Origin of the sequence: Corynebacterium sp. HMSC064H12, from assembly GCF_001809925.1 — a bacterium.
GTDB lineage: Bacteria > Actinomycetota > Actinomycetes > Mycobacteriales > Mycobacteriaceae > Corynebacterium > Corynebacterium jeikeium_D.
In genome coordinates, this window is the sequence record NZ_KV799336.1 from 1 (window position 1) to 115,343 (window position 115,343).

Annotated in this window: 94 protein-coding genes, 2 tRNA genes and 1 pseudogene (1 of these 97 running past the window's edge); 50 read left to right on the forward strand and 47 right to left on the reverse strand. The window is 59.1% G+C overall.

The genetic code is table 11. The annotated features are described in order from the left end of the window. Positions 1 to 116: 116 nt before the first annotated feature. A tRNA-Leu gene (locus tag HMPREF2681_RS03905) sits at positions 117 to 202 on the reverse strand. A 226-nt stretch (positions 203 to 428) separates the two neighbouring features. On the opposite strand from HMPREF2681_RS03905, the gene HMPREF2681_RS03910 reads away from it, so the two are divergent. Continuing rightward, positions 429 to 1,001, forward strand: coding sequence for a YbhB/YbcL family Raf kinase inhibitor-like protein (locus tag HMPREF2681_RS03910; protein ID WP_049170574.1), 573 nt, complete (start codon positions 429 to 431; stop codon positions 999 to 1,001). 138 nt (positions 1,002 to 1,139) lie between these two features. Here HMPREF2681_RS03910 and HMPREF2681_RS03915 read toward each other — a convergent pair whose 3' ends face one another. From HMPREF2681_RS03915 to HMPREF2681_RS03925, 3 genes are all read right to left on the reverse strand, one after another. Further along, positions 1,140 to 2,240 carry a quinone-dependent dihydroorotate dehydrogenase gene (locus HMPREF2681_RS03915; protein ID WP_016422783.1) on the reverse strand — a complete coding sequence of 367 codons (1,101 nt, stop codon included), beginning with the start codon at positions 2,238 to 2,240 and terminating at the stop codon, positions 1,140 to 1,142. After that, complete coding sequence (locus HMPREF2681_RS03920; protein ID WP_210384529.1) at positions 2,241 to 3,404, reverse strand: hypothetical protein; 1,164 nt, start codon at positions 3,402 to 3,404, stop codon at positions 2,241 to 2,243. It lies immediately after the preceding gene. Positions 3,405 to 3,512: 108 nt separating this feature from the next. After that, complete coding sequence (locus tag HMPREF2681_RS03925; protein WP_070546118.1) at positions 3,513 to 4,448, reverse strand: aldo/keto reductase; 936 nt, start codon at positions 4,446 to 4,448, stop codon at positions 3,513 to 3,515. A 132-nt stretch (positions 4,449 to 4,580) separates the two neighbouring features. On the opposite strand from HMPREF2681_RS03925, the gene HMPREF2681_RS03930 reads away from it, so the two are divergent. Genes HMPREF2681_RS03930 through metH form a run of 4 tightly spaced genes read left to right on the forward strand, consistent with a single transcriptional unit; the run spans position 4,581 to position 10,982 of the window. Next, entirely contained in the window at positions 4,581 to 5,462 is an 882-nt protein-coding gene (locus tag HMPREF2681_RS03930; RefSeq protein ID WP_040361409.1) for an undecaprenyl-diphosphate phosphatase, read from the forward strand. A gap of 18 nt (positions 5,463 to 5,480) precedes the next feature. After that, on the forward strand, positions 5,481 to 6,863 hold the full coding sequence (gene mshC, locus HMPREF2681_RS03935; protein ID WP_070546120.1) for a cysteine--1-D-myo-inosityl 2-amino-2-deoxy-alpha-D-glucopyranoside ligase: 1,383 nt from the start codon (positions 5,481 to 5,483) through the stop codon (positions 6,861 to 6,863). Between the two features lie 2 nt (positions 6,864 to 6,865). Next, positions 6,866 to 7,273, forward strand: coding sequence for a hypothetical protein (locus tag HMPREF2681_RS03940; RefSeq protein WP_070546122.1), 408 nt, complete (start codon positions 6,866 to 6,868; stop codon positions 7,271 to 7,273). A 49-nt stretch (positions 7,274 to 7,322) separates the two neighbouring features. After that, positions 7,323 to 10,982, forward strand: a complete 3,660-nt coding sequence (gene metH, locus HMPREF2681_RS03945; RefSeq protein ID WP_070546124.1) for a methionine synthase — start codon at positions 7,323 to 7,325, stop codon at positions 10,980 to 10,982. A gap of 7 nt (positions 10,983 to 10,989) precedes the next feature. Here the strand turns inward: metH and HMPREF2681_RS03950 are convergent, their stop codons facing one another. After that, on the reverse strand, positions 10,990 to 11,895 hold the full coding sequence (locus tag HMPREF2681_RS03950; protein WP_016422790.1) for a thioesterase family protein: 906 nt from the start codon (positions 11,893 to 11,895) through the stop codon (positions 10,990 to 10,992). 155 nt (positions 11,896 to 12,050) lie between these two features. Between HMPREF2681_RS03950 and HMPREF2681_RS03955 the strand changes: the two genes are divergently transcribed. From HMPREF2681_RS03955 to HMPREF2681_RS03975, 5 genes are all read left to right on the forward strand, one after another. Then, positions 12,051 to 12,734 (forward strand): HAD family hydrolase, encoded by a 684-nt coding sequence (locus tag HMPREF2681_RS03955; protein ID WP_083276364.1) that lies wholly within the window; start codon positions 12,051 to 12,053, stop codon positions 12,732 to 12,734. Positions 12,735 to 12,756: 22 nt separating this feature from the next. Continuing rightward, a complete protein-coding gene (locus HMPREF2681_RS03960; RefSeq protein WP_005510825.1) occupies positions 12,757 to 13,020 on the forward strand; it encodes a phosphoribosyl-ATP diphosphatase in 264 nt (87 codons plus the stop codon). A gap of 14 nt (positions 13,021 to 13,034) precedes the next feature. Further along, complete coding sequence (gene hisG / locus HMPREF2681_RS03965) at positions 13,035 to 13,880, forward strand: ATP phosphoribosyltransferase (protein ID WP_070546126.1); 846 nt, start codon at positions 13,035 to 13,037, stop codon at positions 13,878 to 13,880. A 293-nt stretch (positions 13,881 to 14,173) separates the two neighbouring features. Continuing rightward, positions 14,174 to 15,622 carry an aspartate ammonia-lyase gene (aspA, locus tag HMPREF2681_RS03970; protein WP_070546128.1) on the forward strand — a complete coding sequence of 483 codons (1,449 nt, stop codon included), beginning with the start codon at positions 14,174 to 14,176 and terminating at the stop codon, positions 15,620 to 15,622. 39 nt (positions 15,623 to 15,661) lie between these two features. After that, complete coding sequence (locus tag HMPREF2681_RS03975) at positions 15,662 to 16,975, forward strand: anaerobic C4-dicarboxylate transporter (protein WP_070546130.1); 1,314 nt, start codon at positions 15,662 to 15,664, stop codon at positions 16,973 to 16,975. A 178-nt stretch (positions 16,976 to 17,153) separates the two neighbouring features. Here the strand turns inward: HMPREF2681_RS03975 and HMPREF2681_RS03980 are convergent, their stop codons facing one another. Next, on the reverse strand, positions 17,154 to 18,041 hold the full coding sequence (locus tag HMPREF2681_RS03980; protein WP_049170646.1) for a RecB family exonuclease: 888 nt from the start codon (positions 18,039 to 18,041) through the stop codon (positions 17,154 to 17,156). 125 nt (positions 18,042 to 18,166) lie between these two features. On the opposite strand from HMPREF2681_RS03980, the gene HMPREF2681_RS03985 reads away from it, so the two are divergent. The 15 genes from HMPREF2681_RS03985 to HMPREF2681_RS04055 all read left to right on the forward strand — a co-directional run bounded on the left by HMPREF2681_RS03985 (position 18,167) and on the right by HMPREF2681_RS04055 (position 35,370). Next, complete coding sequence (locus tag HMPREF2681_RS03985; protein WP_049170556.1) at positions 18,167 to 19,009, forward strand: tRNA (adenine-N1)-methyltransferase; 843 nt, start codon at positions 18,167 to 18,169, stop codon at positions 19,007 to 19,009. Positions 19,010 to 19,118: 109 nt separating this feature from the next. Next, positions 19,119 to 20,696: a proteasome ATPase gene (arc, locus tag HMPREF2681_RS03990; RefSeq protein WP_246815965.1), complete on the forward strand. Its 1,578-nt coding sequence runs from the start codon at positions 19,119 to 19,121 to the stop codon at positions 20,694 to 20,696. Beyond that, positions 20,689 to 22,266 (forward strand): depupylase/deamidase Dop, encoded by a 1,578-nt coding sequence (gene dop / locus HMPREF2681_RS03995; protein WP_070546134.1) that lies wholly within the window; start codon positions 20,689 to 20,691, stop codon positions 22,264 to 22,266. Before arc ends, dop begins: the two co-directional genes overlap by 8 nt. 61 nt (positions 22,267 to 22,327) lie before the next feature. Next, entirely contained in the window at positions 22,328 to 22,522 is a 195-nt protein-coding gene (locus tag HMPREF2681_RS04000; RefSeq protein ID WP_005510795.1) for a ubiquitin-like protein Pup, read from the forward strand. A 69-nt stretch (positions 22,523 to 22,591) separates the two neighbouring features. Beyond that, positions 22,592 to 24,052, forward strand: a complete 1,461-nt coding sequence (gene pafA, locus HMPREF2681_RS04005; protein ID WP_049189969.1) for a Pup--protein ligase — start codon at positions 22,592 to 22,594, stop codon at positions 24,050 to 24,052. A gap of 43 nt (positions 24,053 to 24,095) precedes the next feature. Further along, entirely contained in the window at positions 24,096 to 25,124 is a 1,029-nt protein-coding gene (locus HMPREF2681_RS04010) for a helix-turn-helix transcriptional regulator (protein WP_049189894.1), read from the forward strand. Next, a complete protein-coding gene (locus HMPREF2681_RS04015) occupies positions 25,124 to 26,155 on the forward strand; it encodes a helix-turn-helix transcriptional regulator (protein ID WP_049170545.1) in 1,032 nt (343 codons plus the stop codon). The genes HMPREF2681_RS04010 and HMPREF2681_RS04015 overlap by 1 nt, the downstream gene beginning before the upstream one ends. A 74-nt stretch (positions 26,156 to 26,229) precedes the next feature. Continuing rightward, entirely contained in the window at positions 26,230 to 26,541 is a 312-nt protein-coding gene (gene tatA, locus HMPREF2681_RS04020) for a Sec-independent protein translocase subunit TatA (RefSeq protein WP_049170543.1), read from the forward strand. 18 nt (positions 26,542 to 26,559) lie between these two features. Continuing rightward, entirely contained in the window at positions 26,560 to 27,786 is a 1,227-nt protein-coding gene (tatC, locus tag HMPREF2681_RS04025; protein ID WP_065421641.1) for a twin-arginine translocase subunit TatC, read from the forward strand. A gap of 24 nt (positions 27,787 to 27,810) precedes the next feature. After that, positions 27,811 to 30,597, forward strand: a complete 2,787-nt coding sequence (locus HMPREF2681_RS04030; RefSeq protein ID WP_070546136.1) for a DEAD/DEAH box helicase — start codon at positions 27,811 to 27,813, stop codon at positions 30,595 to 30,597. Positions 30,598 to 30,686: 89 nt separating this feature from the next. Next, positions 30,687 to 31,802: a M24 family metallopeptidase gene (locus HMPREF2681_RS04035; protein WP_016422804.1), complete on the forward strand. Its 1,116-nt coding sequence runs from the start codon at positions 30,687 to 30,689 to the stop codon at positions 31,800 to 31,802. Positions 31,803 to 31,834: 32 nt separating this feature from the next. Further along, complete coding sequence (locus tag HMPREF2681_RS04040; RefSeq protein WP_070546138.1) at positions 31,835 to 32,599, forward strand: SDR family NAD(P)-dependent oxidoreductase; 765 nt, start codon at positions 31,835 to 31,837, stop codon at positions 32,597 to 32,599. Next, the gene (gene cbiT / locus HMPREF2681_RS04045) at positions 32,596 to 33,822 is read left to right on the forward strand and encodes a precorrin-6Y C5,15-methyltransferase (decarboxylating) subunit CbiT (RefSeq protein WP_070546140.1); all 1,227 of its coding nucleotides are present in this window, start codon (positions 32,596 to 32,598) and stop codon (positions 33,820 to 33,822) included. Before HMPREF2681_RS04040 ends, cbiT begins: the two co-directional genes overlap by 4 nt. Before the next feature lie 46 nt (positions 33,823 to 33,868). Further along, positions 33,869 to 34,642 (forward strand): precorrin-4 C(11)-methyltransferase, encoded by a 774-nt coding sequence (gene cobM, locus HMPREF2681_RS04050; RefSeq protein ID WP_070546142.1) that lies wholly within the window; start codon positions 33,869 to 33,871, stop codon positions 34,640 to 34,642. Beyond that, entirely contained in the window at positions 34,630 to 35,370 is a 741-nt protein-coding gene (locus tag HMPREF2681_RS04055) for a cobalt-precorrin-6A reductase (protein WP_048734066.1), read from the forward strand. The genes cobM and HMPREF2681_RS04055 overlap by 13 nt, the downstream gene beginning before the upstream one ends. A 3-nt stretch (positions 35,371 to 35,373) precedes the next feature. Here HMPREF2681_RS04055 and cobJ read toward each other — a convergent pair whose 3' ends face one another. The 3 genes from cobJ to cobG are packed head-to-tail and all read right to left on the reverse strand — an operon-like array spanning position 35,374 to position 38,825. After that, complete coding sequence (cobJ, locus tag HMPREF2681_RS04060; protein ID WP_048734064.1) at positions 35,374 to 36,984, reverse strand: precorrin-3B C(17)-methyltransferase; 1,611 nt, start codon at positions 36,982 to 36,984, stop codon at positions 35,374 to 35,376. 3 nt (positions 36,985 to 36,987) lie between these two features. After that, complete coding sequence (locus HMPREF2681_RS04065; protein ID WP_048734062.1) at positions 36,988 to 37,638, reverse strand: precorrin-8X methylmutase; 651 nt, start codon at positions 37,636 to 37,638, stop codon at positions 36,988 to 36,990. An 11-nt stretch (positions 37,639 to 37,649) separates the two neighbouring features. Continuing rightward, on the reverse strand, positions 37,650 to 38,825 hold the full coding sequence (gene cobG / locus HMPREF2681_RS04070) for a precorrin-3B synthase (RefSeq protein ID WP_065419943.1): 1,176 nt from the start codon (positions 38,823 to 38,825) through the stop codon (positions 37,650 to 37,652). A 251-nt stretch (positions 38,826 to 39,076) separates the two neighbouring features. Between cobG and HMPREF2681_RS04075 the strand changes: the two genes are divergently transcribed. The 5 genes from HMPREF2681_RS04075 (at position 39,077) to HMPREF2681_RS04095 (ending at position 47,712) form a co-directional block, all read left to right on the forward strand. Continuing rightward, on the forward strand, positions 39,077 to 40,639 hold the full coding sequence (locus HMPREF2681_RS04075) for a lipase family protein (protein WP_070546144.1): 1,563 nt from the start codon (positions 39,077 to 39,079) through the stop codon (positions 40,637 to 40,639). 173 nt (positions 40,640 to 40,812) lie between these two features. Further along, the gene (cobN, locus tag HMPREF2681_RS04080) at positions 40,813 to 44,463 is read left to right on the forward strand and encodes a cobaltochelatase subunit CobN (RefSeq protein ID WP_070546146.1); all 3,651 of its coding nucleotides are present in this window, start codon (positions 40,813 to 40,815) and stop codon (positions 44,461 to 44,463) included. Positions 44,464 to 44,539: 76 nt separating this feature from the next. Next, positions 44,540 to 45,160 carry an FxsA family protein gene (locus HMPREF2681_RS04085; RefSeq protein ID WP_048734054.1) on the forward strand — a complete coding sequence of 207 codons (621 nt, stop codon included), beginning with the start codon at positions 44,540 to 44,542 and terminating at the stop codon, positions 45,158 to 45,160. A 38-nt stretch (positions 45,161 to 45,198) separates the two neighbouring features. Next, entirely contained in the window at positions 45,199 to 46,887 is a 1,689-nt protein-coding gene (gene lnt / locus HMPREF2681_RS04090; RefSeq protein ID WP_070546148.1) for an apolipoprotein N-acyltransferase, read from the forward strand. A gap of 12 nt (positions 46,888 to 46,899) precedes the next feature. Beyond that, positions 46,900 to 47,712, forward strand: coding sequence for a polyprenol monophosphomannose synthase (locus tag HMPREF2681_RS04095; RefSeq protein WP_016422816.1), 813 nt, complete (start codon positions 46,900 to 46,902; stop codon positions 47,710 to 47,712). Between the two features lie 322 nt (positions 47,713 to 48,034). Here the strand turns inward: HMPREF2681_RS04095 and HMPREF2681_RS04100 are convergent, their stop codons facing one another. Then, positions 48,035 to 48,424 (reverse strand): RNA polymerase-binding protein RbpA, encoded by a 390-nt coding sequence (locus tag HMPREF2681_RS04100; protein WP_005511311.1) that lies wholly within the window; start codon positions 48,422 to 48,424, stop codon positions 48,035 to 48,037. Between the two features lie 81 nt (positions 48,425 to 48,505). On the opposite strand from HMPREF2681_RS04100, the gene HMPREF2681_RS04105 reads away from it, so the two are divergent. The 5 genes from HMPREF2681_RS04105 (at position 48,506) to HMPREF2681_RS04125 (ending at position 53,002) form a co-directional block, all read left to right on the forward strand. Continuing rightward, complete coding sequence (locus HMPREF2681_RS04105) at positions 48,506 to 48,895, forward strand: hypothetical protein (protein WP_141746273.1); 390 nt, start codon at positions 48,506 to 48,508, stop codon at positions 48,893 to 48,895. 17 nt (positions 48,896 to 48,912) lie between these two features. Next, positions 48,913 to 49,623 carry a YceI family protein gene (locus tag HMPREF2681_RS04110; protein WP_070546151.1) on the forward strand — a complete coding sequence of 237 codons (711 nt, stop codon included), beginning with the start codon at positions 48,913 to 48,915 and terminating at the stop codon, positions 49,621 to 49,623. Positions 49,624 to 49,805: 182 nt separating this feature from the next. Next, positions 49,806 to 50,024: a hypothetical protein gene (locus HMPREF2681_RS04115; protein WP_070546153.1), complete on the forward strand. Its 219-nt coding sequence runs from the start codon at positions 49,806 to 49,808 to the stop codon at positions 50,022 to 50,024. 500 nt (positions 50,025 to 50,524) lie between these two features. Next, entirely contained in the window at positions 50,525 to 51,961 is a 1,437-nt protein-coding gene (locus HMPREF2681_RS04120; RefSeq protein WP_070546155.1) for a hemolysin family protein, read from the forward strand. Between the two features lie 3 nt (positions 51,962 to 51,964). Then, entirely contained in the window at positions 51,965 to 53,002 is a 1,038-nt protein-coding gene (locus HMPREF2681_RS04125; protein ID WP_070546157.1) for a hemolysin family protein, read from the forward strand. Positions 53,003 to 53,066: 64 nt separating this feature from the next. Here HMPREF2681_RS04125 and tpx read toward each other — a convergent pair whose 3' ends face one another. Then, on the reverse strand, positions 53,067 to 53,564 hold the full coding sequence (gene tpx / locus HMPREF2681_RS04130; protein ID WP_049193539.1) for a thiol peroxidase: 498 nt from the start codon (positions 53,562 to 53,564) through the stop codon (positions 53,067 to 53,069). 174 nt (positions 53,565 to 53,738) lie between these two features. On the opposite strand from tpx, the gene HMPREF2681_RS04135 reads away from it, so the two are divergent. Beyond that, positions 53,739 to 54,023 carry an Lrp/AsnC family transcriptional regulator gene (locus HMPREF2681_RS04135; protein ID WP_005511316.1) on the forward strand — a complete coding sequence of 95 codons (285 nt, stop codon included), beginning with the start codon at positions 53,739 to 53,741 and terminating at the stop codon, positions 54,021 to 54,023. Between the two features lie 38 nt (positions 54,024 to 54,061). On the opposite strand, the gene HMPREF2681_RS04140 is transcribed toward HMPREF2681_RS04135, so the two are convergent. Further along, the gene (locus HMPREF2681_RS04140) at positions 54,062 to 55,771 is read right to left on the reverse strand and encodes an FAD-binding dehydrogenase (protein WP_070546159.1); all 1,710 of its coding nucleotides are present in this window, start codon (positions 55,769 to 55,771) and stop codon (positions 54,062 to 54,064) included. Positions 55,772 to 55,888: 117 nt separating this feature from the next. After that, the gene (locus tag HMPREF2681_RS04145) at positions 55,889 to 57,343 is read right to left on the reverse strand and encodes a class I SAM-dependent methyltransferase (RefSeq protein ID WP_049170499.1); all 1,455 of its coding nucleotides are present in this window, start codon (positions 57,341 to 57,343) and stop codon (positions 55,889 to 55,891) included. A gap of 187 nt (positions 57,344 to 57,530) precedes the next feature. Here HMPREF2681_RS04145 and HMPREF2681_RS04150 point away from each other — a divergent pair, with 187 nt between their 5' ends. Next, complete coding sequence (locus tag HMPREF2681_RS04150; RefSeq protein ID WP_048734034.1) at positions 57,531 to 58,952, forward strand: NAD(P)/FAD-dependent oxidoreductase; 1,422 nt, start codon at positions 57,531 to 57,533, stop codon at positions 58,950 to 58,952. Positions 58,953 to 59,044: 92 nt separating this feature from the next. On the opposite strand, the gene HMPREF2681_RS04155 is transcribed toward HMPREF2681_RS04150, so the two are convergent. Then, positions 59,045 to 59,608: a PaaI family thioesterase gene (locus tag HMPREF2681_RS04155; RefSeq protein ID WP_224433479.1), complete on the reverse strand. Its 564-nt coding sequence runs from the start codon at positions 59,606 to 59,608 to the stop codon at positions 59,045 to 59,047. A gap of 105 nt (positions 59,609 to 59,713) precedes the next feature. Here HMPREF2681_RS04155 and gndA point away from each other — a divergent pair, with 105 nt between their 5' ends. The 7 genes from gndA (at position 59,714) to HMPREF2681_RS04190 (ending at position 69,451) form a co-directional block, all read left to right on the forward strand. Next, positions 59,714 to 61,165, forward strand: a complete 1,452-nt coding sequence (gene gndA, locus HMPREF2681_RS04160) for an NADP-dependent phosphogluconate dehydrogenase (protein WP_070429693.1) — start codon at positions 59,714 to 59,716, stop codon at positions 61,163 to 61,165. A 47-nt stretch (positions 61,166 to 61,212) separates the two neighbouring features. After that, a complete protein-coding gene (locus HMPREF2681_RS04165; RefSeq protein WP_070546160.1) occupies positions 61,213 to 62,826 on the forward strand; it encodes a bifunctional hydroxymethylpyrimidine kinase/phosphomethylpyrimidine kinase in 1,614 nt (537 codons plus the stop codon). An 80-nt stretch (positions 62,827 to 62,906) separates the two neighbouring features. Continuing rightward, complete coding sequence (locus tag HMPREF2681_RS04170) at positions 62,907 to 64,241, forward strand: DEAD/DEAH box helicase (protein ID WP_222865657.1); 1,335 nt, start codon at positions 62,907 to 62,909, stop codon at positions 64,239 to 64,241. A 3-nt stretch (positions 64,242 to 64,244) separates the two neighbouring features. Beyond that, positions 64,245 to 65,630 carry a hemolysin family protein gene (locus tag HMPREF2681_RS04175; RefSeq protein ID WP_070546162.1) on the forward strand — a complete coding sequence of 462 codons (1,386 nt, stop codon included), beginning with the start codon at positions 64,245 to 64,247 and terminating at the stop codon, positions 65,628 to 65,630. Next, positions 65,627 to 66,841 carry a hemolysin family protein gene (locus HMPREF2681_RS04180; RefSeq protein WP_070546164.1) on the forward strand — a complete coding sequence of 405 codons (1,215 nt, stop codon included), beginning with the start codon at positions 65,627 to 65,629 and terminating at the stop codon, positions 66,839 to 66,841. Before HMPREF2681_RS04175 ends, HMPREF2681_RS04180 begins: the two co-directional genes overlap by 4 nt. Beyond that, positions 66,838 to 67,755: a 3-methyladenine DNA glycosylase gene (locus HMPREF2681_RS04185; protein WP_069359512.1), complete on the forward strand. Its 918-nt coding sequence runs from the start codon at positions 66,838 to 66,840 to the stop codon at positions 67,753 to 67,755. Before HMPREF2681_RS04180 ends, HMPREF2681_RS04185 begins: the two co-directional genes overlap by 4 nt. Positions 67,756 to 67,852: 97 nt before the next feature. Further along, positions 67,853 to 69,451 carry a vWA domain-containing protein gene (locus HMPREF2681_RS04190; RefSeq protein WP_070546166.1) on the forward strand — a complete coding sequence of 533 codons (1,599 nt, stop codon included), beginning with the start codon at positions 67,853 to 67,855 and terminating at the stop codon, positions 69,449 to 69,451. 163 nt (positions 69,452 to 69,614) lie between these two features. Here HMPREF2681_RS04190 and HMPREF2681_RS04195 read toward each other — a convergent pair whose 3' ends face one another. From HMPREF2681_RS04195 to secA2, 5 genes are all read right to left on the reverse strand, one after another. Then, entirely contained in the window at positions 69,615 to 70,118 is a 504-nt protein-coding gene (locus HMPREF2681_RS04195) for a MerR family transcriptional regulator (protein ID WP_172620271.1), read from the reverse strand. Positions 70,119 to 70,506: 388 nt separating this feature from the next. Then, a complete protein-coding gene (locus HMPREF2681_RS04200) occupies positions 70,507 to 71,106 on the reverse strand; it encodes a bifunctional nuclease family protein (protein ID WP_070546170.1) in 600 nt (199 codons plus the stop codon). Positions 71,107 to 71,151: 45 nt separating this feature from the next. Then, positions 71,152 to 71,910 (reverse strand): transcriptional regulator FtsR, encoded by a 759-nt coding sequence (locus HMPREF2681_RS04205; protein ID WP_038625552.1) that lies wholly within the window; start codon positions 71,908 to 71,910, stop codon positions 71,152 to 71,154. A gap of 73 nt (positions 71,911 to 71,983) precedes the next feature. Continuing rightward, positions 71,984 to 72,409, reverse strand: a complete 426-nt coding sequence (gene odhI / locus HMPREF2681_RS04210; protein ID WP_038625554.1) for an oxoglutarate dehydrogenase inhibitor Odhl — start codon at positions 72,407 to 72,409, stop codon at positions 71,984 to 71,986. 238 nt (positions 72,410 to 72,647) lie between these two features. After that, positions 72,648 to 74,927, reverse strand: coding sequence for an accessory Sec system translocase SecA2 (gene secA2, locus HMPREF2681_RS04215; RefSeq protein ID WP_070546172.1), 2,280 nt, complete (start codon positions 74,925 to 74,927; stop codon positions 72,648 to 72,650). A gap of 190 nt (positions 74,928 to 75,117) precedes the next feature. Between secA2 and rraA the strand changes: the two genes are divergently transcribed. Next, on the forward strand, positions 75,118 to 75,591 hold the full coding sequence (rraA, locus tag HMPREF2681_RS04220; RefSeq protein ID WP_048758460.1) for a ribonuclease E activity regulator RraA: 474 nt from the start codon (positions 75,118 to 75,120) through the stop codon (positions 75,589 to 75,591). 98 nt (positions 75,592 to 75,689) lie between these two features. Here the strand turns inward: rraA and HMPREF2681_RS04225 are convergent. The 14 genes and pseudogenes from HMPREF2681_RS04225 to HMPREF2681_RS04290 all read right to left on the reverse strand — a co-directional run bounded on the left by HMPREF2681_RS04225 (position 75,690) and on the right by HMPREF2681_RS04290 (position 90,516). Further along, positions 75,690 to 75,763, reverse strand: a tRNA-Pro gene (locus tag HMPREF2681_RS04225). 86 nt (positions 75,764 to 75,849) lie between these two features. Continuing rightward, positions 75,850 to 76,857, reverse strand: a complete 1,008-nt coding sequence (locus HMPREF2681_RS04230; RefSeq protein WP_070546174.1) for a PASTA domain-containing protein — start codon at positions 76,855 to 76,857, stop codon at positions 75,850 to 75,852. Positions 76,858 to 76,980: 123 nt separating this feature from the next. Continuing rightward, positions 76,981 to 79,281 carry a bifunctional cytidylate kinase/GTPase Der gene (der, locus tag HMPREF2681_RS04235; RefSeq protein ID WP_049193559.1) on the reverse strand — a complete coding sequence of 767 codons (2,301 nt, stop codon included), beginning with the start codon at positions 79,279 to 79,281 and terminating at the stop codon, positions 76,981 to 76,983. Between the two features lie 51 nt (positions 79,282 to 79,332). Further along, positions 79,333 to 80,184 (reverse strand): pseudouridine synthase, encoded by an 852-nt coding sequence (locus tag HMPREF2681_RS04240; RefSeq protein WP_042389329.1) that lies wholly within the window; start codon positions 80,182 to 80,184, stop codon positions 79,333 to 79,335. A gap of 341 nt (positions 80,185 to 80,525) precedes the next feature. Next, positions 80,526 to 81,215 (reverse strand): dethiobiotin synthase, encoded by a 690-nt coding sequence (gene bioD / locus HMPREF2681_RS04245; protein ID WP_070546176.1) that lies wholly within the window; start codon positions 81,213 to 81,215, stop codon positions 80,526 to 80,528. A 26-nt stretch (positions 81,216 to 81,241) separates the two neighbouring features. Continuing rightward, positions 81,242 to 82,351 (reverse strand): annotated as a pseudogene (gene bioA / locus HMPREF2681_RS04250) (adenosylmethionine--8-amino-7-oxononanoate transaminase); the annotation flags it as partial. 354 nt (positions 82,352 to 82,705) lie between these two features. Then, on the reverse strand, positions 82,706 to 83,866 hold the full coding sequence (locus HMPREF2681_RS04255; RefSeq protein ID WP_141755815.1) for a PDDEXK family nuclease: 1,161 nt from the start codon (positions 83,864 to 83,866) through the stop codon (positions 82,706 to 82,708). 397 nt (positions 83,867 to 84,263) lie between these two features. Then, the gene (scpB, locus tag HMPREF2681_RS04260) at positions 84,264 to 84,878 is read right to left on the reverse strand and encodes an SMC-Scp complex subunit ScpB (protein WP_070546180.1); all 615 of its coding nucleotides are present in this window, start codon (positions 84,876 to 84,878) and stop codon (positions 84,264 to 84,266) included. A gap of 165 nt (positions 84,879 to 85,043) precedes the next feature. Further along, entirely contained in the window at positions 85,044 to 85,886 is an 843-nt protein-coding gene (locus HMPREF2681_RS04265) for a segregation and condensation protein A (RefSeq protein ID WP_172954612.1), read from the reverse strand. Positions 85,887 to 85,889: 3 nt separating this feature from the next. Continuing rightward, complete coding sequence (locus HMPREF2681_RS04270) at positions 85,890 to 86,765, reverse strand: ParA family protein (RefSeq protein ID WP_049189940.1); 876 nt, start codon at positions 86,763 to 86,765, stop codon at positions 85,890 to 85,892. Positions 86,766 to 86,829: 64 nt separating this feature from the next. Further along, the gene (locus HMPREF2681_RS04275) at positions 86,830 to 87,768 is read right to left on the reverse strand and encodes a site-specific tyrosine recombinase XerD (protein WP_070546182.1); all 939 of its coding nucleotides are present in this window, start codon (positions 87,766 to 87,768) and stop codon (positions 86,830 to 86,832) included. Further along, positions 87,765 to 88,418, reverse strand: a complete 654-nt coding sequence (locus tag HMPREF2681_RS04280) for an NUDIX domain-containing protein (RefSeq protein WP_070546184.1) — start codon at positions 88,416 to 88,418, stop codon at positions 87,765 to 87,767. Before HMPREF2681_RS04280 ends, HMPREF2681_RS04275 begins: the two co-directional genes overlap by 4 nt. A 47-nt stretch (positions 88,419 to 88,465) precedes the next feature. Further along, complete coding sequence (locus tag HMPREF2681_RS04285; RefSeq protein ID WP_049170442.1) at positions 88,466 to 90,097, reverse strand: CTP synthase; 1,632 nt, start codon at positions 90,095 to 90,097, stop codon at positions 88,466 to 88,468. A 134-nt stretch (positions 90,098 to 90,231) separates the two neighbouring features. After that, positions 90,232 to 90,516: a DUF4177 domain-containing protein gene (locus HMPREF2681_RS04290; RefSeq protein WP_224783820.1), complete on the reverse strand. Its 285-nt coding sequence runs from the start codon at positions 90,514 to 90,516 to the stop codon at positions 90,232 to 90,234. Positions 90,517 to 90,534: 18 nt separating this feature from the next. Between HMPREF2681_RS04290 and HMPREF2681_RS04295 the strand changes: the two genes are divergently transcribed. Together HMPREF2681_RS04295 and HMPREF2681_RS04300 are read left to right on the forward strand one after the other, a co-directional pair. Then, on the forward strand, positions 90,535 to 91,053 hold the full coding sequence (locus HMPREF2681_RS04295) for a type 1 glutamine amidotransferase domain-containing protein (protein ID WP_049170438.1): 519 nt from the start codon (positions 90,535 to 90,537) through the stop codon (positions 91,051 to 91,053). A gap of 40 nt (positions 91,054 to 91,093) precedes the next feature. Then, positions 91,094 to 91,888 carry an LURP-one-related/scramblase family protein gene (locus tag HMPREF2681_RS04300; protein ID WP_049170437.1) on the forward strand — a complete coding sequence of 265 codons (795 nt, stop codon included), beginning with the start codon at positions 91,094 to 91,096 and terminating at the stop codon, positions 91,886 to 91,888. Between the two features lie 55 nt (positions 91,889 to 91,943). Here HMPREF2681_RS04300 and HMPREF2681_RS04305 read toward each other — a convergent pair whose 3' ends face one another. Then, positions 91,944 to 93,059, reverse strand: a complete 1,116-nt coding sequence (locus HMPREF2681_RS04305) for a lipase family alpha/beta hydrolase (protein ID WP_070546185.1) — start codon at positions 93,057 to 93,059, stop codon at positions 91,944 to 91,946. A gap of 1,134 nt (positions 93,060 to 94,193) precedes the next feature. Beyond that, on the reverse strand, positions 94,194 to 94,472 hold the full coding sequence (locus HMPREF2681_RS11225) for a UTRA domain-containing protein (protein WP_224783809.1): 279 nt from the start codon (positions 94,470 to 94,472) through the stop codon (positions 94,194 to 94,196). Between the two features lie 46 nt (positions 94,473 to 94,518). Here HMPREF2681_RS11225 and HMPREF2681_RS04315 point away from each other — a divergent pair, with 46 nt between their 5' ends. Genes HMPREF2681_RS04315 through HMPREF2681_RS04325 form a run of 3 tightly spaced genes read left to right on the forward strand, consistent with a single transcriptional unit; the run spans position 94,519 to position 96,578 of the window. Beyond that, positions 94,519 to 94,704, forward strand: a complete 186-nt coding sequence (locus HMPREF2681_RS04315) for an ABC transporter permease family protein (RefSeq protein ID WP_049171615.1) — start codon at positions 94,519 to 94,521, stop codon at positions 94,702 to 94,704. Between the two features lie 45 nt (positions 94,705 to 94,749). Further along, entirely contained in the window at positions 94,750 to 95,418 is a 669-nt protein-coding gene (locus HMPREF2681_RS04320) for an HAD hydrolase-like protein (protein WP_049171618.1), read from the forward strand. Between the two features lie 41 nt (positions 95,419 to 95,459). After that, complete coding sequence (locus HMPREF2681_RS04325; protein ID WP_080971490.1) at positions 95,460 to 96,578, forward strand: alcohol dehydrogenase catalytic domain-containing protein; 1,119 nt, start codon at positions 95,460 to 95,462, stop codon at positions 96,576 to 96,578. A gap of 849 nt (positions 96,579 to 97,427) precedes the next feature. Here HMPREF2681_RS04325 and HMPREF2681_RS04335 read toward each other — a convergent pair. The 12 genes from HMPREF2681_RS04335 to HMPREF2681_RS04390 form a co-directional block, all read right to left on the reverse strand. After that, complete coding sequence (locus HMPREF2681_RS04335) at positions 97,428 to 99,218, reverse strand: UvrD-helicase domain-containing protein (RefSeq protein WP_049171622.1); 1,791 nt, start codon at positions 99,216 to 99,218, stop codon at positions 97,428 to 97,430. Between the two features lie 2 nt (positions 99,219 to 99,220). Further along, entirely contained in the window at positions 99,221 to 101,044 is a 1,824-nt protein-coding gene (locus HMPREF2681_RS04340) for an ATP-dependent nuclease (RefSeq protein ID WP_053087317.1), read from the reverse strand. Between the two features lie 75 nt (positions 101,045 to 101,119). Next, positions 101,120 to 104,056, reverse strand: coding sequence for a restriction endonuclease (locus HMPREF2681_RS04345; protein WP_049171624.1), 2,937 nt, complete (start codon positions 104,054 to 104,056; stop codon positions 101,120 to 101,122). A 9-nt stretch (positions 104,057 to 104,065) separates the two neighbouring features. Continuing rightward, positions 104,066 to 106,015 carry a site-specific DNA-methyltransferase gene (locus tag HMPREF2681_RS04350; RefSeq protein WP_049171627.1) on the reverse strand — a complete coding sequence of 650 codons (1,950 nt, stop codon included), beginning with the start codon at positions 106,013 to 106,015 and terminating at the stop codon, positions 104,066 to 104,068. A gap of 24 nt (positions 106,016 to 106,039) precedes the next feature. Further along, a complete protein-coding gene (locus tag HMPREF2681_RS04355; RefSeq protein WP_083301587.1) occupies positions 106,040 to 108,997 on the reverse strand; it encodes an SNF2-related protein in 2,958 nt (985 codons plus the stop codon). Positions 108,998 to 109,004: 7 nt separating this feature from the next. Further along, the gene (locus tag HMPREF2681_RS04360; protein ID WP_049171632.1) at positions 109,005 to 109,913 is read right to left on the reverse strand and encodes a copper transporter; all 909 of its coding nucleotides are present in this window, start codon (positions 109,911 to 109,913) and stop codon (positions 109,005 to 109,007) included. A gap of 90 nt (positions 109,914 to 110,003) precedes the next feature. Next, the gene (gene steA / locus HMPREF2681_RS04365; protein ID WP_049171635.1) at positions 110,004 to 111,188 is read right to left on the reverse strand and encodes a putative cytokinetic ring protein SteA; all 1,185 of its coding nucleotides are present in this window, start codon (positions 111,186 to 111,188) and stop codon (positions 110,004 to 110,006) included. Between the two features lie 25 nt (positions 111,189 to 111,213). Then, entirely contained in the window at positions 111,214 to 112,953 is a 1,740-nt protein-coding gene (recN, locus tag HMPREF2681_RS04370) for a DNA repair protein RecN (RefSeq protein ID WP_070546191.1), read from the reverse strand. Between the two features lie 60 nt (positions 112,954 to 113,013). Then, positions 113,014 to 113,976 carry an NAD kinase gene (locus HMPREF2681_RS04375; RefSeq protein ID WP_049171641.1) on the reverse strand — a complete coding sequence of 321 codons (963 nt, stop codon included), beginning with the start codon at positions 113,974 to 113,976 and terminating at the stop codon, positions 113,014 to 113,016. Then, positions 113,969 to 114,808, reverse strand: coding sequence for a TlyA family RNA methyltransferase (locus HMPREF2681_RS04380; RefSeq protein WP_049171668.1), 840 nt, complete (start codon positions 114,806 to 114,808; stop codon positions 113,969 to 113,971). The genes HMPREF2681_RS04375 and HMPREF2681_RS04380 overlap by 8 nt, the downstream gene beginning before the upstream one ends. A gap of 5 nt (positions 114,809 to 114,813) precedes the next feature. Then, on the reverse strand, positions 114,814 to 115,089 hold the full coding sequence (locus HMPREF2681_RS04385; RefSeq protein ID WP_070546193.1) for a hypothetical protein: 276 nt from the start codon (positions 115,087 to 115,089) through the stop codon (positions 114,814 to 114,816). Between the two features lie 6 nt (positions 115,090 to 115,095). Further along, on the reverse strand, positions 115,096 to 115,343 hold the end of the coding sequence (locus tag HMPREF2681_RS04390) for an HAD-IIA family hydrolase (protein WP_049193446.1). 793 nt of this gene lie beyond the right edge of the window; 248 of the gene's 1,041 nt are visible here — the last part of the coding sequence; the start codon falls outside the window, past its right edge; it ends in the stop codon at positions 115,096 to 115,098.

Consider the following 115,343-nt stretch of genomic DNA (forward strand, 5'->3'; position numbering starts at 1 on the left):
CCGGAAAAGACACACTTTTCTTTACTTAACCCGCAATAGGGCAGTCCCATTGGTCCGACAGACAAAGCAAAAATCCCGAGAGCTGCACTAATTGCAGTTTCTCGGGATTTATCTTGTGTCCGGAGGGGGACTTGAACCCCCACGCCCGTTAATAGGGCACTAGCACCTCAAGCTAGCGCGTCTGCCATTCCGCCACCCGGACCGGGTAGGAAGCACTTCCGTGCTGACCTGTGATACTGTATCCCGACTACATAATGAAACACAAATTGGCAGGTCAGAGGGGCATTAGCGCGCCAAACCTGGGTGTAATTACATCAGCGGTGTTAGCCCCGCATCCGCCTTGGATTCGCACTGAGAATCAGGCCCTGCAGATAGGGAGTCTTGTAAAGTCCCTGCAGCGCGCTCATAAAGTAGGCACACTGGTAGTTATGACTACGAATTCCAACGACACCGCAAACGACACTGCAAATGCTCCGGTTTTCCCGGGACCAGATCCGTACGCACCGCTGAAGGATTTGCCAACCTTCGAGCTGTCCTCGCCAGATATCAAGGACGGCGAGAAGATTGCGGATGAATTCCGCGCTCCGTCGAATGTTTCCCCACAACTGGATTGGGCAAATCTGCCGGAGGGCACTAAGTCCATTGCCGTGACCTGCTTCGATCCGGATGCTCCGACCGCTTCGGGCTTCTGGCACTGGGCTGTCTTCAACATTCCAGCGACCGAAAAGGGTCTGCCACAGGGAGCTGGCTCCGAAGACGGCTCTAAGCTGCCAGAAGGCGCTATCCAGCTTGTCGGCGACTCGGGCATGCGTGGTCACTACGGAGCTAACCCACCGGCGCAGCATGCCCCACACCGTTACATGTATGCGGTGCACGCGGTCGACGTGGAGAAGCTTGAAGTTCCGGAAGATGCGACGCCGACCGTGCTTGGCTTCAATCTGTACTTCCACTCGATTGCGCGTGCCATCATCACGCCGTGGTGGGAGAACGTCGGGGAGTAGGGATACGACGCCCACACGGGCAACTCAACCGACCGGGCACGCTACTCATACAGAAAACCCCGGGGCCAGCGCCTTCATGGCCGCTGGCCCCGGGGTCACGTGTTTATTGGGTTAGGAAGCCTCAACGGCTTTCAGCAATTAACCACGCCACGGCAGACCACAGCCGACTGCCTCCGAAATGGAGTAGAATCCCTGAGCTCGAATCTGGCGAGCCAACCCTTGGTGAATGTCACGAATCCAGTCCGGACCGCCATAAATCAACGGTGTGTAGCCCTGCAGTAGGGAAGCGCCGTTGGCAATCCGCTCCCACGCTTGCTCAGCCGTTTCTATGCCGCCGACGCTGATGAGAACTAGTTTGTCTCCGACGCGCTCGTGCAGCAGCTTCAGCACCTCTAGTGACCGAGCTGCCACAGGAGCACCCGAGACTCCACCGGCCCCCATCTCCGCGACCTCATCCGCGGGCGTACGCAGGCCCTCGCGAGAAATGGTGGTGTTGGTAGCCACAATGCCCGCCAGCCCCAGGTCAACCGCCAAGTCAGCAACTGCGATGACATCATCGTCGGAGAGATCAGGAGCAATCTTGACCAGCACCGGCGAGTCGGTCTCCTCAGTCACCGCTGCCAGAATCGGGCGCAGTGACTCCACTGCCTGAAGGTCGCGCAGACCCGGCGTATTCGGTGAGGAGACGTTGACAACAACGTAGTCCGCCAAGCCGCCGAGCTGGCTAGCCGATTCTCGATAGTCATCGACGGCCTCTTCCAGCGGAGTCACCTTGGTCTTACCAATGTTGATACCAATCACGTCGTCACTGCGACGCGCCCGCAAGTTCTCCGCTACAGCAGCGGCGCCGGGGTTGTTGAAACCCATGCGGTTCAAAATGGCGCGATCTTCCTTCAGACGGAACAGACGCGGGCGATCGTTGCCCGGCTGCGGCTTGGCAGTCACGGTTCCCAGTTCCGCGTAGCCAAAACCAATTGGCCCCCAGCAATCCGGAGCAATAGCAGCCTTGTCGAAGCCTGCGGCGAGCCCCAGCGGACGCGGGAAGTCCACGCCGAACACGGTTTGACGCAGCACAGCATCGTCAACAACGAGTAACTTGCTCACCGCCCGCTGTAGACTCTCCGACTTCTGCAGCCCCTTCAGGGTCTTCGAGATGGCCTCGTGAATCTGCTCCGGTGGGACCTGGAACATTGCCTTTAGCGCGAGTTGATAGGACTTGGCGCGAAGTTTCGAAGGCATCTACTTAGTCTCTCCCTCGGAGTCGTCTGCTCCCTTGGTGTCACCTGCACCGGTCGGTAGTTTATCGGCTGGTTCCCGAACCGACATCTCCTCACGAATCTTCTCTGCATCCTGCTTGAAATCAGCAATTGCCTTATCGACGTCCGCGGAGTCAAAAATCTGGGCCCCGTCACCGGTAGCCGAGAAGACGCCAATCTGGCCATCCTCGGTGGCAACAATCGACTGTGGATCTGCAACCGTGTTGATGTCCGCGACCTTGACTGGGGTACCCGAGCTGATGTCGTAGCCAGTCAGCTTGTTCACCTTCGTCGAAGTCACCCAGACAATTCCGCGCGATTCATCGACCGCTACCGCCCACGGAGCCTCCGGGGCCGGAGCTGCCTGGTGGAGGCGAATGACGTCAGTGGCAGTGTAAATAAGAAGCTGGTTGCCCTTGGTGTCTGCGGCAGCAATGACATGATCACCGGAAGCTACCTTGCCGACGCCGATACCCGCACGCAGCGCAGAGCCAGCGCGGGACTCATCGAGCTTGAGCTCATGCACCGAAGTCTCCGGACGGTTCACCTCTAACAGCTTGACGTCCGCGTCATTGTCCGCTCTGGGAATCTCAACGAGCTGCGAACCGTTATTGGCAGCCTTGAAGTCACTGGCCAACTCGCCATCAGCGCCGAACACATCGACGACATTGCTATCCGCATGGGCACCGATGATGCGACCGCCTTCCAGTCCAACTGCGGCGAAGTAGTTGGTGCCACGGCCGACAACGGCCGTTTCCGTAGCCTGGTCAGTAATGACGTGGATGCCATCTTCACACGGCAGCAGAGCGTTAGGGCCGCCCGGCGCGAGCTCACCACACTTCGCGTCCAGCTTCATTGATCGCTCAATTGGGTTATTCAGCGGACCGGCAAAGATCTTGTCCCCGGCCTTCAGGACAACTCGGTCGCCGACAAGCACGGCATCGGTAACGTCCTCATCAATCTTCTTGGCCCTCCCGATAGCAGTATCGGGAGCAGCGGGTGAAGCGGCCGGCACTGGCGTGGCGTTGCCCATTCCGGCATCGATGTCTCCTTCCACATCGGAGGAGCACCCTGCCAGGACCACTGCGCTAGCGGAAAGCCCCGCTAGAAGGGAGGTTATGACACGTCGACGACTGTTTTCACTCACGCTATAGAAACTACCACCCCGGCCTGATTACTTTGTGGACGCCTCCAGCCGTGGGAGGCTCTCGCATTCGTTGTGCCTTATAAGTCTTTATAAGAATGCGGTTACTGATTACAGCGTGACGTCGTCAAGCGCGTTGCAAATCTGCGGTGGCAGCGTGAGTTGTTCGGCGGTGAGGTTTTCGCGTAGCTGAGCGCGGTCTCGAGCGCCAACGAGGATCGAGGTGACGCCCGGCCGATCGCGTGCCCAGGAAATCGCTGCGACGGCAGCACTGACGCCGAGCCCCTTGGCTGCGGTGGTCAGCGCGCCTGCGACCGTGACGCCGCGTGTGTCGAGGTAGTCCTGTACCTCTGCGTCCGCGTGTTCGGAAGCAGCGCGGGAGTCCTCCGGAATGATGTGCTGGTATTTGGCGGTCAACACACCTTGGGCCAGTGGGGCGCCACCGATAAAGCCGAGACCCAAATGCTCACAGGCGGGCAGCAGCTCAGCCTCAGGGCTTCGCTGGAGCAGCGAGTACTCATGCTGTGCAAACACCGGAGCGATTCGATTCGCGGCGGCATGCGTCACCGCTGCTTGCCATCCGCTGTATCCACGCAGTCCGGCGTAACGTACTTTCCCCGTGCGTACAGCCCATTCCAGGGTGTCGGCGACCTCTTCCGGCGTGGTCAGCCCATCCCAGTAGCCGGGCGACCACAGATCAATGTGTTCGACGCCGAGGCGTCCGAGCGTATCGTCGAGGTCCTTTTGCAGTGTCTTACGCGAGCAGTCCACGCGCCTGCCGACGGGCCGCTCGGGGTGAATGCCAGATGCGACCGAAAGCACCAATTCGTCGGCAACGCCGCACTTTGCGATGACTGCACCCAGCATGTCGGCAACAGTGTCGCCGCCGTGGAGTGGGGAAGCATCGACAAGGTTGCCTCCGGCGTCGAGGAAGTCCGTCAGGATGCGTCCGGCCTCGTCTTGCCTGGTACCCGCACCCCAGGTGGCCGTACCCAGCCCCAAGGCGGAGACGCGTAAACCGCTGTTGCCCAGAATTCGTTGTTGCACGATTTTTACTTTAGGACACCTGTGTGCGCTCGCGGGAAAACTTCCGCCGGAGAGGTCTCGCTACGGCCGCGCCGAAACCTCGCTATAGCCACAACACAAATCGGACGAGTAGCCTATACACCCGTGACTATCATGACGACACTAAGCGCCTCAGCGGATACTGCTGCCGATACCGCCGGCACCGGTATGACCTGGGCGCAGACGATCATTCTGTCCGTAGTGCAAGGTCTGACGGAATTTCTCCCGGTGAGTTCCTCGGGGCACCTGCGGATTGTCTCTGAGCTGCTGTGGGGCCAGGACGCCGGCGCATCCTTCACCGCTGTAGTACAGCTCGGCACCGAATTGGCTGTGCTGGTGTTCTTCGCCAAGGACATCTGGCAGATTCTCACTGGCTGGTTTGCCGGCCTGTTCAATAAGGAAGCACGCGGTTTCAACTACCGCATGGGCTGGATGGTGATTGTCGGTACGCTGCCGATTGCCATCATCGGTGTGCTGGGGAAGGACCTCATCCGCGATAACCTGCGCAATCTCTGGATTACAGCCGCTGTGTTGGTGCTTTTCTCCTTTGTCTTTATCGCCGCAGAGAAGTTCGGCCGTCGTGAGCGCAACTATGAAGAGCTGACCATGCGAGATGCCATCGTCATGGGTTTCGCGCAGTGCCTGGCGCTCATTCCGGGTGTGTCGCGCTCGGGCGGTACGGTGTCTGCCGGCCTGTTCTTGCACTTGGACCGAGAGGTTGCAACGCGCTTTTCCTTCCTGCTGGCTATCCCCGCTGTTTTCGCTGCTGGAATTTTTTCGCTTCCAGACGCGTTTGACCCTGCGGCGGGACAGGCCGCTAGTGGAGCGCAATTGGCCATCGGTACGCTGATTGCCTTCGTCGTCGGCTATGCGTCTATTGCATGGCTGCTGAAGTTCGTGTCGAACCACTCCTTCGCTTGGTTCGCCGCGTACCGCATCCCGGTCGGTTTGATTGTTATGGTGTTGCTCGGCTTCGGCACGATCAACGCTGTTTAGTGAGGTAGTGAGTATTTAATGCATTCGTGGCCCCAACCACAGGTTCCCAGTCTCGGCGATGCGCGTTTCGATGTGTTCAACCGCGCCAGCAATACAGGTAAGGCGCATTCGCTTGACGACGAAAGCTCAACATCGGTACCCCTACGCCTCTACGACACCGCGGATCAGAAGGTCTCCCAGGTGGAAGCGGGACCGGAGGCGACCATGTACGTGTGTGGCATCACACCCTATGACGCCACGCACCTGGGGCACGCAGCAACCTACCTCACCTTTGATCTGATTTACCGTCAGCTGCTGGATAATGGACACTCGGTGCATTACGTGCAGAACATCACCGATGTCGATGACCCGTTGTTCGAACGTGCGGAGCGCGATGGGGTGGACTGGCGCGAGCTGGGCACCTCGCAGATTGATTTGTTTCGCTCGGATATGGAAAACCTGTCGGTGATTCCACCGCGCGACTACATCGGCGCCATTGAGTCCGTGGGCGAGGTCGTGGAAATGGTCGAGAAGCTGCTGGAGAATGGCTCGGCCTACCAGCTCACCGATGACGAGTACCCGGATGTGTACTTCCGCAAGAGTGCCACTGAGAACTTTGGTTACGAGTCCAATTACTCGGCAGAGCAGATGGCGGAGTTCTTTGCGGAGCGCGGTGGCGACCCGGATCGCCCGGGCAAGGAGGACCCACTGGACGCGCTGGTGTGGCGTGCCGCTCGCCCCGGGGAGCCAAGCTGGGAGGCTCCTTTTGGTGCGGGCCGGCCGGGTTGGCACATTGAGTGCTCGGCGATTGCCACCAACCGCCTGGGTAAGAGCTTCGACATTCAGGGCGGTGGCTCGGATCTCGCGTTCCCGCACCACGAGTTCTCGGCGGCTCACGCTGAAGCCGCTACTGGCTGTGCACGTATGGCGCGCCATTATGTTCACGCTGGCATGATTGCGCTCGACGGCGTGAAGATGTCCAAGTCGCTGGGCAACCTGGTGTTTGTCTCCAAGCTGGTGGCCGCCGGCGTCGACCCGAGTGCTATTCGCATTGGCGTCTTCGCCAGCCATTACCGCTCTGATCGCGATTGGTCGGACGAGGTGCTGGAGGCGGCCAAGGCACGTCACGAGGCCTGGCGTGCGGCTTGCGCAACTACAAAGACTGCCACCGATGAGAAGGCTGTGAGCGCAGCAGCGGCACTGGTTGCCGATGTGCGCGCAAGCCTGGCCAATGACCTGGATACGCCGGCTGCTCTGGCCGCTATCGATGCCTGGGCTGCGGAGTGGTCCTCGGATACCAGCAACAAGGCAGATGCTGGCGGAGCAGAAGAGGCCGCAGAAGCTGGCACAGTAACTGGCGCAGCGGGTGCCGGAGAATTCGTTGCCGCCGCGCTGGACGCGCTGCTTGGCGTTAAAATTTGAGCATGAGCAACTCAGATCTGTCTGCTGTCGAAGTAACGCAAGAGAACATCGATAAGCTAGTTGCCGATTTGCGCATGTTTGCCACCGGCAGCTACCTGCAGCCCGAGGAACGCGAGTTCTGGGAGCCACTTTTTGACGAAGCGGTAGCCGACCAGGTCGGGGAAGTTCTCCGTGAGGCCGCCGCTGGTATTGATCAGGCGGCGGAGCTGGCCGTCGATAAGCGAGAAGAAGCCGCGACGCAGGCGGTAGAGAACTGCCTACAGCGCGTGGCTGCGATTGAGCATGAGCACGGCGGCTCGATTTTTGACGAGGAGCTCGACGAGATTCTCGCCATTATCAATTCCGCAACGAAGGCTGTCGGCTTGGACCTGCCTTCGGTGAAGGCGGAAAGCTACTTCGAGATGGAATAACCAGCCCGATTATCGGCGCGGTTCTGAAAGTAGACTAAGGTGTCTACTTATGACTGATCGCCACTCTTCCGAGTTCCTCACCGCACTGCACAGCCGTGTACTCATTGGCGACGGCGCCATGGGTACCCAGCTGCAGTCTTTTGACCTCGACGTTGACGCGGACTTCCTCGGCTACGAGGGCTGTAATGAGATTCTCAATGACACTCGTCCCGACATTATCGAGACGATTCATCGACGCTATTTCGAGGCCGGCGCCGACCTGGTCGAAACCAATACCTTCGGCTGTAACTTCCCGAACCTCGCGGATTACGACATCGAAGACCGTATCCAGGAACTAGCGCACAAGGGCACCGCAATCGCCCGGAAGGTCGCTGACGAAATGGGGCCGGGGCGCGAGGGCATGCGACGCTTTGTCCTCGGTTCGCTGGGCCCGGGCACGAAGCTGCCGTCTTTGGGGCACGCTCCGTACGCTCAGCTTCGCGACGCTTACACGGAGGCCGGACTCGGCATGATTTCCGGTGGCGCGGATGCGTTTTTGATTGAGACCTGTCAAGACTTGCTGCAGGTCAAGGCAGCAGTCAATGGCGTCAAGGCCGCCATGCGACAGGCTGACAAAAAGATTCCGATTGTCGTCCACGTGACTGTCGAGACCACAGGCACCATGCTGATGGGCTCGGAGATTGGTGCAGCCCTGGCAGCGCTGCAGCCGCTGGGTATCGACATGATTGGCCTAAACTGTGCGACCGGCCCGGACGAGATGAGCGAGCACCTACGCTACCTGTCCAACTTCGCCTCCATTCCGGTATCGGTAATGCCGAATGCGGGTCTGCCAGTGCTGGGTAAGAACGGTGCGACCTACCCGCTGACCGCCCCAGAGCTGGCCACAGCGCTGCGCGGCTTTGTTGAAGAGTTTGGCCTGGCGATGGTCGGTGGCTGCTGTGGTACCACACCGGAGCATGTTTCCGCTGTTCGCGATGCTATTACCGGTGCAGGCGCTTACGCTGAGCAGGGCCCTGCTGTTCAGGCAGCACGCCCATCGACGGATCCGGATGCAAAGCCAATCGATGAGGTCGCTTCTCTGTACTCGGCAGCCCCGCTGACGCAGACAACCGGCATCACCATGATTGGTGAGCGCACCAACGCCAACGGTTCCAAGGCTTTCCGCGAGGCCATGCTGGCCGGCGATTGGGAGAAGTGCCTTAACACCGCCCGCGGTCAGGTCACCGATGGCGCACACATGATTGACCTGTGTGTGGACTACGTGGGGCGCGACGGTCGCGATGACATGGCAACCCTGGCATCGCAGATCGCCACCTCGGTGACGTTGCCGGTCATGCTGGACTCCACGGAACCGGAGGTTTTGAAGACTGGCCTGGAGCACCTCGGTGGTCGCTGCGCGGTCAACTCTGTGAACTTTGAAGACGGCGATGGCCCGGACTCGCGTTACCAGCGCATTATGCGCCAGGTTGTTGAGCACGGTGCTGCCGTGGTCGCTTTGACTATCGACGAAGAAGGTCAGGCGCGTACAAAGGACAAGAAGATTGAGATCGCCGAGCGTCTCATCGCCGACATCACCGGCACGTGGGGACTGCGCGAGCAGGACATTATTGTCGACTGTCTGACTTTCCCGATTTCCACTGGCCAGGAGGAAACTCGCCGCGACGGCATCGAAACCATCGAAGCCATCCGCGAACTTAAGCGTCGCCACCCGAACGTGCACACCACGCTCGGTCTGTCCAACATTTCCTTCGGTCTGAACCCGGCGGCTCGCCAGGTACTCAACTCGGTGTTCCTCAACGAGTGCATCGAGGCCGGCCTGGACTCCGCCATTGCCCACAGCTCCAAGATCTTGCCGATGAACAAGATTGACAACAAGCAGCGCGAAGTCGCTCTCGATATGGTGTACGACCGCCGTCGTGAAGCGGGACACCCCGACGGGGAGTACGACCCACTGCAGGTATTCATGGAGCTCTTTGAAGGAGTCTCCGCCGCTGACGCGAAGGACGCCCGGGCCGAAAAGCTTGCCGCCATGCCGCTGTTCGACCGCCTGGCGCAGCGCATCATCGACGGTGAGCGCACGGGTATCGAGGCTGACCTCGATGAGGGCATGAAGGAAAAGGAACCGCTGGCGATTGTTAACGAGGACCTGCTGCGTGGCATGCAGACCGTTGGTGACCTGTTCGGTTCCGGCCAGATGCAGCTGCCATTCGTGCTGCAGTCGGCCGAGACGATGAAGGCCGCGGTGGGCTACCTCGAGGGCTTTATGGATGCCGAGGATGCCACGGGCTCCAAGGGTTCGATTGTGCTGGCCACGGTGAAGGGCGATGTCCACGACATCGGCAAGAACCTGGTGGAGATTATTCTCTCCAACAACGGCTACACCGTGCATAACCTGGGCATTAAGCAGCCGATCGCTACGATTCTGTCCGCCGCCAAGGAACTGGATGTCGACGCCATCGGCATGTCCGGCCTGCTGGTGAAGTCCACTGTGGTGATGAAGGACAACCTGCTGGAGATCAACTCCGCCGGCGATGCCACCCGCTTCCCAGTACTGCTCGGCGGCGCCGCGCTGACGCGTAGCTACGTGGAAGACGACCTGTCCGAGCTCTACCACGGCGATGTCTACTACGGCAGGGATGCCTTCGAAGGACTGCGCATCATGGACGAGCTGATGGCAGCTAAGAAGGGCCTCGGCCCAGACGAGAATTCGCCAGAGGCCATTGCTGCCCGCGAGAAGAAGGAAGCTCGCCGCGCCCGCCGTGAGCGCTCCAAGCGCATCGCCGCGCAGCGCGCCGCCAAGGCTGCTGCTGAAGCCCCCGAGGTGCCGGAGCGTTCCGATGTCGCCGCTGATGTCCCCGTTGCGACACCGCCGTTCTGGGGAACCCGCATTGTCAAGGGCCTGCCCCTCGACGACTACCTGACCACCCTCGACGAACGCGCTCTGTTCATGGGGCAGTGGGGTCTGCGCGGCACCCGCGGCGACGAGGGACCGAGTTACGAGGAACTGGTCGAATCCGATGGTCGTCCACGCCTGCGCGCATGGCTGCAGCGCCTGCGCGCCGAGAACATCCTCCAGCATGCGGCTGTCGTCTATGGCTACTTCCCAGCAGTTTCTGAGGGCGATACCGTACACGTACTGCCGCTACCTGCGGAAGGGGAGCAGCCCGACCCCGCGGCAGAGCCAGTGGTGTCCTGGACCTTCCCGCGCCAGCAGCGTGGTCGCTTCCTATGCATTGCTGACTTCATTCGCTCGCGCGAAGATGCCATCGCCGCAGGACAGACCGACGTCATGCCGTTCCAGCTGGTGACCATGGGACAGCCCATCGCTGACTTCGCCAACGATATTTACGCCAAGAACGAATACCGCGACTACCTGGAGGTTCACGGTATCGGCGTGCAGCTCACCGAGGCGCTGGCCGAGTACTGGCACCAGCGCATTCGCTCCGAGCTCGCGTTCTCCGACGGCACAAGTGTTGGCGCGGAAGACTCCGACGATACCCAGGACTTCTTTGACCTGAAGTACCGTGGCGCTCGTTACTCCTTCGGCTATGGTTCCTGCCCGGATCTGACCTTCCGTCAGGGCATGATTGACCTGCTGCAGCCGGAGCGCATCGGCGTGGAGCTCTCTGAGGAGCTCCAGCTGCACCCAGAGCAGTCCACCGATGCGTTCGTGCTCTACCACCCGGAAGCGAAGTACTTTAACGTGTAGCTTCGCGTTATCCCTGCGGTCGCACCAGCAAGGTCTGCATGCTGCGGCCGATGGGGCCGTGCACATCGTAGAGCTCGCCCGCGGTCATGCCGATTCCGTCCGGCCCAATGGAACCGCGGGCGGCGATGCCCACCCAGCCGCCGTCTTCCGACTGCAACTCCGATTCCGCCGACTTCTCCGAGGCGCCGAGCTGGGGGAGTCGGTGCAGGTGAACCACTAAGTCGGTATTCATAAACGCCCACTGGTGCGGGCTCAGCGTGGCCCCGATACCGTTGGCGGTATCAGCTACCTGCATGACTCGCTCCACCGCAGTCGGCTCCTCCCCGAGCACGATTGGGTACTGCGCGCGAACCCAGTGAATTTGCGTCTCGGCCAGCTCTTCCGTCGCGCCGGCGCGGGCTTCAATTGATTCGATGTAGCCGCCACTCCAATCGTCGGTAAGCGGAATGTACTCGGCGCTGCATTCCTCGGGCCCGGGCACCTGCTTGTCGAATGCACGCTCAATATCCCGCGTATCCGCAGTGGCCATCATCCATGCGGACGCCGTGGCAACTGGCCGCCAGGCACCCTTGACGTCGGCAAGCAATTCGGCTTCGACCTTGGCGATCTGCCGCCCCGGGCGCGAGACCCATGAGCGCGCGCGGAGCTCCGTGTACGGTACAGCCGACAACAGATCCACGGCGATGCGAGTAATACGCATCCCCTCGCTTTCCAGACGGCGGCGCTCCAACATGCGCGTCAGCAGCGCCGACGGCGGCGCACCGTGCTGAAACGGCCCCCACGCCCCATAAGTGAAGCTGGTGGGCATGAAGCGCTCGTAGCTGAGCTCGCCTTCGGTGACCGTCCCTAGCGGAATGAAATATGCCTCGGGTTGGTCGATAGCCTGGGCGAGCGAATCTTCAGTGGTTGTCATAGCGAGTCGATGCCTTTCATTCACGCGGGACACGTTCATGCGGTGGTTTCATGCAGCACCGCAACATACTTTCCTTCCTGAAACTCTAAACCTTCATCCGACGGTTTTGCTGACATAATCGCTAAATGCTTGATTGCCTGGCATAGTCGCATGGTGTGAAAGCAATTTTGTGGGACATGGACGGCAGCCTCATCAACACGGAACCTCTGTGGGAGATTGCCACGTACGACCTCTCGGAATTCGTAGGCCGCCGCCTGACTCCGGAGTTGCGCATGCAGTGCGTCGGCAACACGCTCTGGGACACGCTGTCGATTTGTGCTGATCATGCGGGACGCACGCTTGACGACGAGCTGTTTGCCTCGGGCTCCCAATTCGTCGAAGGTCGCTTCACTGAATTGGTTCTAGAACATGGGGTGGAGTGGCGCCCGGGTGTGCCGGCGATTTTGGACCAGGCCCGGGCTGCTGACATTCCGGTGGTGTTGGTGACCAATACCCGTCGGCACGTGGCGCAACCCTGCATTGATGTCATGGGGGAGCAGCACTTCGCCGCAACAGTGTGTAGCGATGAGGTGGCCAACGGCAAACCGGCACCGGATCCGTACTTGCGTGGCGCAGAGCTAGCCGGATTTGCGCCAGAGGACTGCCTGGCTATCGAAGATTCCTCAACGGGGGTGCGCTCTGCACTCGCTGCGGGATGCACGGTGGTGTGGAATCCAATGCCGGATGTGAGCGTTTCGCAGGCTGATGTGGGGACGTTAGTACCCCCGGCGCGCTTCATTTCGGGCAATTTGGATACCTCGAATTTGGGCTTTTTGCGGGCTGCTTTCGCGGGCGAGTAGACGACATGGAACAATAGACCGGGTGAAGAACTTTGATGACCTGTTTGCAGAGCTGAAGGAAAAAGCACAGTCGCGCCCCGAGGGATCGGGCACAGTCAAGGCGCTGGACGCTGGTGTGCATTTCCAGGGCAAGAAAATTGTCGAAGAGGCCGGTGAGGTCTGGCTTGCAGCTGAGCACGAATCTGACGAAGCCCTCGCAGAGGAGATTTCGCAGCTGTTGTACTGGCTGCAGGTGGTCATGGTCGGTCGCGGGCTGAGCCCCGAGGATGTTTACAAGTACCTGTAGGAGAAATCAACACCATGCTGCGTATTGCCGTGCCCAACAAGGGATCGCTGTCCGAGGCGGCAGTCGAAATCCTGAAGGAAGCTGGCTACCCGGGTCGAGGCGACTCCAAGAGCCTGACCATCCACGACGAAGCCAACGACATTGAGTTTTTCTTCCTCCGCCCGAAGGATATTCCCATCTACGTTGGCAACGGCCATCTGGATTTGGGCATCACCGGCCGCGACCTGGCCGCTGACTCGCTGGCTCCGGTCGATGAGGTTCTGAATCTGGGCTTCGGCGCCTCGACCTTCCGCTACGCCGCTCCGGCCGATGAGGAGTGGACCGTAGAAGCTCTGGAGGGCAAGCGCATTGCCACCTCGTACCCGAACCTGGTGCGCGAGGATCTGAAGGCTCGTGGCATTAACGCCACCGTCATTCGCCTTGATGGTGCAGTGGAGATTTCCATCCGCTTGGGAGTTGCCGACGTAATCGCCGATGTTGTCTCCACCGGTCGTACCCTGCGCAAGCAGGGATTGAAGCCATTCGGCGATGTTTTGGTCAGCTCTGAGGCAGTTGTTGTCGGACGCAAGGGCGTAGAGGTCACCGAGGAGCAGCAGGTGTTCCTACGTCGCATGACCGGCATTCTGCATGCCAAGACGTACTTGATGATTGACTACAACATCCGTGCGTCCGCGCTGGAAGAGGCATCCAAGCTCACCCCGGGCCTGTCTGGTCCGACCGTGTCGCCGCTGGCTAACGAGGATTGGGTAGCAGTTCGCGCGCTAGTTCCGAAGGCAGAGGCCAACCCGCTCATGGATGCCCTGGCGAAGATTGGTGCCGAGGCGATCTTGGCTTCGAATATCCGTATCGCGCGTGTTTAGTGGAGACGTGACCTGCTCGAGGGGTGAGGGGGCGTGCCGTCTCAAGTAGGGGCCCATTTCGAGATGGATCCCCATCTCGAGCGGGGAACTGACCAATGCATTTTCACTCCCACCTACGTCGACGTAAGTAGTAGGCTTGGCACTGAGCATGCGCACGGCGTTAGCCGTACTGACATAGTCCCCTTATGCCGGAAAAGCGGCAGTTGCGCCAGCGCTGTAGTTTTGACGGTGTAACCGCAGCGCCACGAATTGTGGTTCATAAGACTGCGCCTACGAGAAGGGATTGCTTCCACATGTCCGCAACACGTACCGAGGTCGACCTGCTTGGCTCTATGGAGGTTCCGGCAGAGGCTTACTACGGCATCCACACCCTGCGCGCAATCGACAACTACCAAATCTCAGCCAAGACCATCAACGACGTGCCCGAATTCATTCGTGGCATGGTGATGGTAAAGAAGGCCACGGCCATTGCCAACCAGCGCGTCCACACGCTGCCCAGCGATGTTGCAGACATCATTGTCGCCGCATGTGATGAAATCCTGGAAAAGGGACGCTGCATGGATCAGTTTCCAATCGATGTCTTCCAGGGTGGCGCTGGCACCAGTCTCAACATGAACACCAACGAGGTCATCGCTAACCTCGCTCTGGAACTGCTCGGTCTGGAAAAGGGCCGATACGACGTCATTCACCCCAACGATGATGTCAACCAGTGCCAGTCAACCAACGACGCCTACCCAACAGGTTTCCGTCTTGCTATCCACATGTCGCTACTGAGCTTGCAGAAGCACTTCGACTCCCTGGTTGAGGCCCTACACGCCAAGGGTGATGAATTCAACGACATCATCACAATGGGCCGCACGCAGCTGCAGGATGCCGTTCCAATGACCCTGGGACAGGCTTTCCACGCATTTGCCCACAACCTTGAGGAAGAGCAGGAGTCCATCGCAACTGCGTCGGCACGCCTGCTGCAAATCAACCTGGGAGCAACCGCTATCGGTACCGGCGTGAATGCGCCGGCAGGCTACCGCGAGGCCGTGACCCAGGCACTACGTGAGGTCAGTGGCTTTAAGGTGACCTCTGCGAAGGACCTGATCGAAGCCACCAGCGATACCGGCGCCTACGTCAGCGTGCATGCATCCCTGAAGCGTGCGGCCATGAAGATTTCCAAGATGTGCAACGACCTGCGCCTGCTGGCATCGGGTCCACGAGCAGGACTGAATGAAATCAACCTGCCGGAGCGCGCCGCTGGGTCTTCGATTATGCCGGCAAAAGTTAACCCGGTAATCCCGGAGGTCGCGAACCAGGCCTGCTTCAAGGTCTTCGGCAACGACGTGACCCTGACCTGGGCAGCCGAGGCCGGTCAGTTGCAGCTAAACGTGATGGAGCCTGTCATCGGCGCATGCCTCTTCGAGTCGATTGAACTGCTGCGCAGCGCTACCGACACTCTGCGCGACAAGTGCATTACCGGCATCACCGCTAACCCGGAAGTCTGCCGCGGCTATGTGGAAAACTCCATCGGTATCGTGACCTACCTGAATCCGGTCATTGGCCACCACGAGGGCGATATGGTCGGCAAGGAAGCCGCTCGCACCGGCCGCTCCGTCCGGGACATTGTCCTCGAACGCGGGCTGATGGACGAGAAGGAGCTCAACCAGGTCCTGAGCACCGAGAACCTCATGCACCCGGAATACCGGGGGAAGCGCTACGTGGCAGGGGAGTCTCGCCTCGACGATTTGTCTTAGACGGCAACAAGTCTAACGAGTGACTTTTCGGAGATACACATGTTAGTTGCCGTCCAAATCTTTATCGTTCTAGCAGCGATTGTCCTTGGCGCGCGTCTTGGTTCAATTGCTATCGGATTCGCCGGTGGGCTGGGCGTTTTGGCGCTGGGCATCACCGGGGTTCCGGTCACCAAAGACGACATTCCGTTCGATGTCATCGGCATCATTATGTCGGTAATCGCGGCAATTGCCGCTATGCAGAAGGCCGGAGGCATGGACTATCTCGTCCACATTGCCGAACGGTTGCTGCGCAAGAATCCGCGACACATCACCTACTGGGCCCCGGTTGTCACCTACCTGATGACACTGCTCGCCGGCACCGGCCACACCGCATTTTCCACCCTCCCAGTTATCGCCGAAGTATCCAAGGAGGGAGGCGTTCGCCCGTCCCGCCCGCTGTCCGTGGCGGTCATCGCATCTCAGTTGGCGATTACGGCATCACCCATCTCAGCGGCTGTGGTACTCATGGCTTCGCTCATGGAACCCCGCGGCGTTGGTTATCTCACACTCCTGGCGATTGTCATTCCTTCGACGTTCCTCGCCATCCTTCCGACCGCCTTTGTCACGAATCACCTAGGCAAAGAGCTTGACGACGATCCGGAGTATCAAAGCCGCTTGGAAAAGGGGTTAGTCTCCAAGCCACGTGGCCAGATGAGCGAATACGTGCCAACCAAGTCGGCCAAGTGGTCCGTGGCGGTTTTCCTACTCTCGATTCTCGCGGTGATGGTCTATGCGACCATCAGCACTGAACAGGTCGGCCTCATCGCTGATCCCACGCTCCCACGAAACGAGGCAATCATGTCAATCATGTTGACCGCCGCCACCGTTATCGTGCTGGCCTGCAAGTTGGACGCGGCAACCATTTTGAACACACCGGTGTTCAAATCGGGCATGTCCGCCAGCGTCTGCGTTCTCGGTGTGGCGTGGCTGGGAACCACAATTATCAACCACTACATCGACGACATTAAGGCCGCGTCCGGCAGCCTACTGACCACAATGCCGTGGATGCTGGCAATCGTGCTCTTCTTCGCGGCCGCATTGCTGTACTCGCAGGCGGCCACGGCAAAGGCCATCATGCCCGCTGCACTCGCGGTGGGAGTTTCTCCCATCACTGCGATTGCTTCCTTCGCAGCGACTTCCGCGCTATTCGTACTGCCTACTTACCCGACGCTCCTTGCCGCGGTGGAGATGGACGACACTGGCACAACCCGAATTGGCAAATACGTGTTTAACCACTCGTTCATCATCCCAGGAACCTTATGTATTGCCCTGTCCGTCGCGTTCGGATTCGCCTTCGGCAGCGCACTGCTGTAGTGGGGGACTACCTAGAACACCGCATAGAGAAACTGACTAGGTTTATGACAAAATCGAAGCGGTTAAGTCCATTCACCTGTCATAAACCTAGTCAGTAACTTGTACTGACACCGTTACCGCCGACGGTGGCACCCCGCGAAAGCTAAGTTCGCCGCGAGAGCCACCCCATCCGCAGCTTTTACTCAGTGCCGCCATCGCCGACAGCACCCGGCCAACCGGGGTACTCCGGTGTGACCCCGCCATAGGCAGGGCACATCTCCTGGAAAGAACACCACCCGCAGAGCTTGGACTTCTTCGGTACAAAGTCACCGTTTTCACCGTCGCGCACGATCGCCGACCACAAGTCGGCAATCTCCGCTTGGAAGGCCTCTAATTCTGTCGCGTTGGGACTCAGCACCAGGTCATCGGCAACCTTCAGGTACATCAACCGCAGCTGTTCCGGGATACGACCGGTGAGCCGCCACCACACCAGCGCGTAAAACCGCATCTGGAAGAGCGCCTCATCCTGGAAGCGAGGAGAGGGCTTCTTGCCCGTCTTGTAGTCGACAATCCGGACCTCACCGGTCGGGGCAATATCGACGCGGTCGATAAAACCACGAAGTGGCACTGACAATGGCACAGTCTGATCCGCATCCGGATCGATAACCAGCTGAACGAACTTTTCCATCTCGGCCGCATCGAAGCCCATGGGGTTTTCCATCATGAAATACCCCTTGAGCAGGCCGCGGCATTCGACCAGGAAGTCGTAGTAATCATCCTCCGGAACTAGCTCAATCAGTTCCTCGTCCTTTGCACGCATGTCCTCCCAGGTCGGCTTCAGCCGTTTCACCGCTGCGGGGTAAGTGCGTTCTTCACGGGGCCAGGCATGCATCTGTTCGAGCACAGCATGCACCAACGTGCCCTTGACCTGCGCGACAGTCGACGGCTCCGGAATCTTGTCAATCGCACGGAACCGGTACTTCAGCGGGCACTGGCGGTAGTCATTAGCTCTCGACGGCGACAGCGCCAACTTAGAGCGGCGGGAAGGTTGAACTGCTGACTTAGAACTTTGGGCATTGTCGGGCATACTAGCCAGGTTAGAGTACCGCCCGGATTTGGCTGCACCCGACATGACCCGACCCAACCAAACCGAACCAGACCCAACCCGACATGACCCGACCCAACCAAACCCCAAAAGGAGCCCACACACCTATGGCATTGAGCGGACCATTCCAAGTCGGCGACCGAGTCCAGCTGACTGACTCGAAGAATCGCCACTTCACCGTCATCCTCGAGGAGGGTGGCAAGTTCTTCACTCACCGCGGCACCATCCTCCACGACGACCTCATCGGCGCCAAGGAAGGCACCACCGTCACCTCCAGCGAAGGCACCGTCTACCTGGCCATGCGTCACTTGCTGGTCGATTACGTCCTGTCCATGCCGCGCGGTGCTGCGGTGATTTACCCGAAGGATGCTGCACAGATCATCGTCGAGGGCGACATCTTCCCAGGTGCGCGCGTGTTGGAGGCCGGCGCTGGCTCCGGCGCGCTCAGCCTCAACCTGCTCCGCGCCATCGGCGCTGACGGGCAGCTTATTTCCTACGAGGTCCGCGAGGATCACATCGAGCACGCGGAACGCAACGTTGTCGACTTCATGGGTCACAAGCCCGACAACTGGGACTTGCGCCTGGGCGATCTCAACGAGGCCTCCGTCGAGTCGCTCGGCGGCCCGGTCGACCGAGTCATTCTGGACATGCTCGCTCCGTGGGAATGCCTGGACACCGTTTCGAAGGTGCTCCAACCGGGCGGCGTGCTCATGGTCTATGTCGCCACTGTTCCGCAGCTAATGAAAGTCATGGAGGGCATCCGCGCGCAGAAGTGCTTCACCGAACCACGCGCCTGGGAATCCCTGGTCCGCGACTGGAATGTTCAGGATCTCTCCGTCCGCCCGGCGCACCGTATGCAGGCACATACCGCATTCCTGGTGTGGGCACGCAGGCTTGCCGACGGCACGGTGCCTCCGCGCCCACAGCGACGAAATCAAAAGAAGCTCTAGACCCGCCGCTTCGCGCTGGGAGGTGTAGCCGTCGTAAAGCGTGATGCGACACACGGTCTAAATCGACCAAGCAACAACGGCATCTGGCCCTATGGGTAATCTGGGATACATGACAACGCCGTCTGACAAAATCCGTGATCTTGAGCAGAAGAACTACAACCTCGGCATTCGTAATAATCGCCTGGTTGAGCTGTTGCGGGACTCCCGTAACAAGCTAGAGCTACTGCGCCAAGACATGGAGGATATGCTGGAGCCGCCTAGCACGTACGGTATTTTCCTTAAGCCGGGGCCGGAGAAAGGCACCGCAGAGGTTTTTACCGGAAATCGACGGATGCGCCTGCGGGTGCAGCCGGAGATTAATGAGCGGGCGCTTCGGCCGGGTGCGCAGGTGCGTCTGAATGAGGGCTCGATAATCGTGGAGGACTGCGGTTATCCGGAAAGCGGCGACATCGCCAATGTTCGTGAGGTGCTGCCGGATCGGGAGCGCATTTTGGCCTCGGATACTCACGGTGAGGAATTCGTGGTGTCTCTGGCGGGGGATTTGTCGCCGAAGCCGGGGGACTCGGTGATGATTGACCGCAAGTCGGGCTATGCGTTTGAGGTCATTCCGAAGTCCGAGGTGGAAAACCTGGTGCTGGAAGAGGTACCGGATGTCACCTACACGGATATCGGTGGTTTGGACAGCCAGATTGAGCAGATTCACGATGCCGTGGAGATGCCGTTCCTGCAGCCAGAACTGTTTGAGCAGTACAACCTGCGTCCACCGAAGGGTGTGCTGCTCTACGGCCCTCCCGGCAATGGTAAGACGCTGATTGCCAAGGCTGTGGCTAATTCGTTGGCACGCAAGATTGCGCTATCCCGAGGCAAGAGCGAGGCGGAGGCGCAGCGGGCGCAATCGTACTTCTTGAATGTCAAGGGCCCGGAGCTGCTGAACAAGTTCGTGGGTGAGACCGAGCGTCAGATTCGCCTGATTTTTGACCGCGCTCGCGACATTGCCGAGGATGGCAAGCCGGTTATTGTCTTCTTCGATGAGATGGACTCGATTTTCCGCACTCGTGGTTCGGGTATCTCCTCGGATATGGAAAACACAGTGGTCCCGCAGCTGCTCAGTGAACTTGACGGTGTGGAGGGGCTGGAAAACGTCATCGTGATTGGTGCCACCAACCGCGAGGAGATGATTGACCCGGCAATTCTGCGCCCAGGACGCTTGGATGTGAAAATCCGCATTGAGCGCCCGAATGAGGCTGCGGCGAAGGATATCTTCCGCAAGTACTTGACTCCAGAGCTGCCGTATAACGCAGCCGAGGTGGAGGCACACGGTGGGGTGGAACAGAATGTCGCACACCTCATTGACCAGGTTGTTGAGCGGATGTACGCCAAGACAGTAGAAAACGAGTACGTGCGAATTCGCTATGCAGATGGCACCAGCGAGGTTATGTACTACCGCGATTTCAACTCCGGCGCGATGATTTCCAACATCGTCGACCGTGCGAAGAAGTCCGCCATCAAGTCGGTTATCGCTGGCGGCGAGGCTGGTATTAGCTTGGATCACCTTCTATCCGCAGTGGCGGAGGAGTTCGCGCAGAACGAGGACCTGCCAAACACCTCGAACCCGGATGAGTGGGCTCGCATCTCCGGTCGTCCAGCGGCGCGCGTTGCCTCGGTCGAGGTGATTCGCCATGGCTAAATCCGCCGCCAGTTCTGCACAGCCGAACCGCTTCTTCGGCACGGAGATTGAGTACGGCATTTCCAGCCCGGACAACCCGGATGTCAGCCCAATTCTCACCTCCACGCAGGCCGTGCTCGCTTTCGCGCATGAGCAGGAGGAGGGCCTGTCGGGGCGCATCCGCTGGGATTACGCACCAGAGTCGCCACTGCGCGACAGCCGTGGTTTCGACCTGCGCCGTTACCACCAGCCACCGATTGTGGACCCGAACGCCGTCGGCGCTGCAAACCTGCTGGTGCAAAATGGTGCTCGCTTCTACGTCGATCACGCGCACCCGGAGTACTCCTCGCCAGAGACGGCAGCTGCCCGCGAGGCGGTTATCGCTGACCGCGCAGGTGACAAGATTATGCTGCGCGCAGCTCAGCTTGCCGCCGAAGCCACCGATGCTGAGGGCAATCCAGGTCCGATGCTGAAGCTCTACCGCAACAATGTCGATGGCAAGGGCGCCTCGTATGGTGCCCACGAGAACTACCTTTTCTCCCGAGAAACCGAGTTCGATGACATCGTCGCCGGTCTGACGCCGTTTTTCGTCACCCGCCAGGTGTTCACGGGCGCTGGTCGCGTGGGTCTGGGGCAGACGGGGCAGGAGTCGGGTTTCCAGATTTCGCAGCGCGCGGACTACATCGAGACTGAGGTCTCGCTGGAGACCACTTTGAACCGCGGCATCATCAACACCCGCGATGAACCACACGCAGACTCCGATCGCTTCCGCCGCCTGCACGTCATCATCGGTGATGCCAACATGAGCGAGGTCGCCACCTTCCTCAAGCTGGGCACCACAGGTTTGGTCATCGACGCCATCGAGGACGGCGTGCGTTTCGACGACCTGCAGCTCCGCAACCCCGTCGAGGCCGTCCATAAGGTCTCCCGAGACTTGACTTGCACCGAGAAGCTGCAGCTGGCAGACCATGTCACGTGGATGTCCGCAGTGGAAATGCAGTACGAGTACCTGCGTCGCGTGGAGAGCTACGACCAGCAGGGCGACGTCGTCAAGCTCTGGCGTGAAGTGCTCGACGTGCTTTCCGACGACCCCCGCAAGGCAGCCCATCTGCTGGATTGGGTGGCGAAATACAACCTCATGGAGGGCCTGCGTACCCGCCTGGGCGCGGGCTGGGACCACCCGAAGTTGGCGTTGATTGATATTCAGTACTCGGATATTGACCCTGCTCGTGGGCTGTACCATGCGCTGGTGCGCCGCGGTTCGATGCGCACACTCGTGACCGAGGAAGAAGTCGACCGAGCGGTTGAATACGCACCGGAGTCTACGCGTGCGTATGTACGCGGTGGCATTCTGCGCCGCTTTGGCAAGGATGTCGTCGCGGGCAGTTGGACCAGCTTGGTGGTGGACACCGCGGGGGTGTATCGGAGCACTCGTGACGTGGAGTCGCCTGGAATTACGCTGGCCTACATTACGCTGGATGAAGTTGACCGTTTCACTGCCGCAGAATGCGGTGACGTGTTGGAGTCTGCGGAGACAGTGGCCAAGGTGGTTGAGCATCTGCGTACTCTCGGGGCTATCCGCGAACAATAGGCACACATAGTGCAGTAATAGAGCAGTAATACTCAAAAGTTCATTTTTAAGGAGCAATATCATGGCTGGTAACACTCAGGTTTTCGGCGGCGGTTCCGGCGGAGGCGACGAGGAAGAGTTCGGCGAGGTCGCTGGCGGCGGTCAGGCTCAGGAGCACGTTGCAGCTGCTGACGACCTGCTGGATGAAATTGATGGTCTGCTGGAGAACAACGCCGAGGAGTTCGTGCGTTCGTATGTCCAGAAGGGTGGCCAGTAAAAAGTGACTGACCAGCAGGTAGGGCAGCAGGAGCCGGAAGCAACGCCGACACCGGTACCGGCACAGGCGTTGACCCGACGCATCACCGGTATTGAGACCGAGTTCGGCATCACTCTGACGCTGGATGGCTCGCGCCGTCTGGGACCGGATGAGATTGCCCGCTACATGTTCCGCCCGGTGATCGCTAAGTACGGGGCAACCAACATTTTCACCCCCAATGCTGGTCGTATGTACCTCGATGTCGGAAGCCACCCGGAGTACGCTACCGCTGAGTGCGATTCGGTCTCGCAGCTGGTAGCGTACGACCGCTCGGGCGAGGTCATCTTGAATGAACTCGCTGAAAAGGCTGAAGCAGAGCTTGCCGACGAGGGCATCGGTGGCAAGGTCTACCTGCTGAAGAACAACGTTGATACCGTCGGTAACTCCTACGGTTGTCACGAAAACTACCTGGTTGGACGTGAACTGGGACTGAAGTCCCTGTCCAAGCTGCTGCTACCTTTCTTGGTTACGCGACAGCTCATCTGTGGCGCGGGGAAGATTTTCCTGCCGTACCCAACCTCGCCGTATCACAACGATCCGATTCAGTACTGCTTCTCGCAGCGCGCGGATCATGTGTGGGAGGGCGTCTCCAGTGCAACGACGCGCTCCCGGCCGATTATTAACACTCGCGATGAGCCACACGCGGACTCCAACCGATTCCGCCGCTTGCACGTCATCGTGGGCGACTCCAACATGAGTGAGACGACGACTGCGCTCAAAATTGGCTCCACTCAGCTGGTACTGGAGATGATTGAAGCCGGCGTGAAGTTGCCGGACTTCGAAGTCGCCAACGAAATCAAGTCCATCCGTGCGGTGAGCCGCGATATGACCGGCAAGGCCGAGATTCCACTGCGAAGTGGCGAAACTGCCACCGCACTGCAGATTCAACGCGAGTTCCTGGACGCTGCGACGGAGTGGCTGAAGGTCCGCGAAGAAAACATGGTCAACGAGGACAAGGGCATTGCCGGTGCCGGCACGTCCAACGAAGAAATGAGCCGCATTGTCGAGCTGTGGGGTCGCGCGCTCGATGCCGTGGAAACCGGTGACTGGTCTCTCATTGAGCACGACATTGACTGGGCCATTAAGTACTCGCTCATGAAGCGCTACCTGGACCGCGGTCTAACGCTGGAGGACCCCAAGCTTCATCAAATCGACTTGGCCTACCACGACATCCGTCCCGGCCGAGGCATCTTCCGCGCGCTGGAAGCCCGTGGTATTGCCTCGCGGTGGATTACCGATGAGCAGGTCGCTGAGGCGGTCCGCATCGCACCGCCAACTACTCGTGCGAAGCTGCGCGGTGATTTCCTCGTTGCAGCCGAAGACTCCAGTTTGAAGACCGTAGTGGACTGGACACACCTGAAAATCTCCGGCGACGATCCCATCTCCACTATGCTCGGCGACCCCTTTGCCACGGAAAACGATGAGGTCAATGAGATGATCGAGATTCTGACGGCCGCGAAGAAGACCTCGGATACGGATTCGAATAACTAGTTCCGTCCCCGGAAACTGCCCCAGGAAAAGGAGCCCCACAGTCGTGTCTGTCTCACCGGTATCGGAAAACCCCGGATCCGCTGCGATCAGTGAGAACCAACGTCAGGTTCAGCTGCTGTTGGCGCTTGCCGACGACACCGGGTGGGTCAGCGAGTCGTGGATCTCCAAACATGTCGAGGGTTACTCCCGTGTTTCCGAGGATTCCCGGGCTCGTTATTTACGTGCGGACACCGCGGCACTCCTGGCAGCCGGGGTCCCGGTGGAGGTTTCGTCGTCAAGCGCGGGCGATAAGGTCAAACGTCTGCGCCTGAACAGACTACGGTGGCCCCAGCACGACCCCGAGTTCACTGAAGCGGAGGCTTCGGTGGTTTTCCAGGCGGCGAATGCGGCGTTTGGTTCGGAGGAGCTGAGCTCGACGGCTGTGGCGGCGTGGCGGAAGCTCGCATCGTTTGCGCAGCGCAGCGCCATTGCGAAGCCGGATGAGTCGGTGGTGGTGGCCGATGCGGTGGATATGAGTCGAGTGGATTTCAGCACACTGCTGACCGCGATGACCTCGCCGCGCCGGACAGTGGAGATGTGGTACTCCCGCCAGTACGGCGTGGATGATGAACTGCGCATGCTGGAGCCGTGGGGTCTGATTAACCTGCGCGGGCGCTTTTATGTGTTGGGCTTTGATCCGCAGCGTGAGGCCGCGCGTATGTTCCGGCTCAGCCGTATCCGCGATGTGTCGGATACAGGGACGTCGGCGACCCAGCCAATGCCCGATGGTGACTTGCAACAGATTGCGGAAAACATGTTGCACCGCGGTGGCAAGACCTATCAGGCGGTTGTTCGTATCGCTCCGAATACCTGCGCTGATGTGGTGATGAAAGCGACCGCGTTGGGGGATGGGCGCTACGAGCTGCCAGCGGCACCTGTGAGTGAGATTGTGTCCACAGGTTTGAGTTACGCACCGGATTTGATTGTGGAATCACCTGAAGAGGCACGGTCGGAGATTATTGCTCGGTTGGAGCAGGTACTCGCTCGCCATGGCGGTTCGAATGGTGCGAAGAACGCTTTGGAGGGCAACTAATGACAGTGCATGCAGCCCGGGAACTGGACGCAGGTGTCAGTGTCGACGAGTTGTTGGCGGTCGTACCGTACTTTTCGCAGCACCGTTCAATGACAGAGGCCGCTACCGAACTGGCCATACCTTTTGCCCGAATTCGGGCAATCGTGGAACAGATTGCAGATATTGACCAGCCGGGACTCCTCGGAGTGCGGGCTTTTGAAGTTGATTACCGCAACAGCTTTGATGTCCGTATTCGCCCTCAGGCAACGGTGCTCAGCCAGCCACGTGCGCTCACAGCCGAAGAAACCGCGACCTTGCTGCTCATCCTGGAAACCATCGAGGACTCCGCAGCCACCACTTCCTCCGAGGCCGCGCAGACGGCCGCGACAAAACTACGCAGTGCTCTGGGAATAAACGTCCCCATCATTGACTCGACCGCTGCGGAAAATGGCAAGGCCTTTTCCTTTTCTGAGCAGATTTATTCCGCGCTGCATCAGCGCAAGGTGTTGAAGGTGCGCTACCGGAATGCCTCAGGGCAGATTACAGTCCGTGAGCTTGACTGTGTCAACGTTTATACAGTTGAATCCACGACGTATCTCCGCGCTGTCGACCGTGCGCAGGAAGACCGTCGTCAGAAGAGCTTCCGCGTCGACCGCCTGGAGGCCGCCGAGGTCCTCGACACTCCCTCCGGTTTCCACCGCCCCGAGCCTGTCGATATCCGTGATCCCCACGCCTTTGGTGCGGAAACGGGAACGTCCGAATGGGCAAGTGTGCTTATCGACGCCGACGCCACCTGGATCGCAGACTATGAACCGGTCTTCTTTACTGAAGATGAGGGAGAAGAAGAGGATACCGAACTGGTCTCTGACCAAGGCTTAGGGCAGTCGGAATTTGTCGCTGACGTGCCGATGTCCGACTTGGCCGCAACAGTCTCCTTTGTGCTCCGCCGTTCACCGAGCGTAACGGTCGCTGAGCCCTTAAAATTGAAAAACGCCGTTGTTGCGCGAGCCCGCGAAGCTTTGGCAGAGTATGGTCGAAACGACAAGGCTTAAATCAAAGCTTAAATCGCGCACGATGTGGCAACTTGCCACTTGTATTTGTATTCATTTGAAAGGTCTCTAAGCGGATGCCGAACCTAGGTCCCTGGGAAATCATCATTATCCTGGTCGTTCTTGTCTTGCTCTTTGGTGCAAAGAAGTTGCCGGATGCCGCACGTTCGCTCGGCCGCTCCATGCGTATCTTCAAGTCCGAAGTCAAGGAAATGCGCAACGATGACGAGCACCAGGAGCAGGCTGCAATTCAGCAGGCTCCGCAGGCCCAGCCACAGCAGCCGTACCAGCCGCAGCAGCAGTACCAGCAGCAGGCACCGCAGGCTCAGCCGCAGCAGCCGTACCAGCCGCAGCCTGGCCAGAACAACCCTGGCCAGCCGCAGCAGTAGTAGAAGGCCGGTTGAAGCGTGACTTCAGCTACATCCACATCACGTCCTCGGAAGCGCCAGCGTAGGCGCAATCCCGAGGGCGTGATGACTATTGTCGAGCACATTCAAGAGCTCCGGCGTCGCCTCGTTCTCGCCCTCGCTGGTATTGCCGTCGGCACTGTTGTGGGCTTTATCTGGTATCAGACCGCCTTTACCATTGGTCAGTTCCGCATACCGTTTACCTCGGTCAATGTTGGCCCTGTGCACTTTAAGTCCCTGGGTGAGTTGCTCAAGGATCCGTACTGTCAGCTTCCACCCGAGATGCGTCTCGGCGGCGGTGAGGGCGCGGAGTGTCGTCTGCTGGCGACCAGTCCGTTTGAAATGTTCATGCTGCGACTGAAGGTCGGTGCGCTGGCCGGTCTGGTGATGTCGTCGCCATGGTGGCTCTACCAGATTTGGGCCTACATCACTCCCGGCTTGGTTCGGAAGGAACGCCGCACCACGCGCAGAGTTGTGACTGCCGCCGCGCTGCTGTTTGTCATGGGTTCCGTCCTGGCCTACTACGTTGTCGCCATCGGTCTGGAGTTCTTGCTCCAGATTGGTGAAGAGACGCAAATTTCTGCACTCACCGGTTCGCAATACTTCGGTTTCCTCTTGGCGCTCATCGTCTGCTTTGGCGTGAGCTTTGAGGTTCCGCTTTTCCTGGTCATGCTGAACATGGCCGGTGTCGTTACCTACGAGAGCATCAAGGACAAGCGCAGCATCATCATTATGTCGCTGTTCATCTTTGCGGCCTTCATGACTCCGGGGCAGGAACCAATATCCATGGTCGCAATGGCAACGGCACTGACGTTGCTGGTGGAAATCGCAATCCAGATTTGTCGTCTCCATGACCGTCGTAAAGCAAATGAGCGACCTGATTGGTTGGACGTCGATGACGAGCAAGGCTCCGGACCCATTACAGCGTCCGGCCCGATTGGCTCCGCCGGCGGTATCGGTGACGTGGGCGGCATTGACGCCCCGACTTCAGTAAGTGCGCCGACGTCGATTCAGCCGGGCGGCATGCCGACGGCATCAGCGGCCCCGACGACCTCTCCGGTCTCTGGCCCCACGCCAGTGAACGCGCCGACGCCGACGCGGGCATCCCAGATGCGTCCTACTCGCAATTCGCGTCCACCACGGCCACAGGGCATGATTCCGGAGACTCCGATGCCGACGCAGGACTTGCGAAATCGTCCGACGAGCGACTTTGATGATGTTCTCTAGCGCGGTTTATGACACTCTAGAGGCATGACTCTTCTCGGCGATTTCGTCAGCCAACAGGATTTCGATCTTGACGACTTTCAGCTCCGCGCCTGCCAATCAATTGAGGCAGGGCGGGGCGTTGTCGTCTGTGCACCCACCGGCGCGGGCAAGACTATTGTTGGCGAATTCGCTATTTATGCAGCTCTTGAGCGCGGTGGCAAGTGCTTTTACACCACACCTATCAAGGCGTTGAGCAACCAGAAGTACCACGACCTAATCGAGGACTACGGCGAGGACCGCGTAGGCCTGCTCACTGGCGACACTTCTATTAATGGCGACGCGGACATCGTGGTGATGACCACCGAGGTGCTGCGCAATATGATTTATGCGGACTCGCCGACGCTGAAGAAGCTCACGCATGTGGTGATGGATGAGATTCACTACCTCGCTGACCGCGAGCGCGGCGCTGTGTGGGAAGAGGTTATTTTGAACCTCGACCAATCCGTGGCCGTCATCGGTTTGTCGGCGACGGTGTCCAACTCCGAGGAGTTCGGTCGCTGGCTTTCCACGGTGCGCGGGCACACGGACGTTATTGTCACGGATCTGCGCCCGGTTCCGCTGCATCAGCACATGCTGGTGGGAAACCGGCTCTATCCACTCTTCGAGGCGAAGTCGGACAAGGTCAATCAGGACCTGTTGGAGGCGTGCCGTCGTGCCGAGTTCGGCTACGGCGACGCTGGGGCCAGGGAGCGCTACCAGTACAAAAAGCACAAGGGCGGTGGGCGCTCGTATAGCTGGGGCGATAAGGGGCAGCGCAAGTTCCGTCCGCCGAAGCGCGGCGATGTTATCCGCATGCTCGGCTCCATGAACATGCTGCCCGCGATCGTTTTCATCTTCTCCCGCGCGGGCTGCGAAGGCGCGCTGGCGCAGGTCGGTGCTACGCGCGCAGAGCTCACTGACCGGGATGAGCAGGAGCGCATCGCCAAGATTATCGATGACGGTGTTGCACACATTCCGAAGGAAGATCTGCAGGTTCTCGGTTTCCTGCGCTGGCGCCGCATTCTCATCCGTGGTTTTGCGGCGCACCATGCGGGCATGCTGCCTGCGTTCCGGCACATTGTGGAAGAGCTCTTTAACGAAGGCCTGGTCAAGGTTGTCTTCGCCACCGAGACGCTTGCGCTGGGCATCAACATGCCTGCCCGCACGGTCGTGCTGGAGAAGCTGGTCAAGTTCAACGGCGAAGCACATGTGGATCTCACGCCGGGTCAGTACACGCAGATGACCGGTCGCGCTGGCCGCCGCGGTATTGACACTGTCGGCAATGCAGTGGTGCAGTGGGCCCCGGCAATGGATCCGAAGGCTGTCGCAGGGCTGGCATCTACGCGCACATACCCGCTGATTTCCACCTTCGCGCCGAGCTACAACATGAGCGTCAACCTCCTGCAGACGCTCGGTTACGACGGCTCGAAGCGCGTCATGGAGCGCTCATTCGCACAGTTCCAGGCGGATGGCGACATCGTCGGAGTCGCCGCCGAACTGTCCAAGGCAAAGCAAGAAGCCGCGGCCCTGCGTGCGGAACTGCTCGGCAGGGGAGCCGACGCGCACGCTGAAGGGGCGGAGGCTGAGGGGTCGTCGTCAAGCGAGGAAGGCAGTTCGCGTGACGACGAGCGCCTGACCCAGATGCTTGAATATCTGGATCTGCGCGCGAAGCTGACCCAGGAGGAGAAGAACGCCAAGCGCCGCAATATTGAAGACCGCCACACGGAAACAGTGACCGCGCTGCGCAGACTCCGTCGAGGCGAGGTTATTCCTCTGCCGAAGGGTAAGAAGGTGCAGCTGGCGGTCGTGTACCGAGAGGACCATTCGAAGTCGAATCCACGTCCCGGTGTCATCAGTGTCGGCGGGTTCGTGGGGCGTGTAGAGCCGCATATCTTCCCAGCGGCGCCGCAGACGGTCGGCGCGATTAAGCTGCCTCGGGATGCGGACCGGCATCCGCGACGTGCACTCGGAATTGTGCGCGCAGAGATTGGCCGCAAGGGGCTAAAGGGACCAAAGAGGCTGAAGCGTCGCACTGGTGGCAACTCGCCGGCGGTGAGGAAGTTGCGCCAGGAGCTGCGCGAGCATCCGCTACATGGCGATCCTGCGGTGGAGACGATGGCTCGTCACGCCGATACGCTGCGGCAGGCCGAGGCGCATGTGGCCAAGCTGCAAAAGCGCGTCGATTCCGCCTCGGATACATTGGCGCGCACATTCGACCGCATGCTGCAGTTGCTAACACAAATGGACTACGTGGAATGGCGGGAGGGAGCGGAGCCGACAATTACCGAGGAAGGCCTGCGGCTGGCGCAGATTCACAACGGCTCGGATTTGCTGGTGGCCACGTGTCTGCGCCGCGGTATTTGGGATGATCTGGACCCCGCGGAACTGGCCGGTGCGGTGTCGAGTTTGGTCTTTGAAAACCGCAAGGCCAGTCAAGGCAGTGACGAGGTGCCTACCGAGCCGCTGGCCAAGGCGCTGGGGAACACCTACCGCATCTGGGAGGAACTGTCGGAGGACGAGCGCCGTTACCGGCTGCCGGTAACGGACTTGCCGGATATGGCTTTTGCCACCGCAATTCATCAGTGGACTGCGGGTGCACCGCTGGGGTACTGCCTGCAAGCCGCCGCCGAGAGTGGCGCGGAGCTGACCCCGGGCGACTTTGTCCGCTGGTGCCGTCAGGTCATTGACCTGCTGCAGCAGATCAAGAAGACCGGCTACTCCACGGACATTCGCGACAAGTCCGCCGAGGCTATTCAGGCAATTCGCAGGGGCGTAGTGGCGCTGAACAATTAGTTGCCGGTTACGTTGGTCAGCCGAAGCCTCGCCGCCCCGAGGCCACTCAACCGGCGACGGGCACAGGCCGACGGGTACAGTTGGCAACTATGAGCAACGGTATCTTTAGCTTTGACATCTATCAGCAGCGTCTGGATCGCACTGCGGAGCTACTCCGCAGCCGCGATGCGGACGCTGCAGTCTTTGGAACCGGCGCTGACCTGCAGTATCTCATTGGTTCTGCGGTCACTTCGCATGAACGCCTGACCGCGCTGGTGGTCACTGCATCCGGCACCACCACGCTGGTACTGCCCGCTGTTGAGCGCGGGGACCTGCCACTGTGTGCAATCGGTGACCTCAATGCCGATGTGGTGTTGTGGGAAGACGGCCAGAATCCGCACCGCATTGTCGCCGACTTGGTGGGCCACGTGGGCACCCTCGCAGTGGGAGCCTCTTTGACCGCTGACCACTTGATTCCTATCCAGGATCTCACCGGAGCTAAGACTGTGTTGGCCGGAGACCTTCTGAAGGAACTGTTCATGCGCAAGGACGCCGCTGAGATTGATCAGCTGCGCGAGGCCGGCGCCGCTATTGACCGCGTTCACGCTCGTGTGCCGGGTATGCTGCGCGCAGGTCGCACTGAGCGCGAGGTCGCCGATGAGATTTCGGCTGCCATCCTGGAGGAGGGGCACGTCGCCATTGACTTCGTCATTGTCGGCTCCGCTGAAAATGGTGCGAATCCGCACCACGATTTCTCCGACCGCGTCATCGAGGAAGGTGACGTGGTGGTCGTCGATATCGGAGGCACCTTGCCGCTTGGCTACCACTCCGATTGCACGCGCACCTATGTCGTCGGCAAGCCGGGGGAGAAGGAAGCTGCAGCGTGGGCGGCTCTGCGCAAGGCGCAGGAAGCTGCCGTGGCGGCGGTGCGCCCCGGTGTGACGGCTGCAGAGATCGATGCGATTGCGCGTAATAGCCTCACCGCTGCGGGCTACGGCGAGTACTTCATTCACCGCACTGGTCATGGCATTGGCCTGTCCACGCATGAAGAGCCGTTCATTATGGCTGGCAATGAGCTCAAGCTCGAGCCTGGCATGGCGTTTTCGGTGGAGCCGGGTGTGTACCTGCCGGGTGAGTTCGGTATGCGGCTGGAAGACATCATCGTTGTCACCGAAGACGGCGGAGAATCGGTCAATAATGGTCCGCACGATTTAATTACCGTCTAATCGAGGTTTAGAGGAAAGGTATTTTCTAGCGCATGGGACACGTACTCGTTCTTGGTGCCACCAGCGAGATCGGCGGGGAAGTTGCCGCGCGACTGGCCAACCACAACACCTTCACGCTCGCTGCGCGCCGCACTGAGGCGCTCGACGGCATTGCCGGTCGGCTCATCGACTCCGGTGCCGTCGCGGTGCACCGCATCCACTTTGATGCCGATGACATCGCGGCACACCGCCAGTTCGTCGAGCACGCCTGGCAGCACGGTCCCATCGACACGGTGATTGTCGCGTTCGGTATCCTCGGTGATCAACGGAAGTGTGAGGAGTCCGGCGAGGCTGCTGCGGCAGTCATTCATACCGACTTCACGGCACAGGCGTCGATTCTCACTGAGATTGTCGCGCGCATGGAGTCCGACATCGCCGCCGGCACGCTGCCTGTGCGCGATAAGGTTGCGGGCCGCATCATGGCCTTTTCCTCTATCGCAGGTGCCCGCGTGCGCCGCGCCAACTACGTCTACGGTTCGGCGAAGGCCGGTCTCGATGGTTTCCTCCAGGGCATGCAGGACCGCCTGCACGGGAGCCATATTCAGCTGACGATTGTCCGGCCTGGCTTCGTCATCGGCCGCATGACCGAAGGCATGAAGCCGGCACCGATGTCCTCGCGCCCCGCCGAAGTCGCTGAGGCCGCCGTCACCGGTTTCGACGGTCGGAAGCCCCACGTCTGGGTTCCGCGCAAATTGGCATTGCTCGCCCGCGCCACACATCTGACTCCGCGCTGGATTTGGCGGAAGATGCCCCGATGAGCCCAAAGCTTCGCGTCGTCGGCATCGGCTGCGACGGGTACGCTGGTCTATCCGCGCGCGCTGTCGATGCGTTGTCGTCGGCTCGCCGCATCATTGGCTCTCCCCGTCAGCTCCATTTGCTTGCCGACGTCAACCTGGACGCCGACCTCTCACCTTGGCCAGGTGGCTTCTGGAAGGACTGGCAGGCCACCCTGGCAGATATTGACCCCGCAGTCGATGTCATCCTCGCCAGTGGGGATCCCATGTTCCACGGTGTAGGGGCGTCCCTAGTTCGGGAGCTCGGCCGTGGCGCCGTGGAGGTTATTCCAGCGCCATCGTCAGCCTCATTGGCCTGCGCCTACCTCGGCTGGCCCTTGCATGGCACTCCGGTGATTTCGCTGGTGACAGGGGAGCCGGGGCTACCTGGAGCCGCGCGTGTGGTACCGGTAGCGGATTCGATGCGGCCCTTCCTGGTGCTGTGCCGAAACGCGGACTCAGTAAAAGAGGTCGCTACGGTTTTAGCCGACCGCCCAGACACCAAGCTCACCGCGCTGACCAATCTCGGCGGCACGGAAGCTACAGGGATGCCCGAGTCCGTTGCCAAAGGCACGGTGGCGAACCCACCGGTTGCAGCTGGAAACCTCACGGTGCTGGCGGTGGAGCCGTCGGGAAGCGCGCGCGGCTGGCTGCGCGACGATGACTTTGATTCGGATGGCCAGCTGACGAAGGCGCCGATTCGCCAAATGACGGTCGCTGCGCTGGATCCGCGGCCGGGAGCTCTGCTGTGGGATGTCGGCGGTGGCACGGGCTCGATTGGCATTGAGTGGGCTCGGCACGGCGGACGTGCGGAAATTTTCGAGCGCGATGCTGTTCGTGCAGAGCGAATTGCTAAGAATGTGGCGGCTCTGTCTGGCAATGTGACCGTCCACCACGGAGCGGCACCAGCGGTGTTGGCAGACTCGAATCTTCGCCCAGATGCCATTTTCATCGGCGGAGGTCTCACTGCTGACGGAATGATTGAAACCTGTTGGCAACGCCTTGCCCCGGGAGGCACCATCGTCGCAAACACCGTGACGCTGGAGTCGGAGGCTCTGCTGTGGCAGGCGCGTCGCGACTATGGCGGGGATGTCACCCGGATTTCCGTGGAGCGCGCAGGTGCAGTCGGCAGTTTCACTGCGTGGCGCCCTGCGTTGCCGGTGGTGCAGTGGGTGGCGGTGAAGCCAGTAGAGCCTGCGCTACCATAGACGTAATTTCTTTGTCTAGAAAATATTGAGGACTCTGTAACTCACAATGACTGTGTATTTCATCGGTGCAGGCCCGGGGGCAGCGGATTTGCTGACGCTGCGTGCGGACCGGCTTATTCGCTCCTGTCCCGTGTGTCTTTACGCGGGATCGATTGTCCCGCCTGAGGTGCTGGAAAACTGTCCCGAAGGCGCAGAGATTATCAATACCGCGCGTATGCCGCTGGATACCATCATCGAGACCATTCAGGCAGCGCATGCGGCGGGCAAGGATGTCGCACGCCTGCAGTCCGGCGACCCGTCGGTGTGGTCGGCGCTGGCAGAGCAGGTTCGCCGTCTCAGCGAGCTTGGCATTGACTACGAAATCGTTCCGGGTGTGCCGGCATTTTCCGCGGCTGCGGCCGCTCTCGGCCACGAGCTCACGGTGCCAACTGTTGGCCAGTCGGTGGTGCTGACTCGTATCTCCGGGCGCGCTTCCAAGATGCCGGAGGGCGAGACCCTGGCGAACTTCGGCCGCACGGGCGCAACTCTGTGCATTCACTTGGCCGCCCACGACATCGATCGTGTGGTCGAGGAGCTCACCCCGCATTATGGTGAGCACGGCCCGGTGGCAGTGGTAGCTTTCGCATCCCGTCCGGAACAGGTTATTCTCCGCGGTACGCTGGCTGATATTGCGCAGCAGGTCAAGGATGCAGGTGTGACTCGTACGGCTGTCATCATTGTCGGCAAGGTGCTCACCGCCGAGGCGTTCCCGGATAGCTACCTCTACAGCGATGATCGCCCACGCGATGAATACGGACGGACCATCCCATGCGTGCACTAATACTGGGTGGAACTGCTGAAGCCCGCGCCCTGGCCAAGCGCCTAGTGGGCGAGGGCTGGTTTGTCACCTCGTCACTGGCCGGTCGCGTTTCCAACCCCAAGCTGCCCGTCGGCAATGTCCGTATCGGCGGTTTTGGCGGTCCCGCAGGACTGACTCGATGGCTAATCTCCGATGCCACTGAAGTCATCATCGATGCCACGCATCCGTATGCAGAACAGATCAGCGAATCTGCTGCTGAAGCTGCCCGAGCCACCGGTATTCCGCTCGTGGCGCTGCATCGCCCTGCGTGGGAGAAGCAGCCAGGCGACAACTGGGTTGAGGTGTCCTCTATGCAGGAGGCCGCGGACGTTGTTGCCGACCGTTTCTACAGCCCGTTTCTCACTATTGGCCGTCAGCAGCTTGCTCCATTTGCCGGTGACTCCAACGGCCGTTACCTCATTCGCTGTGTGGAACAGCCCGCGCCGCCGCTGCCGAAGAATCGGAAGATTATTCTCAGCCGTGGGCCTTACGATGTCGCAGCGGAGCGCAAGCTCATGCGGGATTACGCCGTGGACTGCGTGGTGACCAAAAACTCCGGTGGTGCTGCTACCTACGCAAAGATTGAGGCAGCCCGCGACCTAAAGAAGCCGGTCGTTATCGTGCAGCGCCCGCAGCTGCCCGGCGCGGATATCGCCACCGTCGCCACAACGGTGGATGAGGCGTACAACGCCGTCATCCGCCGGGCGTAGCGGCTAACGCAGCAACTCGCCAGTTCCGCTGGTGCCGCCCTCACCGTAGTGACGTGCGGTGTAGACCCGAGTGGTCTTGCCGGCACGATACGCCTTGGTCGACGACGAACCGATAATCACCATGGTTCGCATATCGACGACATCCGGATCGAACTCCGCCAACGTGGTCACGGTAACGTTTTCCTGCTCCGAGCCAACTGCCCGTGCCACAATCACAGGCGTTGTCGGTTCGCGGTACTCCATGGCCAATGCGCGTAGCTCTCGAATCTGCCATCTCCGCGACTTGGATGCCGGGTTGTAGACAGCAAATGCCATGTCTGCTCCGGCTACGGCACGCACTCGCTTAACGACGACCTCCCAGGGCTTCAACCTGTCGGAGAGACTGAGCATCGCAAAGTCATGGCCAAGGGGAGCGCCCACTCGACTTGCGACAGCCTGAGCCGCAGTCATGCCTGGCACGACTCGAACTGGAATGTCTCGCCACATATCGTCATCAGCGACTTCCAGCACTGCGGCCGCCATAGCGAAGACCCCCGGGTCACCGGAACTGACCACCGCAACTCGACCTCCACGCTTGGCGATATCCAGCGCCATAGTGGCTCGCTCTGCCTCTACGCGGTTGTCTGAGAGGTGGCGGCGTTGCCCGGCGCGCTCAGGAACCCGGTTGATGTAGGTGGAGTAGCCCACCAGATCCGTGGCTCGGGCCAGTTCCTCGGTGACTTCTGGGGTGGTCCAGCGCTCCGCACCCGGGCCTAGGCCGACAACGACGACTTCACCAACTGCTGGGGCAGCCGACTCAGTCGCCGTATCGGTGACTGTATCGCTCGCCGCATCATTAGCTGGCTCAGGCGCCCCAGAAACACTCCGTTCAGTTCCGTAGACAGCGGAAGGCACGACGGCTACTGCGAAGTACGGAACTTTCTCCGGGTCTGCATCGGCCAGCGGGTAGCTGGTGTGCTCATTCATGGTTGCTCGCTCGACAACGTAGGCGCGCTCGAGCATGCCTGCGGACTGCAACGCTGTACGAACCTTCTCAACGTTTTTCCCCAGCTTCATAATGACTACACAGTCTGAGGCGTCAAGAACCGCAGCGATGCGCTCGGAATCAGCGGTGGCGGGAACAACGCTGACGATTTCGGTAGCCTCGCCGAGCGGCTGACCAATCTCTGCTGCCGCCGCAGTAATGCTGGCCACTCCAGGGACAATCTCAGTGGGAAAGTCCTCGCTGAGGGCGTGATGCAGATGCTGGTACGAGCTATAGAGCATCGGGTCACCGAGCGAAAGAACTGCAACACTTCGTCCCTCGGCCAAGTGCTTGTGCAGGCGAGCAGTGGCCTCTGCATAGAAACCGGCGAGCTGCTCGCGGTAGTCGACTGGGCGCCCGGTGGTCACCGGGTATTGCAATTGCTCTTCCACGGCAGCGTCGTCACGCGCGTCAATCAGTTCGGCGGCGATTGAGCGCGCCGTGGAACGTCCGTGAGTTCCTGCATGGTAGGCGATGACATCGGCTGTGCGGATGATGTCGGCACCGCGGAGTGTAATGAGACCTGCGTCGCCGGGACCGAGTCCGACGCCGTAGAGATGACCAGGCTGAGCACTGTAGGAGCCGGACATGGTTTAGATGATCTCCTTTGCGGTCGCAATGGCATTGAGGGCAGCACAGGTGATAGCCGAGCCACCGCGACGGCCGGTGACGGTGATGTACTTCAGCTCTGGGTTTTCGGCACCGGAGTCGATAGTGGCCTGCTTTGATTCCGCGGCACCGACGAAGCCCACTGGCATGGCCAAAATGGCAGCGGGCATGGGGAAGGAGCCCTCATTAATGCGGTTGAGCAGGTGGAAGAGGGCGGTGGGAGCGTTGCCGATGGCGACAACCGCGCCCTCTAGGCGTGGCTTCCACAGCTCCACGGCGGCAGCAGTGCGCGTGGTGCCGAGTTCTTGAGCCAGCTTGGGGACGCGCTCATCACGCAGCAGGCAGATGACCTCGTTGTCAGCAGGTAAGCGCTTGCGGGTAATACCCGAGGCGATCATGTTGACATCGGTGAAGATAGGAGCGCCTTCCTCGAGAGCCTGGCGAGCTGCGCGCACAGCTCCCGTGGAAAAGACGATGTCCTTGGCCAGGTCGGTCTGACCTGCTGCGTGAATCATTCTGACAGCGACGGTTTCCTCATCGGCATCGAAGCGGGAAAGATCGCTTTCTTCGCGAATGATGGCAAACGAGTTACGGTAAATATCCGCACCGTCGGTGTTGTACTCAAAGCGCTTCATAGGCTTAAAGCCTAGTCCACAGCAGTGACTTCGTATTCTCCGTCCCCGGTGGCGAGATAGTCGAAGTAACCGCCCTTGGGCTTGCCGCAGCGACGCTCACAACCGGAGAAGTGCACGCGCCCCTCGGGCAGTCGGCCATCGGCAATTGCGTGAGAAGCATCGCCGCGGGTGTCAGCCAGAGACTTTTTGCAGCCGGGGCGTCCGGTGCAGGCGCTGACGCGCAGCCAGGTGGACTTCCGATCGAAGATCAGACCATTGGGCGCCAATACCTTGACGACCTGTTCGGCAACTTCCTCTTCCAAATCATGCAGGATCAGCGAGTACCACGGAGTGATATGCACCGGCACCTGAGTGTGCGAGATCGCTCGGGCCAGACGCGCCGGGAGGACACCAAAGCGCAGGCCAGCGGCCAGGCTAACCAGGCCATCCGGCTGGTCAATCCAACCGATCTGGCGGGACAGCCCGGCGGTGGCATCGAAGCTCTCAGCCGGAGTCGGCTCCTGGCGACGAACTCGCGCGCCCAATTCCTCGACTACGGCATCAGCAACGCGCTCGGCCGCATTGGCTTCGGCGATGCGCCAGGCTGAACCACGGCTGTCATTCCACACCTTCGCTGTGGTGATGAGAGCCTCCACGACGTCGTCACGCGAGACGACAAGCCCCGAGGTCGCGCCACCAATGATGAGTTCGAACGTGTTCTCATCGTGGGCGACAACACCGAAGTCGGGGCGCTCACCGAGCACGTCACCGCGGCCATCGTCGAAAGCCATGAGTGTGCGACCTGGCAGTGTTGCCAGCGACGGCTCCGCGATGAGGGCCTTGTCGAACTCTTGAACCAGGTCGCGCACATCAGCTTTACCGCCGACGCGACCGGACAGCGGCGACTGAAGAACGTTGCGTACGCGGTCGTGGCTGGTGGAGGGAACCAGCTTCTCTTCTTCCGCGGCATCGGCGAATGCGCCGGTGTTGGTGATGCCACGGATCTGAACATTGCCGCGGGAGGTGAAGTGAATATCACCGTCGCCGAAATTCTCGGCCAAATCGGCGAGTACGGCGAAGCCCGGCGCGGGGAGAAAGCCTCCGGGGAAGCGCAGACGACCAATTGCGCCATCAGCTGCGATATGAACCTTGCGGCTGCCGGGGCAACCGTCCTGACGAGTGCGGGTTCCTTGATCAGATGCAGTCATACTCTCAAGAATACGCAAACACACACAGAGCTGAGCCCCCGAAAACAGGGGCACATTATCCAGCCCCTTTCCAGCCCAACGAAACCATCCTGAAGTGGAGTTTTCATACCCCTCCGCAAAAACATACAAATTCTTCACTGAAAATCCACCGATCTACCTTTTTAAAACCTTATTGTTTTCATAACCTAACTTCCTCTGAATTAAGGGAAGTTTTCATTGGGTTTTCAATCTGGGGTTATTCAGGAGATTTCATGCCACATCACGACGCTGAAGCACTCACGCACGAGGCACACGACACCGTCGGCACCGGCCGTGCCTCGACACAGACACGCTCTGCTTCACGACGAAACCGTCGCACAATCCGAACGGGAATCGGGGTAGCGCTAGCAGGTCTTATGACCATCGGCCTGGCTACACCTGCAAACGCACAGCCACTAAACATCCCGGGCCTATCGGATAGTGGGCTGGCGGATAAGGTGTCGTCGTCAAGCGCAAACCGCGAACTGCCTGGTTTCGGCCATGTACCGAACCCGAATATGGAGAGGCTACTCGGCATCGAGAAAGACGATGAGGAGTCTGGTAGCGAGGGCGCAGGCAGGCAGCTGACCCCGGAACAGGCTCGCGTGGCCGCAGCCTCTCCGCTGAATTCTCTGCCGCTGACCCCGTCGCGCACGGCAAATGCCGGCACGCTGGTCAGCAGCGAGGATGCCGAGATGATGGTGAACGACAAGCTGTGGAATGTGGATGCCAAGCGTATTCACTACAACTCCACGGATTCCCTCGGCAATCCCAGTGTGGACACAGCCCTTGTGGTGACTCCGAAGACGGTGTGGAAGGGCAGCGGTCCGCGTCCGGTCGTGGCAATCGCGCCGGGCACGCAGGGTGGCGCGGAAAAGTGCGACCCATCAATCTCCTCACAGACCGGCCTGAAGATTGAGTTCGGCCCGTTGGACATTATTGCTCCATACGAGACGATTCCGATGGTCGCGAACTTGAAGCGAGGCGCGACTGTGGTGATGATCGACCACCACCGCAATTCCCAGGGTAACCAGGACTACGTCGACAACATCGCCTCGGCACAGTCACTGTTTGATGCCGTGTCTGCCTCACACGAGCTCGGCGTGGACAAAAATGCGCCCGTGGGAATTTATGGCTACTCCCAGGGTGGCTCCGCAGCCGCTGCAGCCGCTGAGCGTGCAGGTGTCTACGCTCCAGAGCTCAACGTCGCCGCATCTGCCGCCGGCGGCCCGCCGTCCGATCTCGCAAACGTCCTCGACCAGATTGATGGCACTACGCTGACCGCCGCGATTGCACTGGCAATCAATTCTGTCCTGGATAAGGATCCGGAGCTGCGCCGAGTCCTCAAGGAAGAAATCAGCCCCGAAGGCAAAGAACTGCTGGACAACGTGGGCAACTACTGCGCGGGTGGCTTGGGTTTCCATCACTCGTTTGAAACCACTGACCAGTACACGACTAGCGGTGAGTCACTCAGCGAGATGATTAAGCGCTACGAGCCGGTACAGAAGGAACTCGCACGCCAGCGCGTCGGCAACTTCGTCCCAAATGCGCCGGTGTACCTCTACTCGGGTGAGCATGATGACATCATCCCCATCAACCAGGTTCGCAAGCTGCGCGATTCCTGGCTGAATCTCGGCTTCACCGACCTGGAGTACGTCGAAAACACGACTTCACCGGTGCTACCGAAGACGGGCATTAACCATATCGTTCCGATGCTCGCGGAACTGACTAATGCCACCGACTTCCTCTGGTCCCACTTCCCAGATCAGCCGGCGGAGCAGTCGCTGGAACTCTAGCAATAGCCCCTGCAGTAGAGTGATGGAGAAATCCACTGCCATGCCGCTGACGAGAAGCTCGGTGAAAATCCGCACGGTCGCGCCACTGTCACAGTCAGACCTCGTCATCGGTTAGAAGGCAGACTCCCGCCGACCGGGGACGCGTTGCTCCCCAGGAAGTGAATGACTACACCGTGATTCTGCTGCTGTCGACCTCGGATACCGACCTTCTGTCCGCCCGCGCGGCCGCTCAGGCCAACCCGGAGGTGTCCTACCGTTGGGCAAACCCGGCGCGTCTGCTCGACGATGATTTGCCCACGCTTGCCGACGGCGCCGATGTCGTCATCATCCGACTTCTCGGTGGCCGCCGCGCATGGGAATCCGGCATCGACTACTTTGTGAACTCCGGTATTCCCACCGTCCTCGTCTCGGGTGAGCAGGCGCCCGATGCCGAACTCACCGAGTACTCGACGGTTCCCGCAAACGTCACCACGCAAACGCACATCTACCTGGCGGAAGGCGGCGCGAAAAACCTCGCACAGCTGCACAATTTCCTGTCGGACACGCTGCTTCTGACCGGTCTTGGCTTTGAAGAGCCCACTCGCATGCCGGCCTGGGGTTTCCTGGAGCGCGACTCCAAGGTGGCCACGGAAGATTCGCGTGGCACCGTCGGCATTATCTATTACCGCGCCCAGCACCTGGCGGGAAATACGCACTACATTGAGGCGCTCGCTGACGCAGTCGAGGCTCGTGGCTACGTCGCCAAGCCCATCTTCGCCGCGTCCCTGCGCACCGCCAGCGATGAACTGCTGGCAGAGTTGGCTTCCTGCGACGCGCTTATCACCACGGTGCTCGCCGCTGGCGGCAACCGCCCGGCGCTCGCGCAGGCCGGTCAGGACGACGACGGTTGGGATGTCGCCGCACTCGCAGACCTGAACATCCCCATCATCCAGGGGTTGGCTCTGACATCCTCCAAGGCGGCGTGGGAAGACAACGACGAGGGCCTGTCACCGCTGGACGTCGCAACGCAGGTCGCCGTCCCCGAATTCGACGGCCGCATCATCTCGGTCGCGTTCTCGTTTAAGGAAATCGACTCCGACGAGCTCATTTCCTACGTTCCAGATCTCGAGCGTTGCGACCGCCTCGCCGGCATCGCCACCCGTTACGCCGCACTTCGCCACATCGACAACGCTGACAAGCGCGTCGCCGTCATGCTCTCTGCGTACCCGACCAAGCACGCCCGCATCGGCAACGCCGTCGGCCTGGACACACCAGCATCCACGTTAAAGGTGCTACACGCGCTTGCCGACGCCGGATACAACCTCGGCGACACCACCAAAATCCCCGGATATGCCACCGCCGATGATGGTGCCGATGAACCAGATGCGTTCATGCACGCCATCATCGAGGCCGGCGGCCAGGACCCGGACTGGCTGACCGAAGAGGTTATGGAGGCAGCCGAGCTTCGCCTGCCCGCTGCCACCTACGAGAAGTTCTTCGCTACCTTGCCGGAAGAACTTCGCTCCGACATGCAGGACAAGTGGGGTGCCGCGCCGGGCACCCTGTACGTCCACCCGGATACCCAGGACATCTACATTGCGGGCCTGACCTTCGGCAATGTCGTGGTCATGGTGCAGCCACCGCGCGGTTTCGGTGACAACCCGGTGGGTATCTACCACGACCCGGATCTGCCGCCGACGCACCATTACCTGGCCTGCTACCGCTTCCTGTCGCTGCCGCAGGCGGAGGGCGGTTTCGGCGCCGATGCCGTGGTTCACATGGGCAAGCACGGCAACCTGGAGTGGCTGCCGGGCAAGACCGTCGGCCTTTCCGCTTCCTGCGGCCCGGATGCTGCCATCGGCGAGCTGCCAATGATCTACCCCTTCCTGGTCAACGACCCGGGCGAAGGCACACAGGCCAAGCGCCGTGCTCACGCCACGCTTGTCGACCACCTCATTCCGCCAATGGCCCGCGCCGAATCCTACGGTGACATCACCCGTCTGGAACAGCTTCTCGACGAGCACCAGAACATCTCCGCCATGGATCCGGCCAAGCTGCCGGCCATCCGCCAGGAGATTTGGACGCTGCTGACCGCCGCGAAGATGGACCGCGACCTCGGCTGGGACGAGCGCCCGGACGAGGAGATCTTCGATGACATGCTCATGCATGTCGACGGCTGGCTCTGCGAGATTAAGGACGTCGCCATCCGCGGTGGCCTCCACGTGCTCAGCCAGGCACCGGAAGACGAATCTCTAATCGGCACTGTGACCACCATGTTGCGCGCCCGCCAGCTGTGGGGCGGCAAGCAGACCCTGCCGGGCCTGCGCGAAGCTCTCGGCCTGGCCGAGGACGGCACCGATGAACGCCACGCTGTGGACTCTATCGATGCACTGGCTACGGCGCTGGTAACCGCCGTGGTGAAGAATCCCGACCAACCGGTGACACAGATCGCGGCTGATGTGCTCGGCTCCGAGGAATTTGCCGATATCGCGGCACCAAACGGCCTCGACCAGGTCGTCGAGCTGCTGCAGTTCACCCGCGACGAAATTCTCCCGCGCCTGGCTGCTACCAGCGAGGAGATCCCACGCATTCTTTCTGCTCTCGATGGCGAATTCGTCCCGGCTGGCCCCTCCGGCTCACCGTTGCGTGGCCTGGTCAACGTGCTGCCGACTGCCCGCAACTTCTACTCGGTTGACCCCAAGGCGGTGCCGTCGCGCCTGGCTTGGGAAACCGGTGTTAACCTCGCCGATGGCCTGATTGAGCGCTACCGCGCCGACCACGGTGAGTACCCCAAGTCGGTTGGTCTGTCGGTGTGGGGCACTTCCGCCATGCGTACCTCGGGCGATGACATCGCCGAGGTGCTCGCGTTGATTGGTGTGCATCCGGTGTGGGATGACGCATCTCGCCGTATTGTCGGCCTTGAGCCGATTCCGCTGGAGGAGCTGGGCCGCCCGCGCATTGACGTGACCGTCCGTATTTCCGGCTTCTTCCGTGATGCGTTTCCGCATGTTATCGACCTTTTGGATGATGCGTTTCAGCTCGTCGTCAAGCTTGATGAATCCGATGAGGACAACTACGTGCGCGCCCATGCGAAGGCCGACCAGCAGGAGCGCCCGCGTCGCATCTTCGGTTCCAAGCCGGGCACCTATGGAGCTGGCCTGCTGCAGCTGATCGATTCCGGTTCCTGGCGCGATGACGCGGACCTGGCAAAGGTCTACACGACCTGGGGTGGCTACGCCTATGGCCGCGGTGTCGATGGGGAAGAGGCAGCTGACGACATGAAGACGGCCTACCGCCGTATTCAGGTTGCCGCGAAGAATGCCGATACCCGCGAGCACGATATCGCCGACTCCGATGACTACTTCCAGTTCCACGGCGGCATGATCGCCACGGTCCGCGCACTGACGGGTTCCGCTCCGGAGGCCTATGTGGGCGATTCCACCCGCCCGGACGCCGTGCGCACCCGCACCCTGCACGAGGAGACGCGACGCGTCTTCCGTGCCCGCGTGGTCAACCCACGCTGGATGCAGGCAATGCGTAACCACGGCTACAAGGGCGCCTTCGAAATGGCCGCAACCGTCGACTACCTCTTCGGTTACGACGCGACGGCGCAGGTCATGGATGACTGGATGTACGAAACGCTTACCGACGAGTACGTTGCGAACCCGGAAAACCGCGAGTTCTTTGAACAGTCGAATCCGTGGGCTCTGCACGATATTTCCGAGCGCCTGATGGAGGCCGCCGAGCGCGGTATGTGGGAAAACCCCGACCAGGAACGCATGGATCTGCTGCGCCAGACCTACCTGGATACAGAGGGCGACTTGGAGGAGCGCGCTGACCGGTAGGCGACCGCTAGTCGTCGTCTAACCGGCCGATAGCCGTAACCACTTGCTCATCTAGTGGCGGTTACACTGGGGAACTATGAGCAAGTGGTTCACAATTATTTACCTCATCGCCGAGATTGCGGCCTTTATCGCACTTGGTGAATGGATTGGCTATGGCTGGACCGTCCTGCTGGTTCTGGGTCTATTCATTCTGGGATTGGTTTTCGCCGCCATCGAGTTCAAGCGCATCTACCAGAAGTTGCTGCTGGATACTTCTCGTACTCTTACTGAGTACGGACAGAAGCATCCGGAGGAGGCAATCAAGCGCTCGGCAAAGGGCGCGGGACACTTTGTGGCTGACTCGGCAATCCTGTTGGTTGGCTCTTGGCTGATTGCCCTGCCGGGCGTCGTCTCCACGGTTGTTGGTTTCCTCATGGTGCTACCGCCGACTCGCTGGCTGATTCGTAAGAGCGGATCGGTGGCGCTGCTCAACGGACTCCGCAACTTCAGTGACCGCAGCATGATGGTGGTCTCTCAGTACGGCATGAACCCGGGTGCTCCAGGAACTGGCGCTGGTGCTGGCGGTTTTTCGGGTTTCCCTGGATTCTCTGGTGGTTTCCCGGGTGCGGATGGCAAGGCCTTCCCACAGGATAAAATCGTCCCACCGGCACCGGACAACGCCTGGGATGATGACCAGGACGACAGCGACAAGCGCTAACTCAAAAACTCGCAAACGTAGAGAGTTCTCTTATACAAGTGCACACTAACCGCCAAGCGCGCTCCAGCGAGCACGGGAACGTCGCTCAGAAAGACGCTTCGAAAGACATTCTGGAGAATCCGAATCGCTGGCAGGCGCGCTTTCGCGCGCTTACCCCACTAAAGCAGCGCCTCGTTCTCGCCTTCATTGCAATCCTCGCTGGTGGATTGCAGTTCTTAAGCTATGCGCCCATGAGCTGGTGGTGGACGGCCTGGATCGGCCTCGCCCTGCTCATTTTTGCCTTCTTCTGCGCAGCCGATTGGAAATCCAGCGTAGTGGTGGGCTTCAGCTGGGCAACAGCGACGGCTCTTTTCTCACTGCCGTGGATCGGCTCCTTCGTCGGCATTGGCCCCTACGTGGCGCTCTCAATTGTGCTGGGACTGCTCGCAATTCCGGCGGCGCTTGCGATGTGGCTGATTGCCCAATCCAGTTTCCCCCTCGCGCTGAAGCTCCCTGGCATGGCCGCTGCGCTCGTGGCAGGGGAGGCGCTGCTAGCCCGCTGGCCTTTCGGAGGCTTCCCCTGGCTCCGCGTTGCCTGGGGGCAGGTCGACGGCCCGCTGGCCCCAGCAGTGGCAATCGGCAGCACTGCATTGGTCACTTTCCTCGCTGCTTGCGTTGGTGCGGGACTGGTCGCGCTCACGCTACGTTCCTATGCAACCTCCGCTGCGCTTTTGGTGGGAGCGTTATTCGTCGGCTGGGTTCTTCCTGCGTGGACCCAACCGCTGCCTGAGCCTACGGCCGCTGACAACACCCGTGTCGCGGTTATCCAGGGCAATGTTCCGCGCCTCGGTTTAGAGTTCAATGCCCAGCGCCGCGCAGTCCTGCAAAACCACGCCGATGCCACCAATGAGCTGGCCCGACGTGTCCACCAAGGTAAGGAAGAGCAGCCGGACATCGTCATCTGGCCCGAAAACTCCTCCGATGTCAGCCCGTTTACGGATGGGGAAGCGGCACGCATTATCGAAAACGCCGCGATGAATATTGGCGCTCCCATCGTGGTCGGCACCTTTACCTACACCAATGGGGTGCAAAACACCATGGTGGTCTGGGATCCGCAGACCGGCCCCGGCGACCAGCACGAGAAAATCTATCTCCAGCCCTTCGGCGAGACCATGCCATTCCGCGAACTGCTACGTCACTTTTCCGACATGGTCGCTCACGCCGGAGACATGACTCCGGGCAACGGCGATGCCGTGGTTACAACGCCAGGCACCGATGGTTTAAAGAAGGTCAATCTAGGCGTGGCCACCTGTTACGAAGTGGTCTTCGATGGTGCCTTCCGCAACGCAGTCAAACACGGCGCAACCATGCTGGCCACGCCCACAAATAACGCCACCTTCGGTTTCACCGACATGACCTACCAACAGCTGGCCATGAGCCGCATGCGAGCCATGGAGTTCCAACGCTCCACGGCCGTCGCCGCAACCAGCGGTGTGAGCGCGATTGTGGATGCGCACGGAGACGTCGTAAAGCGGAGCAAAATCTTCGAGCAGAAGGTACTCACTGAAACTCTGCCTCAGTACGCCCACCTGACTTTTGCAGCCCGCTTCGGGACGTGGATTGAAGGTCTACTGACCGCATTCGGTATTCTTTGTGTGGTTGGTGCCGTCCTGCGTCGCCGTGGCGGAGATGCCAGGGCAGGCGCAGATGAAGTTGATGGCCGGGATACTGAGCAGAACATGCACTAAGGAGAATCACGAGTGACTGCCCTAAATGAGTCGACGCTGGTTGTCATTCCCACTTTCAACGAGCGGGAAAACCTGCCGGGCGTGATTGCACGCCTGCGCGCAGCGGAGCCTCGCGTCGACATTTTGGTTGTCGATGACTCTTCACCAGACGGCACCGGTGAGCTCGCCGATGAAATCGCTGCCGCTGACAAGTCGGACAACGGCGAAGAGCACATCTACGTCCTGCACCGCGAGGGCAAGGGCGGTCTCTGGGGTGCGTACCGCGCGGGCTTCGCTTGGGGTCTCGAGCGCGACTACGAGGTTCTCTGCGAGATGGATGCCGACGGCTCCCACGCACCAGAGCAGTTCCATCTGCTGCTGGAGAAGCTCGAGGACGGTGCCGATGTCGTCATCGGTTCCCGCTACATTCCGGGCGGCAAGACCGTCAACTGGCCAATGAGCCGTCAGGTTCTCTCCCGCGGCGGCAACCTCTACATCTCGCTGGCGCTCGGCGCGGGCATCTCGGATATCACCGCTGGCTACCGTGCTTATCGACGGGAAGTTCTCGAAACCCTTGACCTCGAGAACATTGGCAAGGCTGCGTACCTGTTCCAGACCGAGCTCGCTTTTGAGGCTGTACAGGCGGGCTTCTTGGTGGAGGAGGTTCCGATCACCTTTACTGAGCGCGAGTACGGCGAGTCCAAGATGGATGGCAGCTTTGTGAAGCAGTCTCTGCTGCAGGTCACCAAGTGGGGATTCAAGCACCGCTCGCAGCAGGTAAAAAACCTGGGGTCGGAGATTGGTCGCCTGGCTGGTCACGAGTTTAAGCAGCGATTCCGCAAGTAGGGCTAGGGCAGCCCCAAAGATTGCGGCCTACCTGTGTGGAGACGGGCTGCCTGTATGACTGCGGGCTGCAAATGTGAATACGGGCTGCCTGTATGAATGGGGGCTGCAAATGTGAAACTGTCTTAGTTTATGACAGTTTCAAGCCATTTTTCAGGCCATTTTTGTCATAAACGCAGTCAGTAACTCGGATCGGCCCGCCGCAGCCAGGCACCAACAAAAAACGGGCCCGAATAAGGAGCAAAACCTTATCCGGACCCATTTTGCAGCATGTAATTCACAGCTGCAGCGCCCTAAAGCTCACTAGCGCAAGCCAGCTCAAACCTTACGCGTTCTTCTCTGCCTCTTCGGCTTCCTTCTGAGCCTTCAGCAGGCGAGCGGCGTTACGACGACGCTTGCGCAGCAAGTCAACGCGCTCATCCAGCAGCACGTCGAGCTCCTCAATGGAGCGGCGCTCACGGAGCATGTCCCAGTGAGTCCTCGGCGGCTTCACCGGCTTAGCTTCAGTGCCTTCGCCTTCAACCAGCTCACCAATCTGGCCATTCTTGCACAGCCATTCACCTGGAATTTCCGCGTCATCCGCGAATGGGACCTCGAAGATCTCACCGGATTCAGTGCGGTAGCGGACCATCATTCGCGGCGCGAGGTCATGATCGCGATCGGTCTCATACGAAACGGCGCCCATGCGACTGCCACGAAGAACTCGATCTGCCATGTGGAACGTGCCCCCTTTGGTAGAAATACTAGACCACACATTATAACGCCTTAGTCAGCATTCATGCCATAATTGACTTCTGTGTCAGATCAAAAGCCGAGCACAACTATCGCCAATTGCCAGTGGTGTGGCCGCGAAATGGAGGTCGCGATCCGCGGTCGCCGGCGCAAATTCTGCAGCCAAGCCTGCCGGCAGCGCGCGTATGAAAAACGCACCGGCGTAGCAAAAGGCGCCTCCAGGCCGATTGCCGAACGAATCAATTCGGATCTCACGCTGAAGACCACCGATGCCACGAGCAGGTCGGCGGGCGATGACGTCGTAAAGCGAATAGGGGACGGGCTCTTCGAAGTACGTTGTCTCGCCGAAGACTTGCGCACCGCGCTTGACGACGACATGGAGACTTCCGTCCTACAGGAGATTACGCAGGAATTGATTATGAAAACGCGTGAGGTGGAACGGTTTATCCCATAGCGGATTAAAAGGATAGGATGAGCACTATGAATTCTGGTGTCCGTAAATCAATTATTACTTTGATAGCCGTTGCAGTTGTTGCGCTCGCAATTGTTATTGTGGGACCAGTTTTGTATCGCGTTTTCACGCATGAAGGGGTGCGTACTGGGGATTTCGAGGCTAACGAGCTGCCTGCAGCAACGACTGACGCGAATGGCACCTGGAAGATTGTCGGTGGCGATAACTCACAGAACACCTCCGTTGGCTTTACTTTTAACGAGGTGCTGCCAGGCAGTAGGCGGACGACGTCCGGTTCCACCCACGATGTCACTGGCGAGCTGAAGGTTGCTAACAACAATCTTGAGGACGCATCCGTTGTTGTTGACATGGCAACTCTGACTAGCGATATTGAACGTCGTGACATCAATGTCCGCAACAATATTTTCAGCGTTGAGCAGTACCCAGAAGCTAAGTTTGAGCTTGCAGAGCCGCTCGATATTTCAAGCATTCCAGATAACGGCCAATGGGCAAATATCGAGATTCCGGGACGCCTGACCATTCGCGGTGTCACCAATGATGTCACCGTGCCAATGAAGGTCGCTCGCACCGAAAACCTGGTTTTGCTGTCGGGCACCTTGCCAATCAACCGCCTGGATTACAACGTGCGCCTGCCACAGTTTGTAGCTGCATCCATCGAGGAGAACGGCGAACTCAATCTACGCATTGTCGCGGAGAAGCAGGACACGTAGGTTTCGGCTAGCAGGAACGGCCATCTAAAGATTGATCGCACGAGAACGAATCTAAAAGAGGCTTCTAGCCAGGGAAAATATGCCCCGTTTCGTCACTGTGACGTAATAAAGACATTTAGTCACACACCACAGAAGTCCCGCCAAAAAACAATTTTGATAGGCCAGTTGGGAGCCGCAACAATATGAACACCTACGAAGCAATGTTGCTCGCACGAAAGGTGCGAATGGTGCTACTGATTATCTTCATTGCATTCGTGGCCTACAAGGGCGTGTGGTGGCTCGTGGCTGTTGGCATATTCCTGATTGGCATGACGCTGTGGCAGAACAAGCGACTGCGGGAAGAGATTGCCGTCCGCAACGCGGATGAGCTTGCAGCAGACACCAAGACCAATGAACAATAAGCCCGACAGCATGGATCAAGCGCCAAGGTAGAACGCGGCGGCGGAAAACGTGGCAGCCCTAGAAATTCAGAACCCCCCAGGGCTGGCCACTGTCAATATTTGTCCGATAATATACATTATGACATTTTGGCTTTAGGGGTCCGTCCTCCCCATTAGCGCCGATACCGCAGCTACCGCCAGATCTAGCCAGTCATCCAGCCAGCCAGTCAGTCAGATTGTCCCGCCAACCCGCACCGCCATGCCCACTCAGCAAACAACTATTTTTCGCTACACGGCTATTCAGGAATTTTTAGTAAAATTTCTCGCATGCCTGACCTCTCAGACACATCCAGTAGCTCCGACAGACCCGATACGTCAGACACGTCAGATAGAGCTGACTCGTCCGACGACCCTGAGCCTCGAACCAAGGTAAACGGGCTCTCTGTAGCCGCAGTAAGCGCAATAACCGTAGCAACCGCAACATCCTCAGCGAACGCAGCAAACACTCCAGGTGATGCCGCGTGATTGTATCCGCGCTCATTGTATTCGCAGCTTTTCTTTTTCTCGTTTTCGCCAACGCAGTTTTCGTTGCTGTCGAGTTTTCCTACCTCACGGTTAATAGGAATGACGTCAAGAAGGCCGCAGACTCCGGCTCAAAGTCCGCATATTTAGTAGACCGTGCTCTATCACGCACCTCTACTAACCTCTCCGGCGCACAGCTGGGAATTACGGTCACCAGCCTCGTCGCTGGTTTTCTTACCGGTCCTTCCCTCGGCGTGCTCCTCGAAGCCGCTTTTGGTGGCACTAGCGTCTCTCCCGCCACCGTCACTGCAATCAGCACTACGGGCGCTTTCATTATCGCAACCTTCACTCAAATGGTCTTTGGTGAACTCGTTCCCAAAAACTGGGCCATCGCCGAGCCCATCAAAGTCGCAAATCTCGTGGTCAGGCCGCAAAATGCCTTCATGTTTGCATTCGGCTGGCTGGTCTGGCTGCTCAACAGCGCGGCTAATTGGGTACTAAAACGGCTCGGCTTCTCCCCTGAGGAAGAGGTTGCCAGTGCCAGAACCGCGGAGGAACTCCGTGCCGTCGTCACGCGCTCTAGCGATGAAGGAAAGATTAACCCGCAGACCGCCGAGTTGGTGGCGCGATCAATTGAGTTCGGCGAGCGCACTGCGGCTGATGTGATGACGCCACGCACGCAGATTATCTTTATCGAAGATCAGAGCGTCGCAGAGATGCTGACGGTCGTCGCAGATTCTGGACATGCACGCTTCCCCGTCGTTGGCAATAGCGTCGACGACATTCGCGGCGTGGTGCATTACACCGACCTGCTCAGCGTGCCACACGCACAACGCTTGACGACGTCGGCTGCGAGCCTGGCCAAAGATGTACTCGTGGTAAATGACTCGACCACACTTGATCCGCTGATGCGTCAACTGCGTGAGGATGCATACCAGTTCGCGGTGGTTGTCGATGAGTACGGCGGCACGGACGGCATTGTGACGTTGGAGGATCTCGTCGAGGAAATCGTCGGTGAAATTGACGATGAACAGGACGATCGTTCGTTGCTCTACAGCCGGATTAGCCCCAATACGGTGATTGTTTCCGGTCTCATGCGCCCTGATGAGTTGGGAGAGATCCTAAACCTGGTCCTGCCGGAGGGCGAAGAATCCGACACTATTGGTGGATTTATCACCGAACGCTTGGATCGCATGCCTCGCTTCGGCGACACGATTACGGTCGAAGCCACCGACCACGAAAACCTCGATGAGGAGAACTTGCCTACCACCGCTGAAGTTGCATTTCGAGTCGAGCGCATGGCGCGTCACCGCGTTGGCCGTATTCGTGTCCAGGTGGACCGCGCCGGCAACAAGGTCACGCGCACGGATGAAGGCGCTCACCAGGACGGAACCAGTCACAACCACGTCGAGCACAACAGCGAAAAGGAGGGCTAGAACATGCCACTACTTACTCTTATTTTGCTGTTGGCCCTCAATGCCTGGTTTGTCGCCGCTGAATTTGCGATGGTCTCGGCTCGCCGCGATCAAATTGAACCGGATGCCGTCAGCGGCTCTACCAGCGCAAAGTACGCGCTGCGCGGTATCGAAAACGTGTCGGTCTCCCTGGCGGCAACACAGCTGGGCATTACCGCCTGTTCCCTGCTCATCGGTGCCGTCGGCGAGCCTGCGATTGCGCACTTCTTCGAGCCCTACATGACAGCGCTGGGACTCCCCGCGGGCACCGCCCACGTGGTTGCGCTGGCGTTGGCGCTGCTGATTGTCACTTTCTTACACATGGTTGTCGGCGAAATGGTGCCGAAGAACATCGCTATTGCGGCCCCCAGCCCGACGGCGAAGTTCGTGGCTATTCCGCTGTATGTGATTGTGCGGGTGCTCAATCCGGTTATCTGGGCGATGAATACGACCGCGAACATCGTGGTTCGCAAGATTCTTCGCGCCACTCCGAAGGACGAGGTCGATTCCTCCTTCACCGCTAGTCAGGTGCAGGATTTCGTCGCCGAGTCCGGGCGTCAGGGCCTTCTCGACAATGACGAGCTCGCGCTCCTCCACAAAGCTCTCGGCTTCGAGCATCTCACCGCCGCGGATGTCACTATGCAACTCGACACCCTCGTTACCATTGGCCCCGACGCCACCGTCGCCGACATCGAAGAGCTCAGCGCACGCACGCGCTTTTCCCGCTTCCCCATCACCGATGCCGATGGCAGCTTCATCGGCTACCTTCATGTCAAGGATTTGCTCTCGCTTGACGACGGTCACCGCGACCGACCCTTCCCGCGGAATCTGATTCGCACCTTCGCAAGCGTCAGCCCGGATGCCAAGCTCCAGACGGTCATGCGGCTGATGCAGCGCGAGCAGGCTCACTTTGCCTTGGTGACGGAGGAAAATAGTACTTCGGAGAACTCTGTCAGCGGAATCGTTGCGCTGGAGGACGTACTAGAAGAGCTCGTCGGCGAAGTCCGCCAGGCAACAGCCTAGCGCGTGCGCCGACGAGCCCCGTCGATTCCAGCTGGTTACTTGCTGCTGAAAGCTTGTTAGCTAATTACTTCAGTGCAGCCAGTGCGGAGTCGTAGTCCGGCTCCGTGGTGATCTCATCGACCAGCTGGTTGTAAATGACCTTGCCCTCTTCGTCAGTGACGACTACGGCACGAGCAAGCAGGCCAGCGAGCGGGCCATCCTGCTGGACAACACCGAAGGCTTCGCCGAAGCCGTGGCGGAAGTCCGAGGCAACCTCAACGTTGTCCAGGCCTTCTGCAGCGCAGAAGCGGCCGAGAGCGAACGGCAGGTCACGCGAAACATTAACCACGACGGTGTTGTCCAGCCCAGCAGCGTCCTCGTTGAAGTGACGCACCGAAGCTGCACAAACACCGGTGTCTACCGACGGGAAGATGTTGTAGACGACCTTCTTACCAGCGAAGGTCTCATTGGTGACCTCGGCGAGGTCACCACCGGTGAGGGTAAACTCCGGAGCCTTGTTGCCCACCTGGGGCAGGTCTCCGGAAAGCTGGACTGGGTTGGACTGAAATGCGGTTTGTGTCATAGCGCCCTTTTTACCGCCTTTCGTCCGGATCCTCCAGGCTGTTTCCTGGAAATCAGTAGAATCGTGACAGAAATGAAATTCCGGGCCGCAGTATCTTGAGCAATCTTTCGTACCTTGCGGTCCGGGCCACGCTATTCAGCGGGCCCCACGTTTATACTCCGAGGAAAGGCAGCCATGAGTTTGATTACCGCAATTGTGTCCATCGATGTCGAAGCTGACAAGATTCCGGAGGCCGCCGAGACCATCGTCGAGATCGACGGCGTGACTGAGGTCTACTCCGTTACTGGTGACTGGGACTTGGTCGTCGTGGTGCGCGCAACTAATCACGATGATTTGGCGGAAATCATTCCAAATCTCATCAGCAAGGTCGACGGTGTTATTCGCACTCAGACTCAGCTGGCTTTCCGCACCTACTCTCAGCACGACCTGGAAAGTGCATTCTCCATCGGGCTGGAGTAGCCGCGGATTCTTCCACCGAGCCGTGCGGTATGCGGGAGCTACTTAACCACTTCCGCCATCGCGCGGCCTGCCTGGCGGCCACTGAAAATACAGCCGCCCAGGAATGTACCTTCCAGCGCGTTGTTGCCGTGAACGCCACCGCCACCGAAGCCAGAGGCCTCGCCTGCAGCGTAGAGCCCCTCAAAAGGTGTTCCGTCCGGGTGCAAGCACTGGCCGTCGAGGGTGGTCTCGATGCCACCGAGCGTCTTGCGGGTCAGCATGCGCAGACGAATAGCAATCAGTGGGCCGTTCTTCGGATCCAAAATCGGTGATGGCGGCACGGAGCGGATGATCTTGTCCCCGAGGAAGTTCCGGGCCACGTTGACGTAATTGACCTGGTAGTCCTTGGAGAAGGGATTACCGGTCTGCATATCGCGCTGACGAATCTGCTCCTCGAGCTTCTCCAGGTCAATCTTCGGCGCTGCGGCTCCGGACTCCCCGCCCGAGCTCGCCTCCACAATCTCGTTCATCCCCTCGACCAGCTTTGGCAGATTGTCGGCAACCACCCAGTCTTCGCCGTTGTCCATGAACGCCTGAATAGGTGCGGCAACACCAGAGGTCACCTTGCCAATCAGCTTCTTGATCTCCTTGTCGGTCAGATCCGGATTCTGTTCTGAGCCAGAGAAAATAAACTCCTTGCCCACGATGTTCTTATTCAGCACAAACCAGGAATACGAGTGTCCGGTGGCCAGAATGTGCTTCATCGTGCCGACAGTATCGGCGCCCGGAATATATGGCGCTGGCAGGCGGCTTCCTTCTGCGTCAAACCACATGGCCGACGGCCCCGGGATGATACGGATACCGTGATTCGGCCACACGGGATTCCAGTTCTTCATGCCCTCGGTGTAATGCCACATGCGGTCACGGTTGACGAGGTTTGCGCCGGCCTGCTCTGCAATCTCGATACCACGGCCGTCAACATGCTCTGGCACACCGCAGACCATGTCCTTCGGCATCTCGCCCAGGCGCTCGGTCGGCCAGCACTTACGCACGGCTTCCAGGTTGCCGCCAACACCGCCCGTCGCAATGCACACGGCCGACCCGCGGATCTCAAAGTCCTCCCCTGTTTCCTCGCGTGACGACGCCACTCCTCGCTCTAAAGATTCACAGGGAACCAGAATCTTGCCACGCACGCCGACGGCGCGGCCATCTTCGACAATCAACTCGTCAACGCGGTGGCGATGGCAGTATTCCACCAGCCCCTTCTTCGCAGCTTCAGCGACCGGCTCTGCGAATACGCGGACGATTTCGGGGCCTGTGCCCCAGGTGAGGTGGAATCGGGGTACCGAGTTGCCGTGACCGTCGGCACGCCCTTCACCGCGCTCAGCCCACCCGACGACAGGCAGGAACTTCACGCCGAGATTGCGGAGGTAGTCACGCTTCTCCCCTGCCGCGAAGTTCAGGTAGGCCTTGGCCCACTTGCGTCCCCAGTTGTCTTCCTCGCGGTCGAACTGCGCGGAGTTGAACCAGTCAGCTTCAGCGAGCTCGCGGTTGTCCTTGACTCCCAGGCGGCGCTGCTCTGGCGAGTCGACGAGAAAGATTCCTCCCAGCGACCAGAAAGCCTGTCCGCCGAGGTTGTTGGCATTCTCCTGATCGACAAGGATGACCTTCTTGCCGGCCTGCGTGGCCTCATACGTCGCGACCAATCCGGCAAGTCCGGCGCCGACGACAACAATGTCTGCAGTACGTGTGGTGCTCTGAGCGTTCATAGTTTCGTTTTTAGACCCTAAACATCACCTTTGAGGTGGTTTTGCCTAAAAACGTGATTTATTTTTACAGGCATTATTTATCTGGCGAATTTCCAACGCGCCCGGAGCCGCCCACTGCTAGTGAGGCCTGCGTGGCGCATGCACGAGCTCGACCTGTACGAGCGTGACTTTCTCTGCGCGCACGAGCGCTTCAAACAGCGACAGATAGTAATTCCACATCCTCCGGAACACTCTGTCGTAGCCGATACCAGCGGCTTCGCGCGCATGCGCCGCAAAGAAATCTCGCTGGAGCTGCAAGGTCGTCGCGAAGTGCGCCGGAATGTACTCTTCCGCCGCGATACGCAGGCCGGTTTCCCGGTCCACCATCTTGCGCAGCTCTTCCATGGTGAAAAGCTGCAGCTGCGGCCACACGTAAGCGCGTACGAGGTCCAAGCTGCGCTCGGCGAGCGCATCGAATTTGTCCGTCGCTACCACCATTTGGACTACGATGGTGCCGCGGTCGACAAGCAGACGCTCGGCGCTCTTCAGCCAGCGCAGCGCACCTGCACGACCGAAGGTCTCCAGACGCCCGACGTTGATAACCGCCTCGAAGTCGGACTCGAATTCGCGTGGCGACGGAATGTTGCGATCCATCTGGATCACATCGACCGCGCCGCGCAATCCGGCTTTTTCCACCCGTTCCAGCACCGTTTCGGTGTGGTCATCAGAGACGGTAATAACCTCCGCGCCCGCTCCTCTTTCTGCAGCCCGAAGGGAAATTTCTCCGCCTGCCGACGGCCATTCGGCGACACGGTCTCCGGCCCGGACTCGAGCAAGATCGAGGATGTGCTCAATATTGCGCACCTGGGCATGCAGAAAATCGGCACGCGCGACGGATTTCGGGGCATCGACATAAGTCACGTCAACTGACCAGTGCGAGGGAACCCCACCCTTGCCAGCACCACGGGCATAGTTTTGAATCTGTTCCCGCGACGAGGTTCGCACTCCGGAGGCGAACAGGCCGGAACCGCCCATCAGCAATTCGCCGGAATAGAGCTCGAGCAATGAGGTCGGCAACTCTCCCGCCATATCTGGCCCATCGAGACGCGGACGTGAACGCGCGACTTTCATCAGACCACGTGCCAGCGGCCCCAACGAAGCAATATCAAGCTCGGCGCTGAGCAGTCGGCTGAGAAGCTCTGGCAAATCATCACTGGACCATTCGCCCGCGAGATAGGCCTCCCCCAATCCGAGCCATTCTGAATCAGCTAGTCGAGAATAGAAAACAGGATCAATGACGCTGAAAACGACTGGACGAAACGATTCAGAACTAGTGGGAGATTCACTGCCGCCGCTAGAGCTGGCACCACCGACTCCGTCGATAGCCAAATCGGCGTCACCCGTCGACCGAGTAATGAAAGACTCCCCGACAAACTCACCGGATTCAACCAGTTCAATGCCGTTATCCTGGCAGAGTCGCTCAAAAGAGCGTTCCATCATTTCGGCACGTTTCGCTAGAAAACGCCCCTCTGGAATACGCGCAACCCGAGGCCATCGCTCTGCGTCAATTGCCTGCCGGCTTGCCGAATTCACCCTGCCCGAACCTCCTAACAATCGCGCCGCATAAAGGTACGAATAACGAACTGAGTTTGCTCTCGCAGCCTACCGCGCAGGGACCCAGAATAGGCGGTGGCGCACCGAGAGGATTACTATTGTGGCTTGCCGGCTAAAAGCCGAATCTAAAACTTCGAGAACTTTCAAGTCTGTGAGGAGAAAATACATGACCGAGACTCCGTACCGCCCGCACTCCGGACGCCCGCACGTGGTCGTCATCGGTTCGGGTTTCGGTGGCTTGTTCGCGGCGAAGAAGTTGCAGGGCGCCGAGGTCGACGTCACTCTCATCGACCGCACTAACCACCACCTGTTCCAGCCACTGCTCTACCAGGTAGCAACGGGCATCCTGTCCTCGGGCGAAATCGCTCCGTCCACTCGTACAATCTTCGACGGTGTTCAGAACGTTCGTGTTGTCAAGGGCGATGTCACCGACATCGACGTCGAAAAGCAGGTTGTGACTTCGGAACTGGGTCACCAGACTTCCAAGTGGGAATACGACCACCTCCTGGTTGCCGCTGGCGCTGGCCAGTCCTACTTCGGCAATGATCACTTTGCCGAGTTTGCTCCGGGCATGAAGAACATCGACGACGCACTCGAAATCCGTGCCCGCATCATCGGCGCGTTTGAGCGCGCCGAGCTGACCGACGATCCGGCTGAGCGCGAGCGCCTGCTGACCTTCGTTGTTGTCGGCGCTGGTCCGACTGGTGTTGAGCTTGCTGGCCAGCTGGCCGAGCTGGCTAACCGCACCCTCGCATCGTCCTACCGCAGCTACAACCCGCACGCTGCACGCGTCGTCCTGCTCGACGGCGCACCGCAGGTTCTGCCGCCGTTTGGCAAGCGTCTGGGCCGCAAGGCTCAGAAGTCCCTGGAGAAGATGGGCGTCATCGTCAAGCTGGGCGCGATGGTGACTGACGTCAATGAAGAGGGAGTCACCTACAAGAACATGAAGGATGGAACCGAGGAGTTCATCCCGTCGTTCTGCAAGATTTGGTCCGCCGGCGTGTCCGCTTCCCCGCTGGGCAAGATGATTGCCGAGCAGACTGGCGCCGAGACCGACCGCGCTGGCCGTGTCGTTGTCAACGAGGACATGACAGCTGGTGACTACAAGAACGTCTACGTCGTGGGCGACATGTCCAACCGCGAGAACCTGCCGGGTGTTGCTCAGGTTGCTATTCAGGGTGGCGAGTACGTCGCCGCCAACATTGCAGCTGAGGCCGACGGCCGCGACGTCGCTGAGCGTCAGCCGTTCGAGTACTTCGATAAGGGCTCCATGGCAACCGTCTCCCGCTTCTCCGCAGTGGTGAAGATGGGCAAGGTTGAGGTCACCGGCTTCATCGGCTGGATTCTGTGGCTGGCCGTCCACCTGATGTTCCTGGTGGGCTTCCGCAACCGCCTCGTCTCCTGCGTCAGCTGGGGCCTGAACGTCCTGGACCGCAACCGTTGGCAGATGGTTTCCACCCGCCAGCAGATGTACGCACGCAACGCCATCGACCGCCTGGCCGAGTTCAACAAGGACAAGGCTGAGCAGGATCTGCCGCTGGAGGTTCGCGACACTCGCCGCGAGCACCGCGCAAAAAGGAACAAGTAGTTAACTTGCAGGTGGCCAGATTAGAAAACAGCTAATCACGACAAGCCACCTGCGAGCTTCCTACCAGGCCCGTTACCACCTATAACGATTTGCTACAGCGGCTTGTCGAGTACCGCAATTCGTAGGTTGGTGCGGGCCAGCAGTTTTTCATCTGCCTTGCGGGTGTGCTCAATACGCCACAGTTGCATGGTGCGCCCCAGGTACTCTGGCTCCGCCGTGGTAACGATTACCTCGCCAGCTCGGGCGGAGCGGTAAAAATCGGTGTTATTGTTCACACCGACGACCGGCTTCTTCGCACCGCAGGCAACGAAACCAGCAATAGAGCCAGCAGTCTCACCTAGCGAGCAATAAACACCGCCATTGGCTAGGCCCCACGGTTGCAGGTGGTCGGGCCCGACCTCGAGCTCCATCTGAATTCGCTCCGGCCCGACATGGACAAACTTCGTGCCCAGCAAGGTATCTAGACCGCCGATTCCGTTATCGCCCAAGGTGCTGTTAAAAACAGCCAGCTCCTCATCGCTCAGCGCTTCCTGGCTAGCCTTCGTCGCCAGTGTCATATAATCGCGCAGCGCCTTCCTCTTCGCCTGCTCGGCGACGGAAGCTGCAGAGTTAGAGTCCTGTGAACTGCCATTATTCGCAATAGTCTCGTCAGTCATGCCAAACATTGTGCCAGCGCACGCCATCACTCGTGGCAGTTTCAACGTTAAAAGCAGTAACAATTTCTGAGTCCCAGATACAACGAACCCCGGCCAGGCTTTAAGATGGTGGGCATGACCGATAACAATGAACTCGCACAAATTGGTGTCGTCGGGCTCGCCGTCATGGGCTCGAATATCGCACGCAACTTCGCCCACAAGGGACACACCGTTGCCGTGTACAACCGCAGTCCGGAGAAAACTCGCACCCTCATCGCTGAACACGGTGATGAAGGCTCATTCATCCCGTCCGAGACCATTGAAGAGTTCGTCGCTTCGCTGGAGCGCCCGCGTCGCGCTCTGATCATGGTTCAGGCAGGTGCCGCTACTGATGCGGTCATCGATCAGCTTGCCGACGTGATGGAGCCCGGCGACATCATCATTGATGGCGGTAACTCTCTTTACACGGACACCATCCGTCGCGAGAAGGCTATTCGCGCCCGTGGCCTGCACTACGTTGGCACTGGTATTTCCGGTGGTGAAGAAGGTGCTCTGACTGGCCCATCCATTATGCCGGGTGGAACGAAGGAGTCCTACGAGTCCCTCGGCCCGCTGCTGGAGTCCATCTCCGCTCACGTTGATGGCGTTCCGTGCTGTACTCACATTTCTTCCGATGGCGCTGGCCACTTTGTAAAGATGGTCCACAACGGCATCGAGTATGCGGATATGCAGGTCATTGGCGAGGCCTACCACCTGCTGCGTGAGGCCGCTGGCCTCACCCCTGCCGAGATTGCAGATATCTTCCGCGAGTGGAATAAGGGCGACCTGGACTCCTACCTGGTCGAGATTACCGCTGAGGTTCTCTCTCAGGCCGATGAGAAGACAGGCAAGCCGCTGGTGGATGTCATCGTTGATGCTGCTGGCCAGAAGGGCACCGGCCGTTGGACGGTCAAGGCCGCTTTGGACTTGGGCATTCCAGTAACTGGTATTGGCGAGGCCGTGTTCGCTCGCGCCCTGTCGTCTTCCCTTGCTCAGCGTGAGGCTGCCCGCAACCTGCCGTCGGGAAGCCTGGCTAAGGCACCGGAAGATCGCGATGCTTTTGTGGAGCGCGTCCGTAAGGCGCTCTACGCTTCCAAGATCGTTGCCTACTCGCAGGGCTTCGATGAGATTAACGCTGGTGCCAAGGAGTACGGCTGGGAGATTGACCGCGGTGCGCTGGCGACCATCTGGCGTGGTGGCTGCATCATCCGCGCACAGTTCCTGAACCGCATCAAGGAAGCGTACGACCGCAATCCGGAGCTGCCGGCGCTGGTACTCGACGAGTACTTCCGTGACCAGGTCACCGAGTGCCTCGACGCGTGGCGCGACGTTGTCGTCACTGCAGCACAGATGGGTATCCCGGCTCCGGTGTTCTCCTCTTCGCTGGCTTACTACGACGGCCTGCGTGCGGAGCGTCTGCCGGCAGCACTGGTTCAGGGGCAGCGTGACTACTTCGGTGCGCACACTTACCAGCGTGTTGACCGCGAGGGTGCTTTCCACACCCTCTGGTCTGGCGACCGCTCCGAGGTTGAAGCGTAGTCTTGAAGTCTGTCGCTTCACGCTCTTGAAGTTAAAAGGGGTCTGAGATGCCATTTCCCAAGAAGGCAAAGCCTGATTTTGTGCCACGAGTTCTTTCCATCGCCGGCACAGACCCAACAGGTGGCGCTGGGCTCCATGCCGATTTAAAATCAATCGCCGCCGCCGGTGGTTATGGCATGGGCGTGGTCACCGCTTTGGTATCTCAGAACACCGTGGGCGTTCGTGCCGTCCACACCCCACCTGTTGACTTCCTCGTCGAGCAGCTGGCTGCTGTAACTGAGGATGTCACCATCGACGCGGTGAAGATTGGCATGTTGGGTTCACGCGAACTCACGCAGGCCGTCACCAACTGGGTTCGGGAGACCAAGCCAGCCGTGGTTGTTCTCGATCCGGTTATGGTCGCCACCTCTGGCGACCGTCTGCTTGACGAAGATGCCATGGACGCAATGCGCGACTTGGTCGCGGAAGCCACCGTCATCACGCCGAATGTTCCCGAACTGGCATTGCTTGCCGACGCCCCGGAGGCCAGCGACTTCACTGAGCTGATTGAACAGGCACTGGAGTTCGCGAGCAAAAACGATGTCATCGTGATTGCAAAGACTGGTCACTTAAGTGATGAGGAAGCCGGCAATGCCGTGGCCTTCCCCGATGGCCAGGTTTTCTTCAGCTCTTCTCCCCGCATTCACACTGAGAACACCCATGGCACGGGTTGTTCGCTGTCCGCTGCTCTAGCCACACGGATTGGTGGGGGCTCAGCGATCAACGACGCCCTGCGCTGGACTACGCGCTGGCTCAGCGAGTCCATTCGTTTCGCGGATAACCTCAACGTCGGCCAGGGGCACGGCCCCATTGACCACGGCCACAGGGCTCGTCGCCTGGAAAAGGTCGCGCTTCGCCGAATGCAACCAGTGCATCTGAACTCCAGTTTTTACCCGGAGGCCGTCGAAGGCACTGATACTGAGCAGCCGCCGAAGGAGCTGGAATCTTTCTTCGGCCACTCACTCCAGATTGCTCCGGCTGGTCCTTTTACTTCCCAGCTGTGGCGGGACATCGAGGACATCGTTGCCGAGATTGGCGGAATGTTCAGCGTCCCCACGATGCTCCGCGGCGACCTTTCCTCGGACGAAACCAACTTCTTCGTAGCGCAAGAGGCCTGGTACTTGCACCAAGTTTTCCCAGTCCTGTCGCATCTGGCAACCAAAGCACCCTGCCCGAAGGAACAGGTTCTGTGGTCGTCACTCGCACAGGAAGCCCTGGTGCGTGCGTTGGAATTGAGCAATAACGGGCTGGAAGAGACTTCTTCGGCGCTCGAGGACATCGAGCCGACAACCATCACACAGCTTTTGCTGGACGTGCATTCTTCCTGTAGCGCTTTCAACCCATATCGGGTCGCCGTAACCAGTATCGTCGCCGAAATGTGGATTGCAACCGAGCTGACTCTGCAAGGAAAATCGCTGGTTGATGAGGATTCCGCGATCGCGAACTGGGTGGAGGTGTATTCCGACCCCGAGTATGTTGACAGTGTTCAGCAGGCTCTCGAGGTCCTTGAAGAGAATATGTCTACGGCCAGCGATGCGGAGCTCAAATCTATCCGCAACATCTTCCGTCGAGCCGCCATTCTCGAGCGCGAGGCCTATGCGCAACCGGGTCGCGGTTGGTAAATGTCATGGGACGGTAGTTTTCCAGTTCACCGGACGTGCCTATTGCATGGCTGTCCGGGGATAGCGGTATTCTAACAAGCATGCCCCCTCCTGCTGAGTCCAGTGATTTCAGACAGTTGGGCACGCCGGAAGCGATTGTGAGTATTCTGCGTGCCCAGCACATAACTTCGCCTACTGCCGTGCAGGTGGCGACTTTGCCAGATGCTTTCGCTGGCAAGGACGTTCTTGCGCAGGCCCCTACAGGCTCGGGCAAAACGCTCGCATTCGGCATTCCGCTGGTCGCGTTACTCAATAACGCCTCTCCAGCGCTTCCCGGTTACCCGCGCGCGCTAATTATTTCGCCAACGCGCGAACTCGCAGATCAGATTGCTGATGTCCTGGCTGACATCGGTGCCGCTGCAGGTCTGCGTGTCTTGAGCTTGGTCGGCGGTGATTCCGTGGCCAAGCAGCAGACTCTGCTCGCGGCACCAGTCGATATCGCTGTGGTCACACCGGGTCGCGCACACGATTTGCGCCGCCGCGGTCTACTCAGCCTTGAGCACGTCCTCGCTGTCGTCGTCGACGAAGCGGACATGCTCGCTGACATGGGCTTTCTGCCCGATGTTCTGGGCCTGGTCCGTGCGTGCCCGAAGTCGGCACAGCGCATGGTCTTTTCCGCCACGATTAACGACGACGCCGCGGGGCTTATTCGCGATCGTCGCGCAAGTAGCACTGAAGTTGCGAAGCACAAGGTCACTGCCTCCCGGTTGACCATGCGCAATATGCGGCATCTGTTACTTCGGGTGGAGGACAACAACGAAGCCGACGAAGTGGTCGCCTGGATTGCCTCCCGCAAGGATCAGTGCGTCATCTTCGCCAACTCTAAGGCGCGTGTCGTGCAGCTGGCTAAGTTTCTACAGTTCTACGACATCAAGTTAGGTTTCCTCCACGGCGATCGTGGCCAGGCAACTCGTCGCGCGGTCCTCAAGGCCTTTGCCGAGGGTGAAATCAATGTCCTCGTCACCACGGATGTGGCCGCTCGTGGCATTGATATCGATGCTCTTGACTTGGTTGTGCACGCGGATCCGCCAAGGGATTCCGCGACGTATATTCACCGCTCGGGTCGGACGGCTCGTGCAGGTGCTTCCGGCACGGTAGCGATGATTGTGCGTGACCGCCAGGTTGATCAGGCCCGCGAGCTGCTGGCAGGGGCCGGCGTTGAAGCTGAAGAGCTGCGCGCCGCTCCGGGACTGCCGCGATTTGTCAAGGAACTGGGCGCACGGCGTCCGCGCCGGGCTCGTCAAGATCAGAGCCAATCGGCAGGCGGTGCTGGTGGTGCCGGTTACCGCGGGCGCGGCGGTCCGTCGGCAAGCGGAAAGAATCGTGCTGGCGGTCGCGTACACCGCCCCAAGCGAGGGAAAAAGAAGAAGAGATAATCAGTGGATATTGTTCTCAATATTGTCGCGGTTGTCGGCTTTATCGCGCTAACCGCTGGCACCGGCCTCTTTGTGGCGTTTGAATTCGCGCTGACGGGACTGGAGCGATCTACGATTGACGCCGACCGCGCCCGTTCAGCGGATGCACCTGCTGAGGCCGTTCACAAGGCGCATAATCGACTGTCCTTCCATCTTTCCGGTGCACAGCTGGGCATTACGTTGACCACGCTGGCAACTGGTTTCCTCGCGGAACCGGTGCTGGCACAGTACTTCACGCCGATGTTGCATTGGATGGGGCTCAGCGAGTCTGCAGCGGGACCGACCGCACTGATTCTTGCCCTCATCGTGGCCACGATGTTGTCGATGGTCTATGGCGAGTTGGTGCCAAAGAATGTCGCGATTACAGAGCCGCTGGCAGTAGCGCGAGTTACGGCTCGTCCGGTGATGGCGTTTAACTGGGTGTTCCACTACTTCATCCATTCGCTGAATGCCACGGCGAACTGGCTGGTGCGCAAGCTCGGTATTGAACCGGCGGATGAGTTGGCTTCAGCGCGTTCCCCTCAGGAGCTGGAAGCACTGGTACGTAATTCTGCGGAGCAGGGTGCATTGGATGAGTCGAAGGCCGCTGTACTCGAGTCGTCGTTACGCTTTGGCGAAACGACGGCGGAGGACCTAATGACGCCGCGGTCGACGATTACCTCCCTCGATGTCGATGACACGGCGCTGGATCTGCTGGCTGTCGCTATCGAATCGGGGCATTCCCGCTTCCCCATTACTGACGGGGACCTCGATGCCACTGTCGGTGTTGTCCACGTCAAGGACGCATTTGCGGTGCCTGCGGCGAAGCGCTCAACCACCACCATGCGGGAGATTGCACGGCCTGTGCCGACGCTGCCGCAGTCGCTGGACGGCGATGCCGTACTGGAGGCCGTGCGTTCGGCCGGCTCGCAGATTGCGCTGGTCGCCGATGAGTACGGCGGCATCGCCGGCATTGTCACCATCGAGGATGTCGTCGAGGAAATTCTTGGCGAGGTCTGGGATGAGTACGACGACAAGGAGTCCGAGCAGGAAGTCAAACGCGCGATCGAAGGTTGGAACTGCTCTGGCCTTGTGCGTACCGACGAGCTGCCGACCAAGGTCGGATACTTCGCCCCAGAAGGTAGCTTCGAAACGCTCGGTGGCTTGATTATGTTTGCGCTCGGTCGCATCCCGGAGGTCGGTGACGTCGTCCTGCTGCCAGAGACCGAACGCGACTTCATGTACGAGTTCGAATCGGGTATCGCCGGACGCTGGTACGCCCGCATTCTGGCGATGGATGACCGCCGCGTGGACCGTGCCATTTTGATTCCTGTGACCAACGAGCGCGCTAAGGAGATGTTCAACCTATGAGTGACTGGTTTGGAATCCTCCTGACTTTCTTCTTGTTGTTGGTCAACGCGTTTTTCGTGGGCGCGGAGTTCTCACTTATTGCTGCGCGCCGTGACCGTTTGGAAGCGCTGCTGGCTCAGGGAAAGAAGCGCGCACGCACAGTTATCAATGCTTCTGAGCACCTGTCGATGATGCTCGCCGCCGCACAGCTGGGCATCACCATTGCCTCGCTACTGCTGGGTAAGGTCTCTGAACCGGCGCTGGCACATCTGCTGGAAGCTCCTTTCCACGCCATGGGTATTCCGGAGTCGCTGCTGCACCCGCTGAGCTTTGCCATCGCATTGATGCTGGTGTCAGTGCTGCACATCATGCTCGGTGAGATGGTGCCGAAGAATATCGCGCTGGCAGGACCGGAAACGATGGCCATGCTGCTTATTCCTGTTCACATGGTCTTCTACCGCTTGACCAAGCCGCTGTTGCTGCTGTTTAACTGGATGGCTCGCCATACGCTTAAGCTGTTCGGCATTGAGCAGCGCGATGAGCTCGACACCACTGTCGATTCCACTGAGTTGGCATCGATGATTGCGGAGTCTCGTCAAGAGGGGCTCCTTGACAGCGAGGAGCACGTCCGCCTTCGTCGCACACTGGCTTCGGCCACGCGCACCATTGAGGAGGTACTGATTCCGCACGAGCAAATTCGGCGCCTCCCCACCGCACCGACTGTGGGCGACCTAGAGACGGCGGTCACCGAAACTGGATTCTCCCGGTTCCCCGTCGCTGCAGCCAACAATGAACCCAACGAGTACCGCGGCTATGTTCACGTGAAAGATGTCCTCGACCGCGTCATGGATCCTGCCTCCGGCCCAGAGACAGCCATCCCCGATGACGAGATTCGCCCGATGATTGAGATTCCGATCGATGCCACGCTGGATGAGGGATTGCGCATCATGCGCCGCTACAGCGCCCACATGGCAGTGGCTGTACGCGCTCGCATGCCAAAGCCGCACCTGCGCGCAAACGCCCCGGCAAGCATCGCTCCGAAGACTGGTGCTTTCTCCGGCGCGGAGCAGATCGGCATCGTGGCTCTGGAGGACCTCATCGAGGAGCAGGTCGGTGTCGTGCGCGACTGGACCCACGAGGTCTCCCCGCGTCGCAGCGGTGCGCCAAAGCAGCACTCGACCGTGAACCAGCCCCGGACCCGACCGGGCAGCACGCAGCGGCGCCAGCCGTGACGCCTACGCCCGATTCGTCTTTCGATTGGCGTGAAGCCAAAGCAAGGCATATCGCCCGCGTCGATGTCCTGACCCGCGACCGCCTGTCCCGTCGCAGTCGCGGCCAGCGCCACCCGGTCTGGGACTTCATCTTCGAGTACTACCCCGTTAAACCCGGCCAACTCCGCCGCTGGTCACCGGGCATCGGCGTAGATCTTCCCGGTGCGACGGCCAAAGACATCAGTCACCTGAAGTTCTTTACCCTCGACACGGACGACACTACCGATAGCCCTGCCCGCAAGGAGCCCACCGATACCGCCTCTGGGACGGCGCGCATGGATGTTTCGGCGTACGTCGATAAGCGAGGTACGACGGTGGCGTACATCGGCAATCTGTTGCGTTCGACGCGCGCGAATCCGGCGCACTTTGACTGCTTTGGCCTGCATGAATGGGCGATGGTGTATCGCCAGCCCGAGCATCGTCACCCGGAGCCCCTGCGGCTGGGTCAGGCAGGCACGGACGAGGTCGTCGAGGCCCACACGGTTCGATGTACGCACTTCGACGCCTTCCGTTTCTTCACGCCCGACGCCGTGCCGCTCAACGAGTTTGCCCCGACGCGCGAGACACAGCCGCACTGTGAGCAGATGGGGTGTCTGCACGCCAACATGGACTTGTATAAATGGGCGACCAAGCTCGGCGAGGCGGTCCCCGGCGACCTGTGGCTGGATACTTTCGAGCTCGCGTGCAGTGCCCGTGAGTTGGATATGCGCGCCGCTCCCTACGATCTGCGGGATTGGGGTTTTGCGCCCATTCGCATCGAAACGCCCGAAGGCAAGGCCGAGTACGTCCGCCGCCAGCGTGAGCTCAGCGCGCGTGCCGATGTTCTGCGCGGCCGTCTTCTCGAAGTGGTAGATGTCGCCTTGTCCACGCAGTAAAGTTGGCAGGAGTTACGTGCGCGTTTGTGCTTTACGACGAGGTCTGCTGCGAGTCGACAGTGCCGAGCACACTCAGCATAGAAAGGGCTAGAACGACATGGGACGACACGCCTCGGGAGAGAACAACTATCGAGTGGCTAAGGGGCCTTTTATTGCCGTCTTGGTGGTAATTGTTCTGGTGGCTGCGGTTTTTGCCTGGGTTAATCTGCGCAAGAGCAACGATTCGTCGATTGATGCTGACCGTGCACGGTGTACGAAGGGTGACCTGACGCTGGTGGTGACCGCTGATCCTGCTGCGGTGGGCTCGGCACAGAAGCTTGTGCAGGACTATGGCGAGTCGAATCCCGTGGTGAGGGACTTCTGTGTGCGGCCACAGATTACGGTGGCGGGCTCGCAGGAGGTTGTGAACGCCCTGACTGAGGCTGGCGGTGCTGAAGCTGGTGAGGGAGCTCCGGAGGACCCCGCTGCGGATGAAGCTGGTACCGGAATTATGACTCCGGGCGTCTGGATTCCCGCCGATATCTCTTTCGTGGACCAGGCGAAGAACTCGGACAAGGTCAAGGTCAACAACCCCAAGACGTGGTTGCCGCCGATTGCCAGCGGCGTGGCCTTCACAACCAATCGTGCTGACCAGCTGAACAACGCCACTTGGGAAGAGCTTGCGGGATTGCGCGTGGCCGCCCCCGGTGGCTCCGATGCGGCACTGTCTGCGGTGATCAGTGCTCGACTTGGCGGTGGCCCGGATGTCGCTCGCGAACGCGCGGGCTTGGGTGAGGTCTACACCTCCAATACTCTGCTGACCATGCTCAGCCAGAACGTCGCTGATTTCGACGGCGTGGCCGCGACCCAGCCCATGCTGCAGATGGCCGGCGAGGGGCTGAAGCTGGTCTCCCCTGCGGATGCACCCCAGTTGCACGCGCCAGTTGTCACCTTTGGCTCCGGCGGCAAGATTGACGAGAACACGGCTCGCGCGGCCGAGGACTTACGGAACTTCGCCGCAGATCACGGCGCCGACGGCGAAGCTGCTGAGAGCACTTTCGGCCCTGAAGTAGCGGAGAACTTTGGGGTGCTCTCGCAGATTCAGACGGATTCCTTTGCGCTGCCGCCAGCACTGGAGCAGCCGGACGCGCAACAGCCCGCAACTGCGGTGGGTTCGGCACTCCTGCTTGCTGACACCTCCGAAGGCGTCGATGTCGGGGCGCTGTCTGCGGCACTGACCGGCGCTATCGATGCGGCACCTGGCGGCCGTTACGGCCTGTGGACATTCGCCCCCGAGGTGAACCGTCTCGCGGAACTTCCCGCCCCCGATGACGAGGCCAACAATGGTGCAGACGCCGTAAAGGGTTCGCTGGCCGAACTTCCGGCCGGTGGTGAGGCGCAGTTCTGGCCAGCACTTATCGATGCCTACCAGGCCGCCCGCGACACCTACTCCCCTGACAAGCCGAACCGTCTCGTCGTGCTCACCTCGGGTCGCGATGCCTCGGGCGCCGATGCCGCCGAGTCTGTCGAGAGGATCAAGGAACTCATTAGCCCGGACCGCCCGGTAACGATTGAGGTCATCGTGCTTCCCGACGGGGACAGCTCCAGCCCCGAGCTGCAGGAAGTGGCAAATATGACCACTGGCTCTCTGCGCATTGCGGCTGACTACGGCGATGGCCTGGCCTCTCAGTTGGCTGCGGCTATCGGTACGGAGTAAGTAGAAAAAACCGCCTCCATCTGGTCCAACCTCGGGAGAGGTAAGACGGAACCAGTTGTGGAAGGCGGTTTTCGTTTAGTTTGTTTCGGCTATTTGAGCGGCGGCCGTAGCAGCGACGCCGCTATTCAGCCGTATCGTTGGCGGTTACCGTATCTGTTGGCTGTTAGGAGATGCGACGGCGACGACGCTCAGCCAGCTCGTCGATGCCAGTGCCTGGGTTCTCCTGAGTACCGTCGATACGCTCGGACGGGAAGGAGGCGATGGTGCCAGTCAGTTCCTTCATAATGCCCGGGACAGCAATGCCGAACACTCCCTGGCCACCGTTGAGCAGGTCGATGACCTCTTCATTGGAGCGACACTGGTAGACGGTGCGACCGTCGGAAACCAGAGTGATGGTAGCCAGGTCATCGACGCCGAGGTCGCGCAGGCGGTCGACAGCCAGACGGATGTTCTGCAGGGAAATACCGGTGTCCAGCAGTCCGCGGACAATCTTCAAAACGAGGATGTCACGGAAGGAGTACAGACGCTGGGTACCTGAGCCCTTGGCGGTACGAATAGAAGGCTCCACCAGCTTGGTGCGTGCCCAGTAGTCCAGCTGGCGGTAAGAAATGCCCGCTACCTGACATGCGATAGGAACGCGGTAGCCAACCTGCTCGTCCGGCCCCATGTCGAACAGGGATTCCTGAACCGCGCGTGGCTCTTGCGAGTCCGACGCACGGAGCTCATTGTCGCCAAAGAGCGAACCGCTGTTGTCGTCGACCATATAAATTCTCCCGAGGTAGTTTCACTGCCGTTATTTATCTTTCGCCAAGGTTAATCGGCTGTCAATACATCACAGGACGACACGCCGAATCTCTAAACCTAAAGTTAAGGTTTAGAGTTTGGAGCCACAGTTTCCCCAGCTCAAGCACAACCCGGGAGCAAAACCGCAGGACGGAATGAAACTATAACTTACGAAAAGTTACCCCTTTTATGGGGTCATTCAGCGACACGCCGGAGGAAATAAGCGTCACAACTACCTCAAAAGTAGCCAGTTATTCACTCCAGTCACACGTTTAACGGTCGCCATCGGAAGCTGAATCGGCGCCACCGTCGGCTTCACCATCAGACTTCTTGTCCTCCGCATCACCATGCGGCTCGGCGAAGTAGTCAGCATCAATACTGTCGAGGAATTCCGCAAACTCCGACACCGATGCCTCGACGGAGTCGGTCTCCGACTCGTCGGCAAGCGAACCGCCATTGGTTGCGACGAGACGCGCCGCTACCGACGTGGCGTCGAGCACATCACGCGCGACATACAGCGGAACCTCAAGCTCGCTAGCGATAAGGATGAGGTCGGAGGGCCGCATATCAATCTCTGCACCACCTTCGAGCACCAGGCTGGCGATGAAAACGCCCTCATGCACGCCCGTAATCTGGCCGCGCAGGGCGCTCTGCCCCACCATGTCCAGCGTATCGACGAAGACCTCATGCATGCCCGGGCGACGCTGCGTAGCGCCGGTCTCACGGGCGGAGTACTTCGTCGCCGTCGCCAAATCAATCCAAATCGGGATAATCCGATTGGTCTCTTCGGCATGCAGGAGCAGCACTGGATCGTCCTCAGGAGGATGCGCCATCCAGTCTAGAAACTTGACTTCTACGAGTTTTTCGTCCATAACAGCGATAATTGTAGCGAGCCGCTATTCACGCGCGACTACTGACTACTTCCCCAGATCTTTGTTGACCTGGCGCTTGACCAACGTGCCGTGCAGCGTGACCATCAGCGCGGTCATCTCACGGCCCATCTCCACAGCCTTCTGCTTGCCACTAGCCGCACGCGACTTACTCAGCGGACTAGCTGCCAGCGACACCAAATCAGCCTCACGGGTCGCAGCGGTACGCACAGTTTTGAGGTGGCGGGCATCCAGGCCGAACTCAGCCAGCTTGACTGCCGTCTCAGTGATGAGCAGGTCATCGCCGTCGAACATGTTCAGCGTATCCGGAGTAATCAGGCCGACGCGGACCAGCTCAGTGATGAACTTCTCGCTAGCGCCGGTGCGCTCTGCCAGCTCCGCCTGCGTCAGCGAGACCACTGCAGCTTCGCGGAACTGATCCGCCGTCACCAGTGGAGTAACCGAAGCCAGACCGTCGCCGCCAGCGTTGCCCGCATCAATTTCGTCGAGCTGCTCTTTAATAACCTTCAGCGGCAAGTAGTTATCGCGCTGAACGGTCAGAATGTAGCGCAGACGGTCAATGTCCGCTTGGCTGTAGCGACGATAGCCCGAGGAACTACGCGACGGGCACAGCAGCCCTTCCGACTCGAGAAAACGAATTTTGGACAGCGTTACATCAGGGAACTCAACCTTGACTTCCTTCAGCACAGCACCGATGGTCTTCTTCTTGCCCACCGAGCGTGCTTGCTTCGCAGTGCTTTCTGACGAAGCCGGCTGCGAAACCGCTGATTTGTGTACTGCTGCCACTGGTCTTTTCCGAGCCTTTACAAAAATAAGGGAGGGTTAATGCCGACAGACGTCGACACTAACCGATGTCGAATTAGTTACCGATAAGGAATACGAGGCGGAACTTACCGACCTGGACCTCGTCACCATTAGCCAGAACCGCGGAGTTCTTCGGCTCGCGGTTAACGTAGGTGCCGTTCAGCGATCCCACGTCGACAACCTCGTAAGAGTCACCGTTCTTGCGGAACTCTGCGTGGCGACGGGAAACAGTCACGTCATCGAGGAAAATGTCGCTTTCCGGGTGACGACCAGCGGTGGTGACTGCCTGATCGAGCAGGAAACGCGAACCCGCGTTTGGCCCCCGCTTGACGACCAAGAGTGCCGAGCCTGCCGGAAGTCCTTCAACACCGGAGACCGTGGAGTCCGTGTTAGAGCTGGACTCCATCTCCTTCAGCAAATCTGCACGGAAGACCGAGGTGGTCTCGACCGATGCCTCTGGCTGGCCGCTATTGCTAGTCATATCTTTCCCTCCGGGATAACCTTGGGCGATTTACTCGTTACTTTTTAGATAATAGCGCCCCAACCGATTTCATGTTGTTATCTAATCCCAACCATGTTGTGACGCAGCTCACCGACAGGGTATGTACAACATGATTGATATGCGTAAATACCGACATCGGAGAGCTTTCTCCGTGGGTGTACCTAGGCCGGTCACCTGAGAAATATTTTCAAATTGTTACCAAACCTGTGGTTACGACTTACCTAAACATCGCTGCAATTGAACCGACGACCGAGCCACCACCATTGCTCAATGGGTTGTCGTTGACCATGTACGTCCACGTCGAGCTCGGGCGGGCAAGTCCCGTGTCCTCCAGATGCGCGCCATCGCTATCGATTTCGACCTCCTGGAAGGTCTGCACTGAGTCGGTCACAGCATTGTTGACCAGGTTTTTAAAGGCTCCGATGGCGGCGCGGTGGAACTCATCAATGGGGCTTTCCTTAGCCAGCGCGCGCAGGTGAATCGACTCCCGCAGGTCGTCCAGATCCGCCAGGTGGTCCGACCACCCGCGATCCAGGTGGCTCAGCATAATTTCCCGGGCAGCGTCCTCGGCGACGTCGCGCCCAACTGCGGCTTCCACTTCCTTCGCTCGCGCCGATGCCAGCTTGGACAGTTCTTCCCAGGCAGCATTCGTAGTCAGCAGTTTCTCCCGGCGCTCATCCAGAATCTCGCGCTGGTCGCCGATGAGCTTGTTGTACTTCCATGTCGTCGCATGAATCGACAGCATGGTCGCCTCTGTCACCCGCTGCGCGCGGTCGATGAACTGGTAGGCCCTCTTATCGCGAACGCGTCCATCGTCCTCAGGCAGCACGCTCAGTGTTTCGCCGGCAGCACCTTCGGAAATCACCGGGTCATCCAGGGAGACAAAGAACACCGACGAGCCTGGATCGCCCTGGCGCCCGGCACGGCCACGCAACTGGTTGTCCAGTCGGTCAGTGCGGTGCTTGCCCAGACCAATGACGCATAGGCCACCGCGCTCGACCACCGCATCGCGGTTGGATTCGTCTGCCCCTCCGAGGCGGATGTCGGTACCGCGGCCGGCCATCTGGGTGGACACCGTGACGCGGCCAATATCGCCAGCACCCGCGATGACTTGGGCCTCCAGCTCGTCATTTTTCGCGTTCAGTACCGAGGATTCGATGCCGCGCAGGACTAGCGCATCGGCCAGTCGTTCCGATTCGGCCACGTCACGGGTGCCTACGAGTATTGGTCGACCAGTGCCGTTGAGTTCCACGACCTCGTCGACAAGCGCGGCGAACGCGTCGTCGGTGGTGGCGTAGATGCGGTCGGGCTCGTCGTCACGAATGCATGGGACGTTGGGTTCGATGACGGAGACGTGAAGTCCGTAGAACTCGCGGAACTGGTCGCCCGCGGAGGTGGCGGTGCCGGTCATGCCGCAGGTGATGTCATAGCGGCCGACGAGTTGCTGGATGGTCATGGAGTCGAGGATGCGACCGCCCTCAGAGACCTGCAGGCCCTCCTTGGCTTCTACCGCCGCCTGTAGACCGTCCGGCCAGCGCTGCAGTTCCGCCACGCGTCCCTTCGAAGCGTCGATGAGCTGGACCTTGCCGTCGCGCACGATGTAGTCGACATCGCGCTGCAGCAGCTCGTGGGCGTGCAGTGCAACGTTGACCTGAACCAGAGTGGTGCCGACGTGCTCGGCGTCGTACAGTGAGCCGATGCCAAGCAGCCGTTCGACGCGTGCGGCGCCGGTATCGGTGAGGAAGACGTTGCGACGACCTTCGTCGACGGTGTAGTCGTCGCCGAGCTGCAGGCGGCGCACCACGTCGGTAATCTGTCCGGTCGGTGCGGTGCCCGGCTCATTGCCGGCAAGCACAAGCGGGACCAGCGCTTCATCCACCAACACGGAGTCGGCCTCGTCGATGATCGCGACATCAGCGGGCGACTGCACGCGGTCTTCGATGGTCGGCGCGCAGCGGTCGCGCAGAACGTCGAAGCCGAGTTCGTTGACGGCGGCGTAGACGATGTCTGCCGCATATGCTTTACGACGCTCCCCCGGTCCCTCCTGCGGCGAAATAGCCGACACCGAGAGCCCTAGGAACCCGAACAGCGGTTGCATCCACTGCGCGTCGCGGCCTGCGAGGTAGTCGTTGACGGTCACCGAATGCACGCGGTGGCCGCGCAGCGCGAAACCGGCTGCAGCCAGGGCGCCGGAGAGAGTCTTGCCCTCACCGGTGGCCATCTGGACAACGTCTCCCTCCATGAGCGCCAGTGCGCCCTGCAGCTGCACATCAAAGGGGCGCATGGACAGGGTGCGCTGGGAAACTTCGCGGAGCGCGGCTAAAAGCTCCGGTGCGTCGGTGGCGTGTTGGCGGGGGAAGTCGGCGAGGTCAGCGTCGGAAAGCGCCTGTACCTGTGGCTCGAGCTCAGCGGCACGCGCCACCAGCCCTACGCTGCGTTTTTGGTTGCGCCCTTGCTTGCCGCTAAGAGCCTTCCAAAACCAATTAAACCCAGCCATCTTCTACCCTTCCTGCGCACGTGTGGTTGTCGGCGCGTTCTGACTCACCAGAGTAATCAATCTGGACCGCCCTTCGGAGCACCAATCGCTGCCAGCGAATTTGCACCATATGTCTTTAGTCACATCTTGAGTTTGAAACAATGGGTTTAACACTTGATGCGAGCAATTTTCGGAAGGACTTGAATCCCCTATGGCAATCGAATTCATCCCCACCGCTGACCTGGTTGACGAGATCGGCCCGGACGTGCGTTCCTGCGATACCCAGATGCGTAACCTCGGCGGTCGCCTGGAGTTCTGCGGCAAGATCTCCACGGTCAAGTGCTTCCAGGACAACGCGCTGCTGAAGAAGGTTCTCTCCGAGCCGTCTGAAGGCGGTGTCCTCGTCATCGACGGTGACGCTTCTGTGCACACGGCTCTGGTCGGTGACGTTATTGCGGGGCTCGGCAAGGACAATGGCTGGGCTGGCGTGGTCGTCAACGGCGCGATTCGCGACTCCAAGCTGATTGGCGAGATGGACTTCGGCTGCAAGGCGCTTGGCACCAACCCGCGCAAGTCCACCAAGACCGGCGAGGGCGAGCGCGACGTCGTTGTCTCCTTCGGCGGCATTGACTTCGTTCCGGGCGAGACGCTCTACGCTGACTCCGACGGTATTGTCGTGCGCTAGTGCGCTTGTGCGCTAGACGGCAGACAAAACCGCAAGCAATAGCCGTAAACAAAAGCCGCCGCCTCCCGGAATCTTCCAGAAGACGGCGGCTATTTTTGTCGGGCTGACCGGATTTGAACCGACGACCCCCTCACCCCCAGTGAGGTGCGCTACCAAACTGCGCTACAGCCCGCGTGCACGAAAGTGCAACGAGCTATAGGTTACATCATTGGAGTTTGAAGGCGAAAATCGCCCCAGACCCCTGCCCTGCCTACCGCATTACTGCAGGTAGATGGTCACAGGCGTGGATGTCTCCGCCATCTGTCCCTCCGGCGGATCAATCGAGGCAACCTTACCCATAATCGCGGCCACAGAGTTGGTCGGATTGCCCTCGGCGTCGACGACAGTCACATTCTGGTAGCCGTTGGTACGCAATTCCACCTCAACCGATGCCGGGCTCTTGCCCACCACGCCCTGCGGGATGGTGCCCCAACCGCTGCTGCGCTCACCGGGGCCAGGGATAGCTGGCGGCGACTCGCGAAGTTGGTCGAGCTCCTGCTCAAGGCGCTCACGGGTGTCGTTAATCGTGCCCGACGGGTCCAAACGATCGGTTGGGCTTGTCGTGGTTTCTTCCGGCGAGGTTGTCGTCGGCGTCGGGCTTGACGACGTCTCCTGCGTCGGCTCCGCAGTATTGTCGTTTTTGTCCTCGGTTCCGGAAGTAAAGGACAAGACCAGGGCTACCAGCGCGACTACGGCCACCATGGCGGCGATGGCCACAATGGCGACAGGCTTGCCCCAGCCCTTCTTAGAGTCATCATTGCCACTGTTGCCACGGTTATTACCGCGGTTGTTGCCGTTATTCATGTCGCCGTAACCGCCTGCGCCGCCTGCGGAGTACTGCTGGGTTGCACCTGCCTGCTGGCCCGCCTGACCATAGCCGCGTTCTTCTTCAGAAAGCGGGGCCCAGTACTGGCCGCTACCCTGTGCGCCACTGCCTTGTGCACCGGCGGCACCAGCACCTGCACCGGCTCCGGCACCTCGCGAGTTCTCAAAACGTGTTTCATCGCCACGCTGCAGGAATTGTGTCTCAGAGGAGTCGCCACCGAAGTATTCGGTCGGCTGCTCGCCCGCGAAGTCGGCATCTGGGTTGTATCCGCGGTATCCCTCGTCCCGCGGAATGTAGCGAGTCGCGGAGTCATCGCCGTATGCGCTTGAGGAATCGCGTCCGTAGCTGTTGTCTCGGCCATCGTGCTGAGAGCCGTCACGGTTGTTGCCGCGCCTGACCATTGTCAGTTCTCCTTATCGCTAATTTACTGAAACTCTAAAATGCCAACGAAAAGCCCAAAATGCAATCGCCTAAATCACATTTTGGGCTTTTCTCAGCTCGCCACGCGCAACTGGCGGAGCTTCCTAGCGGCGCTTCTTCTTCTCGCGGACACGCACCGCGATGCGCACCGGCGAGCCCTCAAAACCGAATTCTTCACGCAGCTTGCGCTCCAAGAAGCGACGGTAGCCGTGCTCCAGGAACCCGGTGGTGAACAGCACAATTACCGGCGGGCGCGAGGATGCCTGGGTGGCAAACAGCACGCGCGGCTGGCGGCCACCACGCAGCGGTGGCGGGTTCTGCTGCATGATCGCACGCAACCAAGTGTTCAGGCGACCAGTGGAGATACGCTTATCCCACGACTCCACGGCCTCCAGCATGGCCGGCTCCAGCTTCTGCACAGCGCGACCAGTCTTGGCGGAGATGTTCACCCGACGAGCCCACGGCACGTGTGCCAGCTGCTCTTCAATTTCGCGCTCGAGCAGATCGCGACGGTCCTCATCCATGAGGTCCCACTTGTTGTAGGCGACCACAAGTGCGCGGCCGGAGTCGAGAATCATGCGCAGCACGCGCTGGTCCTGCTCGGTAATCTGCTCGGAGGCATCGACCAGGAAAATCACGACCTCGGCGTTGTCAATCGTCGAACGGGTACGCAGCGAGGCGTAGAACTCGTGGCCCTTGGCGGTCTTGGTCTTCTTGCGGATACCAGCGGTATCCACAAAACGCCAGAGCGCCTCGTCCATCTGCACCAGGGAGTCCACCGGGTCAACCGTGGTACCGGCCACGTCGCTGACCACTGCGCGATCTTCACCGGAGAGCTTGTTCAGCAGCGAAGACTTGCCCACATTCGGCTTGCCCACCAGCGCCACACGACGCGGCCCGGTCGGCAGCGACTTCGCACGCGGCACCTCCGGGAAGGAGGACACCACTTCGTCCATCACGTCGGCATTGCCACGACCGTGGAGGGCCGAGGTTGGGTGCGGCTCGCCGAGCCCGAGGGCCCAGAACTCCGCGACGTCGCCAAGCTGCGAATCCGACTCAAACTTGTTGGCGGCGAGAATAACTGGCTGCTCCGCGCGCTGCAGGCGGCGGGCCATGACCTCTTCCGTGGCGGTGATGCCGACGGTGGTGTCGACGACCATGACAATCACATCGGCGGTCTCCATGGCGGTCTCCGCCTGACGAGCAATCGCCGCATGCATACCCTTCGCATCCGGGTCCCAGCCGCCGGTGTCCTGCACCCAGAAGCGACGTCCGCCCCATTCACCCAGGTAGGAGATGCGGTCGCGGGTCACGCCCGGGAAGTCTTCGACAACTGCTTCACGACGGCCAATGAACCTGTTAACCATGGTGGACTTACCAACATTCGGTCGTCCCACAATGGCCACGGTCGGAAGAGCTTCTTCCTCCTCGTCGCTCACGCCAAGCGCTGCGAAGGCGTTTTCCAGTTCTTCCCAGTCGGCATCGTCGTCAATCTGGCCGGTTTCGGCGCGCTCGATGGCTTCGGAGATGATCGTCTCGTGGTCGGCAATCGTGCGGTCGATGAACTCATCTGCGCTGGTGTGGCTACCTGCGGTGCCCGGCGCGTTTTCGCTCTCCACGTTTGCGACCAGGTGTCCGGCGGTGTCGTCCTCGGAATCGTCGTAAGAGCCCTCGAACTCCTCGTTGTCGACATCGTCCCAGTCCATGGTGGACCCCGGGTAACCGGCCTCAACGACATCGAGGACGTTTTCCACGACCTCTTCAATGTCCATCTCAGAGGTGTCCAGAATGAATGCGTCCTCGGCTGGCTTCAGCGGAGAGGTCGCACGGTTGCTGTCGAGTTCATCGCGGCGGATGACGTCGGCAAGCACGGTGTCGAAGTCGGCCTCACGACCAGCGGCGATGTCCTGGTCGTAGCGGCGGCGAGCACGGACCTCTGCGGAGGCGGTCATGAAAATCTTCGCCGGGACGTCCGGGAGAACGACCGTGCCGATGTCGCGACCTTCCACCACACAGCGCACAGCCGATGCGGCCAGCGAACGCTGGAGTGCGACCAGGTTGGTGCGCACGGCCGGAATCGCGGAGACCGCCGACACGTTGCGGGTGACCTCCGGGCCGCGAATCTCGCCGGAAACATCCTCGCCGTCGAGGAGGACCGCAGTGGAGTTCGGGTCATCGGAGACTTCCAGCGGTAGGGCGGCCGTCGCCTTGGCCACGGCTTCCTCATCAGTCGGGTCGATACCCTGGCGCAGCACCCACAGGGTGGCCACGCGGTACATAGCGCCGGTGTCCAAGTACTTTGCACCCAGCTCGGTTGCGACCATCCGAGAGACAGTCGACTTGCCAGTGCCGGAAGGGCCATCAATGGCAACCAACAGCATGTCGTCAGTGTTCTGCTCGCTCATGTGGGCTCCTTCAGCTCCTTGGTTCTCTTCGTTCTTCTTCACTAGTGCCATTTACAGCCCCACCGCGTTGTAGAGGGAGGTCAGCTCAGCGCGGTTGAGTGCGCGGAGAGCGCCCGGGGTCTGCTCGCCCAGCTGGACAGTGTGAATCTTAGTGCGCACCAGACGCTCGACCGGGAAGCCCGCAGTCTTGAGCATCCGGCGGACGATGTGCTTGCGGCCCTCGTGCAGCTCGATGCGGACGATAGAGCGACCCTGCCAGACATCGATGATCTGTGCCATGTCCGCCTTAGCGATGCCGTCATCAAGCTCAATGCCCTTTTCCAGCTCACGCATGACCTTGGCGTCGACCTCGCCGACGACGGTGGCCATGTAGGTCTTGGTGACCTCGTAGCTCGGGTGCATCAGACGGTTGGCCAGCTCACCATCGTTGGTGAGCAGCAGCAGGCCCTCGGTGGGCGCATCCAGGCGACCCACGTGGAAGAGTCGCTGACCAGCGCTGATCTTCTCACCGATGATGTCGCCCACACACGGGCGGCCCATGTCATCGTGCATGGTCGACTGCACGCCACGCGGCTTGTTCAGGACGAAGTACTGCATGTCCTCATTGACGATGACGCGGGAACCATCGACGCGAATCACAGACGTGTTCGGGTCCACCCGCACGCCCTGCCGCGTCACAATCTTGCCATCGACCTCGACGCGGCCTTCGTCGATAAGCTTTTCCGCCATACGACGCGACGCCACGCCTGCCTGTGCAAGCACCTTCTGCAGACGTACGCCTTCACCTGCTTCGCTGTGCACGCGCTTGCCCGAGCCGCGGCGGTCGGAGTCCACGTGCTGGTGGCGCGCCGGGCGGGCGTTGGATACGTAGATGTCCTTCGCGTGGACGTTGGAGGTCTCCACCTTCGCGCCGCTGTCGCGACGGCTGCGGTTGCGCTGGGCGTTAGTGGAGCCGCGGTTGGATTGATTCTTACGGTTCTTGTGTGCCGGTGTGCCTTCTCGGCGAGCGGGTTTAGCCACTTGACCTACATCCTTTTCAAGCGTTGGAGAATGTTCTGTTTGTTAGAACGTCAGCGCCAGGCGACGCTGTTCTCTCCCCCGTGGGCCCAAAATGGCCGGTGGAAGCAGGTTAATAAAGAGAATTACAGAGAAAGCCTCGCGCCTTGTCGTCTAGCCACCTTAGCACGTTTTTCGCAAAACGCCAGCTTAACGACGTCGCGCGCGGCCTCCACCTACAGCGCCTTTTACAGCGCTGCGGCCCACTCTCGCACGCCCGGCAGCCACTGCGTAGCTTTCGCCACAAACTCCTGCCGCTCCAACCTGCCCGCTCCGGCCTGCACCGACCCCAGCAGCGGCACCCCGGTGATGCGCGGCAATTCTTCCAGGTTGGTCTCGATGATCGGGTCGATCTCCGCCGGCAATGAACCTCCGACCAGCGCCGTGACATTGACTCCACGGCCCCGCGCCACCTCGACGGTGAGCTCCGCCTCGTTCAGGCAACCCAGGTCCAACCGCGTCACGACCACCATCTGACTACCCGGCAACAACCCCGCCAGCTCCGGCAGCGCCCAATCCTCGCCGAGTCGCACCAGCAGTCCGCCCGCGCCCTCCACGAGGACAACGCGGTTCGGCCCGTCGATAAGCTTGATCTTCTCCGCGATCTCCGTGGCGTTCGGCAGGCGCATTCCCGCGCGCTGCGCCGCCGCCAACGGCGCCATCGGCTCGGGGTAACGCTCGAAACCATGCAGGTTATCGATCCCCGTCAGCTCTGCGACAGTGTCCAAATCGCCGCCATTTGGGCCCGGGAAACCGGTCTGAATCGGCTTGACGACGTGCACCTGCCTGCCCTCTTCGCGTAGTGCCGCCGCCAGGGCTGCCGTGCCGATGGTCTTTCCAATATCGGTACCGGTGCCGGTGACAAGGACGATGCTCATGGTGGTTGGTGCTCCTTTTGGTTGCGCTACTTGCGTTCTTCCTCGGCGGCGACGATGGCGGCGATGGCCTCGCAGATACGGTCGACCTCGTCATTGGTGCTGATGTACGGCGGCATGGTGTACACCAATTTGCCGAATGGCCGCAGCCACACCCCGGCATCGACGGCCGCTGCGGTGGCCAGGCCCATGTCCACTGGACGCTGCATCTCCACGACACCGATTGCGCCAAGGACACGCACGTCGGCCACAGCATCGCTGCTGGCTAGGGGCTGGAGCTGGTTGCGAAGTCGGGACTCGATGCGCGGGACATCCTCACGCCACTGCCCCTCTGCAATCAGGTCGAGCTGCGCGCAGGCCACGGCACAGGCCAACGGGTTGCCCATGAAGGTCGGGCCGTGCATGATGCCTCCGCCTGCGCCACTGGAAATGTTGCGAGCCACGTCGGCGGTGGCGAGGGTGGCTGCGAAGCTCATAAAGCCGCCGGTCAGCGCCTTGCCGACACACATAATATCCGGCACAATCCCGGCCGCCTGCGTCGTGAACAGGTCGCCAGCTCGGCCGAAGCCGGTGGCGATCTCATCCGCAATAAGGAGAATGCCGTGCTTGTCACACAGCTTCCGGAGCCCCACAAGCAGCTCGTGGTCATGGAACCGCATGCCACCAGCGCCTTGGACTACCGGCTCAATGATGATGCCGGCGACGGAGTCGTCGATAAGCGAATCGAAGTGCGCGAGATAGCGTGCGCGTTCCTCTTCGGTTGCGCCGCGGGCGGGCGGTTTGTCGGCGAAGACCTGCGGAGTCCACTGCCCCGTCCACAGCGAATGCATGCCGCCCTGGGGGTCGCAGACAGTCATGGGTGCGCGAGTGTCGCCGTGATAGCCGCCGCGCCACGTGGCCAGTCGGGTGCGCTCGGGATGGCCTTTGGCCTGCTGATACTGCAACGCCATTTTGATCGCCACCTCGACGGAGACCGAACCCGAGTCGGAGTAAAAAATGGCATCGAAGCCGGGGCCTGCGAGCTTTAGGAGCTTCTCCGCCAGTTCGATGGCCGGACGGTGTGTGAGTCCGCCGAACATGACATGCGACATCGTGGTGGCCTGCTTCTTCGCGGCTGCGATCAGCTTCGGGTGCGTATGGGTGCCAGATGTGGTCGGCGTCGAATTGGGCGAGGTCGGCGATGGTTGGCGGGGTGTGTGGTTGGGCGGGTGGTTGGGAGTGCTGCGGGGTGTGCGACTGGGAGTGCTGCGGGGTGTGCGGCTGGGCGGTTTCCGAGGCTGTCATGATACTCAGCATAATACCTGTACAGCGCCAGACTTGAACGCCTTTCGGGGTTGGTGGTGGAGCTTCTCGCAAGGATTACAGACAGTCTCAGTGACTTTACGACACCCATGTCACCTCGTGGCAGCTGTGGAGGTGGCATGAGGTGACACTCGTGTCGTGAAGTGGACTTAGGGCCTGTGGAAGCGGGCCGAGAGCGGTGCCGACGCCGCCTAGTACAGCCGCCCCGCTTTGCTCCACACCCGTCGGCGACGCATGGCCAACTCGGCCGCCTTACCTGTGATCGTGATGGGCTGCCGCGCGAAGGCGTAGTTACCGCGATAGCAACTACCACCATTTGCTAGGTGACGCCGGATTTCCGCGGCTGCTTGCCGCAAGGTGGCTACGGCGGAGCCGTCGAAAAGCTGTGACCAGACGATCCGGATGACATTCAACCCGAGGTTCTTCAGGCGCTTTTCGCGCTCCAGCTCCTTTGCGATTGCCACCTGCGTGTCCGCGACTCCACCGTCGGTGTATTTCATACGGCCGTCGAACTCGACGACCAGCCCAAGTTCGGGCAGGTAAAAGTCCACGCGTGCGATGAAGCCACGATCATCCCGAAAGGAAACCTGCTGAAGCAACGGAGCCCGAGAATCGTCGACAGCAGCTAGCCCCGCCTGGACGATTGCTTCTTTAGTGAGCGATTCCCCAATGCTTTCCGACGACGCTGTCGCTTGCCCCAACAATCTCCTGGCCTGCGCATTTCCCGGAGCGCGAGGATATGCAGCCAGCGTAGCCGACAGTTCCTCGGTGTCGGTGTGGCGCTGGAGGGCGGCGTCGGCAAGCACTAGCGCATTGTGCGGGGTGCGGGAACGGCAGACGTCGATGACGGACTTTGGGACATCGGTGACGAGGCGGCCATCGACTTCTACGATGTCCTCGGGGAGAATCCGGCCGGAGACGCGGATGAGGCGTTTGTGCGGCTGGTACGGGCCATTCGGTGTGCTTCGCGATTGCCCGCGCGTGCGGCCGGAGTTGGCGATTGCGATGGGAGTGTTGTGCGTGAGTAGAGGTAAACCGTGGAGAGCAGCGGCGGCATCGCGGGTGACTACGGTGGTGGTGCCGCGATGGACGAGCGCTTTGATTTCCAGGATGTAACGTTCGGTGCTGTTTAGGGTGAGCCACCTGTCGACAGGCACGTACGCGCCGTATGCGAGCCACAGGAGGCTGCCGCTTTTGGCCCGCCGGAGGAGATCTCGGTCGGAGTGCTGGCCGATTCGGGAAATTGCGAATGTGCTGGGGCGGGCGCATTCGCGCTGCTGGCCGGTACGGATGATGTCGTCGGCGTCGTAGATCCACTGCGGCATCGGATTGCGCTCCTGAGGTCCAGGCAACTGCTGGTTGGTGGGTGGCGATGTGAGTGTTTGTGGGTTTGTGAGTGTTTGCGAGTGCTTGCGAGTGCTACGTTCTCATTTTTGGGCTCACACGGAGACTCAGGAGGCATCGATTTGGCATCGACTGTGGATAGTTTGCAGTTTTCGGGAGTTATCCACAATGCGTGTGGTGTGTGTGGTGGGTGTGGTGTGCGGTGTGGGTGTGGTGGGTGCAAAGGCTCGCAGTGAGCCGTCGTGAGCGGCAACCGCAGCCCCAAAATGCGACTTCACGACACCTATGTCACCTCGTGGCAGCTGTGGAGGTGGCATGAGGTGACACCCGTGTCGTGAAGTGGATCGATGACCGTCAGGCGAATCGAAAACCGTGAAGTGGGTCGTTCAATAGAGTGAACCCCGCCTAGTCCAACGGCTCGTCGATCAAGTCGACCTCAGGCAGCAGCGGAGCCAAATCAGGCAGCTGGTCCAGCGAATCAATCCCCAAAAGCTCCAGGAACAGCGTCGTCGTAACGTACAAATGCGCACCGGTTGCCGGGTCCTCTCCGGACTCCGCAATCAGACCGCGCGCGACCAGCGTGCGCATCACGCCATCAACATTGACACCACGCACACCGGAGACCTGCGCACGCGTGGCCGGCTGTCGGTAAGCCACTACTGCCAGCGTCTCCATAGCTGCACGTGAGAGCTTCGACTGCGAGCCATCCAGCAAGAATCGCTCGACCGCGCTGGCGTGCGCGGGAGCTGTGTAAAACCGCCAGCCCTCATCCGTTTCACGCAGCTCAATGCCGCTGCGACGTGCACGGTGTTCGTACTCAATCTCGCGAAGCACGTCACGGACATCACTTGCGGAAACATCCAGCGCCCGCGCCATATCCTCCGCCGCCACCGGCGTATCGACTACCAGCAGAATCGACTCCACGCCTGCTCGCAACGGGTCAATGGGCGGCAATTGCGCCGAAGAAGCAGACACGGGCTCCACGGCCTGCTCGGATGGTGCGGAACTGGTTTCGCTCATGCGCGTCAGATTACGCAACCTCCCGCGCCGGGCGCTAATTGGCCGGGCGCTAATCAGCTGTTAGCGCCAGCCCAACCAAGCCCACGCCCGACCAAGCCCACGCCCAACAGCCAAGTCCCAACAGCCCAGCCCCAACGCAGCCCAGCCCCAACGCAGCCCAGCCACCTACTCCCAGTTCGCCGCCGCCACGACGGCCGGGTCCACGTCCAGTCCGGTCCAGGCCACGTGGATTTCCTCCAGCGCCTCCTCCTGCTCCACACCGATCGCCTTGGCTCGGTAGAGCTCCAGCAGCGCCAGGAACCGCCCGACAACCTCCATGGACACGCGGCACTCCGAGGTCAGCTGCGTAAACGTCAACCAGGTCCCCTCGCCGGCCAGCCGCAGCGAGTCCAGAATTTTGCCCGCCTGCTCCGGCACGGACACGGGCACACCGTGGATGTGCCCGACGCCGACTTCCTCCGGCGGCTTCGGCCGCATCACGACGGCCGCAAACTCGGCAAACTCCCCGAGCGTCATGCCCAGGCGCACGGGCGGCAGCAGCTCCTCGAACTGCTTGTCCGGCCCCACAGCTCGCGGATAGCGCCGCGGCGCGGTCTTCTGCCACTCCTCGAATTGGTCGGCTACCTTGCCATACGCCTGGTATTGCAGCAGTCGGGCGAACAGCAGGTCGCGTGCTTCTAGCAGTTCGAGGTCTTCTTCGCTGTCGACGTCGCCACGCGGCAGAAGTCGTGCGGTCTTGAGGTCGAGCAGCGTCGCTGCCACGACGAGGAATTCGGTGATTTCGTCGAGATCGCTGACTGCGTCGAGGCTGCGCGTGTACGAGATGAACTCGTCCGTCACCGCCGCCAGCGCGACCTCGGTGACGTCCATCTTTTTGCTGCTGATGAGCTGCAGCAGCAGGTCGAAAGGCCCGTTGAAGTTCGCGAGCGCGACGCGGAAGCCGGTGATCTCTTCCTGCACGCCCTCGCTTGACGACGGTTCGGGAGTGTAACTATCCGGGGAAGTCACCTATTATTTGCGGCCTTTGCGCTCGATGACCTCGCGGGCCAGGTTGCGGTACTGTGCCGCAGCTGGGGTGTTCGGTGCCCAGGTGGTGATGGGCTCGCCGGCGACGGAGGTTTCCGGGAAGCGGACGGTACGGGTGATGACCGTGTCGAAGACCTTGTCACCGAAGACCTCGATGAGGCGTTCCATGACTTCTTTGGCGTGGCGGGTCCGGCGGTCAAACATGGTGACCAAAATGCCCGAGACTTCCAGGTTGAAGTTCAGGCGGTCGCGGACCTTGGCCACCGTGTCGGTGAGTAGTGCCAGACCGCGCAGGGAGAAGTACTCCGCCACCATTGGGATGATGACGCCCTCGGAGATGGTCAGCGCATTGACAGTCAACAGGCCTAGCGACGGCTGGCAGTCAATGATGATGAAGTCGTAGTCATTCATCACTGGGCGCAGCGCGCGTCCGAGGGCCTGCTCGCGGCCGACTTCGTTGACAAGCTGAATCTCCGCAGCCGACAGGTCGATGTTGGCCGGAACGAGGTCCAGGCCGGAGACCTTGGTGTGGTGGATGGCATCGCGAACGTCGGTGGTGTCATCGACGATGAGGTTGTAGACGGTCAGGTCGAGCTCCTCATGCGGGACACCAAGACCGGCGGATAGTGCGCCTTGTGGGTCTAAGTCAACGAGCAGGACTTTACGACCGAACTCTGCCAGCGCCGCACCCAGGTTAATGGTCGAGGTGGTCTTACCCACGCCGCCCTTCTGGTTACACATTGCCAGGATGACTGCGGGGCCGTGACTGTTCAGGGGTGCGGGTTCCGGCAGCTCACGTGCCGGACGACCGGTGAGACCGAGTTCAACTCGATCGGCCTCAAACAACCCTTCTTCAGCCACAGTCAATCCCTCTTCCTTGAAGATTTCTCATCAATTCTACTGCGCGATATATTACCGCCACATATTACCGCGAGTATTCAGCCCGTGGGTGAGCCCCCGCCCAGACTCGTCGCATATTCTCCGCGGTAATCATGGTGTAAATCTGAGTCGTCGTCACCGAGGCGTGCCCAAGCAGCTCCTGGACCACGCGCACATCGGCACCGCCCTCAATGAGGTGTGTGCCGAAACTGTGGCGCAGGGTGTGCGGGGAGATTTTCACGCTCAGCCCGGCGCGCTCGCCTAGCTCCGTCAGTGTATTTCCCGCCGACTGCCGAGACAGCCTGCGCCCCAGCGAGTTAATAAACAGTGCCGGCCCGGAGTTCGCCCGCACCCAGCTTGGCCGCCCGCGTGTCAGCCACGCATCCAGCGCCGCCATAGCCGGCAATCCCACGGGCACGATGCGCTCCTTGCCGCCCTTGCCGCGCAGCAGCACGAGGTTGGTTTCGCGGTCCACGTCATCGATATCCAGGCCGGTGACCTCGGAGACGCGAGCTCCTGTCGAGTACAGAAACTCCACCAGTGCACGGTTGCGCAAATCCGTCACGTCGGCGGTCTCATCGTCGGGGATGGACTCGATAAGCCGGGTGACCTCATCAATGCTGAGTGCCTTCGGATACCGCGAGGGCTGCTTCGGCGGCGACACCCGCTTGGCGACATCCACATCCAACGCGCCCTCACCCACCGCGAACTTATGGAAGCTCCGCACTGCGGACAGCGAACGCGTCACCGAGGTCGGGGCCAGTGCCGGCCTGCCCGCCGACTTGTCTCCCCGCGCGAGGTACGCCAGGAACTCTGACACATCCTGCTCGGTGACCTGCGCCAATTCCGCGCGGCCAATCTCCCGCAGATAGGTGCGGTACTTCTCCAGGTCACGCTTATAACTGGCGAGCGTATTCGCCGACAGGCCTTTTTCCACCGCGAGGTAGGTGACGAAGGCGTCGACAAGCGCGTCAATCGAACTCATCGGATGCGTTTCAGATCCGCGCCGGCGCCGAGCTGCTCTGTTCGACGCTTCGCCAGGGCCGTCGGTCGGATGTCGAACGGCTCCGCGACCGAGCGCGGCGTCGCACCCCTCAGCAGCACCTCCGCCGCCAGCAAAATACCGGACAGCGCGATGCCGTTGAGGATCTCTCCGCGCAGCGCCATCGCCACCGCATCGTCGACCGCAATCCACGACGCAGTCATGTCCGCTTCCTCATCGTGGGCTTCCGGCTTATCGACGGCACGGAGCCCCCTGGCCAGATAGATCCGGACCGCTTCCTCTGCGAACCCGGGCGAGCTGAACATATCGGTAAGCAGGGACCAGGACTCGGCCTCCAGTCCGGCTTCCTCGACCAGCTCACGCTTGGCGGCCTCCAGTGGGTCCTCGTCCGCGACATCGAGAAGTCCGGCCGGCAACTCCACCAAGCGCTGCCCCGCTGCCTGCCGCCACTGATTCAGCAGGTAGAGGCGGTTATCCTCATCTGTGGCAACGACTGCGACAGCGCCGAAATGCTCCACGATCTCGCGGGCGGACACATTCCCGCCTGGCATTCGCACCTGGTCGCGGCGGACCGCGATGATAGGTGCCTCGAGAACAATCTCGGAATCAACAACGTCAAATTGGTGCGCCATGAGCTTCACTCTAATAGGTAGGCCGGATTCGCCCTCGCGGAGCTAAGCTAAGCGCGCTTGAGGGCTGCGGCGATGAGGCCGTCGAAAAGCGGATGGGCGCTGGTGGGGCGTGACTTCAGCTCCGGGTGCGCCTGCGTGGCCACGAGGTATGGGTGCACGTCCGTGGGGTATTCGACGAATTCGACGAGTTTGGCGTCCGGCGAGGTGCCCGAGATGACCAGGCCTGCCTCTTTGAGCTGGGCGCGGTAGGCGTTGTTGACCTCGTAACGGTGGCGGTGGCGCTCAGTGACATCGGTGGTGCCGTAGAGGCCGGCGACGACGGAGTCTTCGGCAAGCTTCGCCGGGTAGGAACCCAAGCGCATGGATCCGCCCAGGTCAGCCTCACCGGAGACGGCCTGCAGCTGTTCCTCCATAGTGGCGATGACCGGCTCGGCCGCGTTCTCATCGAACTCGGTCGAAGACGCACCTTCGACGCCTGCGGTACGCGCCGCCTCGATGACAACACACTGCATTCCCAGGCAGATTCCCAAAAGTGGCGTACCGGTTTCCTTGGCGTAGCGGATGGTCGCGATCTTGCCTTCGATGCCGCGCCCGCCGAAGCCGCCAGGGATGACAATCGCGTCAACGCCGGCCATATTTTTCTTCAGTCCCTCAGGGGTTTCGCAGTCATCGGAGGCAACCCAGCGGATGTTCGCCTTCACGCGGTGGGCGAAACCTGCGGCACGCACAGCTTCCGCGACGGACAGGTAGGCGTCCGGCAGGTCGATGTACTTGCCGACGAGCGCCACCGTGACCTCGCCCTTCGGGTTGTGGACGCGTTCGAGCAGGTCTCCCCACACGGCCCAATCCATGTCGCGGAACGGCAGGTTCAGGCGGCGGATGATGAAGGTGTCCAGGTGCTCGTCGTAGAGAACCTTCGGGATGTCGTAGATGCTCGGCGCATCCGGGCAGGACACCACGCCCTCGCGGTCGATGTCGCACATCAGCGCAATCTTGTTTTTGAGGGAATCGGGAACGTCGCGGTCGCATCGCAAAACGACGGCATCGGGAACCAGGCCAATCGAGCGAAGTTCGGCCACCGAGTGCTGGGTGGGCTTGGTCTTCAATTCCTTGGAGGGGCCGAGGTACGGAACCAGTGACACGTGCAGGTAGAAGACGTTCTCGCGGCCGACGTCGTGACGCACTTGCCGCGCGGCCTCCAGGAAGGGCTGCGATTCGATATCGCCGACGGTGCCGCCGATTTCGGTGATGACCACGTCGGGCTTTTCGCCGTTTGCGTCGGCATTGCCCATAGCGACGATGCGGGATTTGATCTCGTCGGTGATGTGCGGGATGACCTGCACGGTCTGGCCGAGGAATTCGCCGCGGCGCTCCTTGGCGATGACCGAGGAATAGACCTTGCCGGTGGTGACGTTACCGCCGGCGGAGAGGTTGCGATCGAGGAAGCGCTCGTAGTGACCGAGGTCCAGGTCAGTTTCTGCGCCATCTTCAGTGACGAAGACCTCGCCGTGCTGGAAGGGGTTCATGGTGCCCGGATCCACGTTGAGGTAGGGATCGAGCTTCTGCATAGTCACTTTCAGACCACGCGAGGTAAGCAGGCGGCCGAGCGAAGCCGCGGTTAAGCCTTTGCCGAGGGAGGAGGCTACGCCTCCCGTAACGATGATGTATTTCGTAACCACGGGACTTCAGAATATCGCTTGCGCAGGTGCAAGCGCAAGCGCCTTTTCATAATGGCGGATAATTTCTTCATATTTGGGTAACTTTTTCGGAGTTGCGCCCCATCCGCCAGCAGGAACGCAGCGACAAATGCGAACTACGCGATACTCTCGAAGAGAGTGGTCGCCTGGATGCGGTCCCCGCCCATCAGCCCCTTACTGCCCGAAGAGGCAGTAGTAATCGTGTGCAGCCGAAACCCCTGCGAAGCCTTGTCGTTGATTACCCTCTCAAGCTCTGTCAGATTAGCTGAGCCGGTACCGATGAACTTTTCCTTCAGAACCACCTGAAGAACTTCATAATGAGGCATTTTCCGCCCTCCGTTAAAGTATTTTTCAATATTGCACGCAAAACAATACTCGGGCGGATGCATAAACGCGATCACGTCGTTACCCTCGGGGCTATGCCTGATTTAACGAATAAGACCATTGCAGTTTTGGCCACCGATGGATTTGAGGACTCCGAGCTGACGAGCCCGGCTGAGGCCGTGAAGAATGCCGGTGCGACCGTGCACGTTATCTCCACGGAGGAAGGCTCCATTGAGGGCAAGAACGGCACGAAGGTGGACGTCGATAAGCTGACCAGCAGCGTTTCTGCTGATGATTACGATGCCCTGATTCTGCCGGGCGGCACCGTGAATGCCGACCAGATTCGCATCGATAAGGATGCCGTGGCTTTGGTGAAGGGATTCGCCGCAGCCAACAAGCCAATCGGCGTGATTTGCCACGGCGGTTGGATTCTCACCGATGCGGATGTGCTGAAGGGCCGCACTATTACCTCCTACATCAGCGTCAAGACTGACCTGATTAACGCTGGAGCCAACTGGGTCGATGAGGAAGTTGTCGTTGACGGCAACCTGATTTCCTCCCGCACCCCGGCCGACCTTGAGGCTTTCAACAAGGCACTCGTAGAGAACTTCTAAGCCACTCAGCTTTTAGCACCACCAAAGGACGGCTGTTGCCATGACTTCATATTGGGATAACCCAAAGTCGCTGTGGGATCAGATTCCACAGCACGATCAGGAAGATGCTTCCGGGCAGCAGCCTCCCGCACCGGAGCAACCTTCCGCGGCCACACAGCCTGCCGCGCCTGAGCAACTTTCCGCGCCCGAGCAGCCTCCCGCACCGCAGCAGCTTCCGCCACAGCAAGGGCGCTATCAGGGATTGCTCTCGCACAACAGCATCGTTATCCAGCAGATTCGAAACTTCATGGCGGATGATTTCGACATCCTGGATACCGAGGGCAATTGCATCGGAAAGATCGAAACTACCGGTGGCACGCTGAGCCGCATGTTTATGGGCTCTCGTCGCCTGACAGTTTCCGAGCCAGACGGCACTCCGGTATTCGTTATTACCGATCCGACCGATCTTGCCCTTGACCGTTACGAGGTCTACTACCCCGACCCGCATGCGACTGATACCGAAGGCAAGCAGCAAGGTGGAGCAGAGTCATCGCACCTTCTGGCCACTATTCAGCAGAAGTTTGCGTTCTTTAAGCGGCGGCTGGAGATTTCCATCCCCGGTTTTGCCAATTGCGAGGTCGACGGCGACGTCTGGCATTACGACGCCACTTTTATGATCAACGACGTCAGAGTCGCACAGATGTCACGCAAGTGGTCGGGGTTTGCGAATCTCCTATCCGGCAATGAACGCTATGTGCTGCAGCTCAAGGATGATTTGCCACCACAATTGCGCGCGTCGATCATTGGTGCCGCCATTGCCCTGGATTTGATGGCGAAAAAGGCGCAATCCGACTAGCTGATTTCGCTGTCGGCTCGCGCCTTTTATCAAGAGCTACTGCTCGCGACTATCGCTACCGCGACCCGGCAGCCTGAGCGATGCGTCCGTCGATTTCCGTGATTCCGTCAGAGACGGCATTGACGTGTTCTGGGCGAACATTAGCGTTGTCGTTGATGCCGCCTTCAAAAACGGCGGTTACCGGCACGCACGGAACCTCAACATTACGTCCAAGCGCATTCGCTACCAGCGCGATTGCTCGCGGCGAGAAAGTCAGCCCAATATGGCCCGACAGGTCCGCAGAGCAACCATCCTGTAGGAGGATGTTGTTGGAAGTCGGTGCGTTCCACTGGCTTGCAGCCATTGGCGTGACGGCTTCATCAACCTGAGTCGAGATCGCAACGTAGTTGACGCCCGGCTGCTCCAAGCCGCCTTCATTGATCTTGGCCATGAACTGGCCGTGCTGCATCAGATCCACCAGGCTCGGGCTGACAATGAAACCCGCAGCCTTGTCACCGGCATTGTCGAACTGGTTGAGCTGTTCCAAGCCGTAGGAAGCGCCGAGCAGGGTTGTGCCATGCAGCACGCCCGCCAGGGAAACGACGGTGCCAATCCCCCGGCCCTGCTCCTGCTTGGCGTAGGCGGCAGCCAAGGCGCCACCGGCAGAGTGTCCAACAATATCGACGGCGGTAGCACCAGTTTCCGCCTTGAGAGTGTCAATCTTCGCAGTCAGCTCAGCCAAAGCGGTATCCAACGGGGTCATGTTACGCATGGTTGGAATAGAGCCCAGCACCGAAAACTCGTCAGGGCCTAGCTTGCCAACGTTAAATGCGTACAGGCACTTCCCCATTGCCTTTAGCTCCGGTGCCATGCGGGCATAGGTCTGGTACGAGTTCGAGTTCATTCCGTGGATCATGACCACTGGATTCTCACCAGGAGCGGGAACACACTGCACATTTGTGCCCTCTGGGCTGATGTTCTCCGTCATCCCCTGATTGACCATGACGGTGGGGAAATCATTTGCCTTTGGCCCCCACTCGCCCATTTCGGTCCAGGACAGGACCTGATTATTACCTGTTGCCGCAGCCGGTGCAGCGGCCGCGATAGGAGCCGCCGCCAGAGCGACACCAGCCGCAGCCAACAGTGCTGTGGCTGACCGTGTCAGCTTTGCAAATGCTCGATGAGTGCCCATGATTACTCCTTGCCTAGAACAGTGAATAGTAAAACGCTTCCAATAAGAACTACGGCATGGGCAAGAGCAAAAATCAGGCTACGAATCGTTATCGTACTCTGAAAGGAAATCAATGAAAGCCCCTCAAAAGGGTGAATAGAAAGTGAACTAAATATAACTATAACGCTATTCATTTACAGGCCTGCAAGCTTTTAAAGTGATATCGACCACAGCGCGAAACGAGGCGAGACCCCCCTCGCAGCACCACAGGAGCATCGCTGATACTGACATCGCCATTAAGGATAAGCGCCTGCTCCACGAATATTTCAAACAACCAGTGATGCGGACGCTTGATATCGTCAGCGAGGAAACTGAGTCACCAATAGCAGAACTTAGAGAACACCCTCTCACCTGCCCGTACAGTATGGTATTTCATATGCACAAACGATACGTTTTCGTCCTCTCACTGACTATTCCAGTACTGTGCCTTTCGGCTTGCTCCAACAGAGAACCAGAAAAAGCACCGGAACCGACTACCGTTACAAAAACTGTCACCAGCCCAGAAAGCAGCACAGAATCGACGACGCAATCCACCACCAAGACCCCTAACCCGTCAACACCCCCGACCCGGACGACAGAAAGCTCGAGACCCACCGGTTACACCGGCGCACCCAACGGCGAACCGACAGCTATAAACAAAACGATTTCGCATTGCGCGAAATCCTCGCAGGGACTCTACGAGCAGGGCACCACCTGGTTTACCGACGGCACCTCCGGCTGGACACAGTATTGCGCCAACAATTTCTATGACGGCCCTTCCACGAACACCGCCCCGGAACCTCAGAACAACGAGCCATCCCCTTGGGTTCAAGGCCAAATCGACTGGGCTGACTGCCTAAACTCTGGCCATTCTGAGGAAGAGTGCCGAGCGATGTTGAATTAAGAAGCCGCTGCCGCCTTCAACAAGAAACATTCGCAGCGACAGCTACGCCAATTCAATTCATCGCCACCCCCCCCAAAAAAAATCCCCACAATCCCCTACCGCACGCCCTCCCCAGCCTGCAGCGAGATTGGTGACGCATTGCCCCGTGCCGTCGTCACCGAGAAGTTCGCCTTACTCGCCAGGTAGCGGTCATCGGAGGCCTCAATCGGCACTCAGGCCAGCGTGAATGCACGGCGCCGGACTCGCAGCAAAGGCGCCCCCATCTGAATCTTCAGCAGTGCAGCATCCTCTTCATTGGCCGGAACCGCATCAATGGTGTGCGTCGAATACGCAATGTCCACACCACTATCCAGCAGGTGCCGGTAGATGGAACCCGAATCAGTATCAAAGGTCAGAATGTGCTTGCCGACGTCCAGAGGGTAATTCAGCCTCTCGACCATAGCTGGCTCCGCATCCACAAGCCGGAACCTGAGTACGGAGGTACCCGCCACCGTTCACCAGACGATCCCGTCGTTCATTGCCCACTGCCTCTACCTGTTGGACACCAACATCCGTTCGGCCACGCTGCTGGGTGTCGTCGGCACAGCTGGCATTGGCTTCCAGCTGCTCAATACCTCTCGAGTCAACCAGTTCGACGTCGTCACCTACATCCTCATTCTCATGGTCGCTGTCGTCCTCGTCGTCGAGGCGCTGTCCATGTGGCTGCGTGCCGCCGCCCGCTAATCCCCTCCTTAGTCCCCGCCCCCTTCTACTGAAAAGGAAAACTCCATGACTTACCAGCTCGCTATCTTCGACATGGCTGGCACCACCATCGACGACCGTGATGAGGTCTACCGCGTCCTCCGCGAAGCCACCGTACGCGAAGGTGCCCGCTACTCCGACGAGACTTTCCAACGTTACATGGGTACCGAAAAGTTCTGGGCGATCGGCAATCTGCTCCGTGAAGGCGGCATCGAACCGACGCCAGAGGTCCACAACCACGCCTGGGAGTTCTTCCGCGCCGAACTTGCTCGCACCTACAAGGACAACCCTCCAACCCCACTGCCAGGCGTCGAAGACATGCTGAAGGCACTGCACGAAAAGGGCATCAAAGTTGGCTTGACGACGGGCTTTGCGCGCGAAATCGTCGATATCATTGTCTCCTCCATGGGCTGGGACAACGGAATTATCGACACAGTTGTCGCCGGTGACGAAGTCGAGCACGGTCGCCCCAAGCCCGACCAGATCCTGGCCGTTATGGAGAAGCTCGGCATCACCGACAAGTCGGTTGTCATCAGCTCCGGTGACACCGAGGCCGATGTCCGCTCCGCGCAGGCTGCTGGCGTCACCAGCGTTGGCGTTCTTACCGGCCACCTGACCCGCGAACAGTTCAAGTCTCTCGGCGCTGACCACATTCTGGATTCCTCCGCGAACCTGCTGGACATTGTTGGAAAATAGGATCTGCACTCTAAATCTGACCACGTAAGCACACAACGCTAATGACAACTCCGACTCCCTCAGCATCTTCCACTTCGACGGCACCGGTGGAAAAGGCCCAGGCGCTTGTCTGGCACGGCGGTAGCGACTTTCGCATGCAAGAGGTTGCCATCCCTGCTTTGCAAGAAGGCGAAACCTTAGTTGAAATCACCACTGCGACGATTTGCGGCTCTGACCGTCACACCGTGCTCGGTCGCCGCAGCGCGCCTTGCCCCAGCGTCCTTGGCCATGAGGGAGTCGGAGTCGTCCGCGCCACCCGTAACCCAGATTTGCAGGTTGGCCAGCGCGTCGTGTTCTCTGTCACCGCGCCATGTATGGAGTGCGACCGCTGTGAACGCGGCATGACTGCTAAATGCCGGAACTTGAAAAAGACTGGTCACGAGGCTTTCGATAGCGACTGGTCTCTTTCGGGAACCTATGCTTCCCACATTGTGCTGCGCAACCATCAGCCGGTGGTAGTAGTCCCCGACTCGGTTCCCGATGTCGCCGCCTCCATCGCCACCTGCGCCGGTGCCACAGTGATGGCTTGTATGGAGCAGGCTGGCTCGGTGTCCGGAAAGCGCGTCCTGGTCATGGGCATTGGCATGCTCGGACTCATTGCAGTTGAGGCAGCTGTTCGCGGAGGCGCTGCTGAGGTTGTGGCCATTGACCGCGATGTGACGCGGCTGATGTGGGCACGAGAGTTGGGCGCGGTTGTGCCCGCCCCGTCAGCTGCTGGTGACGATGCCGAACCAGCACCTTTCGATGTCAGCCTCGAGTTCTCCGGCAGTGAGATTGGAGTCACTACCTGCATCGGCAGCCTCGACATCGGTGGCCGCGCCGTCCTCGCAGGCAGTGTGGCAACTTCCCCGAGCTATGCCCTCGATCCGGAGTGGCTCGTTCGTGGCTGGCGCACCATCACCGGTGTCCATAACTATGAACCGCGGCATCTGGAACAGGCTGTGGAGTTCCTTGCTGAATCCCAGATTGATTGGGACACCGTTGTGTCGGAGCCAATTGCGCTGGAGGATGTGCCTGCGGAGGTGGAGTCCACGATTGGGGCGTTTTTTGAGAGCCACGCTATGTCAAGATTAACTAGACAACTAGACTCACAGCGATATCAGAACGACACTCATCATTAATCTGCGCTCAACGTCAACACGATTTATTATCGAGTCTAACGCCGCACTGCGACTCAAGAATCCCTCAAAGTCCACAGTGCAAAGATACTAGGATGCCGCATCTTGCATACCGAATCCTATGTACAGCCCCTTAGAACACATATTCACCGTACTCGGGCTATGCCGTGACTATACGCCCCCTCACGAAGCCGCATCACCGGTAGACAACATCCCCGCGTTACTAGCAGTGCAAACCGATACTTTCTTCGAGCCCGACGCAGCCGATTTCTTCATCCCTGCCCCAGCTGGCAGCCAATGCTCAAACGCTGAAGCCCCAAAGCGGTACTATCGCCAGCCAAGTCGAACAACATAATGGATGATTCCCTGCCACCTAGACCTTCAATCAAGCACCCCAAGACCAGCACCACGGCCGCAAAACGAGAGTTCTGATTTCCATCGGCGACGGATCCTGCTTTCCTGATGTGACCATTTGGCATCCTAAAAAGAAATTGTTCCTGTAACACGATGATTAGGTTCATCGATACGCAGAAAGTAACTGGCTAGAAAGGGAAATAAACCGACTGAAAAGTACCATTCCACTAGAGCTTATGCTGCAATACGGCGGCATCACCCTCCCCGAACTTATTTCGAGCGAAAACGAATAGGAGGAATCATCCATATTATGACCCACTCATTTTCCTAGATAATTTGATTATCGATAAAACTTCATAAATCACGAAATAATAACCGCTCACATTCGGCGGAGGAAGTTTTACAGAATCGCAAACCTTACTTTACCTAAATATTCCCTATCGAGAACCATTATTAAAATAGTTGGGGCTTTGCCCCTTCAAAAAATAGAATGACGCGCTATCGATGTGATAAATTAATCCTCTCGAATCTTATCGAGTTCATCATTAAGAGTCTTTCAAGTTCACTCTGTAGTTGTTTATCAACTGCAAGAATTAACTCGTTACGCGCTCGAGATGCGCCAACATAGAACAAGCGTCGAGCCTCATCGTCCTCGTTTTCACTAAGCAAATTGAGCAACTTCTCTGCCTTAGATTCGTACCTACTGTGGGAACTCCTTTTATTCAGGACTAGGACAACACGGTCATACTCAGCACCTTTGCTAGCGTGAATTGTCTGAGCGTCAACGTTAAGTGAAGTACGGTCAGCACTTGATAGAACTTCGTCCCAGCTCTGGCCACTTGGCAGTAACCGCGCAGCTTTCTTAGGGCGAATCCCCCATTCGTTTAATATGCCAATAAGTTGATTCAAGACCGCTTTCCGTCGGCCACCATCTTGCAGGCACTTCTTCACCCCGAAGGCCACGTGGAGCGCTATCAAAGCTGTTGTTCCCCCATGTAGTAGAGCCTTCTCCTCGAAGAGGGCGCGACCAGAAATCTCAGTCCCGTCGATGAATTCACAATTTTCTATAATTCCAGTTTCAATAAGCCTAATACCCCTCATTCTTTGGGATGGAGAGCCAAAAGCATCTAGCAACAGAAGTATACCCACCAAGATTCTTTTTGTCTTGGAGATTACAGTTACGGGCTTCTTGCTTTTACTTCTACTCGCCTCGGCAACTAGTTCATGGGTTGCGGCTAAGATTGTCGATGTTGCCCTGCCGTTGTCAAAAGCGTCAATTTCATCGCATAAATCAGCCACCTTGGATAAATCGTCGTACCCAAATACCTTGATAAGGTTCCCTTCACCTGGCCTTTCAGGAGCGTCCACGACGGAGTCACCGTAGCGGAGGTAGCTTACCAAATCACAAATTTCGGGAGTACTACGAAAATTGGCTTTCATCGTTATCTCTTTAAACTGACGTTGCAGACAGAATTCACGGACTTTTTGGGCATCAGAGCCCCTGAATTTGTAAATGTCTTGATTGAGATCACCAATCAGCGTGAGCCTCACACCTCGGTCGTGCAGACTCTTGAGTAGTAACAAGTCGGTCGAATTGCAATCCTGAGCCTCATCCAAAATTATCTCACGGAATCGAGCTGCAATTATATCGATGAGACCGTAAGAATTCTTCTTAAGGATATAATTGGAAACCCGCCTTGCTGAAAAGGCATCGAAGTATCCCCGCCGATTCAGCTCTTTCCTTCGCTCGTCGGCCTTCTCTAGTACTTTCTTGCGGCAATATTCCCTCGATAGTCCTTCTCGATAAAAGCCACCCTTTTTCAACAATACGGAAGGGACCTTTTGATTGACCAAATCAACTTCCGCAAGTGAAGCTCGTTTTAGATAAGAGTTCCTAAACACACCCTTCGGGATTTCAAAATAACTCAACTCGCCAAATTCAGTCCACTCATCACGAAAATCTGGAACGAGACCTAATTTAGCTTTAACCATTGGAATTACAAGAAATCGACGAAGAAAACTATCAATAGTACCAATGAAGTTAGGTGACACTCCGTTGCCCCCATCGATATTAACCTTCTTATCAATCTCTTCCGATGCAACCCTTGTAAACGAAAGAGCAGCGACTCCGCGGTAATCTTCGCCAGGTTCAGAAGAATTTGTGAGCCGGATGAAACGCTGCGCCATAGTTCTCGTTTTCCCGGCACCAGGAACCGCAGTGGCAAATAGGGATTCCCCTGAGTGTTCAATCAGCGCTTTCTGATCAGGCGTTGGTCTAAAATCTTCCATGGTCAATCACGCGTCATAAAATTGATTAAATCATCTAGATGCTTGGGGCACGCGAAACGAAACTTATTCTCTTCATTGAAGTCATTCTCGCGCAAGAGTATCGCCAGGTCATGCGCAAACTGTCCCTTCAAAATATCCAGCGATTCGCGAGAAGATAAGCCTGGACGCATCATTTCGTACATTGTTTGTTGCGGATCCGCGCTATCTTTTACTTTCTGCCACTTATCGCTCGACTTAGGGTGCTGCCGTAAATATGCTTCTTCGAGAAGATCTAGATTTTCGCTATTGTCCCCCAAAAGTGACACTTCTAATGTATACGGAGTAACAATTATTTTCCGACGAGCATTTTCCTTCGCATCTTCTGCAGACTCTAACTCCAAGGATTCGCCCCTGGCCGCAGAACCTAGATCAGGATCTTGATCTGTCAATATTGCTACTTTCTCAACAAGCCTCTTCGTAGCCGAGGTAGAATGCGTAAGTAGCTTGATATACGGTTTAAAATCAACCGATCCGACAATGATAATGCTAGAAGCCTTGAATCTTTGGAGCTTCTCTACATCATTTCTAAGAACTCGCTCAGCGATTGCGGGCAACAGAACAGCTTCAGAAATCCCCTCTACAAGTAGTACTCGCCGAGCGAACAACAGTTCAGACCGTGTTACATCGAGATATTGATTTATCTTTCGAACGTTGTTTTCTCCTTCTTTTCCTTTACCAAAATCAATTGAGCATAGATCCAGCGCGTAGGTACCCGATTCCTCGTCCGATCTGGCCACAACTATATCTTTGACTCCAACGGCACTGGCAATCGACGGTGAGTGAGTAGTCGCGATTACTTGCAATCTACCGCCAATCTTGACATCGGCTGCTTCATCAAATTCACCTTCTGCAGCCTTACGCAAGAAGTTAAGAAGAACACTTTGTAATTGGGGATGAAGGTGCGCCTCCGGCTCTTCAATAAGGAGCACTGTCAACTCTGAATCCCGTACTACTGAAAGCTCAAGGAGCACTGTTGAGAGGAAGAGTAAGTTTGCATAGCCCAGGCCTGATGAACTCAGGTCTCGTGGGCTAACCCCTTCTTCGGCCATTTTCATCCGAAGACTACGCGCTAGCTTCTCTAGTCTTGGCGAATCGAAGCCTACCTCGACTTTTTGGCCCCGGATAGGATTAGTTAGGGCCGCAAGATGAGTTTGAATCGTAGAATTGACTTTCGTGACCGGGTCTTCCGATGCGATGCTGTCGAAAGCCGCTTTCGCTCGATTTTCAAACTCTGCTTTACCTTCCTCGTCAAGAAGGGCATTGAGAATCGTGCCGAGTCGTCGACCATTGCCTGAATCGAGTTGGAACTTAGCATCGCGAAGTGGCTCCACATAAACGCAATTAATTTTTGAACGTCCATCTAAATCCGAGTCAATGCCGCTTGGTACACCAGCAGTCCGGAGCCGTTTACCACGAGGCAAATCTTGCGTTGGCGGCCAGAATTTAGTCTGATAATGGATCGTTCCCCGCTCTATGTTTAGGCCGTTAATAAACAATGCCTTCTGAAAATCTGTCGCCCCTGCGAATTCTAGGCCAACCTCTATTGGGCCCGATGCCCCATCAGAGAGATCGTCAGCTTCAAAATACCGAGTGGCTCGTCCACCCAGCGGATCTAGTCCAAGACGTATCGCGTCAATTATGTTTGACTTTCCTGCATTATTTTCGCCGACTATCAGCGTGATTCCAGGCTGAAACTTGACCTCAGTATCTTTACATGATCTGAAATTACGTACGCTCAACCGAGATAACCAAATCGACTCAACCGTTTTCGGTCCCCTACCAGTCATGGAATTTCCTCTTATCACCCGAGTGGACTTCTTCGCTGATAACCGAATTCATATGCATCATCTGTCGCCCCCTCGTTAATCAAGGTTCCAATTCGCCGGAGACGCCTTCGCGTAGTCAACACCGATTGTCTTGAAATGCTCGTGAGCGGCATCAATCTTGGCTTGCTCGGTTGTACGCAGGAGATGCTCGATCATCGTGCTCTTTGTTTCGCGGATCATGTACAGCTTGTCTTTTCCGTCTACCTGTTTCACGATTGCCCAGTCGGGGTTGTATGGCCCGACCGGGGTATCAATCTTGAACTTCGGCGGTAGTTTCAGGAACAGTTTGATGTCCTCGCGGTCGTCGAGGAGCTCGGCGAACCGGCGCTCGGCTTCCGAGTCGTAGACGACGAAATCGTAGTCGGTTTTCTCGCGGTTTTTGACCTTGTACAAGTTGTCCAGGAAGTACTGCTTTTCTTCGATGCCGTCTTGCTGAAGTTCGGTGAGCGAGTACACGCTGCCGCCGATCTTTTCGTATTGCACACCCTCTGTGACAATGGCGGCGAGTTCGGCCTCAATGATGCCTTTGACCATCTTGATGTAGTCGTTTGGGTTGGCGATGAACTCGTCAAGCCGGTCACTCTGGATGAGGATATCGATGATCGTTTTTCGGGTCAGCGATGTTGCTTCTTGGAGCTCGGACACGATGTCCGGCAGCTTGTATCCGCCTCGCAGTTCGGCGGTGCGGCGGCTGGTCTCGGAGCCCTTGGTACCACCGCGAGCAACAGTCAGTCTGGCTTTCTTCACTTCGATTCGAAGGGGTTCGATCTCTTCAGCTTTCTTGATCTTCTGTACGGCGTTCTTGATTAGTACATCGCGATCAACTGAGACGCTATAGGTCGTACGTTGGCTGATCTTCTCCCAAAACTCTTCAAACTCGCGTGATTGGAAGTACAGCTGCTTGTTCAGCTTGCGCGTCGTTCGAGCACGCTTCGGTTTTACGTAATGCTCAATATTCGCACGTCGCAGTACTTCGATAATCGCCTGTTCCACCGGACTGTATTCTGCTGCCAAGCCAAGGGTGAAGTCATCGGCGTCCGGGGTGAAGGATTCGGTGACGAAGCCATCTTTGTTGAGGTAGCCACGTTCTCTCAGGTGGTCCCAGATTGCAACAGAAGCGGTGTACCCCAGGTTCTGCTGTTCTTCGGAACCAGGTTTCGGCAATTTGGCGAAGTCTCCTTTGCGAATGTACCCAATCGCTACGCCGGCCTTCGTGTATTCCTTTTGGAGGTGCGAGGCGAACTCTTGGTACGACTCATTAGCGACGACGGTGAGTTGGGCAATGGACCGGTCCACTACACGTTCGCCGTTCTGGTTCACGGGGAGTCGCAGGCCTCGACCGATTGTTTGGCGGCGCTCGGTCTCGGAACCCATTTCACGCAGAGTGCAAATCTGGAACACGTTCGGGTTGTCCCAGCCTTCACGCAGCGCGGAGTGGGAGAAGATGAACCGCACTGGTTCGTCTTCGCTCAGCAGGCGGGCCTTGTCCTTCATAATCAGGTCGTAGGAGTCATCATCCTTAGCTTCATCGCCTTTTGTATCTCCAAACACTCCTTTTTTTACCTGTGAGAAGTACGCGCGCCGCAGCTCAATCGGATCTTGTGGAAGCAGCTCTTTGTAATTCGGGAATCGTTCTCGTTCCTCAATGAAGAGCTCGTCGAACCATTGGGCAAACTTGCCGTCGGCGGTGGAGTTGTCGGAGCCGTCGCCCAGATAGCTGGCCACTTTATCCACGAAGAAAAGGCTCAGCACCTTGATACCGAGATGTCGCATCAGCGACTCTTTGCGGAAATGTTCGCGGATGGTTTCACGAATCATCTCACGGTGCACGGTCTCGTCATTGCCACCGATTGATTCTCCGACTTGAAGAATTCCGTGGTTAGTCAGCTCGATAAACTCGGGTTCCCCAATGTTAACCTCGTTAATTCGCCAGTTGTTGCCGTAAGCAGGGTTACCAGTGACCTTCTCGAGGTCTTGGTTCTGCTTCACCGTCTTGACCCGGCGGTCAAATGATCCATCTTTCTTTCGACATAAAAGCTCCATTTTCGCTTGGAATGTCTTCTCGTCGATTGAAAGTAGCTTGATGTATGGCTTGGCGTCGCCGCCATGTTCCGTCGCTTCCGCCACAACAATCTGTTTGACCAGCCTCAGTTCATGCGCATCAACCGGGTCCAGGCGGTAGGTGACGTTTCGCGTCTCGCGGTGCGTCGCACTGTAGCGAAGGATGAACGCTGGGGCCATGCCTGCCAAAGCCGTCTTGGACAGCTCAGACTCCATGTTCTGTGGCTCGTCCATGATCAGAATTGGTCGTGTCGCACGCAGGAAGTCAATCGGCCGCAGTCCGTTGAGCTTGTCGCGGGTTTGGTTCATGATCAGGTTTTTCCTGCGGCCGCGCACAGAGCCAATCGTCATGATCATGATCTGAATGCTCGTCGATGTCGCAAAGGACTGCACTTCCTCAGCGTTCTTACCGCTGTAGACCATGTAGTCAAACGGCGACGCGGGGTACAACTGGCGGAAGTGGTCGTGCATCAGCTCAATGCTTGTCTTCACGCCTTCGCGGATCGCAACACTGGGCACGAGAATGACGAATTTGGTGAAGTTGTACTTTTCCGCCAGCTCAAAAATCGTGCGAAGGTACACATAGGTTTTACCAGTACCGGTCTCCATCTCGATGTCGAACTGGAGGCCGTCAATAAGCTCTTTCGCAGGTTCAATCCCTTGCTCGTTCTGTACCACCTTGAGATTCTCGAGTACAGTTTCTTCATCCAGCACAAAGTTGTTGCCGACGGCCCCAACCTCTTCACTCAGATCTATGTCGAGCGCCTGGTTGCTTGTCTCTGGAAGAACTCGTTCGGTGCGGAACGTTGTGAGAAGGTCGCCGGCGTCGTTCGGCTGACCTTCGAACAGGTCGGTGACTGATTCAATCGCCTGAACCTGGTACTCCTGCTTGGCATCAAACTTGAATTTCATGCTTGTTCCCTACGCCGTCCAGAGCTCGATGCCATTGGTCTTGCAGATTTGCGCCAAGTTGGTTTTCAGCTCGTCGTCGCCTTGGAACGCGTCCTCAAGCATTATGAGCTGGGCTGGCTTGACCTCCATAGCCACACGAAGCTGTGCCAGAGTCGGCTTGGTGTGTTCGTCAAGGTACGCGAGCACCAGGATGTCTTCTTCGCCGTCTTCGTCATCGACTCGGACCACCGCCTTATACGGCAGGCCGTCGATATCGCGGTCGCGAATCTGCTCGACCAACGAGTGTCCCTGCTTGAGCAGGATTTCGGTGAGAAGATCATCAGGGGTGGCGTTATCGTCGGCGCTCTCACGGAGATCCAACAGGTGCTGCTCGAGCTCAGTCGCATCGGTATCGGAGTCGGTACGCCACTTGGTGAAGTTGGTGTCCGCGAGCTTGTAGGACCGGAAACCGGTATCTAATAGATTTTCTCTGCAGTTCGTATCTCCGGCAAGCGATTTGGTAATTACTGATCCTGCCCGGTCTAGACGTTCACGGGATATCTCGGAAATAGTTTTGAATCCCATTTTGTCAGAGATTGACCCATTAGGAACCGGTTCAGGAAGCTGTACCGAAATGCAGCTGCGACTTCCAGAGTCATCTGAGTTTAAGGACATCGTTGCGTGAGCAGTTGAGCCCGAGCCAGCAAAGAAGTCGAGGACGATGCCATCAGGGGCATCAATCATAACCGACCGGATTAAATACTTAAGCAAGGTAGTGGGTTTCGGGTGATTGAAAACTTGTTTACCAAACAGTTTTTTAATTTCAGCATTTCCGGCAAGAACATCTCCAGCGATTTCTCGTGGTATCAAGGTATTAGGAGCCAACCTGGCGGTTTTAGTTTTTTTAGAGTATGGCACAAATCCGTCACTCTTAATGACGATTCTCGTTCCATCCTTGACTTGATCTTCAAGGTAGGCTTGTGACCAAATGACTCTTCCGGTAATCCGGAAGGCACTCTGTGCGATGCCGTTTTGTACAGATAGGGCATCTTCTAATACGTACCCCCCAGCTTTTTCTCCCGGCGCATAAAGGCCATCGGGTATGAGTAAATCCACCCATTCTGGCTCTAAAGAAAGCGTAGAGCGTTTCATGGAGTTTTTTGTTAGCGATGGCAGACCATCTGTTGCTTTCTCAGTTCCTACTAAAGCTTGAATATGGCCTTTATTGCGCGCGTAGCAAAGAACGTGTTGCGCATTTTCTCGTTCTATTCGAGAAGAATTATCTGGTCGGAAATTGCTTTCCCATATATAGCCTTCGATGAAATTGGATTCGCCAAAAATCTCGTCGAGGAGCTTTCGAAGTTGTGCGACTTCGTGATCATCAATTGAAATGAAGATGACGCCATCGTTCGTTAAAAGGTTCCGAGCAAGCTTTAACCTCGGATACATCATGTTGAGCCAGTTGGAGTGGTACCTGCCCTCGGACTCTGAGTTCGACGACAGTTTCTTACCGCCTTCGTTGAGCTGCTTGGACCACTCGAGGTAAGACTCGAGTCCCTCCTTGTAATTGTCGGGGTACACGAAGTCTTTGCCAGTGTTGTACGGCGGATCGATGTAAATCATCTTGATTTTGCCGTGGTAGTGCTTCTGCAGGATCTTCAGCACTTCGAGGTTATCGCCCTCGATGAACACGTTCTTTGTGGTGTCCCAGTCTTTGGAGTTTTCCTTATCCGGGCGAAGCGTTGCAGTCGTCGGCGTCTGCGCTGCGCGCATAGCGCGCTTCTTACCTGGCCAGAACAGGCCGAAACGTTCGCTGGTGTCTGAGGCGTCGCCCTCGAGAAGCTCCTTGAGTTTCTCCACGTCAATCTTGCCGTCGGCAATCGCTTCCGGAGCCAATTCGGCGAGCTGCGCCGCCAGCTCCGTTCGGAACTCTGGGGTGCTGCCAGGAACTTCGTTGATCATGTCTCGCTCTTCGCTCATTGTTTTCCCTTTAACTAACTTCGTTTACGCCTTGATTTGCCACCGGATAGTGAACAGCTCTTTTTCAGACCTTTTACCTTGAAGCGACTGCCTGATTAGAACAAGCAACTCGTCGACATTGTCGCGCAAGTTTCGCTTCTCTCTTCGATATTGGTCCTCGATCAAATCAATCTCGTCATCAAGATTTCTGGCCTTCTTCTTGAACCTCAGTTGCTCCATCGGGTCGTCGGCTTGAGTAGCTTTCTTGCGCAGGTCCTTCCGCTTCTTTTCAAGCTCACGAACGGCTTTCCTGCGTTCTGTGTCGAGGTCAAGAATCTGGCTCTCAAGCAATTCCTCTTGCTGGTTGTAGTAGCTCGAGTTGCGGTGTTGGACTTCCTTTTCCAGAGTCTCCCGCTGCCGCTCGATCACTGCCGCAAACAAATCGGTATTCAGCGGCTCAGCTATATTCAATGAGTCGACGACGCGCAGATCCATCATCTCTGCTGCATCTTCTTGGTTCAGTACCTCGTCGGAATCAGTTATTCCTGCAGCGAGCAAGTAGCTCTCGGAAATATCGCTGTCGTTTGCTCTCATCTTGAATGTCAGACCCCGAACGCTCAGCGAACCGGACTGCCCAGCTAGTTCCTTCATGCGAGAGCTGACTCGGTCAGACTTACTGATGTCGAAGACAAGCGTCTGCCGCGGGGTAGCTGCCGTCATAGCACTATCAATAACGTACTTCGCCAGGTCACTGTGATAGCGATACTGCTTAGAATTACCGCTCGGCGAGGACTTGAAGTGGTAACGGCCAGTCGCAATACCTACCGATGGCGCCATTCTCAGAACAAAGTTACGACCATCACCTTCGAAAGCAGCCAGGTCCTGCAGGCGATTGATTGTCAACAGTAGGAGCAGCTGCTCAAATTTGTTGAGTACCTCACCAGATTGCTCATCGTAAGACTTCAAGCGGTCGCGAACCGATGGGTCAAAGTTATCGAAAACTTTAGCTTTTGCCTCGGCCATGTCCTTACTGACCGTGTCCGCATACTTTTCTTCCAGCTCTTTGAACGCCTGATTGATCTCTTCAGCAGTGCGGTAGCTGTCGTAGATCTTTGCAACCTCTTGAGCGAAATCGAACCCGCTTTCAATGCGGCCCAGCACTTCGTCACTTGCTCCAAAGACGCTGTCGAAGAGATGGAACTTATTTTCCAGCAGCTCCAGAATGCGCGCCTCAGCGGCATTGCCCTCATTGAAGAAGTTAACGATTACAACGTCGTGCTTTTGGCCATAACGGTGAATGCGACCGATACGTTGTTCTACTCGCTGCGGATTCCATGGCAAATCGTAGTTGATCAGCATCGAGCAAAACTGCAGGTTGATACCTTCGGATGCTGCTTCCGTAGCGATCATAATTGAGCCGGAATCGCGGAAGTAATCAACAAGAGCTTTTCGACGATCCGCTGACGGGTTGCCGGTAATGACGTCGCTACCGTCATTCTTTGCAAGCCACTCTTGATAAATCGCAGTCGCCTCAGGAGAGTCGTTTTGGCCGTTGAACAGCACCAGCCCGTCACCGTAGCCTGCTTGTCGCAGCGTCTCGGCGATGAAGCTTTGGGTATCGCTGTACTCAGTAAAGATGATGGCTTTTTCAGGTGCCCCAATTTCGCGGAGGCGTGAGAAACCACGCTCAATGGCCTCCCCTAGTTTCAGCGACTTCTGATTCTGGTGAATGGATTCTGCTAGTGATGCATATTCGTTGAGCTCATCAATCTCCAGTTGTACTTGCTTGCGGACCGCTGGATCCGACCAGTCCTCGTTCCGCTCAACGAGGTCTCCGAAGGCCTCATATGCTGCTTGTTCTTCATCAAGCATTTCGCTGTCGAAATCAAACAGCGGCCTACGTTTACTTTGGAGTTGGCCAGCTGCCAGTTCCTCCGCCAACCGGTTCGCGGTTCTGCGAAGAGTAATCCCTACTGCGTACGTCGAGGACCCCAGTCGCTTGCGCATCACCTGCGAGGACAGTGCACGCTGCGAATCATTGAACGCATACAGGGTGTCGCGCTGTAGGTAGGAACTGACCAAATCGTAAAGATCCAGTTCCGCCTGCGAAGGCTGGAACTTCACCGTCAATGGGTCGCGCTTGGTGAACCGGATGTACTTCTCCGCATCTCGGCGCAGGGTGCGCTTGGTCAACTGGCCGACGCGCTCCGCCAAGTCATCGGGGCTAAATTCGGTGCTTCCGGTTTTCACATACCGTTCGCGGAAGACATCGATGGACCTGAAGTATTCCGGATCGAAAATCGAGACAAGGCCGTAGATCTCTTCAAGACGATTCTGCAGTGGGGTTGCTGTGAGCAGCACTACTTTGCTCGCGCCATCAAAAACCTCACCGACCGAATGCGCTACTTTGGCGTGCTGCTTACCTTTATAAAAATTGCGCAGACGATGCGCTTCGTCGGCAACCACCAAGTCCCAAGTGCGCATCAGGTCAGCTTTGTTCTGCTGAACAAATTCGTAGGAAGCAATCAGGACTTGACCAGGCTCCTTGTTAGCCAAAAGTGAGGCCTTGGACTTCGAGTCAAGCAACTCGGATTGGATTAGAAACTTCTCGTAAAGCTCCTGTTTCCACTGTTGGCGAAGACTCGCGGGTGCGATAATAAGGATTCGGCGTTTACGCTCTGCCCAATACTGCGTAATAACAATACCCGCCTCGATCGTCTTACCGAGGCCGACTTCATCAGCCAGTATGACGCCTCTTGTCGTGTTCCCCTTCAACGCGAACAACGCTGCTTCAATCTGGTGGGGCTTAGGCTCCACCTGAGCGTCGAAAAGCAAACCAGCGAGCTTACCAACATGGTCGTTGGCGTAGCTCCGCTCCAACTCGTGAGCGAAGTACTTTGCCTGATGGTTGGAAAGACTTTCGCCAAAGCTTATCCCTGGCGACTTCATGCTTCCGCTAAATGAAGCAGGTCGATTAGGGCCACTTGCCGCTCGATTCGACATGCCCCTTCTACCCCTTAAGATCCCTCGCAACCCCAACCTGCCCCGCCGCATCCGACACAGCGTCCACACGCTTCACGGCAGGGTCGGCGCCCCAGCGCTCATCAGGCAAGGCACTGATGCCCCGCTTACCGAAGCCGTCAGTCCCCACCACGACATGACCGGCCACGTCGTCACCAGCACCGAAGCCCTCAGCCAGTGCCACAGCGAGATCGGCAACCAGGCCAGCCCCGAACTCCGGGTCCTCGCCCTTATCAATCGCAGCGCGTGACACAGTGCCGTGATTACCAACAATCACAATGCCAGCAGCCGGACGCAGAGTCCCCTCGTCATACTCAACGAAGCCGCCGCCCTTCAAGGCCTCCAGCAACAGCTTTCTGTCCGCAGCGGAAGCCCGCTCTCCCCCATCCTTATCCAGCTCCAACACCGGAGCCAACGCCTGACCAGCCTGGCGGCCCGGCTCACGGCGCTCCGCATCCAGCTGCACATCGGCCGGCAGCGAGGTAGAAACCGTGTCCTTCAACTCATCCGCACCAGCGGAAGAGAGGAACTTATCGGTCAGTTTCAGCACGCCCGCATCGGGAGCGCCAGCAGCGCGCAGGGTCTCGGAAACCCCTGCAAGCTGCTCATCCGTGGCATCCGGCGTGGCGACAACAATGACCGGTACATCCTTCAAAGAGTCCTTGACAATCTCCCCGACGATGGGCTCGATGATGCGGTTGGCTTCATCGGCACGCGCTTGCTGTGCATCGGCACGCGCGACGGCGGCATCGCGCTCAGAGGCGGCACCGGTGCCGAAATCAATACCAGCACCAGCGGGGTTCAGCACATAAGCACCCAGCGCAGCACCTGCCGCAACACCGAGGGCAGCGCCTGTCACACCGGCTGTAAACTTCCCGCTCCTGCGCTTCTTCGCCATCGCCCGTCCCTTTTTCCTTTCGCCGACGCCTCAATCAGCTCTGACAGCCGAAAACTTTTAGGCGCTCATAGTGCTCGAATACCGCTAAAACTACTTAAAAAGCCCCTGGAACCACAGTGCAATGGAGTTCCAGGTATCAATCAGATTCTCGCTGACAGAGCCATCACCGGAGGTACCAGCGATAGCAAAGATCACCGCAACGGCGACAAAGATAGCGAGGATTGCCCAGGCCACACCGAAACCACGGCTATTGACCTGGTAGAGGTCGGCGACCATGCGACCGTCGACAAGCTTCTCGCCGACCTTCAAACGCGACAGCAACGCCGACGGCACACCGCTCTGGTTCTCAGCGTGGTAGATGCTATCGATGTTCTGCGGGGCGCCGACGGAGACGACCATGTCGGCGTCGTGATGCGCTGCGAAGACCAGCGCCAGATCAGTGGCGGAATCAGACAGCGCCGGGAAAGTCATAGCACCAATGCCGAGGTCCTGAATGCGCTCAAGGCCCACTGCGTGACCGTCCGGATCAGCGGGCAGGATCACGCAACCGGCAGACCGCAGCGCCTCGGAGTTGATGTTCTCCGGGTCGCCGATGATGTAGTCCGGCTCGTACTTCAGGTCGAAGAGCGTGTCGGCACCTGCATCGACGCCGATGAGCAGCGGCTCGTACTCGCGAATGAAGTTCTTCAAGTCTTCCAGCGTCTTGCGGTGTCCCTCACCAGGGCTGACCACAACGACCTTGCGGCCACGCAGCGGCTCCGTCTCGTCCGGAATACCCAGGCCATCGATGTACAGCGGGGACTCGGTCTTGGCGAACTCCACCAAGTTACCGGAGAGAGCCTCCAGGCGGTCGACCATGCTGGTGCGGCCCTCATCGAAGGCGCGCTCGAGCTCGTCCTGGTCGACCTCGTCGCCCTGCCCAATCAGGCGGTCACCGTGGTAGAGCTTGCCGTCGTGAAGCCTTGCGTTCTTGCCGTCCTTGAGCTTCTCGAAGACCTCGGCGCCGGCGTTCTGCACCATCGCAATGTCGGCGTCGCGCATCATCTGCGGGCCGTAATTCGGCACAAAACCCGTGGTAAACGCGCCGGTGTTCACCACTGCGGCGACCTTGGCATCAATCAACTGCTGTGCCAGTGGACGCGAGATATCCGGCGCATCAATCACCACGATGTCGCCTTCGCCCATGCGCTTGAGCGCACGCTCCAGGCGGGAACCGTCCCGCACAGTCCCCGAAATGCCAGGAAGATCTTTTTCGTTCCGAGAGAACAGACTCATGGCACTTAGTGAAACATAAGTGCAGCTACTTGGCCGCGAAGGCGCGCCGAGCTTGATCCAGAAGATCTTGCGCGTGCGCACGTCCGGAGTCCGAATCGTCCAAGCCCGCCATCATCCGCGCGAGCTCGTCAATCCGCTCCTCGTCCCCCAGGCTCGTCACCTTCGACGACACCGCACCCGAGCGCGCATCCTTACTGACCACCAAGTGGGTATCCGCAAACGCCGCCACCTGAGGCAAGTGCGTGACGACGATCACCTGGTTATTCACCGCCAACTGCTTCAGGCGCTTACCAATCTCCACAGCCGCGCGCCCACCAACACCGGCATCGACCTCATCGAAAACCATCGTGTGTCCGGCCTGTCCTTCGGCGAGGACAACTTCCAATGCCAGCATGATACGGGAAAGCTCACCGCCGGATGCGGAAGAAGCCAGCGGGCGCGGCTCGGCACCTTCGTGGGCCCGGAGCTTGAACTCGATGTTGTCCACGCCAGCGGGACCAAAGGTGTCGGCCTTGGTGATCTCCACCACCAGCGAAGTGTGTGGCATGGCCAAGCCCTTGAGTTCCTTGGTCACGGCCTCTTCCAGGTGCTTCGCGGCCTTTGCGCGAGCCTTGGAGAGCTTCCGCGCGGTGGTGCCGAGCTTCTTCTCCGCCGCCTTGATCTCTGCGGTCAGCTTGTCCAGCGCTTCGCCGGAGACATCCAGCGTGGCGAGCTTTCGCTCCGCCTTATCCCGCCAAGCCAGCACGCCTGCGATGTCCGGGGCGTACTTACGGGTGAGGTTCTTGATCTCCACCTGGCGCTGCATGAGTTTGTCCAGGGACTCGGTTTCCTCCGGCAGGCCAGAGAGAAACGCGCCGAGACCAACGGAAATTTCGGAGAGCTGGCTGGTCAGCTCATTGAGCTGGTTGGAAAACTCGGTGAGCTCGTCATCATTGGCGCCGGCGAGCTCGTTTGCGGCGGCTCCGAGGAGTTCGGCGGCACCGGAGTCCTCGGTGGCGGCATCCATGCCGGTAGTGCTCACGGCAGCGGCACCGTCAATGGCGGCAAGCGCCACGGCCGCCGCGTCGCGGAGACCGTCCAGGTCCTGCATGCGCCGGATCTGGGAGGCCAGGTCCTGGTCCTCGTCCGGCTCCGGCGAGACTGCGTCGATTTCCTCGATGGCGAAGCTGAGTTGGTCAGCACGCATGGCCAGCTCGCGGCGCTTAGAGGTCTTTTCTTCCAGTTCTTTGACCAGGGTGCGCCAGTGTGAGCGCTGCTGACGATAAGTTTCCAGGGTTGGCGCGATGGTGTCGGCATCCATGCGGTCGATGGCCGCACGCTGCTCATCGGCGCCTTGCAGGCGCAGCTGATCATTCTGGCCATGAATGGCAATCAGGCGGGTGGAGACATCCGCCAGTGCAGCAGCCGACGCACTCCGGCCACCAACCCACGCCCGGGAGCGGCCCTTCGCGGAGACCTGTCGAGCAAGCAGGTACTCGTCATTCTCATCGCGCTCGCCGCCGAGCTCAGAAACCACAGCATCGATGGTGGCTGACTCTTCCTCCGAGAGGTGTTCGGTGGAAACGCGGCCTTCCACCAAGGCTTTGTCGGCGCCGGTGCGCACGCGGCCGGCGTCGGCACGCGCGCCACAGAGCAACTTGAGGCTGGTGACCACCATGGTCTTACCCGCACCGGTTTCGCCTGTGAGTACGGTCAGGCCTGGGCTGAATTCAAGCGTCGCGTCAGGGATAACGCCGAGGTCGCGGATGGAAATCTCAGTCAGCATGGCGCTTGCAATCAGTCCTTCCCTTGAAGTGTCGGGTCTTGTCTGCCGTTGGGTGAAAGGCTATTGCGCCTCTGCGGGGCCGCGCCACCCGGACGTCGGCAAGCGGAACTTGTGCACCAGACGATCGGCGAACGGCTGATCGTCCAGACGCACCCAGCGCACCGGCTGCGCGCCGCGCTCGATTTCGATGCGGCTACCCGGCGGCATGGTGATGTTGCGGAAGCCGTCGAGCACCGCGATCGCCTCGGCGGTGTCGTGGTTGGTCTCAATAGCGATGGTCGAATGCGGAGAGATTACCAGCGGGCGGGAGAACAGCGCGTGGGCGTTGTTAGGCACGACCAGCATGGCATCGAGCTCCGGCCACAGCACAGGCCCACCTGCGGAAAAGGCGTAGGCGGTGGAGCCGGTCGGCGTGGAAATCAGCACGCCATCGCAGCCGTAGGAGCTCACCGGGCGACCATCGACTTCCAGGATGACATCCAGCACGCCACGGCGGTTGACGTTTTCGATGCTGACCTCGTTCAACGCCCAACCGGAACCAATCACACGGCCGGTGGTGTCACGGACGGTGACGCGGATGGTCATGCGGTCCTCGATACGCCAGGAGCGCTTGATGACGCGACTAATCGCCTCCGTCATGGACTCCTGCTCCCACTCGGCGAGGAAGCCCACGTGCCCCATGTTGATGCCGAGCACCGGCAGGTCAGCCGAGTGCGCGATATCTGCGGCGCGCAGGAAGGTGCCGTCACCGCCGAGGACGAGGACGAGTTCGCATCCCGACGCCGCCTGCGGGGAATGCCAGTAACGCGGGTACTTACCGAGCGTTGGGTGCGCGGCCAGCGCCTCCGGGTTCTTACCGGCCAGCACGCGGATATCGATACCCGCGGCCTCAAGCAGCTCGGCAGCCTCGGCGGCCATTTCCAGGTTGGCGCTGCGGCCGGTGTGCGGGACCAGCAGGATCTCGCGCTTGCCGGCGCTGGTCTTGGGCTTGCTTTCCCGTGAGTGAGTCTTCGCGCTAGTCATTGTGCGGCCCCTCCTCAACAGCCTTGGCGATGGCCGCAGCCATAGCCTCATCACCAATATCGCTGGCGCCGCCGTCTTTCACCAGCCACAGGAAGAACTCCACGTTGCCGCTCGGACCCGGCAGCGGGCTGGCCACGGCTGCGCGGAAGGACAGCCCCAGAGTGCGGGCGTATTCGGCGACTTCCTGGACAACTTCCTGACGCAGTGCATCGCTGCGCACGACACCACCGGAGCCAAGGCGCTCCTTGCCCACCTCGAACTGCGGCTTGACCATTGGCAGCAGGTCAGCGCCCTCGTCGAGGCAGGAGACAATTGCGGGCAGGACTAGCTTCAAAGAAATAAACGACAGGTCGCCAACCATGACATCGGCCGTGCCGCCAAGTATCTCCGGGGTCAGCGTGCGGACATTAGTTCGGTCGAGCACAACCACCCGTGGGTCATCCTGCAGGCGCCAAATCAGCTGACCGTAGCCGACATCAACGGCGTAGACGGTCTCGACATCGCGGCGCAGGCACACATCGGTGAAACCGCCTGTGGAGGCGCCGGCATCCAGCACCTTCCGGCCCTTCAAGTCCAGGCCCTGCGGCTCGAAAGCTTCCAGCGCGCCGAGCAGCTTGTGTGCACCGCGCGAAGCCCAGTTCTCGTCTTCTTCCAGACCACTGACGCGAATGGACACGTCGCCTGTCACCGCAGTCGCGGGCTTGGAGGCGACAAAACCACCGACCTCCACTCGACCGGCCTTAATCATGTCCACTGCTGCCTCACGGGAGCGAGCAATCTTCCTCCGCACCAGCTCAGCATCGAGCCTGCGCTTAGGAGCTTTCTTTGCCACCGCGTTCACTTTCCTTCCCTGCGTGACGAGCCCAGGGCCTCATACAAAATCTCATGCGCCCGCTCGAACTGTGCGACTCTCTCCTGCGGAGTCGGCGCAGGTGCGGATAGTGCAGCCGCAACCTGCTCCCGGACGGCCTCCGGAGTTACCTCGCGCGCACCGGGCATTGCCGCCGGGCTAGGTACAGGGCTCGGTACAGATGCAGGGCCGGGTTTCGGCCCCGGCACAGGACCAGCGCCCTGCCCCAGCCCCTGCCCCGGCTTCGGTGCAACCTCACTCATCGGCTATCACTTCCGCCAGGCAGCCAGCGCCGCCTCAGCAGCCGGGCCCTCCGCGCGGACCTGCGCGACCTCGACTGCGCCAGCACGACCAGCCTCAGAGTTCCACACCACATCTACGACCGTCAGCAGAGCCGCCACCGCGGCCTCCGCCGGGTTCACCAACCGAAGATCTTCCATGTCACCGCCAGAAAGAACGATGACACCGGCCTCCGCGTCGTCGTAACGCGCGGTGAAACCAGCCTGCGGAGCCGGAC

Coding starts and splice junctions, on each gene's coding strand:
- HMPREF2681_RS03910 (WP_049170574.1), top strand. CDS start 429: ATGACTACGAATTCCAACGACACCGCAAACGACACTGCAAATGCTCCG.
- HMPREF2681_RS03915 (WP_016422783.1), bottom strand. CDS start 2,240: ATGCCTTCGAAACTTCGCGCCAAGTCCTATCAACTCGCGCTAAAGGCA.
- HMPREF2681_RS03930 (WP_040361409.1), top strand. CDS start 4,581: ATGACGACACTAAGCGCCTCAGCGGATACTGCTGCCGATACCGCCGGC.
- mshC (WP_070546120.1), top strand. CDS start 5,481: ATGCATTCGTGGCCCCAACCACAGGTTCCCAGTCTCGGCGATGCGCGT.
- HMPREF2681_RS03940 (WP_070546122.1), top strand. CDS start 6,866: ATGAGCAACTCAGATCTGTCTGCTGTCGAAGTAACGCAAGAGAACATC.
- metH (WP_070546124.1), top strand. CDS start 7,323: ATGACTGATCGCCACTCTTCCGAGTTCCTCACCGCACTGCACAGCCGT.
- HMPREF2681_RS03950 (WP_016422790.1), bottom strand. CDS start 11,895: ATGACAACCACTGAAGATTCGCTCGCCCAGGCTATCGACCAACCCGAG.
- hisG (WP_070546126.1), top strand. CDS start 13,035: ATGCTGCGTATTGCCGTGCCCAACAAGGGATCGCTGTCCGAGGCGGCA.
- aspA (WP_070546128.1), top strand. CDS start 14,174: ATGTCCGCAACACGTACCGAGGTCGACCTGCTTGGCTCTATGGAGGTT.
- HMPREF2681_RS03975 (WP_070546130.1), top strand. CDS start 15,662: ATGTTAGTTGCCGTCCAAATCTTTATCGTTCTAGCAGCGATTGTCCTT.
- HMPREF2681_RS03980 (WP_049170646.1), bottom strand. CDS start 18,041: ATGCCCGACAATGCCCAAAGTTCTAAGTCAGCAGTTCAACCTTCCCGC.
- HMPREF2681_RS03985 (WP_049170556.1), top strand. CDS start 18,167: ATGGCATTGAGCGGACCATTCCAAGTCGGCGACCGAGTCCAGCTGACT.
- arc (WP_246815965.1), top strand. CDS start 19,119: ATGACAACGCCGTCTGACAAAATCCGTGATCTTGAGCAGAAGAACTAC.
- dop (WP_070546134.1), top strand. CDS start 20,689: ATGGCTAAATCCGCCGCCAGTTCTGCACAGCCGAACCGCTTCTTCGGC.
- HMPREF2681_RS04000 (WP_005510795.1), top strand. CDS start 22,328: ATGGCTGGTAACACTCAGGTTTTCGGCGGCGGTTCCGGCGGAGGCGAC.
- HMPREF2681_RS04015 (WP_049170545.1), top strand. CDS start 25,124: ATGACAGTGCATGCAGCCCGGGAACTGGACGCAGGTGTCAGTGTCGAC.
- tatA (WP_049170543.1), top strand. CDS start 26,230: ATGCCGAACCTAGGTCCCTGGGAAATCATCATTATCCTGGTCGTTCTT.
- HMPREF2681_RS04030 (WP_070546136.1), top strand. CDS start 27,811: ATGACTCTTCTCGGCGATTTCGTCAGCCAACAGGATTTCGATCTTGAC.
- HMPREF2681_RS04035 (WP_016422804.1), top strand. CDS start 30,687: ATGAGCAACGGTATCTTTAGCTTTGACATCTATCAGCAGCGTCTGGAT.
- HMPREF2681_RS04040 (WP_070546138.1), top strand. CDS start 31,835: ATGGGACACGTACTCGTTCTTGGTGCCACCAGCGAGATCGGCGGGGAA.
- cbiT (WP_070546140.1), top strand. CDS start 32,596: ATGAGCCCAAAGCTTCGCGTCGTCGGCATCGGCTGCGACGGGTACGCT.
- cobM (WP_070546142.1), top strand. CDS start 33,869: ATGACTGTGTATTTCATCGGTGCAGGCCCGGGGGCAGCGGATTTGCTG.
- HMPREF2681_RS04055 (WP_048734066.1), top strand. CDS start 34,630: ATGCGTGCACTAATACTGGGTGGAACTGCTGAAGCCCGCGCCCTGGCC.
- cobJ (WP_048734064.1), bottom strand. CDS start 36,984: ATGTCCGGCTCCTACAGTGCTCAGCCTGGTCATCTCTACGGCGTCGGA.
- HMPREF2681_RS04065 (WP_048734062.1), bottom strand. CDS start 37,638: ATGAAGCGCTTTGAGTACAACACCGACGGTGCGGATATTTACCGTAAC.
- cobG (WP_065419943.1), bottom strand. CDS start 38,825: ATGACTGCATCTGATCAAGGAACCCGCACTCGTCAGGACGGTTGCCCC.
- HMPREF2681_RS04075 (WP_070546144.1), top strand. CDS start 39,077: ATGCCACATCACGACGCTGAAGCACTCACGCACGAGGCACACGACACC.
- HMPREF2681_RS04085 (WP_048734054.1), top strand. CDS start 44,540: ATGAGCAAGTGGTTCACAATTATTTACCTCATCGCCGAGATTGCGGCC.
- HMPREF2681_RS04100 (WP_005511311.1), bottom strand. CDS start 48,424: ATGGCAGATCGAGTTCTTCGTGGCAGTCGCATGGGCGCCGTTTCGTAT.
- HMPREF2681_RS04110 (WP_070546151.1), top strand. CDS start 48,913: ATGAGCACTATGAATTCTGGTGTCCGTAAATCAATTATTACTTTGATA.
- HMPREF2681_RS04115 (WP_070546153.1), top strand. CDS start 49,806: ATGAACACCTACGAAGCAATGTTGCTCGCACGAAAGGTGCGAATGGTG.
- HMPREF2681_RS04125 (WP_070546157.1), top strand. CDS start 51,965: ATGCCACTACTTACTCTTATTTTGCTGTTGGCCCTCAATGCCTGGTTT.
- tpx (WP_049193539.1), bottom strand. CDS start 53,564: ATGACACAAACCGCATTTCAGTCCAACCCAGTCCAGCTTTCCGGAGAC.
- HMPREF2681_RS04135 (WP_005511316.1), top strand. CDS start 53,739: ATGAGTTTGATTACCGCAATTGTGTCCATCGATGTCGAAGCTGACAAG.
- HMPREF2681_RS04140 (WP_070546159.1), bottom strand. CDS start 55,771: ATGAACGCTCAGAGCACCACACGTACTGCAGACATTGTTGTCGTCGGC.
- HMPREF2681_RS04150 (WP_048734034.1), top strand. CDS start 57,531: ATGACCGAGACTCCGTACCGCCCGCACTCCGGACGCCCGCACGTGGTC.
- HMPREF2681_RS04155 (WP_224433479.1), bottom strand. CDS start 59,608: ATGACTGACGAGACTATTGCGAATAATGGCAGTTCACAGGACTCTAAC.
- gndA (WP_070429693.1), top strand. CDS start 59,714: ATGGTGGGCATGACCGATAACAATGAACTCGCACAAATTGGTGTCGTC.
- HMPREF2681_RS04165 (WP_070546160.1), top strand. CDS start 61,213: ATGCCATTTCCCAAGAAGGCAAAGCCTGATTTTGTGCCACGAGTTCTT.
- HMPREF2681_RS04170 (WP_222865657.1), top strand. CDS start 62,907: ATGCCCCCTCCTGCTGAGTCCAGTGATTTCAGACAGTTGGGCACGCCG.
- HMPREF2681_RS04180 (WP_070546164.1), top strand. CDS start 65,627: ATGAGTGACTGGTTTGGAATCCTCCTGACTTTCTTCTTGTTGTTGGTC.
- HMPREF2681_RS04190 (WP_070546166.1), top strand. CDS start 67,853: ATGGGACGACACGCCTCGGGAGAGAACAACTATCGAGTGGCTAAGGGG.
- HMPREF2681_RS04195 (WP_172620271.1), bottom strand. CDS start 70,118: ATGGGGCCGGACGAGCAGGTTGGCTACCGCGTTCCTATCGCATGTCAG.
- HMPREF2681_RS04200 (WP_070546170.1), bottom strand. CDS start 71,106: ATGGACGAAAAACTCGTAGAAGTCAAGTTTCTAGACTGGATGGCGCAT.
- odhI (WP_038625554.1), bottom strand. CDS start 72,409: ATGACTAGCAATAGCGGCCAGCCAGAGGCATCGGTCGAGACCACCTCG.
- secA2 (WP_070546172.1), bottom strand. CDS start 74,927: ATGGCTGGGTTTAATTGGTTTTGGAAGGCTCTTAGCGGCAAGCAAGGG.
- rraA (WP_048758460.1), top strand. CDS start 75,118: ATGGCAATCGAATTCATCCCCACCGCTGACCTGGTTGACGAGATCGGC.
- HMPREF2681_RS04230 (WP_070546174.1), bottom strand. CDS start 76,857: ATGGTCAGGCGCGGCAACAACCGTGACGGCTCTCAGCACGATGGCCGA.
- der (WP_049193559.1), bottom strand. CDS start 79,281: ATGAGCGAGCAGAACACTGACGACATGCTGTTGGTTGCCATTGATGGC.
- bioD (WP_070546176.1), bottom strand. CDS start 81,215: ATGAGCATCGTCCTTGTCACCGGCACCGGTACCGATATTGGAAAGACC.
- scpB (WP_070546180.1), bottom strand. CDS start 84,878: ATGAGCGAAACCAGTTCCGCACCATCCGAGCAGGCCGTGGAGCCCGTG.
- HMPREF2681_RS04275 (WP_070546182.1), bottom strand. CDS start 87,768: ATGAGTTCGATTGACGCGCTTGTCGACGCCTTCGTCACCTACCTCGCG.
- HMPREF2681_RS04280 (WP_070546184.1), bottom strand. CDS start 88,418: ATGGCGCACCAATTTGACGTTGTTGATTCCGAGATTGTTCTCGAGGCA.
- HMPREF2681_RS04295 (WP_049170438.1), top strand. CDS start 90,535: ATGCCTGATTTAACGAATAAGACCATTGCAGTTTTGGCCACCGATGGA.
- HMPREF2681_RS04300 (WP_049170437.1), top strand. CDS start 91,094: ATGACTTCATATTGGGATAACCCAAAGTCGCTGTGGGATCAGATTCCA.
- HMPREF2681_RS04305 (WP_070546185.1), bottom strand. CDS start 93,059: ATGGGCACTCATCGAGCATTTGCAAAGCTGACACGGTCAGCCACAGCA.
- HMPREF2681_RS04320 (WP_049171618.1), top strand. CDS start 94,750: ATGACTTACCAGCTCGCTATCTTCGACATGGCTGGCACCACCATCGAC.
- HMPREF2681_RS04325 (WP_080971490.1), top strand. CDS start 95,460: ATGACAACTCCGACTCCCTCAGCATCTTCCACTTCGACGGCACCGGTG.
- HMPREF2681_RS04335 (WP_049171622.1), bottom strand. CDS start 99,218: ATGGAAGATTTTAGACCAACGCCTGATCAGAAAGCGCTGATTGAACAC.
- HMPREF2681_RS04340 (WP_053087317.1), bottom strand. CDS start 101,044: ATGACTGGTAGGGGACCGAAAACGGTTGAGTCGATTTGGTTATCTCGG.
- HMPREF2681_RS04345 (WP_049171624.1), bottom strand. CDS start 104,056: ATGAAATTCAAGTTTGATGCCAAGCAGGAGTACCAGGTTCAGGCGATT.
- HMPREF2681_RS04350 (WP_049171627.1), bottom strand. CDS start 106,015: ATGAGCGAAGAGCGAGACATGATCAACGAAGTTCCTGGCAGCACCCCA.
- HMPREF2681_RS04355 (WP_083301587.1), bottom strand. CDS start 108,997: ATGTCGAATCGAGCGGCAAGTGGCCCTAATCGACCTGCTTCATTTAGC.
- HMPREF2681_RS04360 (WP_049171632.1), bottom strand. CDS start 109,913: ATGGCGAAGAAGCGCAGGAGCGGGAAGTTTACAGCCGGTGTGACAGGC.
- steA (WP_049171635.1), bottom strand. CDS start 111,188: ATGAGTCTGTTCTCTCGGAACGAAAAAGATCTTCCTGGCATTTCGGGG.
- recN (WP_070546191.1), bottom strand. CDS start 112,953: ATGCTGACTGAGATTTCCATCCGCGACCTCGGCGTTATCCCTGACGCG.
- HMPREF2681_RS04375 (WP_049171641.1), bottom strand. CDS start 113,976: ATGACTAGCGCGAAGACTCACTCACGGGAAAGCAAGCCCAAGACCAGC.
- HMPREF2681_RS04385 (WP_070546193.1), bottom strand. CDS start 115,089: ATGAGTGAGGTTGCACCGAAGCCGGGGCAGGGGCTGGGGCAGGGCGCT.